This is a genomic window from Bordetella genomosp. 1, assembly GCF_002261335.1.
In the GTDB taxonomy this organism is placed as follows: Bacteria; Pseudomonadota; Gammaproteobacteria; order Burkholderiales; family Burkholderiaceae_B; genus Bordetella.
In genome coordinates, this window is record NZ_NEVL01000003.1 from 109677 (window position 1) to 222702 (window position 113026).

The window sequence follows — 113026 nt, forward strand, 5'->3', positions numbered from 1 at the left end:
CCTCCTCGATGATCTCGTCGTCCACCTCGTCCCAGGGGGCGCCGCCGATGCCTTCGTCGTCGGTGAAGCTGGCCTCGAGCCGTTCGGCGGCCGAGCCGTCGGCGATGCACCAGGGGCAGATGCATTCGTCGTAGTCGTCCTCGGCATAGACCGGCCCGGCGTAGACGAAGCCGCGCGCCTGGCCGCAGCACACGCACGGATTGTCGGATTCGACGATGCTGCCGGTCGCCAGGGGGTGGGGGTGGTACTTGAAGGTGGGCAGGTCCATGGCGTCTCCTCGTGTCCCGGATGGGCAGGCGGCGCGGGCGCACCGCGCCTTCGAGCTTACCCGACCATGCCGAAGTATGGGCGACCGCGGCGGCGGGGGCGGTTACGATGGCGTCCTCTCAGCCGTTTATGCCGAACGCCGTGCCGCGATTCCTCTTCGCCCGCCTGGGCCTCGCCGTCCTCCTCTCGCAGGCCGCACTCGGCCTGCCGGCGGCACACGCCCATCCGCAGGGCGCCTCGCCCGAGTGGGTGTCGAGCTGCTGTGGCCCGGTCACGCCCGCGGGCGCCGTGCTGGCGCGCTTTCTCGACGGCAGCGGCGTGGAGCAGCGCTGGCTGCCCGGGTGGCGGGTCGACTGGCAGACTGGCGAGGCCCTGGGGCGCTGGGCGCCGGGCAGCGGCCCGCACACCCATTGCTCGGCCTTTGCGGCGAGCCTGAGCGCCCAGCTCGATATCTACCTGCTGCGTCCGCCCGAGCACGGCCAGCGCCTGCTCGCCAATGCCCAGGCCCAGTGGCTGGACAGCCCTGCGGGCGGGGCGGCCGGCTGGACCGCGGTGGCGGGCGCCGCGGCGGCGCAGACGGCCGCCAACCGGGGCGAGCTGGTGCTGGCCGTGTTCGCCAACCCCGACCCGCGCCGTGCCGGCCATATCGCCATCGTGCGCCCCGGCTACCGCTCGGCCGAGGCGCTGCGCGAGGCGGGCCCGCTCGTGACGCAGGCCGGCGCCCGCAATGCGCTCGCCATCCCGCTCGCCCAGGGTTTCGGCGGCCATCCGGGCGCCTGGCTGCCCGAGGACGCGGGCGCGGTGCGCTACTACGCCCATCCCGTGCACCCCGCGCCGCGGATCTGAGCGCGGCACGCCACTTGCTGATGAGACCCCTGGCTCGCGCGCTGCGGACTTGGCGGGAGCCGCCATACGCAATACAGTGCTGGTTCGACACGAGGCGCCATCCGGGTGCGGGGTCGGGGGGAGTCAAGGCGGTGGTGGGGATGTACGTGTATTACGGCCCGGGAGGCCAACCATGCTGAGCAAGGGCGACCGCGTCAGCAATCCATGGACTGATACGCTCGCGCGTCTCGAAGACGAGCGGGTCATGCTGCAGCGGATCGCCGCGGGCGTGCCGCTGGCCGATGTGCTGGTGTACGTGCTGCATGCGGTCGAGGCCCAGTCCAGCATCACCTTGCGCACCTCCATCGCGTTTCTCGACGAGACCGGCGAGCGTCTGGTCGATACCGTGGCGCCGAGCCTGCCGCAGGCCTTTCTCGAGAGCCTGGAGGGCGCGCCCGTCGGGCCGACCGTGGCCTCGTGGGGCGCGGCGGCCTATTTCGGGTCGCCGGTCTATGTCGACGACATCTCCCGCCATCCCAACTGGACCGCCTGGCGCGACCTGGCGCAGGCGCACGGGGTGCAGGCCTGCTGGTCCACGCCGATCCGCGCCACCGACGGCCGCGTCCTCGGCGTGTTCACCAATTACTACGCCGTGCCGCACACGCCCTCGGCGCAGGACATCGACGCGATCGCGCTCGTGACGCGCACGGCCGCGCTCGCGATCGAGCGGCACGTCACCGAACGCGCGCTGCATCAGAGCAGCGAACGCTGGCGCGGCATCTTCGAACGCATGCAGGAAGGCTTCTTCCTCAGCGAGGCGATCCGCGACCGCGACGGCAAGATCTGCGACTTCCGCTTCCTGGAGGTCAATCCCGCGCTCGAGCGCCAGAGCGGGCTGCGCGCCGGCAACACGCTGGGCCGCACCATGCGCGAGATGTTCCCGCGCGTGCCCGAGCAGGTCATGCAGACCTTCATCAACGTGGTCGAGACCGGCGAGCCGGCCCAGTTCGAGATCGCCGTGCCGGGCCCACCGGAGGGCTGGTATGAGGCCCGCGCGCGCCGCGAAGGGCACGACCAGCTCACCGCGCTGTTTCTCGACGTGTCGGCGCGCAAGGCCGCCGAGGCCGAGCTCTGGGAAGGCCAGCATCGCAAGAGCTTCCTGCTGACGCTGGGCGACACGCTGCGCAACCTGCCCGGGCAGGTCGAGATCGAGACGACGGCGTGCGAGGCGCTCGGCCGTCACCTCGGGCTGGGCATGGCGGCCGTGGTCGACGTCGAGGCCGACGACAGCATCACGCTGTCGACCTGCTGGCTGTCGCAGGGCGAGGACGAGGTCACGGCCGAGGGCCTGGCGCAGCAGCTCAGCGGCGAATTCCACGAGGCCGTGCGCAACGGCAAGACGGCCTATCTGGCGCCGTTCCTCACGAGCGCCACCGGCACGGCCCATCCCAGCGCGCTGGCGGTGCCGTTGCGGCGCTGGGGCCGCGTGGGCGGCGCCCTGTACGTGCGGCCCAGCGAGGCCGGCCGCATCAAGGGCAGCGACATCGCCTTCATCGAAGAGGTCGCCGAACGCGTCTGCGACGCGATCGAGCGCGCCGGCTATTCGAAGATGCTGGAGCAGCGCGTGGAGTTCGCCATCGCCGAACGCGACCGCATCTGGCGCCTCTCGCCCGAGCTGCTGGCGGTGGTCAACTCGGAGGGGCGCTTCATCAGCGTGAACCCGGCGGTGCGCGCCATCCTGGGCTGGAGTCCCGACCAGTTCCTGTCGATGCCGCTGGCCGAGCTGGTGCACGCCGACGACCTGGCCGACACGCTGGCCGCGTTCAGCCCGCCGCAGCCGGGCCAGCTGGGCGCGCGCCATCTCGAGAGCCGGCTGCTCAATCGCAATGGCAGCTACAACTGGATCACCTGGAGCCTGGCCCAGACCCAGGGCATGCTGTATCTGGCCGGCCGCGACGACACCGAGATCAAGATCCAGAGCGAGGCCCTGGCCCAGACCGCCGATGCGCTGCGCCAGTCGCAGAAGATGGAGGCGGTGGGCCGCCTGACGGGCGGCATCGCCCACGACTTCAACAACATGCTGCAGGGCATCTCCGGCGCGCTGTACCTGATCCGGCGCAAGCTCAACGCGGGCAAGGTCGACGAGGTCGACCGCTTCATCAACACCGCGATGGAGTCCACCGAGCGCGCCGCGCGCCTGACGCAGCGGCTGCTCACCTTCTCGCGGCGCCAGCCCATCGATCCCAAGCCGCTGTGCCCCGCACGCGTGCTGACCTCGATGGAAGACCTGTTCCGCCGCTACATCGGCGAACACGTCACGCTGGAGTTCGAATTCGCCCCCGACCTGGCGGGCGTTCGTTGCGACGGCAACCAACTCGAAAACGCGCTGCTCAACCTCGTCATCAATGGCCGCGACGCCATGCCCGACGGAGGCGCGCTGCGCATCCGCGCCGAAAACCGCCGGCTCGACGCCGGCATGACGCGCCAGTATCCGGAGCTGGTGCCGGGCGAGTACGTGGCGTTGTCGGTGATCGACACCGGCTGCGGCATGTCGCCCGAGGTGGTGGCCCAGGCCTTCGATCCCTTCTTCACCACCAAGCCGCTGGGCGAAGGCACCGGGCTGGGCCTGTCGATGATCTACGGCTTCGCCCAGCAGGCCGGCGGCATCGCGGTGATCCAGAGCGAGCTGGGCCGCGGCACCAGCGTCACGATGTACCTGCCGCGCTACGACGGCGCCGTGGCCGACGCGCCGCCCGAGGCGCTCGAGGCCAGCACCGGCCCGGTGGGGGATCCGCACGCGGTGGTGGCGCTGGTCGAAGACGACGCGGGCGTGCGCGAGATGGTGCGCGCCAGCCTGGAGCAGTTGCAGGTGCGGGTCATCACCGCCGCCGACGGCGAGGCGGGGCGCCAGATGGTGTGCGCGGCGCCGCGCGTGGACGTGCTGCTGACCGACGTGGGCCTGCCCGGCCTGAACGGCCGCCAGCTGGCCGATGCGGCGCGCATCACGCACCCGCAGGTCAAGGTGATCCTCATGACCGGCTACGCCGAGAACGCGGCGCGCGGCAAGGGCTTCCTGGACGAGGGCATGGAGCTGATCGTCAAGCCGTTCCACATGGAAGACCTGACCGATCGGGTCTGCCGCGTGTTGCGCCAGCAGCAGGCGCGCGCCGCGCAGGCGCAGGATCCGGATGCGGCCGGCCCGCGTCGGGCCTGATCGCGCCTGATCACGCAAGACCGCCCGACGGGCGGGACGTCGCCGTCCCGCCCGTTTTTCTTTCCGGCTATCCCGCGTGCAGCAAGCTCACGGGCCGCGCTTGCCACAGCGTGGCGAGCGCGATGCCGTCGCCGTCGGAGGCCACCGCGGGCGCGCCGTCGGCAAGCGCGTCCGTCCAGGGCGCGCCGGCCCAGGCCGCCGGCAGCGCGATCCGGGTGTCGCGCAGCAGGCGCGCGGCCTTGGCGTCCTGCAGGCCGGCCAGGCGGCGCGCGCAGCCGCGCGGCACCGCCACCAGCACCGCACGGCCGGCATGCTCGCGTAGGAACGCCACCACATGCGCCGCAGCCGGTCCCTGGACCGCGAGCGGGGTGTAGCCGCCCAGCGCATACACGTCGGGGCGCTCCTGGCGGCTGGCCAGCGCGGCGCGCAGCAGATGCAGCTTGACGCTGCCGTCCGCCCACGCCTGCGGCGCGATGCGCCCGGGCGGCAGGGGCCGCTCGAGCAGGGCGGCGCGCAGCGCGAAATCCACCGGCCGGCGATTGTCCGGATCCACCAGGCTCAGGTCCCACAGATCGGTGCCCTGGTACAGGTCCGGCACGCCCGGCGTGGTCAGGCGCAGCAGGGTCTGCGCCAGGCCGTTGACGCGGCCGGCCGGCGCGATGTCCCGGGCCAGGTCGGCCGCGCGCTGCAACAGGGGCGCGAGCGGCGCGCCCGGCGCCATCGACCGGAGCAGGTCGGCGCAGGCGGATTCATAGTCGCTGTCCGGATCGGTCCAGCTGGTGCGCAGCTTGGCCTCGCGCAGGGCCTTGGTCCACCACTGCAGCACGCGCTCGAACCAGGGCTCGAGCGCGGCGGCGTCATCGGGCGCGAGGCCGTCGGGCCAGGCGCCCACCAGGGTCTGGGCCAGCTGATAGCGGTCGGCCGGATGCACGCGGGTGGCGGCGCCCGCGTCGGCCACCCAGTCGCGCGCCCAGCGCACCCAGCGCGCGGGGGTTTCGGTCAGCACCGCCAGCCGGGCGCGCACGTCCTCGCCGCGCTTGTGATCGTGTGTGGCGGTGGCGATCATGGCCTGCGGGAAGTCGCGCGCGCGCTGGGCGCAGGCCGCGTGGAAGTCCTCGACGGAAAGCGCGAAGCCCGAGGGCTCGGCGCCCACCTCGTTGCGCGAGAGCAGCGGCGCATAGCGGTAGAACAACGTGTCTTCGAGCGCCTTGGCGGCCAGCGGCGGCGTGAGCTGCTCGAAACGTTGCAGGGCGTGCGCGGCCAGGCGCTGGCGGGCCGGATCGTCGTCAGTGAGCGGCGCGCCGCTCAGCCACTTGTCCAGCTCCTTCAACAGCGCCTGCATGGCCGGGTCGCCCTCGGCATCGGCGCGCGCCGCGGTCAGGGCCAGGTCGCAGGCCGCCTGGTCGGCCGGGCTGCGGCCGTGCTCGCCGGCGTAGGTGCGGTAGCGCGGGAAATGGCGCAGCAACAGATAGAGCGCGCGCGCGATGGCCGCCTCGGTCCAGTCGCGCGTGGCCGTGTGCGACTGGGCCAGTTCGGCCAGTACGCGCGCCAGCGTACGGCGCTCGACCACGAAGTGACGGCGCAGCATGCGGTCGCGCGCGGCCAGCCATTGCGCGTGCACCGGCCTCGCGTCGCCCGCCAGGCGCTGCCACAGTGCCGTGAAGGGCGCCTCGGCCGCGGGCGCGTGCAACAGCGCGCCCACCTGGTCGAGGAAGTCGTAGCCGGTCGTGCCCTGCACGTGCCAGTGCGAGGGCAGCGCTTCGCCGGGGGCGAGGATCTTCTCCACCACGATGTAGGGTTCGGTCTGCAGGCCCTGCGCATCGCGGTGCGCGCCCGCCTCGAGCAACGCCGTGCGCAGCTGGCGGCAATAGGCGGCGGGCTGCGCCAGGCCGTCGATGTGGTCGATGCGCACGCCGTCGATGAGGCCGGCGCCGTACAGCCGCAGCGTCAGCGCATGCACGGCGTCGAACACCTCCGGCAGCTCCACGCGCACGCCGACCAGCTCGCTGACCTCGAAGAAGCGGCGCCAGTTGATCTGGTCGGGGGCGCAGCGCCACCACGACAGGCGGTAGTGCTGGTTTTCCAGCAGCGCGTGCAGGCGCGCGCGGCCCGCGGCCTCGGCCGGATCGTGTGCGGCCAGCACCGCGTCGGGCAGGGCGCCCGCATCGAGGCTGCCCTCGGCCAGCGGCAGCGCGGTGCCGCCGGCCTCGATCACGTAGCGGGCCGCCTCGGCGTCGAACGCCAGCCGGATCCCACCGCCGCGCAGCGCCGCGTCGTAGGGGTCGCCCAGCACCGGCAGCAGGACCTTGCCGCGCAGCGCCGGCGAGGGCGAGTTCCAGTCGATGTCGAACCAGTGCGCATGGGCGCTGGCCGCGCCGTGCTTGAGCACGTCGTGCCACCAGGGATTCTGCGGATGCGCCGCCATGTGATTGGGCACGATGTCGACGATGATGCCCATCTGCCTTTCGCGCAGCGCCTCGGCCAGGCGGCGCAGCGCGGCAATGCCGCCCAGCGCGGGGCTGACCTGGGTATGGTCGGCCACGTCGTAGCCATGCGTGGAGCCTTCGCGCGCGGTGGTGATCGGCGACAGGTAGAGATGGCTGATGCCGAGTGCCGCGTAATAGGGCACCTGGGCACGCGCGTCGTCCAGGGTGAAGCCTGCGTGCAGCTGCAGGCGGGCGGTGGCGCGCGGGGTGTTCATCGGGTCTCCTTGGGCGGGGCGTTGTCGTCGGGGGCGCCGGGGCGCGCCTGCTGCAGCAGCGCGGCGCGCCGTTGCACCGCGGCTTGCGTGAAGGGTTGCGCCAGGCGGGCGGGCAGGCGGCGGCGCCAGTTCGGGTGGCCCTCGACCGTGCCCGGCAGATTGGGTTGTTCGGTCGCGGCGCACAGGTCTTCGAGCGCGGTGAGCATCAGAGGCGCGGGCGTGGCGGCGACGTGGCCGAGGATGCGGGCCAGCGGCGCGGCGCGTGGCGTCGCCCGGCCCGGGTCGGGCTGCAGCGCGTGCCACAGCGCATCGCGGTCGGCGTCACGTTGCGCGCGCAACGTTTCCTCGGTCTCGTCGGCACCCAGCAGATTCAGGCGCACGCGCCAGTCGATGTCGCGACCGCTCCACCAGCCGCGCACCGTCGGCAAATCATGGGTGGTGGTGAGCGCCACCTTGCTGGCGGGCCACTGGTCGGGCGGCAGGAATGGCGCGGCCTGGCCCTCGGACGCCGCGCCGCGTTCGAACCACAGCACGCTCATGCCGGCGACGCCCGCGCTGGCGAGCGCTTCGCCCATCCCTGCGGGCACCGTGCCGAGGTCTTCGCCGATCGCCACGGCCTCGTGGCGCCAGGTTTCCAGCGCCACCAGCCGCAGCAGGTCTTCGAGCGGGTAGCGCAGGTAGACCCCCTCGGCCGGTTGATTGCCCGGCACCAGCCAGAGTCGCGCCAGGCCCAGAATGTGGTCGATGCGCACCCCGCCGGCGTGGCGCAGGCTGGCGCGCAGCAGATCGATGAAGGGTTGGTAGCCCTGGCTTTGCAGCGCGGTCGGCGAATAGGCCGACAGGCCCCAGGCCTGGCCCAGCGGGTTGTAGATGTCGGGCGGCGCGCCGATGGAGAGCTGCGCCAGGAAGTCGCCTGGGCGGCTCCAGGTCTGGCTGCCGCGCGGATCGGCGCCCACGGCCAGGTCCGTGATGAGTCCGACCCCCATGCCGGCGCGGCGCGCGGCCTGCTGGGTTTCGCCCAGGCTGGCGGTGGTCAGCCATTGCGCGAAGCAATGGAAATCCACGTCCGCCTCGCGCCGCACGGCGAAGGCGCTGACGGCCTCCGAGCGCGCATCGCGCAGCGGCGTGGCCCATTGCTGCCAATGCGCCACGGCGGGGCTGCCGAGCGCCTCGGTGTGTTCCGCATGCAGCGCCTCGAACACGGCGTGGTCGCGCAGGGCCTGGCCGCCGGCCGCGCGAAAGCCGGCGTAGCGGCGCTTGAGCGCGGCCGGCGCGCGCGCGAAATCGCGGTGCAGCTGGCGCAGCAGGGCCAGCCGCAGCCGCGCCGCGCGTGGCCAGTCGATCTGCTGGCGCGCCTCGAGCGCCGCCGCGCGCTCGCGCTCGCGCGCGGGCAGGGCCTGCCAGGCGCGTTCCACGGCGGCGTGGCCGAGCACGGCCGCCGCGTCGGCGTAGAGCGGGTTGAAGAACAGCCGGCTCGACGGCGAGTAGGGGCTGTCGTGCTCGGGATGGGCGCTGTAGAGCGCGTGCACCGGGCTGATGGCCAGGGCCTGCGCGCCGCGCGCGGCGGCGGCCTCGGCCAGCTCGCGCAGGGCGGCGAAGTCACCGAAGCCGGCGCGGCTCGCCACGCGCGCGGGGTCGGCGCAGCGCAGGCTGTAGACCTGCGCCGCCAGGCCCCAGGCACGCGGGGGGATCGGGCGCTGGGCCGAGCGGTTCGGCGCCACGGCCAGGCGCAGGCTGCGCTCGCCGAGGCGCAGCACGTGGTAGCCCGGCCGGCTCGGCGTGACGATGCAGGGCGCACCCTGCGCGTCGGGCTGCAGCACGCCCTGCGCCAGCGTGCCGTTGTCGAGTTCGATTTCATAGGCGCGTGCCGCGCCCGCCGTCATGCCGGGCACGGCGCAGGCCTGGCCCGCCTCGGCGACCAGCAGGGCCGGCGGCGCCGCGTCGCGTTCCTGCAGGGCGCGCAGACTCTCGCGCGCCTCGGCGTCGGTGCCGGCCGGCAGCGCGAGCGCCGCCAGCACCGTGCGCAGGGTATCGGGCCCGACCTGCTGCGGCCGGCCCTGCGCATCGGTCCAGTGCTCGGCGAGACCGGCGGCGCGCGCCAGCACGCCCAGCGCGGTGCCCTCGGGTTTCATGGGGCCTCCGCGGCGTGGGTCCCGTGGGTCAACAGGCACACGGTGCTGGCAGGCGCGAGCACGCCGGCTGCCAGCTGGCGCGCCGCGCCGGCGTGGCTTTCGAACGCGATCTCCGTCTGCGCGTCATTGACGAGCTTGCGCAACGGCGGCGGCAGCACGGCCTCGGCCTCGCCCAGATTGGCGTAGAGACTGAGCTGCGCGCCGTCGGCCAGGCGCCAGGACGCCTGTACCGCGGCGGGCCCCAGCGGCTGGGCGCCGAGCGCCTGCGCGCCGCGCAGCCGCGGCGTGACCAGGCGCGCGCGCAGCTGCAGCAGCGTGGTGTAGTAGTCGATCCAGGCGGCGGCGCGCGGATGCGGTGCCGGCTCGCCGGGCGCGGGCACCAGGTCGGGCCGGCTCGCCATGAAGGTGGCGGCCGCGTTCGGATCGGGCAGGGCGCTCACGTCGTGGCGGGCCATGAAGGCCGCGAACTCGCGCTTGCGGCCGTCGCGCACCGCCTGCGCCAGCTCGGCGTTGTCGTGGCTGGTGAAATACTGGAACGGCACGCGCGTGCCGGTTTCCTCGCCCATGAACAGCAGCGGTATCTGCGCGCTCAACAATTGCAGCGCCACGGCGGCGCGCAGGCGCTGCGGATCCTGCACCAGCGCCTGCAGGCGTTCGCCGAGCGCGCGGTTGCCGGTCTGGTCGTGGTTCTGCAGGAACAGCACGAAGGCGGTGGGCGCGAGCGCCGCGCTCGGCTCGCCGCGCGGCTGGCCGCCGCGGAACGCGGAGGGCTGCCCCTGGAACACGAAGCCTTCGCTCAGGCAGCGCGCCAGCAGGGTGGCGGGCTCGGTGCTGTAGTCGCTGTAGTAGCCGTCCGCCTCGCCGGTGAGCAGATGATGCAGCACATGATGCGCATCGTCGTTCCATTGGGCGTCGTAGCCGGCGCGCAGCAGCGACGCGCGGTTGTCGTCGTTCTCCAGCACGAGGTGCAGCTGGCGCCGCGGATCGACGCCCGCGCGCAGCTGCGCCGCCAGCTCGATCAGCCATTCGTCGCGCGCGATCGCGTGCACCGCGTCCAGCCGCAGGCCGTCGAAGCGATACTCGTTGAGCCAGTGCAGCGCGCTTTCGGCGAAATAGCGTCGCACCGCGGGCTGGCCGAAATCGATGGCCGCGCCCCACGGCGTCTGCGCCGCGGGATTGAAGAACGGCGCGGCGTAGCGCGGCAGATAGTTGCCGTCGGGGCCGAAGTGGTTGTAGACCACGTCCAGCATCACCGACAGGCCCAGGCCGTGCGCGCTGTCGATCAGCGCGCGCAGCTCGTCGGGCGAGCCATAGGCGGCGTCGGGCGCGTAGGGCAGCACGCCGTCGTAGCCCCAGTTGCGCGGCCCAGGAAAGTCGGCGATCGGCATGAGCTCGATCATGGTCACGCCCATGGCGGCCAGCGCGGGCAGGCGGGCGGCCAGGCCCGCGTAGCCCCCGGCCAGGCCGGGATGCACCTCATAGATGACGGTGTCTTCCCAGGGGCGGCCGCGCCAGTCGGGGTGGCGCCAGGCGTATTGGTCGGGCGCGACGACGACGCTGGCATCGTGCACGTCGCCATCCTGCAGGCGCGAGGCGGGATCGGGCACCAGCGTGTCGTCGTCGAGCCGGTAGCGGTAGCGCGTGCCCGGGCCGCAGTCGACCACGGTCTCGGCATAGCCTTCGGCGTCGGGCACGAGCGGAATCGGCGCGCGGCCCTCGATCTCCAGCGCGAGGGTGGGAGGGGCGCTGGGCGCCCACAGGCGGAACCGGGTGCGGCCGTCGGGCTGAACCCAGGCGCCGAAGCCGGGCGTGGACGTGCTCATTGCTGGCCCTCCAGCGGCTCGGGCTCGGGGGCGAGCACCGCGGCCAGCAGCACCAGGCCGTGCGCCGGCAGCGCCAGCTCCGGTTCGGCGTGCGGGCCTTCCAGCGCATCGGGCGCGCTGGTGTCGAGCACGCGCTGCCACGCGAGTGCGGGCTCGGGCAGGCGCAGCGTGGCGGGCTCCTCGCCGCCGTTCACGAGCAGCAGCGTCACGTCGACGCGGCCGTCCTCGAGGCGGGCCGCGCGGCGCAGCATCAGCACCCGGCCTTCCGGGTTGTCCCAGGCGGGCTGGTCCATGCGCTGGCCGTCCAGGTCGAACCAGGCCAGCGCCTGCACGCCCGGCGCGATTTCCTCGTCGGCATTGCCGTAGCGGCGTGCCCGCAGGCTCTGGTGGGCGCGCCGCAGCGCGGTGGCCCGGCCGACGAAGGCGCTGAGCGCGCGGCCGGCCTCCGATTCGGCCTGCTTCCAGTCGAGCCACGAGGTGGGGTTGTCCTGGCAGTAGGCGTTGTTGTTGCCGTCCTGGCTGTTGCCGAACTCATCGCCCGCCAGCAGCATCGGCGTGCCGTCGGACAGCAGCAGGGTCGCGAGCAGCGCGCGCTGCACGCGGTCGCGCAGCGCCAGGATGTCGGGATCGTCCGTCGGGCCTTCCACACCCCAGTTGCGGCTGTGGTTCTCGCTGTGGCCGTCGCGGCCGTCCTCGCCGTTGGCCTCGTTGTGGCTGTGGTCGTAGCTCACGATGTCGCGCGTCGTGAAGCCGTCGTGGGCCGCGACGAAGTTGACGCTGGCCCACGGCCGCCGATGGCGCCGGTCGAACAGGTCGCGCGAGCCCACCAGCCGCGCGGCGAGATCGCCGCGCACGCCGCCGTCGCCGCGCCAGAAGCGGCGCACGCCATCGCGATAGCGGTCGTTCCATTCCGCGAATCCGGGCGGGTGGTTGCCGAGTTGATAGCCGTCGGGACCGATGTCCCACGGCTCGGAGATCAGTTTCACCCCGTTCAGCACGGGGTCCTGCAGGATGGCGTCGAAGAAGCCCGAGCCCGGGTCGAAGCCGGTGCCTTCGCGCCCGAGCGTGGAGCCCAGGTCGAAACGGAAGCCGTCGACCTGGTACGACTGCACCCAGTAGCGCAGCGAGTCCATGATCATCTGCAGCACGCGCGGGTGCGACACGTTGACCGTGTTGCCCGTGCCGGTGTCATTGATGTAGTGCCGTTCCTCGCCCGGCACCAGGCGGTAGTAGCTGGCGTTGTCCAGGCCGCGCCACGACAGCGTCGGGCCGAACTCGTTGCCCTCGCAAGTATGGTTGTAGACCACGTCGAGAATCACCTCGATGCCCGCGGCGTGCAGCCGGCGGATGGCCTGGCGCAGCTCGTTCGGCCCCTGGTGCGGCACGTAGGTCGGCTCGGGCGCGAAGTACGACAGCGTGCTGTAGCCCCAGTAGTTGCGCAGGTCGCGCTCGGTCAGGAAGCGATCCTGCAGGAAGGCGTGCACCGGCAGCAGTTCCACGGTGGTGACGCCGATGCGGTTCAGGTGCTCGATGAAGCGCGGATCGGCCAGGCCGGCGGCGGTGCCGCGCATCGGCACGCGCAGCGTGTCGCGCTGCATCGAGAGCCCGCGCAGGTGCGCTTCGTAGATGACGGTGTCGTTCCAGTCGATGCGCGGCGGGCGGGTCTCGCCCCAGTTGAACGGCGTGGCGTCGGTCACGACGCCCTTGGGCATGGCCGGCGCGCTGTCGCGCCGATCCAGGCTCAGGTCGCCGCGCGCGTGGTTCAGGCGATAGCCGAACAGGCCGTCGGCCCATTGCAGCGGCGCATGCAGCTGGCGCGCGTACGGGTCGAGCAGCAGCTTGTGCGGATTGAAGCGATGGCCGTTGCGCGGGTCGAACGGGCCGTGCGCGCGATAGCCGTACAGCAGGCCCGGCTGCGCGTCCGGCAGGTAGCCGTGCCAGATCTCGTCGGTGCATTCGGGCAGATCGAAACGCCTGAGTTCCTTGCGGCCACGCGCGTCGAACAGACACAGCTCGATGCGGGTGGCATTGGCGGAGAACACGGCAAAATTCACGCCCAGGCCGTCGCTGGTGGCACCCAGCGGATAGGGCCTGCCAGGCAGCAGGTGGGGCAGACTGTGGTAGTCCATGGCCTCAATTCTCCAGCGAGAGGTAGATCGTCGATAAAGCGGGAAGGGTGAGAGAAAGGGATTGCGGGTGGCCGTGGGCCGGCAGGTCTGCGGTGCGGGCGCCGCCGGCGTTGCCCTGGCCCCAGCCGGCGTAGACGTCGGCATCGGTGTTCAGGCATTCGCGCCAGTGGCCCGCGCGCGGCACGCCGATGCGGTAGTCGTGGCGCGTGACCGGCGTGAAGTTGCTGACCGCCAGCACCCAGCCCTCGCCGTCGGTGCGCAGCATCGCGACCACGCTGTTGTCGCTGTCGTCGCCGATGGCCCAGACGAAGCCGGCCGGATCGCTGTCGCGCGCCGACAGGGCCGGCAGCTCGCGGTAGAGCCGGTTCAGGTCGCCCACCAGGCGCTGCACGCCGTGATGGCCGGCGTGATCGAGCAGGTGCCAGGGCAGCGACGCGTCGTGGTCCCACTCCGTCGGCTGGGCCAGCTCGCCGCCCATGAAGAGCAGCTTCTTGCCGGGATGGGCCCACATGTAGCCGAAGTAGGCGCGCAGGTTGGCGAGCCGGGCGGCCGCGTCGCCGGGCATCTTTCCCAGCAGCGAGCCCTTGCCGTGCACCACCTCGTCGTGCGAGAGCGGCAGGATGAAGCGTTCGGAATAGGCATAGACCATGCCGAAGGTCATGTCGTGGTGATGGTGCTTGCGGTGCACGGGGTCGTGCGCCATGTAGCGCAGCGTGTCGTGCATCCAGCCCATGTTCCACTTGTAGTGAAAGCCGAGGCCGCCGTCGGCGACCGGGGCCGTGACGCCGGGCCAGGCGGTGGACTCCTCGGCGACCGAGATCGCCCCGGGGCAGTGCTCGCGCAGCGTCTGGTTCAGCGCCTGCAGGAACGCCACCGATTCGAGGTTCTCGCGGCCGCCATGCACGTTGGGAATCCACTCGCCGGCGTTGCGGCTGTAGTCGCGATACAGCATCGAGGCCACCGCGTCCACGCGCAGGCCGTCGATGTGGAACTGCTCGAGCCAGTGCATCGCGCTGGCGATCATGAAGGCGCGCACCTCGGTGCGCCCGAGGTTGTAGACCAGCGTGTGCCAGTCGGGGTGGTAGCCCTCGCGCGGGTCTTCGTACTCATACAGCGCGGTGCCGTCGAAGCGGCCCAGGCCGTGGGCATCCTCGGGAAAGTGCGCGGGCACCCAGTCGAGCAGCACCGCGATCCCGGCCGCATGGCAGCTGTCGATGAAGTGGGCGAATTCCGCCGGGGTGCCGTAGCGCGCGCTGGGCGCGAACATCGACAGGGGCTGGTAGCCCCAGGAGCCGCCGAACGGATGCTCCATGATCGGCATCAGCTCCACGTGGGTGAAGCCGAGCGACCGCAGATAGTCGGGCAGGCGCTGTGCGAGCCGGGCCCAGACGCTGCCGTTGTCGGTCGCGTTGGGCGGCGGCAGCCAGGCGCTGGGCGAGAGTTCGTAGATCGAGATCGGCGCGTCGGGCGACTGCGCAGCCGCGCGCCGGTCCATCCAGGCCTGGTCGTGCCAGGCGAAGGGCGTGGGGTCGGCCACCACCGAGGCGGTGGCGGGCGGCAGCTCGGTCTGGCGCGCATGCGGGTCGGCCTTCATCAACACCTGCCCGGCGCGCGTGGTGATGGCGAACTTGTAGCGTTCGCCCGGCCCGATGCCGGGCACGAAGATCTCCCACACGCCGGCCGCGTGGCGCAGGCGCAACGCGTGGCGGCGCGTGTCCCAGCCGTTGAAATCGCCCACCACGGCGACGTGCGCCGCGTTCGGCGCCCAGACGGCGAAGCGCACGCCCTCGGCCGCGCCCAGCCGCGTGACCTGCGCGCCGAGCTCGCGCCCGGCATGCCACCACGAGCCCTGGCTCAGGCTGCGCAGCGCGTCTTCGTCGATCAGCGGGCCGTAGGCGTAGGGGTCGGCATGCTCCAGCGTCACCTCGCCCGTGCCGCCGGGCCAGGTCACGGCCAGGCGGTAGGAGGCGGGATCGCCGGGGCGGGCGAAAGGCACGTCGGCGCCGAACAGGCCCGGCGCGGATTCGGCGAGCGCGATGCGCTCGCCCTTCGGGCTCACGGCGGCCACGGCCCGGGCGCCGGGCAGCAGCGCGCGCACCTGGCCGTCGTGCGGACCCAGGACGGCGTAGGGGTCGGCATGGCGGCCGGCGAGCAGGCCGGCGATGTCGTGGTCGGAAAGCACGGTGCTGCGGGAAGCCATCAGTCGGGGTCCTTGTCGAGGGCGGCATCGATCAGGCTTGCCCGGGCCTGTTCGACCAGGGCATGCAACGGGATGGAGATCCAGTCGGGCCGATGCGCGGCCTCGTAGCAGATTTCATAGGCGGCCTTCTCCAGTTGCGAGAAGGCCAGGAGGTCGGCGGGCAGGGTGGCGCCGGTGCCGCCATAGCCCGCGAGAAAGGCCTGCGCGGCGCGGTCGCGGAACAGCCCGAGCAGCTTGTCGCGCAGCTCCTGCGGCGCACCCGCCGCGGCGGCGCCGGCGGGCGGCGCGTTGGCGTCGACCGGCACCCCGGCGCTGGTTTCCTCGCGCTGGAGGGTTGCGGCCGCATAGTCGAACGAACGCAGCATGCCGGCGACGTCCTTGGCCGGGCTCGCGAGCGCGCGGCGCGCGTCCAGGCCGTGGATGGGTTCGCCCTCGAAGTCGATCAGGTAGGCGTCGGTCTGCGCCACCAGGACCTGGCCCAGGTGCAGGTCGCCGTGCACGCGCGTGAGCAGGCTGCCAGTGAGCGCCTGCGCCTGCCGCTCGAGCAGGGTCGCGAGGCGGTCGCGATGCTCGGCCAGCCAGGCTGCGCACGCGCGCGAGGCGGGCTCGAGTCGGTCATGCACGCGCTGCAAGGCCTGCAGGGCCGCGTCGAGCTGTGCCACGGCGTGCTGCGCGGCCGCGGCCGCGTCCTGCGTGGTGGCCTGGCGCGGCGCGAAATCGGTCTCGTCGGTGTCGCGGGCCAGCACCGCGTGGAGCTCGGCCAGGCGTTGCCCGATGGTCTGCACCATCACGGCGTAGCCCTCGAGATTGGCCTCGAATTCCTCGGGCGCGGCGCCGGTCAGCAGCGCGCCTTCGAGATTGCGCTTGACCGTGTCGAGCGTCCAGTGCCAGGCGTCGCCCTCGTTGATCACGTATTCGTGCATCAGCGCCAGCGTGCGGCGCGCGCCGGCGGCGTCGATGCGCACCACCTCGCCCAGCAGCGCGGGCGTGTGGCGGTAGCCCGCACGCGTCAGGTAGCGCGTCATCTCGGCTTCGGGCGAGGCGCCGGGGCTGACCATGCGCATCAGCTTGAGCACGGCCCGGTCGCCGACCACCACCGAGGTGTTGGACTGCTCGGCCGACAGCCAGCGCAGTTCGGTCTCGTCGCCCAGGGCGAGGTCGGCCAGGCCGGCCTCGCCCTCGAAGCGCACCTCGCCGTCGGCGGCGCCTGCGCCGTCCACGCTGGGCAGGCGGCTCGACTGCGCGAAGCCCGTCAGCAGCGCGTGCACGAACTCGGGCATCAGCATGGCGTCGGTCAGCGTGCCGACCTCGGCCACGCGCCGCACGCGGGCGATGGGATAGGGCACGTTGGCGTCGGAGAAGCTCAGCGCCAGCGGCGCGTTGACGCGCGCGTCGCCGGCGCCGCTGTCGATCTCGGTGAGGAAGCATTCGAGCTCGGGGGCCGAGGCGGCCGCGGGCAGCGCGGTGACGCTGGCGAGACGGGCCACCTCCGGCGCGCCGGTGCCCGGATACCAGCGCTGGCGCGCCAGATAGGCCGGCAGCACTTCGCGCTCGAGCAGCGGCAGCGAGGTGTCGGTGTAGGCCAGGCCGCCGCGGCGCTTGCCGCGCATCACCAGGGTCAGTTGATCCGGCATGGGATCGGGCATGCTGGCGTGCCAGCCCGGCGGCGCGGCGTTGGCGCTGAGGTCGAGCCAGTAGAAGCCATAGGGCGGCAGGGTCAGCAGATAGGGCAGCTCGCCGATGCCCGGGAACGGGGTCTTGCCCAGCATCTCGACCGGCACGCGGCCGTTGAAGTCCTGCAGGTGCAGCTCGACCGGCTGCGCCGCCGACGACAGGTTGGCCACGCACAGAATGGTGGTGTCCTGCCAGCTGCGCAGATAGGCCAGCACCTTGCGGTTGCCCGGGTAGAGAAAGCGCAGCGTGCCGCGGCCGAAGGCCTGGGTCTGGCGCCGCTGCGCCAGCAGGCGGCGGGTCCAGTTGAGCAGGGAATGCGGATCGCGCTGCTGCGCCTCGACGTTGATCGCCTCGTAGCCATAGAGCGGCCCCATGATGACGGGCAGCGGCAGGCGTTCGGGATCGGCGCGCGAGAAGCCGCCGTTGCGGTCGGGCGACCATTGCATGGGCGTGCGCACGCCGTCGCGGTCGCCCAGGTGCACGTTGTCGCCCATGCCCAGCTCGTCGCCGTAGTACAGCACCGGCGTGCCGGGCATGGAGAAGAGCAGGCTGTTCATCAGTTCGACGCGGCGCCGGTCGCGCTCGAGCAGCGGCGCGAGACGGCGGCGGATGCCGAGGTTGATGCGCGCGCGCGGCTCGGCGGCGTAGACGCTCCAGAGGTAGTCGCGCTCGCGGCTCGTCACCATCTCCAGCGTCAGCTCGTCGTGGTTGCGCAGGAAGATCGCCCACTGGCAGGTCTCGGGGATGTCCGGCGTCTGGCGGATGATGTCGGTGATCGGCAACCGGTCTTCCTGCGCGATCGCCATGTACATGCGCGGCATCAGCGGGAAGTGGAACGACATGTGGCATTCGTCGCCGCGGCCGAAGTATTCCTGCGCGTCTTCCGGCCACTGGTTGGCCTCGGCCAGCAGCATGCGGTCGGGGTACTCCGCGTCGATCACGGCGCGGATCTGGCGCAGCACCGCATGGGTCTCCGGCAGGTTCTCGTTGTTGGTGCCTTCGCGCTCGACCAGGTAGGGCACGGCGTCGAGCCGCAGCCCGTCCACGCCCAGGTCGAGCCAGTGCCGCATCACCGCGAGGATCTCGCGCAGCACCTGCGGGTTGTCGTAGTTGAGATCGGGCTGGTGGGAATAGAAGCGGTGCCAGAAATAGGCGCCCGCCACGGGGTCCCAGGTCCAGTTCGACTTTTCGGTGTCGACGAAGATGATGCGGGTGCCGGCGTAGGCCTTGTCATCGTCGGACCAGACATAGAAGTTGCGCGCCGCCGAGCCCGGCTTGGCGCGGCGGGCACGCTGGAACCACGGGTGCTGGTCGGAGGTGTGGTTGACCACCAGCTCGGTGATCACGCGCAGCCCGCGGGCGTGCGCGGCGCGGATGAGGCGGCGCACGTCGGCCACGTTGCCGTAGTCCTCGTGCACGCCGCGATAGTCGGCGATGTCGTAGCCGTCGTCGCGCCGCGGCGAAGGATAGAAGGGCAGCAGCCACAGCGTGTTCACGCCGAGGTCGGCGATGTAGTCGAGTTTCTGCCGCAGGCCGGCGAAGTCGCCGACGCCGTCGTTGTTGGCGTCGAAGAACGACTTCACGTGCAGCTGATAGATGATGGCGTCCTTGTACCAAAGGCCATCGTCCTGCGGGGTGGGGGGCGCGGTCGGGGTATCCATGGGATGTCTCTTCGTCATTCGGGGGCCGCCAGGCGCCAGACGCCATAGGGTTGCGAGGGATCGAGCGCGAGGGTGACGCGCGGGCCCTGCCAGGTGTGGCGGGCGTCATTGATCTGGTCGTGCGCGGACAGTGCCGCATGCTCGGGCAGGCCGAACAGGGCCAGCGGCAGCGCCACCGAGGCGGCCTGCGGCCGATGCGGATCCAGGCTCACGAGCACCAGCACCACGTTGCCCAGGCCGGGGGTGTGCTTGCAGAAGGCCAGCACCGCGCCGTTGTCGCAGGGCAGGGCCTGATAGCCGGTGTGGTTCTGCAGCGCCGCGTTGGCGCGCCGCACCTCGTTGAGCCGCGTGATCTCGCGCCGGATGTGACCGGGCTGGTCCCAGTCGCGCCAGCGCAGCTCGTATTTCTCCGAGTCCAGGTACTCCTCCTTGCCCGGCAGCGGTGCGCTTTCGCAGATCTCGAAGCCGCTGTACATGCCCCACAGGCCGGAGCCGGTGCAGGCCAGCGCGGCGCGGATCAAAAAGCCCGCGCGTCCGGACGTCTGCAGGAAGTACGGGTTGATGTCGGGCGTGTTCACGAAGAACTGCGGCCGGTAGTAGCGCGCCATATCGCTGTTGGAGAGCTCGTCGAAATAGCTGTCGAGCTCGTCGCGCGTGTTGCGCCACGTGAAGTAGGTGTATGACTGGGTGAAGCCGATCTTGGCCAGCCGGCGCATCATCTTGGGCCGGGTGAAGGCTTCGGACAGGAACACGGCGTCGGGGGCCTGCGCCCGCACCTCTTCGATCAGCCACTGCCAGAACGGCAGCGGCTTGGTGTGCGGGTTGTCGACGCGGAACGTGCGCACGCCGTGGCGGGTCCAGAACAGCACCACGTCGCGCAGCGCGCGCCACAGCGCCATCCGGCGCGCCTGGCGGGCGCCCTGGTAGAACGAGACGTTGACGATGTCCTCGTACTTCTTCGGCGGATTCTCGGCATAGCGCATCGAGCCGTCGGCGCGGTACGAGAACCAGTCGGGGTGATCGCGCAGCCAGGGGTGGTCGGGCGAACACTGGATGGCGAAGTCCAGCGCGATCTCCAGATCGTGCTCGCGCGCGGCCTGCACCAGCCGCAGGAAGTCGTCGAGCGTGCCGAGCGCGGGCTCGATCGCATCGTGCCCGCCCGCCGCCGCGCCGATCGCGTACGGGCTGCCCACGTCGTCGGGACCGGCGCTCAGGCTGTTGTTGCGGCCCTTGCGGTTGCGCAGGCCGATCGGATGGATCGGCGGGAAGTACAGCACGTCGAAGCCCATCGCGCGCACGGCAGGCAGCCGCGCGATCACGTCGTCGAAGGTGCCGTGACGGCCCGCTTCGGGCGCCTGCGACCGCGGAAAGAGCTCGTACCAGCTGGCGTAGCGCGCGGTCGCGCGGTCGGTCCAGACCGGCCACGGGCCGTTGGCGACCTCGAAGGCGCGCGCCTGGGTCTCGCGCATGGCGGCGGCCAGCTCCGCCGTGAGCAGGGCCTCGATGCGGGCCCCCTCGAGCCAGTGCGCGGCCTGCTCGACCGCCTCGCGCGCCTGCGCCGGCACGCCGTCGAACATCGACAGGGTGCGGCCGAGCACGCCGGCGGCGTGGGTCCCCGCGCGGGCGCGAGCATGGGCCGCGCGCAACTGCGCGAGGCCTTCCAGCACCTCCAGCGCCACCGGCACGCCGGCGCGATGCTTGGCCGCCAGCTCGTGGGTGAAGGTGGCCCAGTCGTCGCGCCAGGCCATCACCACGAATTCGTGCGCGCCCACGCGGCGCGGCTGGAACGTGGCGCGCCAGCGATCGTTGCCGAGGAACTGCATCGGCACGCGCTGCCACTCGGCCTCGTCCAGAGCGCGCCAGCGCACTTCGGCGGCCAGCACGTCGTGGCCGTCCATATAGATGTCGGCCTCGACGGCGAGCGACTCGTGCGTGACGCACTTGATCGCGTGGCGGCCCTCGTCGACGCGCGGCTGCACGTCCTCGATGACCACGCGCGGCCCGTCGGCCGGCGCGCGCAGGCCGCCCGGCACCGCCGCGCCCACCGGGGGCTGCGGCGCGATGTGAAAACGCAGGCAATCGTTGACGGGCACGGCGGCGCCGAGCCAATCGCCGGGCTCGCCGCCCACCCGCTGCGGGATGCCGGGCGGCAGCGCCGCCGTCACCAGCTCCCAGTCGGGCGTGGCCGGCGCGTCGCCGCCGGGATGCAGCGCCAGGACGTCGGCGCCGCGGCACAGCAGCGTGGCGCGGCCGGCCTGGCCCGCGGCCAGGCGCAGCGGCGTGCGTGGCCGCGTTTCGCCGAGCCAGAGATTGATGTCGCGCAGCAGTTCGCGCGGTGCATTCGCCGCGTGGGGATAGAGCCAGCCGTCGCCCGCATAGGCCGCGCACCAGAGGGCGCGGCGCCACGCCGCGTCGGGCGGTCCGGCATGGGGCAGGGCGGGCATGCTGAGCACCGGCGCGAGCGCCGCCAGCCGGGCGTGTTCCTCGGCCAGCCAGTCTGAACGGTAATCCCACCACGGCAGCGAATCGTGGATCAGGTCGAAGCCGGCCGGCACCAGGTGTTCGAGCTGGGCGGGTGTCAGGCCGGGCCCGTAGGCCTGCAGCGTGACGCCGGGGTGCGAGGTGCGCAGGGCGTCGAACAGCCGGCGCCAGTCGCTGGCGGCGACGCGTTCGGGGCGATGCAGGCGCAGGCCATCGGCGCCGGCCTCGATCCAGCCGCGCAGGCGCGCGGTCCAGTCGTCGCGCACGCCGTCTTCCATGCGGGCGCCGGCGAGCGTGGCCACTTCCCGCGACTCGGCGGGCAGGCGCGGGTCGCGCGCGCTGTCCTCGCCGGTGTGGGCGTAGCCGCTGGAAAAGCGTTGTGCGTAGGGTCCGCGCAGGCTGGCGCGGGTCAGGTCCAGGTCGATCCAGAGCGCGAGCGACTGTGCATGGCAGGCCTCGGCCCACGCTGCAATCACGGCGGTGACGTCCCGGCCATCGTCGAGATGGTCGGGATCGCTCCACGCGCCGTTGAGTCGGTCGCGGCTGCCCGGCGCGCTGACGAGCACGGCGTTGAAGCCGTCGGCGCGCCAGTCGGCGAGCGCTTGCGGCTGCAACGCAGCCGCATCGCTCAACACGGCGCGCCAGGCGCCGTCGGGATCGAGGCGGGTGCGTTCAGGCCGCGCCATCGCGCCTCCTTAAAGTGCAGCAGGCGCGGGAGGCGGCGTGCCGGGTTGTGCGGGGCGCTGGACGGTGTAGGGCCAGGACGAGACCCGGCGCACGCGCGCGGGTTGCGGCGTGCCGGGGGCACCGGCCGTCAGGCTTTCGAACAGCTGCAGGTACGGCTGCACGGCGCTGTCCCAGCTGAAGTCGGCCATCATCGCGTTGCGCTGCATGGCTTGCCAGATGGGTTCCTGGCGGCGCAGGTGCAGGGCGCGGCCGATGGCGGCCAGCATGTCCTCGTCGCCTTCGCCGTCGAACAGCAGGCCGTTGGCCGTGCGCATCGCCGCGATCGGTGCGCGCGGGCCCGGATCGTGGATCGTGTCGGCCATGCCGCCCACGCGCGAGCCGATCGGCAGCGTGCCGTAGCGCATGGCGTAGAGCGGGGTGAGACCGAAGGGCTCGAAGCGGCTGCCGTGCAGCAGGATGTCGGCGCCGGCGTGCAGCTGGTGCGCGGTTTCCTCGTCATAGCCGATGCGCACGGCGCAGCGGTCGGGCCAGGCCTCGGCCATGGCGCGCATCGCGTCCTCGTGCTGGCGCTCGCCCTGACCCAGCACGAACACCTGCACGTCGTCGTGCGCCTGCAGGATGCGCGGCAGCACGCGGGCGGCCACGTCGGCCATCTTCTGGTGCGTGAGGCGGCTGCCCATCGCGATCAGCGTGGCGTTGGGATTGACCGACAGGCCGAGGGCCTGCTGCAGCGAGGCCTTGCAATGCGCCTTGTTGCGCGGATCGCGTGCGCTGTAGCGGTAGGCGCCCAGGTGGCGGTCGTTGGCGGGATTCCACAGCGTGTCGTCCAGGCCGTTGGCGATCGGCACCAGGTCGGCCACGCGCTCGCGCAGCAGGCCGTCCAGGCCGCAGCCGAAGGCGGGCGTGAGGATCTCGCGCGAGTAGGTGTGGCTCACGGTGGTGATCACGTCGGCGTAGCGCAGGCCGGCCTTCATGAAGTTGAGCTTGCCCCAGGCCACCATGCCGTTCTCGTCGCGCAGGTCGGCCGGGATGCCCAGCACATTGGCCTGCTCGAGCGGGAACTGGCCGTGGAAGGCGAGGTTGTGGATCGTGAGGACGCTCTTGGCGGCGCAGCCACGCGAGCGCATCAGCGCCGGCGTGAGGGCGGCGTGCCAGTCGTGCGCGTGCACCACGTCGGGACGCGGCACGCCCGGCTGGCCCTGCGCGATGCGGGCCGCGGCGTGGGCCAGCGCCGCGAAGCGCAGCGCGTTGTCGGGGAAGTCGCCCTTGTCGTCGGCATACAGGCCGTTGCGGTCGTAGAGCGCGTCGTTTTCCAGCAGCAGCACATTGATGCCGGCCTGGGGGCAGGTGCCGCCCACCAGCTTCGCGGGACCGCCCGGCAGGCCGCGCAACTCCGCCACTTCACGGGCCCGGCTCAGTTGCGCCCGGACGCCACGGTACGCGGGCATCAGGACGGTCACATGCGCGCCGCCGGCATCCAGCGCGCGCGCCATCCCGGTCACCGCATCGCCCAGGCCACCGCTCTTGGCCAGCGGGTACGCCTCGGCCGCCACAATGAGTACTCTGCTCGAAGACATGCTTGCTCCTGTGCTTGAAGGATCGGGAGGACCCGCGGCATGCGGGCCAGCTCCCTCTGTCTGTCTTCCTCCTCATAGCAAGAGGCGTGCCCGGCATGCGGCAGCGCACCAATCCGGGTGGATAGGGCGCCTTCGTGGGGCCACGCGCCGGGGGTGGGCGCCCGCTCCTGCGACGGCACGTCGCGCGCCGCGCACGCGTGCCACGCGCGCGTCACGTGCCCGCCCCGCGCGTGGTGCGCACGCCTGCGTTACGCACGCGAGGCGGGCACGGGCCTTGCGACAGCTCGGGTTCAGTCCAACCACACCGAGGAGATCCCTCATGAAAATCCGAGCTCCGATGTGCGCCCTCGTTCTGATGGGGGCCGTCCTGGCACCGGCCGGCGCTGCCTACGCGCAGAACGCCTATCCGGCCGCGCCGTCCGTGTCGCCCAACGACGGCACCGCCACGCCGCCGAACCGTCCGGTGCCCGAAGGCCAGACGCCGCCGGCCCCGGTCCAGGGCACGATGCAGGGCACCAATCCGCCCAATCTGGACACCACGAAGAAGCTCGATGGCAATGCGCCCGCAACGCGCAAGAATGACCTGCCGAACGCGCCGCGCGAAGCCAACGACAACGTGCCGCGCACCAACAGCCAGGGCGCCGCGCCTCCTCCGGGATATCCGAACACCGGCGGCTCGAAGTAAGCGCCGTCCGTTCCCGGTCATTGCCCGCGCAGCCCTTGGTTGCGCGGGCAATTTCTTTTGCGGCGGTGGTTGCGTCGCGGAAGGCCCTCCCGGGGCAGGGCTGCGGTGGCCAGCGCGGCGGCCAGCGCGGCGGCTAGCGCGGCGGCTAGCGCCTCCGTTGAAGCGGCAACGGCGCGCCATGCCCTCACGGCACTGACGACGGCAATACCGGCAAAGCCGGCGGGGCGAAAAAAAACCCGGCCACGAGGGCCGGGTATCAAAAGGGAATGACCCTCCGGAGATATCAGTGTCGGCGCAGGTCCGCCGGTGCAAGGCGCATCTGGCCGCGATACTTGGTGACCGTGCGGCGCGCCACCACGATGCCGTTGGCGGCCAGGCGTTCTGTCAGCGTCACGTCGGACAGCGGTTCGCTCGGATCCTCGGCGTCGATCAGTTCCTTGATCAGCGCGCGCACGGCGGCCGAGGAGCAGGAGCCGCCCGATTCGGTGGCCAGCTCGCGCGAGAAGAAATGGCGGAACTCGAACACGCCGCGCGGCGTGACCATGTATTTGTTGGCCGTGGCGCGCGACACGGTGGATTCGTGCATGTCGAGGTCGTCGGCCACTTCGCGCAGCATCAGCGGCCGCAGCGCCACCTCGCCGTATTCGAAGAAGCGCTGCTGGCGCTTGACGATGGCCTCGGCCACGCGCTGGATCGTGGTGTAGCGCTGCTCCACGTTGCGCACCAGCCAGCGCGCTTCCTGCAGTTCCTGCGCCATCGGGCTGCGGTTGTCGACGCGGGCGCGGCGGAACAGGTCGGCATAGGTCTGGTACAGGCGCGCGCGCGGCATGGCCTGGCGGTTGGGCACCACGCGCCAGCGCGACTGGTATTTGCTCACGTAGACGTCGGGCACCACATACGCGGGGGCCTGGTTGTCGTAGCGGCGGCCGGGCTTGGGATCGAGGCCGCGGATCAGCGCGCACGCCTGCTGCAGGTCCTCGGCTTCGCAGCCCAGCAGGCGCTGCAGGCCCTGCATGTCGTTGCGACCGAGTCGCTCGAGATGGTTTTCGATGATGTTGATCGCCAGCGCCTGGCCCGGACACTGGCGCGCACGCAGCTGCAGGAGCAGGCATTCGCGCAGGTCACGCGCGCCCAGGCCGGGCGCGTCCAGGCTCTGCACCAGCTTGAGGGCGGCCAGCCATTCGCCCTCGTCGGGCTCCGGGTCGAAACCGGCGTCGCCCGCCAGTTCGCACAGCGGCGTGCGCAGATAGCCATCGCTGTCGAGCGCGTCGATGATGAAGGCGGCCAGCGCGCGGTCGCGGTCGTTCACCGCGTAGCCGCTCAGTTCGTGCAGCAGGCGCTCGCACAGCGAGGGCGACGCGGCGACCCAATGCGCCAGGTCGTTGCCCTGCGCGCCGCTGCCGTGGCTGGTGGGATAGTCGCCCGAATACTCGCCGGGCGCGTCGCTGGCGTATTCGGGTGCGTAGTCGTTGTTGTCGGCGGGCGCGGCCTCGGCGGCGCCTTCCTCTCCGCCCGGGCCGGACGGCTCGGCGGTTTCGCCGCCCACGCTTTCGTTCCCGCCCGCGCCCAGCGTCGTCGGCATGCCGGCCACGCTCGGGTCGACGGGCATGTCGTCGGAGCTGTCCTCAAGAAAAGGATTGTTGGCCAACGCATGCTGGACGGCAGTGGTGAACTCCAGTGCCGACATTTGCAGCAGTTTGACGGACTGCTGCAGACGGGGGGCCAGCGTGGTCTGCTGGCGCAAACGCAATTCCTGGGCGGCGTAACTCACACATATCTCCTTGATGACGTCGGCACGGGCCGGCGAGGTTCTACAGGGGGATATGAATGCAATATCCGTGCCAGCTAGGGTTATCCCTAGATCGAGGCAGGGCCTTCAGAGGGGAGCGGGGGGCGCGAGCGGGATTCGATAGGTAGGACGAGGGACACGTTTACCGCCGTCCGGTAAGAATTGCGCATGTGGCGTGCCCGGGCTTGCGCGGCTGATGCGGCCGGGGCGCGCGGGGCGCGGCCGACGCCGGCCGGCGCCCCGGCCGCACGTCCTGCCGGCGGCGTTCAGGCGTCGCTGGCGCCGTAGGCGGCGAGGCGGTTGTAGAGCGTCTTGACGCTGATGCCCAGGGCCTGGGCGGCGCGCTGCTTGTCGTTGCCGCACTGGCGCAGGGTGGCCAGGATCAGGCTGCGCTGCGCATCCGCGAGCGCCGTGCCCACCGCGAAGTCGAGCTGGTCGGAGGCGTCGGCCAGCGGCGCGGTGGCGCGCGGCGCCATCTCCGGCCCGATCTCTTCGTCGGCCATGATGTAGGCGCGCTGCACGATGTTCTTGAGCTCGCGCACGTTGCCCGGCCAGTCGTAGCGCTGGAGCGCCTCCAGCATGGCGGGCGCGAAGCGCTTCTTGCCGCGATGGGTCTGGTTGAGCTCGTCGAGCATGCGCTGCGCCAGCACCGGCACGTCCTCCGCCCGTTCGCGCAGCGGCGGCACGCGCAGCGGCACCACCAGCAGCCGGTGCAGGAAGTCTTCGCGCAGGCGGCCATCCTCGACCGCTTCGAGCGGATCGCGGTTGCTGGCGCAGATCACGCGCACGTTGGCGCGCAGCAGATCGGTGCCGCCCACGCGCTGATAGGTGCCGGTCTCGAGCACGCGCAGGAAGTGCACCTGCATGTCGGTCGACATCTCGGTGACTTCGTCGAGGAAGAGGGTGCCGCCGCTGGCGTGTTCGAAGTAGCCGGCGTTTTGCGAGTGGGCGCCGGTGAAGCTGCCTTTCTCGTGGCCGAACAGCAGCGCATGCGCCAGGCTGCGGCTGATTGCGCCGCAGTTCACGGCCACGAAGGGCCGGTCGGCGCGCGGGCTGCCGGCGTGGATCGCGCGCGCCACGAGCTCCTTGCCCGAGCCGCTCTCGCCGATGATAAAGACCGACGCGTCGGTAGCGGCGGCCCGCTCGATCTGGCGGTTGAGTTGCTGCATCACCTCACTGACGCCCAGCCGTTCGGGGTCCGGCGGGGACGGCCGGGCGGCGGGAGGGGGCGTGGAGCTGCGAGCGGGCATGCGGAAATCTCGGTGGTGGCAGACCCCTCATCATAGCGGGCGCCAATCGAACCGCCAGGGGCAAATGCGACGAGATGCAAAAAGCCATGTCGCGGGCCGAAGTTCGGTATCGAATGTTTACGTATCGATGTCCGCAAGTTTGGCACAGATCGCGAAGCGCACGCTATGCTCGACGCCATGCATGCCCGGTTCCGGTCCGGCAAGCAAGCAATCGTCAAGCATGGCAAACTTGCAGCCGCGGCACCGACGTCACGAGCGTCGGTCGCCACACAGTACACAACATTCATAAAGCCAGAAGGAAAGCATTCCATGCCACACCTGCTCGTCGTCGACGATGATGACGCCATCCGCGAGACACTCGCCGAGATCGGCCGCGAAAGCGGTTTCACGGTCGCGCAGGCGGGGTCGGTCCGCGACGCGGTGTTGCAATGGGAACGCAAGCTGCCGGACCTGGTGCTCGCCGACGTGCGCCTGCCCGAGGGCAACGGCATGGACATCTTCCGCCGCGTGCCGATCGGCAATGCCGAAGTGGTGGTCATCACCGGCCACGGCAGCATGGACAGCGCGGTCGAGGCCCTGCGACTGGGCGCCACCGATTACCTGGTCAAGCCCATCAGCATGGAGCGGCTGCAGCAGATCATGGACCGCGTCGCCGGCACCGCCGACAGCACGCCGGCCGACCAGCCGTTTTCGGAAGAGGGGCGCTTCGGCCAGATGCTGGGCCGCTCCGAGGTGATGAAGCGCGTCTACGAGCAGCTCGCGCGCGTGGCCCCCACCGATGTGTCCACGCTGCTGATCGGCGAGAGCGGCACCGGCAAGGAGCTGGCCGCGCATGCGATCCACGATCTCAGCGCGCGTCGCCAGCGTCCGTTCGTGGCGGTCAACTGCGGCGCGATCTCGCCCAACCTGATCGAGAGCGAGCTGTTCGGCCACGAAAAGGGCAGCTTCACGGGCGCCGACCGCCAGCACAAAGGCTATTTCGAGCGCGCCGATGGCGGCACGCTGTTTCTCGACGAGGTCACCGAGATGCCGCTCGACCTGCAGGTCAAGCTGCTGCGGGTCCTCGAGACCGGCCATTTCATGCGCGTCGGCACCAATCGCGAGATCGCCTGCGACGTGCGCATCGTGGCGGCCACCAACCGCAGCCCCGAGCAGGCCGTGGCGCAAGGCCGGCTGCGTGAAGACCTGTATTACCGGCTCGGCGTGTTCCCGCTCGAGCTGCCGGCGCTGCGCGACCGCGGCGATGACGTACTGTTCATCTCCGAGCGCTTCCTGGCCGCGCAAAACAAGGAAAACGGCACCAACAAGCGTTTCACCGACGCCGCCCGGACCGCGATCCTGCAGCACGGCTGGCCCGGCAACGTGCGCGAACTGAAGAACTTCGTGCGGCGCGCCTATATCCTGGCCGAGACCGACGACATCACCGACGAGTCGCTGCTGCCGCAGACCTCGCCCAAGGCGCCGCGCGCCGGCGGCGCGCAGAACGATGCGCGCGTGAGCGTGCAGGTCGGCGCGACGCTGGCCGAAGCCGACCGGCGCCTCATCCTGGCCACGCTGGCGCGCTGCGGCGGCGTGAAGAAGCAGACGGCGGCGATGCTCGGCATCAGCGCCAAGACCCTCTACAACCGCCTCGAGGAATACGAGCGCGAGGGCTTTCTGATCCCGCAGGACAAAGACGCGGCCGACGCGCGCGAAGGCGCCTGAGTCCACCGCGCCCGGCGCGCCTGCCTCCGCAATCCCCCGACGGCCGCGCATCGCGGCCGTCGTGCTTTGCATCGCCGCGCCGGCAGGCACGGCAGTTGCGGCCCGCTTGAGCTTTCCCGCACCTTGCCTGGAGAGCGCCGCATGCAGACTGTCTCCGATTTCGTCCTCGACCGCCTCGCCGAATGGGGTATCCGCCGTGTGTTCGGTTATCCGGGCGACGGCATCAACGGCCTGATCGGCGCGTTCGGTCGCACCGAGGCGCCGCTCGAATTCGTGCAGGCCCGCCACGAAGAGAACGCGGCCTTCATGGCCAGCGGCCATGCAAAATTTACCGGCCAGGTCGGCGTGTGCCTGGCCACCTCCGGCCCGGGCGCCATCCATCTGCTCAACGGCCTCTACGACGCCAAGCTCGATCACCAGCCGGTGGTGGCGCTGGTGGGCCAGCAGGCGCGCAGCGCGCTCGGCGGCGACTACCAGCAGGAAGTCGATCTGGTGAGCCTGTTCAAGGACGTCGCCCATGAATTCGTGCAGGTGGCCACCACCGCCGAGCAGGCCCGCCATCTGGTCGACCGCGCCTTGCGCATCGCGCTGGAGCAGCGCACCGTGACCTGCGTGATCTTCCCCAATGACGTGCAGGACCTGCCGGCCGTGCCCGAGCCCAAGCGCGAGCACGGCATGCTGCATACCGGCATCGGCATCACCTCGCACGCCAGCGTGCCGAACGCCACCGCGCTCGCCAACGCGGCGGAGATCCTCAACCGCGGCGAACGCGTGGCCATGCTGGTCGGCGCGGGCGCGCTCGAAGCGGGCCCCGAGCTGCGGGCCGTGGCCGAACGGCTCGGTGCCGGCGTCGCCAAGGCCCTGCTGGGCAAGGCCGTGCTGCCCGACGACCTGCCGTACGTGACCGGTTCGATCGGGCTGCTGGGCACGCAGCCGAGCTGGCAGATGATGAACGAGTGCGACACGCTGCTGATGGTGGGCACCTCGTTCCCGTATTCCGAATTCCTGCCCGAGGCGGGGCGCGCGCGTGCCGTGCAGATCGATCGCGACGGCCGCAAAATCGGGCTGCGCTATCCCGTCGAGCTCGGGCTGGTGGGCGAGTCGCGCGACACGCTGCGCGCGCTGCTGCCGCTGCTCGACGCCGAGATGGCGCCGGCGCGCAAGCGCTGGACCGAGAAGGTCGCGGGCATGAACGAGCGCTGGCACAAGACCGTGCAGGCCCGGGCCATGGACGAACGCGAGCGCATGAACCCGCAGCGCCCGGTGCTCGAGCTCTCGGCGCGGCTGCCCGAGCGCAGCATCGTGACCTGCGACTCGGGCTCGGCGGCCAACTGGTACGCCCGCGACCTGAATCTGCGCGAGGGCATGATGGGCTCGGTCTCGGGCGGTCTGGCGAGCATGGGCTGCGCCATGCCCTACGCGCTGGCGGCCAAGCTGGCCCATCCCGACCGGCCCGTGGTCGCCCTCATCGGCGACGGCGCGATGCAGATGAACGGGATCAACGAGCTCATCACCATCGCGCATCGCTGGCAGGACTGGGAAGACCCGCGCATCGTGGTGCTGGTGCTGAACAACGGTGACCTGAACCTGGTCACCTGGGAGCAGCGCGTGATGGGTGGCGACCCGCGTTTTCACGCGTCGCAGCTGCTGCCCGAATTCCGCTATGCCGACTACGCGCGGCTGCTGGGCCTGGAAGGCATCCGCATCGAGCGCGGCGACGAATGCGCGGGGGCGATCGAGCAGGCGTTCAAGGCCGACCGGCCCGTGTTGATCGAGGCGGTGACCGATCCCGAGATGCCGCCGATCCCGCCGCACGTGCCGTTCAAGCAGATGAAGGCGTATCTGCAGGCGCTGCGCAAGGAGGACGCGAGCGGGCGCCAGGCCCTGCGCGCGACCTTGTCGCAATGGTGGGCGAGTTGAGCCGCACTGCCGTATCCGTCAGCGCGCCTGCGGGCGCAAGGAGCACGCAATGAGTACCAAGGCATCGAAGCACCCCGGCTCGGGCAAGGCCGAGCCGCGCAAGGACAAGCCGCGCGAAGAGTCCGGCGATCAACGCAAATCGGGCGAGCGCAACTATCCGCCGGACAGCCTGCGCAATCCGCTGCCCGGCCTGGATCCGCAGCAGACGCCGGGCTCGGATCGCGCCGATCTGTAACGCCGGGCGAGGCTCCCCCAGCGCCCCTCGACGGGCCGGCGTCACCCGCGCCGTGTCCGCCGACCCGGGGTCGGGCACGCCACTTGCGCCCGTCCTGGATTCGACGCGCGCCGCGGGGCGCGTGCAGTTGCAGTTTTTTCAAGGAGACGTCATGACGACACGCCATCACCGCCATCTCGACAACGCCAAGAGCCACGTGAAGGAGTCGCTGAGCGAGCTGATCGCCGGCACGGAGGCGCTCTTGCGCAGCACCGCGACCTACGGTGGCGCCGAGATCGAGTCGGCGCGCGACCGTCTCAAGCACCAGCTCGAAAGCGCGCGCGAACACGCGGGCGGCTGGGAACGCGTGGCCGCGGATCGCGCCCGCCGCTGGTCCAATGCGACCGACGGCTATGTGCACGACAACGCCTGGAAGACCGCCGGCGTGGCCGTGGTGCTGGGCGCCCTGATCGGCGCATGCCTGATGTCGGATCACTGGCGCCGCTGAGCGCCGGACCGGCGGGACGGCAGCCCGTCCCGCCCGCGGTGCGCGCGCTGCGCGCCGCAATCCGAAGCGGCCGCATTGCGCGGCCGCTTTTTACTGGGCGAGTCGTCGCGTCAGAGCGCACGCCTGACGACGAGCAGGCTGCGCACCTCGCGCACGCCCTGCACGTCACTGGCCGCGTCGAGCGCGCGGGCCGCGACCTCGTCGTTCTCGACCTGGCCCTCGAGCTGCACCACGCCCGCCTCCGTGCGCACGCCGATCGTGTTGGATTCCAGGCCGGCGCGCAACGCGAGCGCCTCGCGCACCTGGGTGGTGAGCATGGCGTCCTGCGGGGTGGCCGCGATGGCGGGCGCGGCCAGCGCGCCGCAGAGCAGGGCCGCCGCGAGCGGCCGGGTCAGGCAAAACAGGGTCTGCTTCATGATCGGATCCTCCGGGTTGGCCGCAGCGGCGCGCGCTGCGGAGTCGCGCCGACATGTCGCCCACGCAATGCCAAGGGCGCCGCAAGGCCCATTCCCATGGGCCGGCGCGCCGGGTGGCGCAGCTCGCCCGGCACGGATGTAACCCGGCATGCCTCTTGCGACCTCATCGGGGCACGTCCACCTCCGCGCCCGCCGCGGCGCACCTCTCTGACGAGGTGGACCTTTCAGCAGGAGGCTAGCCATGCGCCAGGACAAAGACGCAAAACCGCAATCCGATCCCAGCCGTGATACGCCGCCCGCGCACCAGCGCGCCGGCCACCGCGAGGACGATCCCGGCCGGCATCCCGACCCCGCGGGCGGCCAGGACGGCCGCACGCGCGGTGCGCAGGACCACGAGTCGCGCAAGAGCGGGCAGTTCGGTGCCGACGAACCCGATTACGGCCGCCCCAAGGGACAGCGCCCCGAGGACTACGTGGGCGGCGAGGCCAACGAGGCCGGCCCGCAATACGAGGAGGGCGGCCGCTATCCGGGCACCCGGGGTGGCGGCGACCAGCCGCGCGGCGCCGATCCCGAAGACCCTGAGCCGGACCCGCGTGGCAGGCATCCCGGCAGCGCGCCGGGCAAGGCCCCGGGCACCCGCGCGGTGGGCCGCGACACGCCGGTGCGCAGCCGCAGCGCGGACCCCGGGCAGAGCAGCTACGGCGGCTTCTCGCACGAGGATCCCTCGTATCAGCGCCAGCAGATGAACGATGTCGAGGACCTCGACTTCTACCGCCGCGCACGCGACCCCTGGGGCCGCCAGCCGGGCCTGGAAACCGACCCGGCCCGCGAGGAGCGCGAGCAATGGCGCGCGGCCCAATCGCGCGCCATGCATGACGCGCCCACCTACATCGACCCGCGCGGCTACGTGCGCTCGGACGAGCGGGTGCGCGAATTCGTGTGCGAACGGCTGGCCACGAGCGGCCTGGACGTGAGCGACGTGTCGGTCGAGGTGGCCGATGGCGCGGTCACGCTGGAGGGCACCGTGGCGGACCGCCGCGTCAAGCACCGCGTCGAGGATTGCGTCGACAGCTGCATCGGCGTGAAGGACGTGGACAACCGGATCAGGGTCGCGCTGCGCGGCCGTTGAGCGGTGGACCGGGATCCTCCCGGTCCACGTGAGCAAGGAGACGACATGACTGCATCGACCAATATCGTGGGCGGACCGAAGCGCGATCCCAAGGGGCCGGGCCCCGAGGTGATGGCGGCCGACACGCTGGAAGACAACGACGTCTACAACCCGGCCGGCGAGAAGCTCGGCTCGGTGGAAAAAATCATGCTGGACGTGCCGCGCGGGCGCATTGCCTACGCGGTGCTGTCGCACGGCGGCGTGCTCGGCATGGGCGACAGGCTCTACGCGATTCCGTGGAGCGCGCTGACGCTGGACACCGACCGCAAGTGCTTCGTGCTCGACGTGCCCAAGGAGCAGCTCAAGCAGGATAAGGGCTTCGACAAGGACAATTGGCCCAGCATGGCCGACGAACGTTGGGCTACCGACGTGCACAGCTACTACAACCAACCGCCGTACTGGTAAGCGGCGGTGCAGGGCGGGGCGCCGCTCTTGCGCGCGCGCCGCCATGCAAAAGCCGCCCCGGAGCGATCTCCGGGCCGGCTTTTTCACATGCGTCGAGCGTGACGGACGGACCGCGTGCCAGGCAGGCCGCGCGCGCCGGCCTCAGCGTTCGCGCACCCAGCCGGTCAGCAGCACCACCGCATGCAGCGCGGCCAGGCCCACCAGGGCCTGCGCCAGCCGCACCGCCCAGGGCCAGTGCGACAGCAGCAGATTGAGCGGATCCAGGCCCACCGCGGCGATCAGGCCCGCGTTCAGCCCGGCGATCACCAGCACGACCAGCGCGAGCCAGTCGCGCCGGCCGAGCCGGGTGTCTTCCTGGCGCCGCACCCAGCGCGGCAGCTCGTCGTCGCGGGCGGGGCCCGCGTCGGTAAGAATTTCAGCGTAGCGGCTCATGATCGGCGGCCCCTCAGTCGGGCCGTCCGTTGCGCACCGGATCCGGGCGGGCGTGCGAAATGCCGGCCTCCGCCTCGTCGACGATCTCGTCGGTGTCCACGTCGGCGCCGTCCAGTTCGGGATCGAAGGGGCGTACCGACTCGCGCTCGCCGGTGCCCTGGCTGTCGCTGTCGGTGCCCGACTCGCCGGGGGGCAGATCGCTGGCGGAGTCGGAAGAATCGCTCGGGCCCACGTTGGGACGGCTGTTCGGCAGATCGAGATCGTTCATGGCGGCTCCTGGGTAATGACGCGGGCCCGTTGGCCCGCGGATAAATTTTGCGACGTGGCGTATCAGCAAGTGACGTGCCCGCTGCGGCGCCTGGCGCCCTCGTTTTCCTCGGCATTGGCACGCCAGTTGCGGAAGCAACCGTATCCGATCCCCCAAAACTGGAGAAAAAGCCATGCGAAACAGACGGTTGGCGAGCGCGATGGACTGGCCGCGGGGAATCGGCGCAGGTGCGCAAGGGCCGTCGGGCGGAGCGATCGCAAGGGCGACCGCAGGGCTCGGCGGCCCAACGCCCAAGCGGCGAAAACGCCGCGCGGCGCGCTGAGGGGAGGGCCAATGACATTCTCCAACGGTGTGGTTGCGATTGCCCCGCATTACGAAGACGCGGTGTTCTGCTGCGGCGCCGCCCTGTCCGCGCACCCTGGCAGCACCGTGCTCACCGTGTACAGCGCCGTGCCGCCGCCGGGCACGCCGCTCACGCCCTGGGACACCCGCTGCGGTTTCCATGACGTGCAGCAGGCCATGGCGGTGCGGCGCGCCGAAGAGGATCGCGCGCTCGCCCTGTTGCAGGCGCAGGGGCGCGGGCTCGACCTGCTCGACCCGCACTACGGCGGGGGCGCCATGGCCGCGCGCCTGCCCGGCGTGATCGCCGCGGCGCTCACGCTGCTGCGGCCGCGCGTCGTGTTGATGCCGCTCGGGCTGTCCGGCAGCGAACACGTCATGGTGGGCGACGCCGCGCTGGCCGTGATGCCGCTCTTTGGCGATGCGCAATGGCTTGCCTACGAAGAGGTGGCGAGCCGCGACGAGCCCGGCCGGGTGCAGTCGCGGCTGGCCCTGTTGCAGCAGCGCCAGCTGAGCGCCACGCCGATGGAGTTCGGCCCCCCGGACGGCGTGCTCAAGGCGCGGGCCATGGCGCAGTACGAGAGCCATCAAAAGGGCATGGGCGAGCTGCTCGGCCTGGCAAGCCCGGATGGCCGGGGCCCGGCCAAGGCGCCCGTCGACCGCCTCTGGCGCATCGCGGCCGCGCCGCCCGCGAGAACGACCGTGATCTCCGCCTGAAGCACAGGTACAGCGCTTGCTCCGCTGAACCGGAAGGGCGCCGCGCGCGGCTGCCCGCCTCCACTCACCGGCAGTACGCGAAGGAGACCACCATGTCCTTGATCGTCGCCGCACGCTTCCAGACTTTCGAGCAGGCCACGCTGGCCGCCGGCAAGCTGTTCTCGGCCGGCTTCCGCGAGGAAGACGTCCACACCTTTTATGTGAATACCCCGGGCGGCCACGCCCGCTTCCCGCTGGGCGGGGACCGCAAGGCCGATCCGGATGCCGAGGGCGCGCAGTATGGTGCGATCGCCGGCGCGGCCATCTTCGGCCTGGTGCTTGCCGTGGCGGGCGGCCTGATCGGCGCGCGCATCAGCGGCTCCATCGTGGCCGTGGTCGCGGCGGCCGGCGTGGGCGCCTATCTCGGCGCGCTCGGCGGCGCGATGTGGCTGGCCGGGCGCAGAAAGCGCCGCGGCGCGCCCGGTGCGCCGCTCGACGAGGCCGGCCATCCCGAGGTGCGGCCGGCCGGCGTGCTGCTGGCGTTGCACATCACGCCGGACCGCGAGGCCGAGGCGGTGCGCATCCTGCGCGGGGCCGGCGGGCAGGACGTGGAGCGGGCGCACGGCCGCTGGCGCGACGGCCGCTGGGTCGACTTCGATCCGCTGGTGGCGCCCGAACGCGAGCCCGCCACCGTGCCAGCGCCCGGTGGCATGAGGAGCGCATCATGAGAGCCCTGATCGCAGCCGTCGCGCTGACGGCGGGCCTGTGCGCGGCGCCCGTGGCGCTGGCGGCCGATCAGGCCGAGGGCCAGTTCGTGGCGCGCGCCGTGGCCCTGTCGCAGTTCCAGATCGACGCCGCGCAGCTGGCGCAGGACCGCGCGGCCTCCGGCGAGGTGCAGGCCTTCGCGCGCCAGATGGGCGAGCAGCATCGCGAGTCCCTGAAAACCTTGCAGCCCTATGTCGGCAAGACGGCGCCGGCGCCCACCGGCGCCTACGCCGGCCAGCTGGCGGCCCTGCGGGATGCGCAGGGCGCCGGTTTCGATCGCAAGTATCTGACGGAAGCGGTTGCCGGTACGCTGGGCGAGGCGCTGCCCGCCTTCGAGGTCGCGGTGCAGCAGGGCGCCGATCCGGCGGTCCGCGATTATGCAAAACGCGCCGTGGCGCAACTCACCGAGCAGCGCGCCCGGGCGCAGGCGCTCGCCAATCCCAAGCCGGCGCCGGCAGCCGCCGAGACGGTGACGCCCACGCCGCCCGGCGAAGCGCCGGCCCCGTCGCCCGCCTCGCGCAGCGCGCCTGCGGCCGGCACCGCCGGGCCGGGCGGAGGTGCGCCGCAACGCTGAGCGGCGGGACGTATCGGGGTCGATGGGGTGCCTGCGCGGGTCGCAGGCACTTTTCTTTCGCGCCTCAGTCGCCGGCGCTGCCGGTGATCGGCAGCACGATGCCGGTGATGTAGCTCGCGCAGCAGGGCGCGGCCAGGAACACATAGGCCGGCGAAATTTCCTCCGGCTGGGCCGGGCGGCCCAGGTCGGTGCCCTTGCCGAACTCGGCCACCTCTTCGGCGGGCCGGTCCGCTGGATTGAGCGGCGTCCACACGGGGCCCGGCGCCACCGCGTTGACGCGGATGCCCTGTTTGGCCAGGTTGCCGGCGAGCGCGCGCGTGAAGGCGTGGATCGCGCCCTTGGTGGTGGAATAGTCGATCAGGTTGGCGCTGCCGCGCAGGCCCGTCACCGAGCCCGTATTGATGATGGACGCGCCTTCCTCCAGGTGCGGCAGCGCGGCGCGCGCCATTTGCATGTAGCCGTAGATGTTGGTGCGCAGCGTCTCGTCGATGCGCTCGTCGGTGAGCTCCAGCAACGACTTGGCATGCTCCTGGAAGGCGGCATTGTTGACCAGGATGTCGAGCCGGCCGAAGGCCTTGATGGTCTGGGCCACGGCCGCATCGCAGAACTTGGGATCGCGCACGTCGCCCGGGATCAGTTCGCAGCGCCGGCCCTCGGCCTGCACGTGGCGCGCGGTCTCGTGCGCGTCTTCGTGTTCGTCGAGATACACGATGGCCACGTCCGCACCCTCGCGTGCGTACAGCACCGCCACGGCGCGGCCGATGCCGGAATCGCCGCCGGTGATGAGGGCGGTCATGCCGCGCAGCTTGTCGCTGCCGCGGTAGTGCGGCGCCTCGAAGCGGGGCGCGAGCGCCAGGTCGTGCTCGTCGCCGGGCTTGTCCAGGTGCTGTTTCGGCAGGGGCGGCTCCGGCTGCGCATGGGTGCCGGCCTGGGCCGGGGCGTCGTCGCCGCCGCCGCTGCGCGCGGCATCGCGTCGATCCTGCTCCTCCTGCAGGGCGCGCTGCCGTTCGGCGGTGGTGTGTGCGCGGTGGGTGGCGTCGGGGGATTCGGGTTTGCTCATGGCGGACTCCGTGGGGGGGAAGGGGATGCGGCGGGGCCGCAAGCCCCATGCCGCCGCGCCAGGAACGCCAGTTGCTATGCATGCGCCACATTACTCACGCGCCGGTCCGGCACACGGGCCCGCCACGCTCAATCGATGCAGCCGCCAGGCCGCCGTGCCGAGGAATCGACACCATGGACGCTCTTTCTACCCCTCGAAGCCTGAGCTCAGGCGCCGCACCCGCGAAATCCGCGAAGGGCTGCGGCATCAGTCAGTATCCGGCGCTGTGCCGGTTTCTCGCCGGCCTGACCGCCACGACCCTGCTGCTGCTGGCGGTGGCCGGCATTCTCGCGTTCCTGGTGGTGCGCCTGGTGGAATTGCGCGTCGACAGCATCGTCGGCCCGCGCGGCCAGATCGGCGACATCACCGTGCGGCCGCACGAAATCGTGTTGCGCGACGTGGTGTTGCCCGGCGCGCCCGGCCAGGCCGCGACGCGCGCCGAGCGGGTGGTGCTGGTGCCGCGCTGGCGCGCCTTCCTGGCCCATGAGGCCGCGTTCGAGCGGGTGCTGGTGCAGGGCTACGACATGGAAGTGCTGCGCGACGGCGACGGCAAGCTGCACGTGGCGCCCTCGCTCGCCCAGGCCCTGGCCCGGGCGCGCGGGGCCGACGGCCAGCCGCGCCCGGCATGGGCCGGCCGCGTGGTGCTGGCCGACGGCACGCTGCGCTATCGCGACCAGACCGTGGCCTATCCGCCGGGGCACGACATGGTGTTCGAACAGGCGCGCGTCGACATCTCGCCCCTGGCCGTGCCGGCCGGCGAGGAACGGATGGAGGTGCGTTTCGAGGGCGTGACCGCGCCCGGCGCGAACGGCCAGCGCGGCACCGCCTCGCTGGTGGGCTGGGTGCGCGGCAAGGGCCAGGACGCCGACGTCCGGCTCGCGGTGCGCAACATGCCGGCCAGCCAGGTCGGCCCCTACATGCAGCTGGCGCACAGCGCGCCGCTGACCGGAGGCGCCGTCGACCTGGACATGCGGACGCAGATCCGCGACCGCGCGCTGCAGGCCAACGGCACGCTCGCGCTGACGCACGCCCGTTTCGGCGACGACGGCAGCATCTTCGCCCTGCCGCGCCAGGCCGTGCTGAGCGCCATGGCCGACCGCAACGACACGGTGCGTTTCGACTTCACGGTGCAGGGCAGCCTGGACGATCCCAAGTTCGCCATGCAGAAAAGCCTGCCGCAGCGGCTGGCGGGCGGCTTCGCCCGCGCGGTCGGCGTGAGCGCCGAAGGTTCCAGCGAGGGCGTGACCGGCGCGGTGCGCGAGATGGGTCGCGCGCTGTCCAACCTCTGGTGAGGCCGGCGCGCCGGCCCGGGATCGGATCGGGCGAGCCCGCCGGTAGAGGACCCAGGGTACGACGGGACGGGCAAAAAAAAATGGCGGCCGGATGAACCGGCCGCCATTTTTTTCGGGCAGCGCGTCAGCGCCGGCCCACGATCACGCCCAGCAGGAAGGCCGCGCTGGCGGCCCAGCCCACGGCCTGCCAGGGGTGCGAACGCACGTATTCTTCGGTGCAGTCCACCGAGGCGCGCACCAGCTCGTTGGCGCTGTTGCCGGCGTCATTGAGCGAGTCGCGGGCGTCTTCCAGTTGCGCGCGCAACCGCGTCTTCAGCACCTCGATGTCTTCGTGGCCCGAGTCGCGCAGCGTCGACTCCAGGTCGTCGAGCAGCTGACGGGCGCCGCCACGGCGCGTACGCGACTCGGCGGCCGAGGTGTTCAGAGGCGTGGTGGGAGCCGGGGTCGGCGTGGATTCCATAATGTCACTCCTGTGATGCTGCCGGGGGGGAGAGACCCTTGAGCGAACCAGCCCGGCGAGCCGGTCACGCAGCCACACGGAGGTGGCCGCGCGCGCAGGGGTCTTGAGAAAGGGGGGCCAGCCGCTGGCCGCGACCAGGCCCACGACCACGTTGCGTGCCGCGCGCGCGACCTGCGCCCCATCGACGGGGGTGGGCGCGGGCGGGGGCGCGGCGGGATCGGGGGTGGCGAGCTGGCGGCGTTCTTCGTCCATGCGGGCCAGCAGCAGGGCGCGTTCGGCGGCGATATCGAGTTGGCTCATGGCTGGCTCCGGGGCGGTTCGTCGGCGGTCGGGGCGGCTGGCGGGACGGCGGAGGCCAGGCCCGTGCTTTCACGCAGGGCCTGGGCGTCCAGGCGCAGCTGCGTGCCCAGACTCTGGAACGGCAGGCCGTCGGGCGCGTTGCGGCGCGCCAGCAGCAGCGAGATCACCGCCACGCCGATCCATACGCCGGCGATGGCCCAGCCGGTGGTGCGGCGCCATGGCGTTTCCCAATAGTGCACCAGGACGGCGATGGAAAGAAAGGCGGCGGCGCCCAGGCCGGCGAACACCAGCGCCACCAGCGCGATCAGCGATCGCACCAGCGATTGGCGGTAGAGCGCGAGCTCCAGGTGCAGCAGTTCGCCATACTGGCCGATGCGGCCGGCCGCAAAGCGGGCGGCCAGCGAAAGCCGTGCCAGGCGGGCGCGCAAGCTCGGGCCCTTCGGGTAGCGATTCATCATCACACGGCTCCGGCAAAGGATGCGCAGGCTTGCGCGCAGTCGCGGCACGCCTGGGCGCAGGCCTGGCAATGGGCCACGGGATGTTCGGCGCATTCACGCGCGCAGCCTTCGCACAGCCGAGCGCAGAAACGCGCGGCCTCGGCAGAATATTCACTTGCGCGCGCAATCAATGCGCCCGCCATCCGGCAAGCCTCGGCGCAATCCAGGTCCAGCGCGATGCAGCGCCGCATGTCGTGGCCGCCCGGCGCGTCGAGGCAGGCGGCCGCGCAGGCGTCGCAGGTGGCGGCGCATCGCAGGCAGGCTTGAACGCAGGCTTGTACGGTGTCTGGCACTGGCATCTCCTCGTGGTTAACCCTAGCGGCCCGCGCGCGTTCGCGGGTGGACCTGCTGTAAGGCTTTGTTCAGCAACTGGCGCGCCTGCCCCCGATCCTGTAAAACATCAACAGGGTGCCGCGCCCGGTGCACGGGTTCGCGACCGGTCATCGACGCGCGCACCGGCCGTCCTGCATGGCCACATTGGCATGTACCCACCCTCAAGGAGAATGTCATGACATCCCACGCGAATACCCCCGGCAAGGCTGTGAGCACGGGCGCACCGGCCCCTGCGCCCGACGAGGTCAGCATCAACGCCAAGGTCCTGCCCCCGCGCGGCCCGGTAGACGTCCCGCGCATGCCCCCGCCGATCGCCAAGCGTGCGGTCGACGAAGCCGGCAGCGAGAGCAAGCCCGTGGAAGATCCGACGCCCGAGTCGAACTGGGCCGACAACGCCCAACCCCAGCCGTACGCCAAGAACGCGCGCTCGTCGATTTTCTGACCTGCCGACGCCCGGCATGGCGCATCGCCGCCATGCCCGTCCCGCCTCCCGCCGGCTTTCCCGCCCGTCTTCACGCTCCCGTCGCCCACCGCATTGCATCGCCAGCCCGGCCGGGCCCGGCGCGCTGCCGCGTGGTCCGTGCTCATGGCGTGGGCAGGGCTTGCAGGAACGCGAGCAGGCGGCGCTCTTCGGCCGCCAGGCCACGCGGGGTGTCGGGCGCGCGCGCATCGGCGGCCAGCGAGCCGGCCAGATAGGCGTCCATCACGGCGGGGTGGATGTAGCAGGAGCGGCAGACCGCGGGGGTGTTGGCGAGGCGCTGCGCCACGCGCTTGACCACTTCGGCCAGCTGCTTGCGCAGCGCGGTCTCGGAGGGCGGGGGGCCTTCCACGCCGGGCAGCAGGCCTTCGGCGCGCAGCGCTGCATAGGCGTAGAGCGTGCCGGCCCAGGTGCGATAGTGCTTGGCCGTGAAGTCGGCGCCGCTGGCCTCGCGCAGATAATCGTTGACGAGGTCGGAGTCCACCGCGCGCGGCTCGCCGGTCTCGTCGAGGTAGTGGAACAGCTGCTGCCCGGGCAGGTCGAGACAGCGCCGCACCAGACGCGCGATGCGCCGGTCGGCCACCGTCACGTCGTGCGGCACGCCGCTCTTGCCCACGAAGCGCAGCCGGATCCTGTCGCCGGCCACCTGCGCATGGCGGCGGGTGAGGGTGGTGAGCCCGAACGAGTTGTTGCTGCGGGCGTATTCGCGCGAGCCGACGCGGATGCGGGTCAGCTCGAGCAGGCGCACCAGCGTGGCGGCCACCTTCTCGCGCGGCAGCCCGGGCAGGGCCATGTCGCGTTCGATGCGGGCGCGGATGCGCGGCAGGCACAGCCCGAACGCCGCCAGCTGGCCGTATTTCTGCGCGTCGCGCACCATGGTCCAGTCGGGGTGATAACGGTATTGCTTGCGGCCGCGCGCATCGCGGCCGGTCGCCTGCAGATGGCCCTGCGGATCGGGGCAGATCCACACGGCCTCATACGCGGGCGGGATCGCCAGCGCGCGGATGCGCGCCAGCGTGGCCTCGTCGCGGATGCGGCGCCCGCGCGTGTCGAAGTAGTGGAAGGTCTTGGCATTGACGCGCTTGCGCCGATAGCCGGGGCGGCTGTCGTCGGTGTAGACCAGGCCCGTGGCGGCGGGCAGCGGCAGGAGTTCGGGCGCGTTCATGGCCCGCCGACAAGCAAGCGCTGTGCCCGCGCGGGCATGGCGGTTGCTGCCAGCGGGCGGGGCCGGCGCGGCGCGCCGGCACACGAACACGCACTCAAGGAGCACACATGGCAAAGCTGAAAGACCTGACCATCGCCGTCCTGGCCGTCGACGGATTCGAACAGGTGGAGCTCACCGGGCCGCGCGACGCGCTGCAGAAGGAGGGCGCGCGCACGGTGCTGATCTCGGCCAAGACCGAGCCGATCCTCGGCATGCACCACGACAAGCCGGGCGACAAGTTCGAGGTCGATCTCACCTTCGTGCAGGCCGACGCCGAGCCCGGCGAATTCGACGCGGTGCTGCTGCCGGGCGGCGTGGTGAACGCCGACGAGATCCGCATGCACCCGAAGGCACAATCCTTCGTGCGGGCCATGGTCGAGGCCGACAAGCCGGTGGCGGTAATCTGCCACGGCGCCTGGCTGCTGATCTCGGCCGGTCTGGTGCGCGGGCGCAAGCTCACCAGCTGGCCCTCGCTGCAGGATGACCTGCGCAATGCCGGCGCCGAATGGGTGGACCAGGAAGTGGTGGAAGACGGCCGCTTCATCTCGAGCCGCAAGCCCGACGACATCCCGGCCTTCAATCGCGCATTGATCGCCGCCCTGCAAAAGGGCTGAGGCGGGGCGGGCCGCGCACCCGCCCGGTTCGAGGGACAGGCGGGCCGATGGCCCGCCTGCTGCATTACGGGCGGCGCGCGCCGCCGCCGGTGTTGCGGCTGCTCTGCTGATCGCCGCCGGTGCCGATCTGGCTGGTGTGGCCATCCTTCTTGCTGCGGTTCTGTTCGCTGCCGTGGCTCTGCTGTTCGGTGCGATCGGTGTCGTTCTTCTGCGGGGCGTCCTGGCCGTCGCGGCGGGGTTCCTGTTGCGTGCTCATGGTGGTCTCCTCGTAGGGTCGGTGATGAACTCAGGCGGCGGCGGAGGCCGCCGCCCCTTGGCCCAGCGCCTCGCGGGCGTAGTGCTGGACCTGCAGCAGCGCATAGGTCGCGCTGGCGCGGCGGATCGCATTGCGACCGCCCGTGAATACCCGGGTCTCGGTGAACACGGCGGGTGCGGCATCGGCCGCGCCGCGCTTGATGACCCAGGCGTAGCATTGCGTGCCCGCCGGGATCTCGGGATCGGTGCCGTCGGTGACGCCGGTATTGGCGATCACCACGCGCGCCTGGGCGCGCTGGGCCGCGCCCAGCGCCATGGCGCGCGCCACGGCCTCGCTGGTCAGGTTGTGCCTTTGCAGCAGCGTGTCCGACAGCCCGAGCAGACGCTGCTTGGCCTGCGGGCTGTAGGTCACGAAGGCGCACTCCAGCAGCGCGCCCGCGCCGGGCACGTCGGCCAGCGTGGCGGCGATGAGGCCCGCCGTGCAGGACTCCGCCGTCGCCAGCGTGAGCGCGTGGCGTTTCATGTAGGTGGCGAGTTGCTCGATTTCGCTGTCCATGGGGAGGCTCCGAGGCGACGGTTCAGGGCAGCGCGCGGGGTTCGCTCAGGCGCGCGCCGGTCACCATTTCCGTCACCCAGTTGACCAGCACCGAGGTGTAGGCGCGCTGGGCGGTCTTGTCCGAGAGGGCGTGATCGGCGCCATCGATGACACGATGGGTCATGGAGTGCGCGCGCCGGAACGCCGAGCGGTAGTTCATGATGGTCGAATGCGGAATGTAGGTGTCGTGCTCGGCCTCCACCAGCAGCACGTCGCCGGGAAAATCGGCGCAGGCGCCGAGCGCGCGATTGTCGGCGGGCTTGAGGTCGCGCAGCCGGTACTCGCGCAGCACGTCGCGGTCGAGCTCCGCCTTGGGCCGGTCCCACTCCTCGTCGCGGTACAGCGCCGGCACGTGCAAGGCGAGCCAGCGCACGCGCCGCAAGGTCGTGAGGATGGCCGCCAGGTAGCCGCCGTAGCTGCTGCCCACCACCGCGATCTCGGTGGTGTCGAGCGAGGGGTGCGCGGCCAGACGGTCGTAGGCCGCCAGCACGTCGCGCAGGTTCTGCTCGCGCGACACCTCGCGTCGCTGCGCTTCGGTGGCCGCGTGGCCGCGCAGGTCGAAGGTCAGGCACACGCAGCCGAGCGCCGCGATGCCGCGCGCGCGGCTCAGGTCGAAATCCTGGCTGCCGCCCCAGCCGTGCACGAACAGCACGCCGGGGACCTTGGTCTGCGGCGTGAGAAAGGTGCCGGCCAGCGGCGGCGCGTCGTCGAGCGTGATCTCGGTGGGATTGCGGTTGGTGTTGTTATTGGGCGCCATGCGCGGGCTCCTGCGCGGGCGCCTGCAGGCCGCCCGATTTGGAAATGAAGCCCACCGTGCTGTCGTAGGCGTGGAACACCAGGTGGCGCCCCGGCGGCGTGATCTGCGGCTGGCCATAGCGCTCGCGCGTGAACGCACTCACGCAATCGAGCGCGGCGTCGTCGGCGAAGGCTTCGAGCGCGGCGATCTCGGCCAGGCTGGCGCCGCCCGCGCGCCACGACTGCTCGAGCACGCCGGCGCGGGTCTGGCCGTGCGCATCCTGGCCGATGGCCACGTCGTAGTTGCGGCGCGAGGCCAGCAGCTCCGGATAACATTCCTGGACCGCGGCGTCGTACTCGCGGCTCTGTTGCACCGCCTGGCGCTCGCGCGCATCCTCGGTGTGGGCGAGCAGCGCGTCCCAGCCGCCGCGCACCACCCGCAGCGTCGAGCCGCCGTACACCTGTTCGCCCTGGTTGTCGTCGGTGAGCGATTGCGTGCCGACGTAGGCCGCCTCCAGCGTGCCGATGCGCAGGGTGCCCACGCTATAGGTCTCGACCTCGGCAAGGTTTTCCTCGAGCACCAGGCCCAGTCGCCGCACAGTGGCGTCCTGCAGCCGCGCGAGCGCCGCCTCCAGCTCGGCGGCGCTGCGCACCACCTCCTGGCCGCGACCCGCATTGGCCTCGACCTGCTTGACGCGGATCGGGCCGCGCTGCAGCAGCGCCACGCCCGCGCGTTGCGCGTCGGTGAGGCTGAACGCTGTGTAGCCCGCCAACGTCACCGGCTCGATCAGCGTGCCGAGCCGGCGCGACCAGGTCGAGGGCGCCCGTGCGCGTGCGTTGAGCAGGGGATGGCTGATCGACTTGGTGGCGACGAAGGCATGCGGCACCACGCCGCCATACAGGTCGGTCTCGTCGTCGATGCCCAGCGTGCTGGCGCGGGCGCGACCCACGATGGTGCGCGCCGGCACGAAATAGACCGAACCATAGCGGGGCCGCAGGCCCGGCCGGTAGGCCAGCGCCACGTCGAGATTCAGGAGCGCCGCGATGCGGCGGGCCAGCAGGTCCTGGCTCGCGAGCTCGTGCTCGCTCGGCGCCTGGGCGCGCGGATAGGGCGCGACGACGCCGCGACGGGCGGCAGGCTGGTAGGCAGGGGGAGTTTCGGGCGCTGTCATGGCGCTGTCAGAGCAAGCGCCATGCCCGCATCCCGACAAAATATTCCGCACTGCAACAGCCTTGGGCACGGCGTTTGCTAAGGCTTTCCGTATCGCCCCGCACGGGCTCCCTGGGTTAACCCCGCATCATGACACTCACCCTGATTTCTTCGATCGACACGCGCGGCACGGCGCGGGTCGCGGGCGCACCGGTGCTGCGGGTGCACGAGCCCGCGCTGGGCGACAGCCTCAACCGTTTCACCTACAGCCTGCCCACGCCGCTGCGCATGGCGGTGACGCAACGCCTCGCCATGGCCACGCGCGCTCACTGGGTCAAGCGCCTGTGGCGCGCCGACGCGACGCTGTGGACCGGCGCCGACGAGGGCAACTGGCTGGGCTGGCTCACCACGCTGCGCCAGCCGCGCCGCATGACCGAGGCGCTTGCGCGCCGCTGTGCCGATCTGTGCTGCAACGGCGCGAGCGACGTGGTGCTGCTGGGCATGGGCGGCGCGAGCCTGGGCGCCGAAGTGCTGGTCAGCATCCTCGGCGTGGCGCAGGGCGGGCTGCGCGTGCACGTGCTCGACACCACCGACAGCGCGCAGATCCGCACCGTGCTGGACCGCATTGATCTGCACTGCACGCTCTTCATCGTCGCCAGCAAGTCCGGCACGACGCTGGAGTCGCGCATGCTGGCCGACTACTTCCACGAGCGCCTCTGCGCCGAACTCGGGGAGACCGAGGCGGGCAAGCGCTTCATCGCCATCACGGATCCGGGCACGCCGCTGGAGTCGCATGCCCGCGAAAGCGGCTATGCCGAGGTGTTCGCCGGCGAGCCCTCGGTGGGCGGCCGCAACTCGGTGCTGACGCCATTCGGCCTCGTGACCCTGTCGCTGCTGGGCCACGACCCGGTGCGTTTTCTGCATGCCGCGCGGCCCATGCTGCGCGCCTGCGCGCTGCGCGATCCGGCCGCCAACCCTGGAGTGTTCCTGGGGGCGCTGGTGGGCGAGGCCGCGCTGTGCGGGCGCGACAAGGCCACCGTGCTGGCCACGCCCGGACTCGCGCCCTTCGGCGCCTGGCTCGAGCAGCTGCTGGCGGAGTCCACCGGCAAGCACGGCCGCGGCGTGATCCCGGTCGACCGCGAACCCGCTGGCGAGCGGGACGACTACGGCGAGGACCGCCTCTTCATCGCGCTGCTTGAGCCCGGCGAGGCCGGCCTGGCCCTGCGCTCGCGCGCGATCCGCCTGGCCGAGGCCGGCCATCCGGTCGTGATGTTCGAGCTGGCCGACCCGCAGCGGCTGGGGCAGGAGTTCCTGCGCTGGGAAGTCGCCACGGCGGTGGCCGGCGCGATTCTCGGCATCAATCCGTTCGACCAGCCCGACGTGGAGGCCGCCAAGCTGCGCGCCCGCGCGCTGGCCGAGGCGTGGCGCAAGGACGGCAACCTGGTGCAGCCGGAACCGGTGCTGCGCGAAGGGCAGCTGGCGTTCTATGGCTCGACCAGCGGGGGCGGCTCGGCCGCCGAGCTGCTGGCCCATCATTTCGTGTCGCTGCGCGGCCGCGGCTACGGCGCGGTGCTGGCCTACATCGCGCGCAACCGCGCCAATGAAGGGAGGCTGGAACAGCTGCGCCGCCTGTTGCGCGATGCCAGCGGCTGCGCCACGGTGGGCGGCTTCGGACCGCGCTATTTGCATTCGAGCGGGCAGCTGCACAAGGGCGGACCCGCCGGCGGCGTGTTCCTCATGATCACGGCCGAGCCGAGCGCGCCCGAGAAGATCGCGCGCCAGGGCACGGACTTCGGCATGATCCAGGCCGCGCAGGCCCTGGGCGACTTCGAGGAGCTGCGCGCCCGCGGCCGGCCTTGTCTGCGCGTGCACATCACGGGCGACCTGCATGCCGGTCTGGCGCAGCTCGCGCACGCCTTGCACGAAGGCCTGTCGCAGGTGTGGCACCGCGCCGAAGCGCTGGCCTGAAGCCCCTGGCACGCCGGCCGCTCCATCGCGGCCGTGCCCGCCCTGAAACGCCCGGCCTGGTCCGGGCGTCTTCACGTCAGTCGCGCTCGACCAGCGGATGCACGAAGGGCGAGGCCAGCACCTGCGCGCGGGCGATGCGGACGAGCTCGGTCACGAGCTCGTTGTTGCCGCGCGTGCCGGGCAGCACCATGCCCACCTCCCGATAGAACTTGTCCGCGCCCAGGTCGATCGCGCGCAGCTGATTGGCGTGGCGCGACAGGTCCTTCATCGGGATCAGCGACGCGCCGATGCCGCAGGCCACCATTTCGAGGATCGCGTCCACGTCCTGCGATTCGATCTGGCAGCGCGGGCTGAGGCGATGCGTCTGCAGGAACCGGTCCACCACCCGGCCGCCAAATGAGGCGCTGTCGTAGCGGATGAAGGGCAGGGTGGTGAGCACCTGGCGCCAGTCATTGCTGGCCTCGCCGGCCGGGCACAGCACCGTGAAGGGCTCGCGCAGCAACGGCACCCAGGTCAGCTCGGCGGGCAGGGCGAAGAAGGGCTTGACCACCATGGCCGCATCGAGCTGGCCCTGGTCCACGGCGGTGAGCAGCGGCAGCGAGCCGCCCAGCTCCAGGTGCGTGCTCACGTCGGGGTACTGCTCGATCAGGGTCTTGATGACGCGCGGCAGGTATTGCCGCTGCATGCTCTGGATCGCGCCCAGGCGCAGGTGGCCGCGCACCTTGGGCCGCTGCGTGACCTCGCGCAGCTCGTCGCACAGATGAAGGATGTGTTCGGCGCGCGCCACCACGTCCACCCCCACCGCATTGAGCCGCACCTGTCGCCCGGCGCGGTCGAGCAGGGCCACGTCCAGCGATTCTTCGAGGCGCTGGATCTGCGCGCTCGCGGCCGCCTGCGTCAGGCCGATGTGATGCGCGGCGGCGGTGATGGTGCCGTGCTGGGCGACGGCCATCAGGGTGCGGAGTTCCTTGAGCATGGCTTACAAAGAAAATTTGTGGAGGCCATAAAAAAATACAGTTTTTCAATCCATAAATCTATAAATACTATGGATCTCAGGATGCCGGCTCCCCTCGGAATCGACGTCCGCCGCAGTCACTCGCCCCGGGACAGGGGCAGGGCCGCGGGCATGCCACCGCATGTACCGACACATACTCAAGGGGTTGAAAATGTTTCGTACGCAACGATACGAGGGGTGCGCTCGCACCTATCGAAGGTCCGCCAGGCTGCCCTGGCTGCTGCTGGCGGCCGGCATCCTGGCCTGCCTCCAGGCCCGCGCGGCCGACGCCTTTCCCGACCGGCCGCTCACCATCGTCGTGCCGTTTCCGGCCGCCGGCGGCACCGATCTCACGGCTCGTCTGTTCGCCCAGGCGCTCGAACGCCAGGGCGGCCAGCCGGTCACGGTGCTCAACCGGCCCGGCGCGGGCGGCGAAGTGGGCATGGCGCAACTCGCGCGCGCCAGCGCCGACGGCTACACCCTGGGCCTGCTCAACACGCCGAACGTGCTGAGCATTCCGATCGAACGCAAGGCGCAGTTCGCGCTGTCCTCGTTCGAGCCGGTGGTGAGCCTGGTCGACGATCCGGCCACGCTCAGCGTGCACGCCAGCTCGCAGATCCGCTCGGTGGCCGACCTCGTGCGCGCGGCCCGCGCCGCCCCGGATGCGATCCGCTACGGCACCGCGGGCGTGGGCTCGGCGGGCCATCTGTCGGTGCTGATGCTGGAGAAGCAGGCCGGCATCCGCATGCTGCACGTGCCGTACAAGGGCACCTCCGATGTGCGCACCGCGCTGTTGGGCGAGCAGATCGATGTGGCCGCAACCAATCTGGGCGAGGCGCTCGCCTTCGCCACCGGCAGCCCGTGGCGCACGCTTGGCGTGATGAGCCCGGCGCGCTCCGGCTTCGCCCCGGACCTGCCCACCTTTGCGGAAAGCGGCTATGTGCTGAGCTCGGGTTCCCTGCGCGGCATCGGCGCGCCCGCCGGCCTGCCGCCGGACCGGCGCGAGCAATTGCGTGCGCTGATGACCCGGGCCGCCGCCGATCCGGCGTTCCAGTCCGCCGCGCAGGCGGCCAATCAGGAGCTCAAGGTGTTGGCCGGCGAGCGCTACGCCGAGGCCCTCGCCGGGCAACAGGCCGCGCTGCAGCAACTCTGGGCCGCGACGCCCTGGAACCGGTGAGGAGGCGGATCATGAAAACTGCCATCGCCTGCCTGATCGCGCTGGGCTGCGGCGCCGCGCACGCCGCCTTTCCGGAACAACCCATCAACCTGGTCGTGCCTTTTCCTGCCGGCGCCGGGACCGACCTCACCGCGCGCACCATCGCCGCCTGCATGCAGACCAAGATCGCGGGCGCGCGCTTCGTGGTGCTCAACAAGCCGGGGGCGGCGGGCGACATCGCGCTGAGCTATCTGGCCCACGCCGAGCCCAACGGCTACACCATCGGCATCGTGAACACGCCCGGCATCGTCAGCCTGCCGATCGAACGCAAGCGCAACTACTCGCTCGAGAGCTTCGACTTCATCGCCAACCTGGTCGAGGACCCGGGCACGCTCAGTGTGCACGCCGACAGCCCGATCCACGACGTGGCGCAGCTGATCGCGGCCGCCCGGCAGGCGCCGGGCAGCATCACGGTGGGCACGCAGGGCATCGGCTCGGCCGGCCACATCTCGGCGCTGCTGATCGAGCAGGCCGCGGGGGTCAGGATCACCCCCGTGCCGTTCCAGGGCGCGTCGCCCGCCAGCGTGGCCCTGCTGGGCAAGGTGATCGACAGCAGCATGGCCAATCTGGGCGAGGCGCTGACCTTCGCACGCGGCAATCCGTGGCGCATCGTGGGCGTGATGAGCGAGCAGCGCTCGCCCGAGGCGCCCGACGTGCCGACGTTCAAGGAAGCCGGCTACGCCGTGTACTCGGGCTCGATGCGCGGGCTGGCGGCGCCGCGCGGCCTGCCCGCGCCGGTCATGCAGACGCTGGCCGACGCGGTGGAACAGTGCAACCAGGACCCGGCATACCTGGAGCGCGCCAGGAGCAGCTTCCAGCCGCTCAGATACCTGAAACGCGACGAGTACGTCAGCCGCCTCAAGACGCTAGACATCCAGCTGCGGCAGCTGTGGAAGACCAATCCGTGGCTGCTCTGAGCGGCCGCACAACAGAAGAAAGGGAGTCATCCGGATGAGAACAGACCAGCATACCTACGACGACATCCGCGCGTATCTGCGCGAGCGCGACACCGTGCTGATCCCGGTGGGGGCGGTCGAGCAATACGGCGCGCACCTGGCCACCGGCACGGAACTGCGCATCTGCGAGGCCGTGGCGACCGAGGCGGGCGAACGCGCCGGCCTGGCGGTCACGCCCATCGTGCCGGTCAACTACTCGGCCATGTTTCTCGATTACCCCGGCACGCTGTCGGTGGGCATGGGCACGATCGAGGCCTATCTGCGCGAGATGTGCGACGCGCTTGCCGGCCAGGGCTTTCGCCACTTCTTCTTCATCAACATCCACGCCGGATCGCTCGGGCCGATCGAAAGCGTGTGCCGGCACCTGCGGCGCCACTACGACGCGGTCGGCGGCCTGATCGACGTGTTCTCCATCATGCGCGACGTGGCCGCCGGCCGCTTCGTGACCCGGAGCGCGCCCAGCGGCCACGCCTCGGAGATGGTGACCTCGGTGGCGCTGGCGAAGTTTCCCGAGCTGGTGTTCATGGACCGGGCCCGCGCGGCCGGCGGCCTGCGCGCGTTCGCCGAAGGCGTCAGCACGGTGTCGAGCGGCAAGGTGAGCTTCGGCAAATCCAGCTTCGCCGTGTTCAGCGACATCAGCGACTACGCCCCGATCGGCACGCAGGGCGATCCCACGCAGGCCAGCGCCGAACTCGGCCACGCCATCTGGAACGACACCGTGGCCTACATCGCCGAGGCGGCCGCGCGCTTCAGCGCCATGTCGTTCGCAAAGGAAGGAGCCGCAGCATGAGAGCCAATCCGATCAAGGCCCTGTGGCAGCAGAACCAGCCCGTGTTCGGCACCTGGGCGACGATGGTCCATCACCCGCGCTTCATGAAGCTGCTGGCGGTGACCGGACTGGATTTCGTGCTGATCGAGATGGAGCACAGCGACTTCTCGATCAGCCAGGTCGCCACCATGTGCCTGGTGGCGCGCGAGGCGGGGCTGGTGCCGATCGTGCGTCCGGCCGGCTCCGATTCGCACGACTACACCCGGCCGCTCGACGCCGGCGCGATGGGGCTGCTGCTGCCCAACATCGAGACGCCCGAACAGCTCGAGCAGATTCTGCAGTACACCAAGTTCGGCCCGCGCGGCCAGCGCATCCTCAACATGCGCGGCCCCCACACCGACTACGTCAAGCTGTCGTCGCCGCTGGCGCAGACCGCCGAGATGAACGCCAACACGCTGACGGTGGCGATGGCCGAGACCCGCGTGGGGCTCGACAACCTGGAACGAATCTGCGCGGTCGACGGCCTGGACGCGGTGATGATCGGCCCCGACGACCTGACCCAGGACCTGGGCATACCGGGCGAGATGCAGCATCCGCGCTACCTGGAGGCGGTCGAGCACGTGATCGCCACCTGCAGCCGCCTCGGCGTGCCGTGGGGTTTCAGCTGCCAGGACCTCGGCGCCGCCGAGAAGTGGCTGGGCCGCGGCATCGGCTGGATGCCGTTCAGCAACGACGTCAACAGTCTGTTCAATACCTTCAGCCAGGCCGCCTCCGGGCTCAAGCGCCTGGCCGGCCGTCCGGAGCAAGGATGATGAAAGTCGATACCCTGATGAAGACCACCGCGCGCTACCGCCCCTACGCCTGGCGCGCCAAGATCGGCCTGATCGTGCCGTCCACCAATACGGTCAACGAGCCGGAGTTCTATCGCATGGCGCCCGACGGCGTCACCATCCACTCCGGGCGGGCGATCAACGCCGGGCCGGCCACCCAGGAGAACTACGACCGCATGGCGCGCGGCGTGCTCGAGGCCGCCGACCTGATCAGGACCGCCGAGGTCGACGTGGTGGCCTATGGCTGCACCTCCGGCTCGATCGTCTGCTCGCTCGACGAACTGTGCGACGGCATGAGCGAGCGGGCCGGCGCGCCGGCCATCGCCACCGCCGGCGCGGTGGTGGCCGCGCTGCGCGCGCTCGGCGCCCGGCGGGTCGCGGTGGGCACCCCCTACATCGACTTCGTCAACCTGCGCGAACGCGAGTTCCTCGAGCAGTACGGCTTCGACGTGGTCTCGATCGAGGGCCTGGACCTGGGCCACACGCAGGAGGAGCGGCGCGACATCGGCCGCGTGCCGCCGCAGGTGGCCTATCAACTCGCCCGCGACATCGACCGGCCCGACGCCGATGCGATCTTCCTGTCTTGCACCAACCTGGCCACGATCGACATGATCGAGCGCATCGAGGACGAGCTGGGCAAGCCGGTGGTGACGAGCAACCAGGCCACCCTGTGGGGCTGCCTGCGCCTGCTCGGCCTGAACGCGGCGGTGCCGGGCTACGGCCGTCTGTTGCGCGAGCAACTGGCGCCGATCACGCGCGCCGACTACGCGCCGCGGTGATGCCATGATTCCGAGTCCCGATCCCGACCTGGGCCTGGCCGCCCGCATGTTCGCGGCACTGCGCGAGCTGAGCTTCGACGGACGCGGCGTGACGCGCGATGCCTACGGCGCGGGCGAGCAGCGGGCCCACGGGCTGGTGCGCGAGCAGGCCGCGGCGCTCGGCCTGGAGGTGGGCGTGGACGGCAGCGGCAATCTCTACGCAACCTTGCCGGGCCGCGACCGTTCGCTGCCGGCGCGCTACACCGGCTCGCACCTGGACTCGGTGCCGGTGGGCGGCAATTTCGACGGCGCGGCGGGCGTCGTCGCCGGCATGGCGGTACTGGCGGGCTGGCGCGCGCAGGGGTTCACGCCGGATGCCGACGTGACCGTGATGGCGATCCGCGCCGAGGAGAGTACCTGGTTTCCCTATTCGTACCTCGGCAGCAAGGCCGCCTTCGGCCTGACCGGCCCGGAGGTGCTGGACCTGCGCCGGGCCGACACCGGCCGCAGCCTGCGCGAGCACCTGCGCGAGATCGGGCTCGACCCGGACCGCTATGGCAGTGCTGCGCTGGACCCCGCGCGCATCGACCGTTTCGTCGAGCTCCACATCGAGCAGGGCCCGCATCTGGTGGAAGACGGCCTGCCCGTGGGCATCGTGACGGGCATCCGCGGCAGCTTGCGCTATCGCGACATGCGCTGGCTCGGCCGCTACGACCACTCCGGCGCGGTGGGCCGCCACAGCCGCAGCGACGCGGTGCGCGCCGCCGCCCGCTGGATGAGCGCGATCGACGACGCCTGGGACACGCTGGCGCGGCGCGGCGACGACCTGGTCGTGACGGTGGGGCAGATCGGCACCAATCCGCGCGAGCACGCCTTCAGCAAGGTGGCGGGCGAGCTGGACTGCTGCCTGGACGTGCGCAGTCTGAGCGAAGAGGTGCTGGCGGCCTACGACCGCATCGTGCGCGATTGCGCCGCCGATGCCGAGGCGCGCACCGCGACGCGCGTGGCGTTCGGCCCCCGCACGGGCTCGCAGCCGGCGCGCATGGACGTGGGGCTGGTGGCGCGGCTGAGCGCCTGCGCCGAGGCGCGCGGTATCGCGGCGCGCACGATGGCCAGCGGCGCCGGCCACGACACGGCGGTGTTTGCGCAGCAGGGCGTGCGCTCGGCCATGATTTTCGTGCGCAACCAACACGGTTCGCACAACCCCGACGAGGCGATGGACCTCGACGACTTCGGGCTGGGGGCTCGGCTCCTGGCTGATATCCTGGCGGCCCCCGTGCCGGAACATGATCCCGTGAGGAGTGCAGTATGAAGTGTCTGATCGTTCAGCCGATCCATGAGCAGGGCCTCGCGCTGCTGCGCCAGGCAGGCATCGATTGCGTGACGCCGGCGTCGGCGACGATGGCCGAGGTGGCGCGCGCGATTCCCGCCTGCGAGGCCGTCATCACGCGCAACGCCGGCCTGGATGGCGCCGCCATCGCGGCCGCGGCGCGGCTGCGCATCATCGGCAGTCATGGCGCGGGCACCAACATGGTCGACGTGGCCGCGGCCACGGCGGCCGGCATCCCGGTGGTCAACACCCCGGGCGCCAACGCGCGCTCGGTGGCCGAACTGGTGATCGCGATGGCGCTGGCACTGGTCAAGCGCACGCTCGAGCTCGATGCGGCCGTGCGCACCGGCCACTGGGATGCGCGCTATGCGCCGGGCCTGCGCGAGCTGGCCGGCGCCACGCTCGGCATCGTGGGCTTTGGCCAGATCGGCCGCGCGCTGGCCGGGATCGCCGCCCAAGGCTTCGGCATGCGGGTGCTGGTGTATTCGCCGTCGGTGCCGCCGGCCGAGATCGAGGCCGCCGGCTGTGCGCTGGCGCCCGACCTGGCGGCGCTGCTGGCCGCGGCCGACATCGTGTCGCTGCACCGGCCGGGCCAGGCCGGCGCGCCGCCCATGATCGATGCGGCGGCGCTGGCGCGGATGAAGCCGGGTGCCTTGCTCATCAACACGGCGCGCGGCGGCCTGGTCGACGAACGCGCGCTGGCCGACAGCCTCGCGGCCGGGCGGCTGGGCGGGGCCGGCATCGACGTGTTCTCGACCGAACCGCCGCCGGCCGACCATCCGCTCATCGGCGCGCCCAACGTGGTGCTGGCGCCGCACGCGGGCGGCAGCACCGACGAGGCGCTCGCGCGCACGGCCGTGGCCGTGGCGCAGCAGGTGGTGGACGCGCTGCAGGGCAGGCGGCCGCGGCACGTCGTCAATCCGGAGGTGTGGGAGCGGCGCCGCAGCGCCTGAGCGCGTGCGGCGCCGGGCGCGTCGTCCCGGCGGGGTCCGGCGCGCCCGCGTCTGCTACGACGACCCGAGGCGGGCGCCGCCGTGGCGCCTGCGCAGGGCGAGGCGGGTCTCCACGGCCGCGTACGACAGCACCGCGATCGCGAGCGGCACCAGCGCGTAGAGCGCGCGATAGGTGAGGGCGGCGCCCAGCACCTGGTAGGTGGGCAGCTGGCCCGAGAAGGCCGCCACGAAGATGGCTTCGGTGGTGCCCAGGCCGCCGGGAATGCGGGTGATGAGCGCGGCGAAGCTGGTGCACAGCAGCACCCCCAGCACGGCGGCGTAGTCGGCCTTGCCCTGCAGCAGGACCCACATGATGCCGCCCATGATGGCCCACGAGAGCGCGGCCAGCAGGCTCTGCGCCACGGCCATGCGGCCGCCGGGCAGCACCAGGTGCTGGCCGAACAGGTGATAGCTGCGCTGGCGCGCGCGGGCGCAGTAGGCCACGTAGACGACGGCGAGGATCAGGATCACCACGCCGACGATGCGCAGCACGCCCTTGCCGATCTCCCAGCTGGCCGGCACGGGCACCGCGCCGGCCGCGAACACGGCGCCGCCGATCCACGCATAGCCGATCCAGTTGGTGGCCGCCGAGAACAGCGCGACCCTCGTTGCGACCGACTTGCGCACGCCGAGCTTGGCATAGAGGCGCAGGCGCATGCCCAGCCCTCCCACCAGCACGCCGAGGTTGAGGTTCATCGCATAACTGATGAGCGCCACGCCCGCCACCTGTGACCAGGGCAGCTTGTGCCGCGTGTAGCGCTGCGCGAGCAGGTCCAGGCTGGCATAGGCGGCATAGCCCGCGACCACCAGCGCGCAGGCGATGCCGATGTTGCGCGCCGGGATGTCGCGCATGGCGCGCCAGACCTGCGGCCAGTCGATGCTGCGCGCCACATGGAAGATCAGGCCCGCGACCACCAGCAGCACCACGACGATGAGGGTGCGCTTGATGGCCGGCCAGTGGGCGCGGCAACGGCGCCGGAGCCGGTGCAGCGTGTGGGTTCGTAGGTGTCTCATGTCGGTTCTGCCCGCGCCTGGCGCGTCAAGAAGTTTCGGGGCCGGTGCGCGGCGCGGCGTCGGTCAGCGTGTCGGCGCCCGGCTGCGCGTCGGCGTGCTGGCTGGTCTGGCTGCGGCCGAGCGTCTTCAGGCGCGGCTTGTGGGCGGGCAGGTTGCCGGCCCAGGCCGGGAAGCGGCGCAGGAAGTGATAGATCACCACGCCGAACCAGAGCCGGCGCAGCTTGCGCGCGGCCTGGGGCGGCTTGGGCGCGAGCTTGCAGTGCTCGCTGATGAGCGCCTCCAGCGATTCGCGCAGCGCCCGGTTCAGCCCGGCGTCGTGCACCACCACGTTGGCTTCGAGATTGAGCGCGAGGCTGAGCGGATCGAGGTTGCTCGAGCCCACCGTGCTCCAGGCGCCGTCGACGCAGGCGACCTTGCCGTGCAGCGGCCGCTCGCAGTATTCGTAGATCTGCACGCCGGCGCGCGCGAGGTAGTCGTACAGCATGCTGGCGGCGTACTTGGCCACCGGCATGTCGGGCTGGCCCTGCAGCACCAGGCGCACCCGCACGCCGCGCCGCGCCGCCTTGGTCAGGTCGCGCAGCAGGTTGTAGCCGGGAAAGAAATACGCGTTGGCGATCAGGATGTCTTCGCGCGCCGAGCGGATGCCGGCGCGGTAGTAGCGTTCGATGTCGGTGCGATGCGCGTCGTTGTCGCGCACCACCAGCCGGCCCACGCCGTCGGCGCCCGGCGCTGCCTCGGCGGCCGGACGGCGGCGCCAGCGCCGGCGCTGGCGCGGTCCGAGCGCGGCACGCGCGTAGTTGGCCACGTCGGTGGCGAGCGGGCCTCTGATGCGCACGGCGTAGTCCTGCTTGGCCTCGGGGCCCGACTCGATCAGGTGATCCGCGCCGAAGTTGATGCCGCCGATGAAGGCGAGCGTCTCGTCGACCGCCACGATCTTGCGGTGCATCCGGCGAAACAGGTTGGTGCGCATGCCGAGCAGGCGCGGGCGTGGATCGAACACGTGCAGCCGCACGCCGGCCTGCGTCATGCCGGAGATGAACTCTTCGCTCAGCTCGTCGGAGCCGTAGCCGTCGACGGTGAGATCCACCGACACGCCGCGCTGGGCGGCATCGATCAGCGTCTGGCGCAACTCGCGCCCGACCTCGTCGTCGAACAGGATGAAGGTCTCGACCAGCACCTCGCGTTCGGCGCGGGCGATGGCCTCGTTTACGGCCGGAAAGTAGTCGCCACCGTTGATCAGCAGCTTGAATTCGTTGTTGGCGCGCCAGGGCAGGTTCATCATAGTGCGATCTCCGCGGCCAGCGGCACGTGATCCGACAGCTCCGACCAGGGCCGCGAGGCCAGGGGCAGGGCGCGCCAGTTGCGCACGTTGCGCACATAGATGCGGTCCAGGCGCAGGAAGGGCCAGCGCGCCGGGAAGGTGCGCGCCGGGCGGCCGTAGCGGGTGGCGTAGACCTCGCTCACGCCGCAGCCGCGCATGGTGCGCTCCGCGTTCAGGCGCCAGTCGTTGAAGTCGCCCGCCACCAGCACCGGCTCGCCCTCGGGCAGGCCATGGATCAGCTGGCACAGGCGCGCCATCTGGCGGCGGCGCTGCCATTCGCGCAGGCCGAGATGCACGCACACAGTGTGCACGTGCTCGCCCTTCGCGCCGGCCGCCAGCACGCAGTGCAGCAGTCCGCGCGACTCGTGCTTGCCTTCGCTCACGTCGTGGTTGTCGTACTTCACGATCGGATACTTCGACAGCACCGCGTTGCCGTGATGGCCATGCGGATAGACGGCGTTGCGGCCGTAGGCGTAGTCGCGCCACAGCGAGTCCGCCAGGAATTCATATTGCGACGTCGTGGGCCAGTCGGCGTGCCGCGCCGCGTGCCGCTGGTGTTCGCCCAGCACCTCCTGCAGAAACACCACGTCGGGCGCGGCCTGACGCAGGGCCTCGCGCAGCTCGTGCAGCATGAAGCGGCGGTTGAACTGGGTGAATCCCTTGTGGGTGTTGACGGTCAGGACCTTGAGCGTGCCCGGGCCGTGCGGCGGCATGTCGCCGACTTCGGGATGGACAGACTCGGGGGGCGGGAAAGGCATGCGGCAGGCTCCGGCAATGGCGTTGCGCCCACTTAGCAAGCGCCGTGCCCACGGGCGGCAGGCATGGCGCTTGCTTATGCATTGCGGAGTTCTGGCTGACAGGCGCGCCGCGCCGGCCGTCCTTCAAGGAGACCGATATGTTGCATCTCATGCTTCCCAGCGACAGCTTCGCGCCGCAACCCCAGTACCTTCACGTGCCCCCCAAGCCCGAGCCCATCCCGCCCGGCTCGCCCCCGGGCGACCTGCCGGTGGATCCCGACAGCGACGAGCCCGAGGTCGACCTGCCGCCCGGTGACCAGGAGGCGCCGAAGCAGGTGCAGTGAAGGAGCGACGGCGAAGACAGACGCGCGGCGGTGGGTTGGATCCCGCCGCCGCGTCTTTTTTGGAGGCTGGCGGCGCGTGCTGTTCTTGAGCCGCTCGCGCCGCGCGGCGTCGATAGGGGCGGAGCGCGCGCCGCGTTTACGGCCGACCTCGCCAACGCCAGGTGCGGATCACTGTCCCAGCCCGCCCAGCCAGCGCGCCAGGAAGGCAACGCCTGCCAGCATCGCTGCGGCGATCAACCAGATCGTGGCGGCCCGGCGCAGACGCGGCTTGGGCGTCTCGTATCGAACGGGTGGCGGCGGACGGCGCTGCGGGTTCGCGGGCATGGGGGGCGAGCTCCAGAGAGGGGACGCCCAGTCGTCTGCAAGCGCTATGCCGCGTGGCGTGGCCGGGATGCGCGGGTTCGGGCATGCCGCTTGCGGTGTGATCCACGGCGGAGTGTTCCGCCTTCCATCTCAAGGAGACACACCATGAGCCAGCAGCGTCAGCAGCCCGACCAGCAAAAGCCGCAGAACCCGGCCCAGCGCCAGCAATCGCAGGAAAACATGCGTGATCGCAACGCGCCTCAGCAACCTGGCCAGTCCGGCAACAAGGGCAGCCAGCAGGACTCGGGCAAGGGTAATCAGCAGCGCTGATCGCACCACCCGGTGACGCGTGCGCGGGCCTGGGGGCGGACCCGCGCGCCATTCGAACCGCACCGCCACCTGATTGAGGAGAGTGAGATGGGCACCATACTTCTGATCGTTCTGATTCTGCTCTTGATCGGCGCCTTGCCGAGCTGGCCGTACAGCTCCGGCTGGGGCTACTACCCGAGCGGCCTGCTGGGCGTAGTGGTCATCGTGCTGCTGGTCCTGGTCCTGATGGGCAGGCTATGAATTCGGGCGGCACGCACGCGCGTGCCGCCCACCGTCGCCGTCCGCAGCCTTCGGGCTGCGGGCTGCGTCAGCATCGAGTCGGTTGTGTCGCCACGACATTCGTTTCGCGCGCAACCAAGGGCGGAGCAGGCAGCCCGCATCGCGCAGCGCGAATGCGCTGGGCGGGTCGGCTGCTTGGGGCAAGTCTCAGGCGATGAGCCAGAGCTTCCGCCGCCCGATATCGCAGGAACCCCCTTCACTGAATAAGGATTTCGCAATCGTGAGTAAAGGCGTCTGGCGGGACTTCGGGCCGTTTCGTGTGCACTGCAAGATCATCAACACCCCGAACGGCCGTTATGCCATCGAACTCTGCGTGGAAAAGCCGCAGTCCAAGGGCCTCCCCAGCACGTGGCCATTGCCGCGCAACGTGGTATTCGACACGGAAGAAGAGGCGCTGAACCACTCGCGCCTGGTGCTCTCCGCGGTGCTCGACGTGCACCCTATCACCGGCGAACCCAGCTTCGGCCTGCTGTAGCGCCCCCGCGGCGCCCCGCCACCGTCCGCGCGACCCAGCGCCGTCCGCGCGAACCAGGGCGTCACCGCGAACAAAGGTGTCAGACTACATTTTTCGTAGCGGCGTTGGCCCCGAAAAAGGAGTCAGACTGCATTTTTTCGCGGCCGCGTAGCCCCACGAAAAGGTGTCAGACTGCATTTTCCGCAGCCGCGTCGGCCCAAACAAAGGTGTCAGACTGCATTTTTCCGGAAACGAGCCGGACGAAAAATGCAGTCTGACACCTTTTTTCTGCGTGTTCCCGTCGGGATAAATGCAGTCTGACACCTTTGTTCCGCATGCACGCCGCCTGATAAATGCAGTATGACACCTTTGTTGGAGGAGGCGGCGTCATGCCGTGCGCGGACGCGGTGGAGGACTTGCCAAAACATATCTTAAGATATATCGTACGATCTATATCGTAAGACATAGGTAGGTCAGCACATGCACTTTCTCGCTGCATTCATGCGCGCCATGGGGCGCAATGCCGTCGTTCCCGGGGATGCCGGGGCGGGCCGACCGCGGCATGCGCACGCCGGGCATGAGGGGCGCCGGCAGCATGGCTGCACGCCCGCGCATGCTCGGCGCCACTGCGCGGCGGGCGGGCCGGAGCGCGGTCATGGCGACCACGGCGACCACGGCGGTCGCGGCGGACACGGCGACCACGGCGGTCGCGGCGGTCATGGCCGTGGCGGGCGGGGGAGTGACGGCGACAGCTGGAACCGCGGCCGCAAGTTTTCCTCCGACGACCTCCAACTGATGGTGCTGGCGCTGCTCGAGGCGGGCGCGAGCCACGGCTACGAGCTCATCAAGGCGCTGGGCGAGCGCAGCCAGGGGTACTACACGCCTAGCCCCGGCATGATCTATCCCACGCTGACCTACATCGAGGAGGCCGGCTACGCCACCGCGCAGGCCGAGGGCAGCCGCAAGCGGTACGCGCTCACGCCGACCGGCTCGGCACACCTCGAGACCCAGCGCGATCAGGTGGAACTGCTGTTTGCCAAGCTCGCGCACATCGGCCGCAAGATGGCCTGGATCCAGCGTGCCATGCAGTCGGAGCCGCCCGTGCTCGACGCGGACGGCGCCGACGTCGCGACCGGCTGGACGCCCGAGTTCGTGGCCGCGCGCGCTGCGCTGCGTGAGGCCTTGGTTCGGCGCGGCGGGGCGCCCGCCGGCGAGCAGCGTCGCATCGCGGCCATCCTCGAACGCGCCACCCGCGCGATCCTCGAACAGGACGGCGGCGAGGCCGCTGTGGCCGCGGCCAAGGGCGCGTGATGCGCGTCTGTCCTCCGCCCGCCGCGGCGGGCCTATTGCAACCTGGAATTTCGCATGACTGACATCTCTCAACGTCCCGATCTCGCCGTCGAACGCGTGCGCCACGCCCTCAAGCTGCGCCAGTTGCGCGTGCAACGGGTCGAGTCGCTTACGCCGCACCTGTTGCGCGTCACCCTGACCGGCGAAGACCTGGACGACTTCGTTTCCGCTTCCTTCGACGACCACGTCAAGGTCTTCCTGCCCGCCGCACCCGGTCTGCCCGCGGTGCTGCCCACGCTGGGCGAGCAGGGCGTGATCCCACCGGCCGACGGCCAGAAGCCACTGGCGCGCGACTACACGCCGCGCCGCTTCGACCGCGCCCGGCGCGAGCTCGACATCGACTTCGTCATCCATGCCAGCGGGCCCGCCACCACCTGGGCCGCCGCCGCGCAGCCCGGCGACGCGCTCGCCATCGGCGGCCCGCGCGGCTCCTTCGTCGTGCCGACCGCCTTCGACTGGCACCTGCTGATCGGCGACGACAGCGCGCTGCCCGCCATCGCACGGCGCCTCGAGGAGTTGCCGGCCGGCGTCAAGGCCATCGCCGTGATCGAGGTGACCGACGCGCAGGCCGTGTTGCCGCTTGCGAGCCGCGCCGACACCCGCATCGTCTGGCTGCATCGCAACGGCGCCGCGCAATCCGGGCTGCCCGACGCGGTCGCGGGACTGACGCTGCCCGAAGGTGAAGGCTATGCCTGGGCGGCCGCCGAATCCGCCGTCGCGCGCGACGTGCGCCGCGTGCTGGTCGAGCGCCACGGTCTCGACAAGAAGCGCATCCGCGCATCGAGCTATTGGAAGCAGGGCGCGGCCGGTGTGCACGAATCGATAGATGAATGAAAGCCGACCGGGGGGCGCGCCACGCGCTGTCGCGGCGCGGACCGATAGCTTGCAGTCGACTTGATCGGGCGCAAAGGGTTTTCGGGCCCGGCGCGCTACCGTAGTATCAAGAGGTGCGGACCGGCGGGGTCCGCCCCATCAAGGAGACCGATATGTACAAGCACATCCTCATCCCCACCGATGGTTCCGATCTGGCAGAACGCGCCGTCGACCAGGGGCTCGCACTTGCGCAGCAGCTGGGCGCCCGGGTCACGCTGGTCAGCGTCATCCAGCCGCTGCATCCGCCCGGCGGAGAGTCGGTCCAGCTGCGCGCCACGCTGGCCGAGTACGACAACGAGCAGCGCAGGCAGACCGAAAGCTGGCTCGCCCAGGCCGGCCAACGCGCCCAGAGCTCCGGTGTTCCGTGCGAAGTCGTCGCGCTCACGGCGATGAGCCCCGCCGAAGCCATCGTCAAGACGGCCCGCGAACGCCAGTGCGATCTCATCGCCATCGCCTCGCATGGCCGCAGCGGCCTGGGCGCCGTGCTGTTGGGCAGCGTCACGCAGAAGGTGCTGGCCAACATCGACCTGCCGGTGCTGGTCTACCGCTAAGTCCGCCACCCCCGGCATTCCCACGGCCCCCCAGCGGGGCCGTTTTCATTGTGCCGCCCACTCCCGCGCGTCCGGTCCCCACCCCGAAAAGGTGTCAGACTGCATTTTCCGCTGCAGCATCAGCCCCAACAAAGGTGTCAGACTGCATTTATCGACGCCACGTCCCGACAAACAAAGGTGTCAGACTGCATTTTTTCGTACACGCCGCCCGGTCATGGTGACGGCGCGACCGGCGCGAGCGCTGCCGGCAGCACCCGGCGGCGGCCGGGTCCGCAGTCCGGTAAAATCCGGTCCCCATGCGCTTCTCTGACTTCGACCAACGCCTCGCCACCTTTGGCGCCCGGCCCGTACACCGCGGCCGGGTGGCGCGCGTCTGGCTGGACGGAAAGCCTCTCGACACCGGTACGCGCCGGCGCCAGGCGGAGGATTTCCTGCCCCTGGCCCTGCGCGACGCGCTTCCTGCCCTGACGGCGGAGCTCGATGGCCTGGCGCGGGTGCGCGCCGAGCACACGGGTCACGACGGCTCCCGGCTGTTGGTCGAGCTTGCCGACGGGCAGATGGTGGAAAGCGTGCTCCTGCCACGCGACGGGCTCTGTGTGTCGACCCAGGTCGGCTGTGCGGTTGGTTGCCGTTTCTGTATGACCGGCAAGAGCGGCCTGATCCGTCAGGTCTCCAGCATGGAAATCCTTGCCCAGGTCGTGCTGGCGCGCCGGCAGCGGCCGGTGAAAAAGGTCGTGTTCATGGGCATGGGGGAGCCGGCCCACAATCTCGAGAATGTGCTCGAGGCAATCGATCTGCTCGGCACAGAAGGCAACATCGGCCACAAGAACCTCGTGTTCTCCACGGTGGGCGATCCGCGCGTGTTCGACGCGCTGCCGCGCCAACGCGTGAAACCCGCGCTGGCCCTGTCGCTGCACACCACCAAGGCCGAGCTGCGCGAGCATCTGCTGCCGCGCGCCCCGAAGATCGCGCCCGAGGATCTGGTCGAAATGGGCGAGCAGTATGCGCGGGACAGTGGCTACCCGATCCAGTACCAGTGGACCTTGCTGAAAGGCGTGAATGACGGCAACGACGAACTCGACGCCGTGCTGCGCCTGCTCAAAGGCAAATATTGCGTGCTCAACGTGATTCCGTTCAATACGCTGGAAGGGGGCGGCTACGAACGCCCCGAGCCCGATCGAATCCGTGAGATCGTCAGCTACGTGCACAGCCGCGGCGTGCTGGTGAAGGTGAGAAACAGCGCCGGTCAGGACGTGGACGCCGGCTGTGGGCAGCTGCGCGCCCGCGCCGTGGGCTCGGAACAGGTGGTCCAGCTGCGACGCACGCGCAGCGCCACGGCCGACGCAGCGCAGGCCCGGTAGGCCGCGCAAGCCGGCTACACGACTGGCGCGCGCATCCGTTGCGGGCGCAACCACACCGCTTCACTCAGGCCATTTCCCATCGCTGTGCCCCCACAGCCTACGTGACTGTATCTCTGCCGCGCCGCGTGCCGCAGGGGCGGGCGCGGCATGCTTCCCTATCTTTCGTTAGAATCGGCGTTCCCCGGCCTGTGAATGGACCTGCACGACGCGCATTGCGTCGTGAGAAGCGCGCCGGTCGGGCGCTCGATGCGCGCGCATGCAATCCGTGCGGGTGGCGGCCATCACGCGTGTTTGCTGCTCCCGTGCCATCTCCAGCGACAAGTCGTGCGAGTGTTCCGTTGCGCGCGCAACCGTGGGGAAGCTCGCCTTCCGCGTGCCCGGCACGGCAGGCTGTTGCCAGCCGTCCGGCACGCGCCGACGCCCGGTTTTCCCGCAAGTCGGTCGGGGTTTCCGGCTCCGCAAGACACGAATGCGCCACCTCGCGCGTCGCGGCAACACGACGCTGCGGGCGCATTGCCTCATCAATTCGCTGGCCGCCGTGCGCCAGCGCCAGCACGAAACAGGGAGAACCTGCTGTATGAGTTTTACCCAACCCAGCCTGTGGTATCGCTTGCGCCGTCCGGTGGTCGCGTTGATTCTCGGCCTGCTGCCATTCTGGCTGTTTCTCGGCACGTCGCAACAGACGACGGTGAACGGTCGGGTGGTGCAGGACACCAGCTTCAACATCCTGGGCTTGATACTCGCGATCGCGGGCCTGGTCATGGCGGTGAAGATGCTGATCAAGGATGGCGCTTATGGGGAACCGCAGCGTTGGTGGTTGCGCAGCGTGCTGGCGGTGCTGGCCGCGGCGCTGTGCATCTTCCAGATCGGCCAGACATCGGGCTTCTACAAGGTGGAGCTGGGCCGCGAATTCGTGGAACTGAAGACGCGTCTGTTCGGCCCGTCCGAGCCGGGCGCCCGCTCGCTTGCGCCCGAACTCGACAAGGCGTCGCGTGCCCGCGTCGAGCAGCGCGCGGCGTCGGTCGATCAGGTCGTCTTGCGCGACGACATCGCCACCTCGGTCGCCCGTATCTACGCCAATGGCACGTTGTTCAACCTCTACGCGGCGGCCTGCGACGATCCGGGTCGGCGCTTCCGTTTCGAGGAGGCGCCCACGCTGCTGGGCGACGACGATCGTGCCTTCATCGAGAAATCGAAGTCGCTGGCCGAACAGAACGCGTCGGATCGCATCGACTGCACCAGCCCGTCCACCCGGGAGTTCATGCGCGACTGGCTGGCTGACGACGTGCACCGCGACCGGGCGGCGCTCGCGCTGCAGGTCGAGGCCTATCGCAAGCGGTTCGGCGACACGCCTGTCGAGGAGGTCAAGCAAGCGCTGAGCTCCAAGGACGTGCCCGCGCGGCTGGGTGACACGCTGGAGGCGGTGCAGACGGGCTTCACCACTCCGCGTGTGCCGGTGCCCGTGGGCAATGCCGGGGAGAGCAAGCTCGATTTTCCTGAGCAGGGTATCGACATCAGGTTCGATGCGGAGAACCGCGTGAAGGCCATCACCGTGCGCGCGCCGTTCGCGGGTCGATTCGTGGGCTTGAAGATCGGTGACAGCCGCCGCACGGTCAATCGCGTGATTGGCGGCGCGTGGATCAACGTGCGTTTTCCCTACGACAATAAGTCAGCCGCGCTGGACATCGACGTGCGCCGGAAAGTGCTGCCAACGGACTATCAGTGGCTCGATACGCGCGCCGGCAGCGACAAGACGGAGCTGACCCTGGCCGGCCCGGTCTACGCCAGCTACGTGGACGAGATCACGTTGTCGATGCCGCAGCCGCCGCGCTCGAACTGAAGGCCGGGCCGGGCGCTGTCCTCGCCAGGATGGCGCGTGCGCCGGCCTCGCTCCGGCAGGCTCGACGATGCCGGCCGCAACCTGCGAGACCGTGCGGTGCGCGCGGCTGGGCCGGCGCCCGCGCTTTCTTTATGCGGTCTGCTCAGCGAGCATCACCAGCGTTTGCTGCGGCAGGACCTCGTCTTGCGTGATCTCGAACGGCAGCGACACCGAGCGCCACACGCCGTGCGGCAGCGCCGCGCGGCAGAAGTAGGCCATGCTGCCGCGGCCGACCAATGAGCCTTCGTGCTTGCCCTGCTGATCGAGCAGCGCGGCGCGGGCGCGCACGCAGTCGGCCAGCTCGCCGGAGGCCGCGTCCCAACCCAGTTCGAGCACGGGCACCAGCATGCGTTCGAGCCCGGTCTTGGGTGCCAGGGCGAGCGTGGCGATGTGCAGCGCGGGCTTGTCCCAGCGGTCCGACTTGCGCAGCGACACGATCTCGAAACCCGCCGCGCGCGCGGCGCGGATGACGGTGTCGTGCGGCAGCGCCAGCAGGGCGGCCAGCGCCCAGCCATCGTGGTCGGCCGTGGTCAGCCGGGCGACGCAGCGTCCGGCCCACGCCGACGCATCGCCGCGCCAGGCCTGCCAATACGGCGCCAACACATTCTTCAGCGATCCCACCTCGTGCAGCGCGCCGACCAGGTTGATCTGGTGGTCGAGCGATTGCGGTTCGGTGAGCAAGCGGGCCGCGACGGCTTCCACCGCGTAATGGCCTTTTTCATTGGCGCTGCGGACCAGTTTCTTGAGCTTGGGGCTGAGGTCGGTGCTCATCAGGGGCGGACATCCTTACGGCGAAAACAGAGGCCGTCGCATGTTGCCACAAGCCGGTCGACCGGCCGGCGGTTCAACACGAAACAAAGGTGTCAGACTGCATTTATCGCGACACGACGACGCGCGGTAAATGCAGTCTGACACCTTTTTGACGGTTGCCGCGCAGGGGCGAGCGCGAGGCGGGCGAGGTGCGTTCAGGCGCGAGGCGAAGGCGCCGGCACGGGGGTGAGAGACGCCCGGAAGAAATGCGAACAAAGGTGTCAGACTACATTTTCAGCGGCGCAGCGAACCCGAGAAAATGCAGTCTGACACCTTTGTTCCGGCGCACAGGCGACACGGAAAATGCAGTCTGACACCTTTGTTTGAAAGGGCCGCGTCGGAAAAAATGCAGTCTGACACCTTTGTTTGGAGTCGGGCCGCTGCGAAAAATGCAGTCTGACTCCTTTATGAAAATGCAGTCTGACACCTTTGTTTTCAGCGTTGCAGGCAGGCGGTGAGGGCTTGCTGGAGGCGGGTCATTTCCTTGTCTACGCCGAGGTCGGCGCAGTAGGCGCCGGCGCCGCGCAGGGAGAGGGCGAGGGTGGACGGTTGGCGGAGCTGGGCGCGCAGGCGGAAGCCGGAGACGTTCTGGGCGTTGAACTGTTCGGTTTCGAAGATGCCGTTGGCGGCGTCGCGCACCGGGACGCCTTTGTCGACGAGGTAGCCGCCGTCGCTCCGGGCGATGGTTTCCTGTTCCAGGCAGGCGAAGACTTTTTCGGTGGGCGTGTTTGCCGGAACGGCCAGGGAGGCGACCTTGCCCGGGCCGAAGCCATTGCACGCCGCCGGGGAGAACGCGCATCCGGCCAGGGTGGCCACGACGGCGAATGCCGCGACCCGCGTTCCATGCCGCCAAAAAGATTGCGCCTTGCACGTACGGTTCATTCGCTGTCTCCGCTTCAGGATTTTGCGTAGCTTACCCGTGATGGCCCCGATGTCGAAACGGTTGCGGGCGCATCCAAATGCCCACTCCCCGCGTTGACGCGACGGCGGCGTGAGCCTGCCGCTGCCGCGCTGGGCTGCGTGACCCCGCCGTCAGCGATCCGGAAGCGGCGCTTGCACCCCAAAGGTATGCGCTTCCACATCGCCGATACAGTATAGGGGTGAACCCCAATCCATACCCTATGGGTATGGAAATGACCCATTAAGTATTGGACGCTGCTGCGGCGGCGGTCATATAAAGCGATCCTGTGACCACCAACCTTGCCGTATCCACTATGTCCGCAGCAACCATCGAACGCGTCGAAACCTCCCTGGTCGATCTGCCGACCATCCGCCCGCACAAGCTGTCGGTGGCCACGATGTTTGGCCAGACGCTGATGCTGGTGAAGGTGTACTGCAGCGACGGCGTGGTCGGGATCGGCGAAGGCACCACGATTGCCGGGATGGCCTACGGGCCGGAAAGTCCCGAGGCGATGAAGCTGGCGATCGACGCGTACTTTGCCCCGGCGATGATCGGCCAGGACGCGACCCGGATCCAGGCCCTGATGGCCCACCTGGGCAAGCTGGTCCGTGTGAACCATTTTTCCAAGAGCGCGATCGAGACCGCGCTGCTCGATGCCCAGGGCAAGCGCCTCGGCGTGTCCGTGAGCGAGCTGCTGGGCGGACGCCGCCGCGACCGGCTGCCGGTGGCCTGGACGCTGGCGTCGGGCGACACTGCGCGCGATATCGCCGAGGCCGAGAAGATGCTGGACACGCGCCGGCACCGCGTCTTCAAGCTGAAGATCGGCGCGCGCGATCCCAAAACCGACATCGCGCACGTGGCCGCCATCAAGCAGGCGCTGGGCGACCGCGGCGCCGTGCGCGTCGACGTGAACATGGCCTGGAGCGAGACGCAGGCGGCCTGGGCGATCCCGGCGCTGGCGCAGGCCGGCTGCGAGCTCGTCGAGCAACCGGTGGCGAGCGCCGCGGCGCTGGCGCGCCTGATGCGCCGCTTCCCCGTCGCGCTGATGGCCGACGAGGTGTTGCAGGGCCCCGAAAGCGCGTTCGAGATCGCGCGCCAGCACGGCGCCGACGTGTTCGCGATCAAGATCGAGCAGAATGGCGGGCTGTTCGCGGCCCAGCGCGTGGCGGCGATCGCGGATGCGGCCGGCATCGAGCTCTACGGCGGCACCATGCTGGAAGGCGCCATCAGCACCATCGCTTCGGCACAGCTGTTTGCCAGCTTCGCCCAGCTGCAGTGGGGCACCGAGCTGTTCGGCCCGCTGCTCATCACCGAAGAGATCCTGACGCAACCGCTGGACTACAACGACTTTGCGCTGACCGTGCCGGACGGCCCCGGCCTGGGCATCTCGCTCGACGACGAGAAGGTCAAACGCTACACCCGCGACGGGCTGATTAAGGTCACCGACCGCAACCATTGAATCCGGGGCACGCCCCGACACAGACAGATAACCGACTGGAGACAAGACATGAGCCTCAACGTGTTCAACGGCAAGGAAACCCAGGACCTGCTGGCCGCCGCCACGAATATCGCCGGCAGCGAGGGCAATCCGCGCTTCAAGCAGATCCTCAATCGCCTGCTGAGCGACCTCTTCAAGGCGATCGACGACCTGGACATCACCCCCGACGAGGTGTGGGCAGGCGTCAATTACCTCAACCAGCTCGGGCGTGACGGCGAGGCCGCGCTGCTGGCTGCCGGCCTGGGCCTGGAGAAGTATCTCGACATCCGCATGGATCACGAGGATGCGCTGGCCGGCCTGGACGGCGGAACGCCGCGCACCATCGAAGGCCCGCTCTACGTGGCCGGCGCGCCGGTGCGCGAGGGCGTGTCGCGCATCGACGTGAACCCCGATCCGGACGCGGGTCCGCTGGTGATCCGCGGCAAGGTGACCGACACCAACGGCGCGCCGCTGGCGAACGCGCTGGTGGAGTGCTGGCACGCGAACTCCAAGGGCTTCTACTCGCACTTCGATCCCACCGGCGCGCAGACCGAGTTCAACCTGCGCGGCGCCGTGAAGACGGGCGCCGACGGCGAGTACGCGTTCCTGACGCTGATGCCGGTGGGCTACGGCTGTCCGCCGCAAGGCGCTACCCAGCAACTGCTGGACGCGCTCGGCCGCCATGGCAATCGTCCCGCCCACGTGCACTTCTTCGTGAGCGCCGATGGCCACCGCAAGCTGACCACGCAGTTCAACATCGAGGGCGATCCCCTCATCTGGGATGACTTCGCCTACGCCACCCGCGAGGCGCTGATCCCGAAGGTGGTCGAGAAGACCGGCGGCGAAGCGCTGGGCCTGAAGTCGGATGCCTACAAGGAGATCGTGTTCGACGTCGTGCTCACCGGCCAGGTCGAGGGCAAGGACAACCAGATCGTTCATCGCCTGCGCGCCTCCGCGCAGGCCTGATTGCGGCGGCGTCGCGTTGGGGAACGCGGCGCCGACGCCCAACACAACATACCGATAACGCGCGATGCGCGAGCCCGAGGAGACTCACATGGCAGCAACGCTTTCCATACCGACCCTGATCGACCAGGAGCGCATGGGCGCCTTTCAATGGCGCGTCCTGATTCTTTGCTTTCTGATCGCACTGTTCGACGGCTTCGACACCCAGGCGATGGCATTCACCGGGCCGGCGATTCTCGCCGCCTTCAAGCTCGAGGCGGGCGCGCTGGCGCCCATCCTCACCGCCGGCATCGTCGGCATGACCGTCGGCGCCATGACGCTGGGCCTGGTCGGCGATCGCATCGGCCGCCGTCCGGCCGCCCTCATCGGCGTGGCGGTCTTCGGCCTGGCGACGCTGCTCACCGCGGGCGCCACCGAGACCTGGCACATCCTGGCGCTGCGCTTCATCGCCGGCCTGGGCATGGGGGGATGCACGCCCATCGTGCTCGCGCTGGCCGCGGAATACGCGCCGGCGCGCCTGCGCGGCACGGTCATCACCGGTGTCCTGCTCGGCCTGCCGGCGGGCGCGATGCTGGGCGGCCTGCTGGCCGCACGCATGCTGCCGGTGATCGGCTGGCAAGGCATCTTCATCGTGGGCGGCGTGGCGCCGCTGCTGTTGCTGCTGGCCCTGGTGCTGCTGCTGCCGGAGTCGCTGCAGTTCAAGGCGATGCGCGGCGACGCCGCAGGGCAGGGTTACGTGGCCCGCATCCTCGCCAAGATCTCGCGCCAGCCGCTGGCCGCCGGCACCCGCTACACCGTGCCGGAAGATGCGACGATCCGCGCCAGCGTGAAGGCCCTGTTCGCCGACGGCTATGCCCGCAAGACGCTGGCGATCTGGTCGGTCTATCTGCTGAACTGGGTCGCGTGGTTCATGCTGTTGTCGTGGCTTCCGACCGTGCTCAAGGCGGCGGGCCTGCCGGCCGAACAGGCGCCGATGGGCACTTTCACCGTCAACCTCGTGTTCATCGTCTGCGCGATCCCGCTGTCGTACCTGATGCCGCGCGTGCCGACCCGCTCGCTGCTGATCGCGATGTTCGCGCTCGGCATCGCGGTGGCCCTCGGCCTGGGTTATGCCGGCACCGACTGGACGCTCGTGTTCATCCTGATCGGCGCGGCCGGCCTGGGTATCGGCGGCCAGCAGCTGGCGCTGAACTACCTCGTGATCGGCGCCTACCCGACCGCGCTGCGTGCCACGGCCACCGGCTGGTCCATCGGCATCGGCCGCGCGGGCGCCATCATCGGCTCGGCCATCGGCGGCAGCTTCCTGGGCTGGTTCGGCCCCTCGGGCTTCTTCATGGTGCTGGCCATTCCGCTGGCGGGCGCCTTGCTGGCCGTGCTCGCGGTGGACACCAAATCGGCGCGGCCCGTCGCGGGCGACCTGTCGCGCGCGCATTGAGAAGGAAGCAGGGCAATGAATCGCTTTGAAAATCAGATTGCGCTGGTCACGGGTGCGGCCCAGGGCGTGGGCCGGGCCACCGCCCGGCGCCTGGCCGCCGAGGGCGCCGCCGTGGTGTTGGTGGATCGCGCGGCCGAGCTGGGCGAGGCGGTGGCGCGCGAGATCCGCGACGCGGGCGGCCAGGCCTCGTTCATCGATGCCGACCTCGAGACGCATGCCGGCGCGCAGCGCATGGTGCAGTACACGATGGACACGCACGGGCGCATCGACGTTTCGGTGCACAACGTGGGCGGCACCATCTGGATGAAGCCGTTCTGGGAGTACACGCCCGACGAGATGCAGCGCGAGGTGACGCGTTCGCTGTGGCCCACACTGTGGTCGTGCCGCGAGGTGATCCCGGTCATGCGCGCGCAGGGCCGTGGCGCCATCGTGAACGTCGGCTCCAACGCGACGCGCGGCATCTACCGCGTGCCGTACTCGGCGTCCAAGGGCGGGGTGCATGCCGCCACGATCTGCATGGCGCTGGAGCTGGCCGAGAGCGGCGTGCGCGTGAACTGCGTGTCGCCGGGCGCGCTCGACAACGGCGTGCGGGCCATCCCGCGCAACACCGAGGCGCCATCGGAGCAGGACCAGGCCTGGCAGCGCGAGATGTACGCCGACTGCCTGGCCGGCACGCCGATGCATCGCATGGGCAGCATGGAGGAGGTGGCGGCCGCCATCTGCTTCATGGCCGCGCCGGAGGCCTCCTATATCACCGGTCAGGTGATGTATGTGGCGGGCGGGCATCTGGGCTGAGCGTCGGCAGAGACCGCGCAGAGACGGCGGCCGTGACCGCGACGGCCGCCGCCGCCCGCAATCCGCTCACAAGCCGCCGACCACCCATTCCAGCAGCGCGTTCTGGGCGTGCAGGCCGAAGGCCAGCGCCGCCGGGCCCGTGCAGCTCTTGTGCGCGAGCGCGGACGGGTCGACGGTGTCGGCGGCCGGCTCGGCCACCGCGATGAAATCCAGGTCGGGCCGCAGGCCGTCCAGGCGCTCCGGCGTGATGCGGTAGCCCGCCAGCAGCGCGCGCTCGGCGTCGCGCGGCGCCGGCGCGGTCACGATCAGGTCGGCATCCGCGAGCTCGGCCACGTCGCTGGTGGCACGAAAGCGGGTGGCGGGCGCCGGCCGCAGCGCCAGCCAGGGCGCGGCATATACCTGCACCACGTCGATCGGCAGCAGCGCCGCGGCCTCGAGCCAGGACTGCAGCCGCGCGCAGTCGGGCATCACCGCGCACACCTTGATGCCGTCGATCCGCCCATGGCGGTGCAGGTGCCACGCCAGGTCGGCCAGCACCGGCAGCGGCTGGTTGCGCCAGGTGCCGGCGTTGATGACGGGGCAGGGCGCGGCCTGCGCCAGCGCTTCCAGCGTGGGCAATTGCTGCGCGCCGGCCACGATCACGTCGAACCAGGCGCCCAGCACCGCGCCCGCGCTGGACGCCTGAGTGGCGTCGCCCCAGTCGGGCGCCACGGTGGCGCAGGTGCCGCCCATCGCCTTGATGCCGAGCTCGAACGCGCTGACGTGGCGCCAGGAGGCGGGCGGCGGCAGGGCCACGTTGCGCCCCGCCAGCGCCTGCGGCATGCGGCGCGCCTGCCACCAGCGCGCCATGTCCTGCGCGCCTTCGATGAGGGTCATCAGCTCGCGCGTGTCGAGGGTATTCAGCGCCAGAAAGTCGCGGGACGGGGCTTGCATATCCATATCCGGTTTTCGAGGATGGGGCATTGTGCCGCATGAATGCTGGCTGTGCGCATCGCGACGCTGCCCGGTCATGTAGGTATTGCGCATCGGTATTTCGCCCGGGCGCGGGCGCGATCGTATCTTGGCCGCATGACAGTTCACCGCAAAGGGTGGCAACCATGGGCAAGGACAGCGTTACACAGCATGCGGGCGGCATCGAGATCCGGCCGCTTTCCGTCTTCACCGGCGCCGAGATCCACGGCGTGGATCTACGCCAGCCGCTTGCGCCGCACCAGGTCGCGGCCATCCGCCAGGCGCTGGCGCGCTGGAAAGTGGTGTTCTTTCGCGACCAGCACATCGACCACGCGCAGCATCTGGCGTTTGCCGAGCTGTTCGGCCGGCCCACCAGCGCGCATCCCTACGATGCCAACCCGCCCGATGGCTTTCCGCAGATCCGCACGATCTCGTCGCACTCGACCAGCGGAAGGCGCGGCGAGCGCTGGCACACCGACGTGACCGGCGTGGTCAATCCGCCGGCGGCATCCATTCTGCGTGCCGGCGAGCAGGTGCCCGAATACGGCGGCGACACGCTCTTCACCAATCTGGTGGCGGCCTATCGTCACCTGTCGCCGCCGCTGCAGGCGCTGGCCGACGGCCTGCGCGCGCGCCATCAGTTCGGTGGCTACAACGGCGACTTCGACAACGAGACCGTCTACGCCCAGCGCGTGCGCGCCGAGCCGCGTGTCGCCGAGCACCCGGTCGTGCGCGTGCTGCCGGACACGGGCGAACGCGCGCTGTTCGTGAATCCGGGCTTCACACGCCGCATCGTGGGTTTGAGCGAGGCCGAATCGCGCCATCTGCTCGCGTTGTTTTTCGAGGCCATCACCCAACCCGAGTACACCGCGCGCTTTCGCTGGGCGCCCGGCAGCATCGCCTTCTGGGACAACCGCGCCACCGCGCACCAGGGCCCGGGCGACTTCGCCTACCTGGACGCCGAGCGGGTGCTGTATCGCATCACGCTGGCCGGCGAGGTGCCGGTCGGAGTGGATGGCCGCGAGTCGCAGGCGATCGCCGGCGGCCGTTTCGACGCTTTGACACCGGTGCGGCCCGAGGCCGAGCCGGCGCTGGTTTGAACGCAGGAGTTGCACATGAAAGGCAGGAAGTATTGGAAGAGCGGCCTGGGCGCCGTGATTGCGGTGGCCGCGGGCCTCGCGCTGTGGTCGGGCTCGGGCGCGGCGCCCGTCGCGAGCGACGAAGTGGCGCGCTACCCCAACAAGCCCGTCAAGATCATCGTGCCGGTCTCGGCCGGGGGCAGTGCCGACAAGCTGGCGCGCACCATCGCGCAGCGGCTCGGCGAGAAGTGGCATCAGAGCGTGGTGGTCGAGAACCAGCCGGGCGCCAGCAGCGCGATCGGCAATGCCGCAGTGGCGCACGCGCGGCCCGACGGCTATACCCTGCTGTTGAGCGGCGACGCGCTGTCGCTCAACGCGCTGCAGCCGCAGCGTGCCTACGATCCGCAACGCGATCTGGTGGGCGTGACCAAGGCCGTGACCAATCCGCAGTTGCTGGTGGTGCGGCCCGGCCTGGGGGTGAAGACCTTCCAGGAGTTCGCCGAGCTGGTGAAGAAGAAGCCGGGCGAGGTGACGCTGGCGCTGCCCGGCGGCACCGGCAGCCTGCAGCACCTGGCCGTGGAGCTGCTGAACGAGCGCATCGGCGCCAAGACCAACCAGATCCCGTATCCCGGCGGCGGGCCGGCCTCGCTCGACCTGCTCGGCGGCCATGTCGACGCCATGCTGATCACGCTCGCGGCCGCCACCGAAAACGTGCGCTCGGGCAAGCTGGTGGCGCTGGCGGTGACCACCAGCTATCGCTCCAAAGCCTTGCCCGACGTGCCCACGCTGCAGGAGGCGGGGCTGCCGGACTACGTGGTGGAGAGCTGGCAGGGCCTGTCCGCGCCGGCCGGCACGCCGCGCCCCTTGGTCGAGCGCATCAACCGCGACGTGGTCGCGGTGCTGCGCGAGCCCGAGACGGCCAGCCTGCTGGAAAACCTGGGCTTCACGCTCGCGGCCACGCCGCCGCAGGACGTGGACCGCACCGTGGCCGAGGATATCGCCACCTACCGGCGCGTGCTGGCCAGCGCCGGCGTCGACCTGAAGTAAGCGCTGCGCCGATCGCCACGCCCCGCACCTGAGCGCGGCGCGTATCTGCGTCCTGCCCGCGTCCTCCCCGAACCCGCCCCGGCATTCGCCGGCGCGGGTTTTTTTGCGACCAGGGCAGGGTGCGGCCCGGGGCCGGGCCGGGCAGCGCTACCGCTGCCTGCGCGCCACCTGTGTGACGATTAGCCCGGCAAGCACCAGCCCGCCGCCGATATAGGTAGCCGCGGCGGGCGCTTCGTCGAGGAGCACGGCGGCGAGGACGGCGGCGAACAACGGCTCCGAGAGCTCGAACAGTTGTACCTGCGCCGGGGAGGCCAGCGACACGGCCCGGGTCGTGCAGTAAAAGCCCCCGATCGATGGCAGCAGGGCGATCGCCAGCAGTCCCGCCCAAAGGGTCAGGTGCGGGGCGGGCAACATGGCGCCGTCTGCGGCGAAGGGCAGAGCCAGATACAGCGAGCCAAACATGAGCAGCCCGCGCGTGACGGCCAGCCCGCCGCCCAACCTGAGGAACTTGGCCAGCACGGTGAAGGCGCCATAGCCGACGCCGGCCACGGCCGCCAGCGCGATACCTTGCAGATGGCCCCGCGCCGAAGCGTTGGATACCACTGCGTCGGGCGCCGAAACGTCGGGCGCCGCGGCGCCCAGCACCAGCGTGAGCCCCAGCAGGCAGATCGCGAGCCCCGCCCAGCTCGACGGGGCCGGCCTGTCGCCCAGCATCCACCAGCCCAGGAGAAATGCCGAGAGGGTGGCGGTGGCCATCAAGGTCAGCACCACGTTGGCGGTCAGCGCGTAGCGATAAGCCGAGGTCTCGAAGAAGAAGAGCACGGCAATGCCGAAGAACGCGCACAGCGCCACCGATTGCCATGAGGCCCGCCCTTGCGCGCCCGACGCTCGCGCCCTAGCGGCAAGACAGAGCAGCAGCAGAAATCCGATCAGGCTGCGGAAGAACGCAATGCTGGCGGCGGGCAAATCACTGGCTGAAACCCATTTGCTCAACACGCCGATCGTGCCGTTCATGAATGCGGCGGACACGGCAAAGAGTATGCCTTTGACCTCGTTCTTTATGTGCATGCGTGCGGGAATCCGGGTCTTGGGTTGAATACGGTCTCTGCCTTCGGTGCGAGAAAGAACCGGCCCGACGCGCCTTCACCGCCACCGTCGCCGGCGCGGGCACCGGCGCGGGCACCGGCGCGGACGCGGGCATCGAGCACCGGGCCCGACAAGGCCGCAGGCCGTCCGTTCAAAGCGCGGCTTCGATGCGTGCGAGCCGCCGGCATCGCCGTCCGCTGCGCAGACGGAACGCTGGTTCGGCACCCTATGCGATCCGGGGATGGGCCGGGCCGGCAGCGACGTGCTTAGCGGACCGCATGACCCCGGCGAAACCCAATCTGGTCCGTAGACGCCACAAGCCCGGCGGGAGCCGGCCCCACCCAGCCAGCGCTTCGGCACAATCGCCGTCCTTTCCCATACAGCGGCCCTCGAACTCGCGGTGTCGCGAAACGGACAGCCCGAAATGGGCCCGTCGAAGCGCCCGGGATACACCCCTGGAACGGTTCCAGACCGGCCGAAACGGGTTTTTGCCCGTGGCAGGCCGGCGACAGCCGCGCCGCGATCAAACAGTGTTTCAAACGTTGTTGTATGTGACTGGGCCCGTTTGACGGCTGCGACCGCGGAATATGAGAGCAAGCACTGGCGCGGCTTTGCGACGGATTTGTCGACGTGAGACGGGTGTCGCTGCCCCCATTTTTCAAGGTGCGACATTTTTCGCGGAGTTACGTCCTACAAAGCTGTCACACGTATCGGTTGTGACAAAAGACCCACACCTTTGCGTATTTCGTTACTTCAATCGGGCTCTGTGTCACGTCCCGTCAGATTTATTCGGAAACCGTCGTCGAAAAATCGACATTCGTTAGAAGAGAAAAGCTTTGTTAGCTGTCGCATTCGATAACTGACAGCCTCCCTAAACTCCGGTTTTCTTCGACCCCGGGCGCCTGCCGGACCCGGGTTGGATAACCGCCGTGAGGCGCCGAAATACCGCTCCGTGCGACACGACGGCGCGGGGGAAGGGTTAGAGAAAGCGATGGATTCCGTGCAAGTCTTGCAACGCGTCCCCGCCTGTGGCGAGGACCTCGAATACGATCCGCTGTTCCTGACGCTGCAGCAGGCCGCGCTGGGCAAGGCCGAGCAGCAGTTCGGCGACACCATCATTCCGGCCGAGGCCGCCGATTGGCGCGAGGTCGAGCGCCTGGCGTTCGCGCTGCTAGAACGCACCTGCGACGCCCGCATCCTGGCCTACCTGACCCGGGCCTGGACCGAGTTGCGCGGCGTGCCGGGGTACGCCGCCGGCGTCTCCGTGATCGCCGATGCGCTCGATGGCGACTGGGATGCGCTGCATCCGCGCCTGGACATCGACGGCGAAACCGATCCCCTGCCGCGCATGAACGCGCTGGCCTCGTTGTGCGCCGTGCAGGAGACGGCCAGCAGCCTGCGCTCGGCGCGGCTGCTCGACGGCATGCATGGCCAGCTCAGCCTGCGCGAGGCCGAAGCCGTGAGCGAAGGCGCGCGCGAGGCCGACCAGATCTATCCCGGCGGGCGCGAGCGCCTGGTCGAAAAGCTGCGCCAGGCCTGGCTGCAGCAGAGCGCCGAGCTGCTGGCCGTGGACGACGCACGCGAAAGCCTGCGCCGCATCCAGGCCTGCGTGGCGACGCGGCTGGGCCACGAGTGGGTGCCCGACTTTGCCGGCGTGCTGCGCAGCCTGGACGTGGTGGCGCAGGCCTGGGCCGGCGCGGCCCAGCCGCAGTCCGCCGCGCCCGCCGCCAGCACCGACGTGAGCGGCGACCGCGCGCCGGGCGCGAGCCACGCGCCGGCGCAGCCCGCCGATGCCGGCGCCGCCCGTGGCGCGCGCCACGACTGGCGCGACGCCAGTATCGAGACCCGCGAGGAGGCGATGCTGATGCTCGCCAAGGTGAGCGCCTATTTCGAGGCGCACGAGCCCAGCCACCCCGCGCCGTTCCTGATCCGCCGCACCCAGCAGCTGATCAGCCTGAATTTCCACGACATCCTCAAGAACCTCGCGCCGCAGGGCCTGGAGCAGTTCGAGAGCTGGCTGCCGCGCGACGGCGCAGCCGGACAGCCGTGAGCGGCAACGCCAACCATCAACGTCAACCTAGGGAGCAGGCATCATGGCTACAACTCTGAAGGGCAGCGGGCAGAAATTCATCGCCCGCAATCGTGCCCCCCGCGTCCAGATCGAATACGACGTGGAAATCTATGGCGCCGAGCGCAAGATCCAGCTGCCCTTCGTGATGGGCGTGATGGCCGATCTCGCCGGCAAGTCGGAGACGCCGCAGCCGGACGTGGACGAGCGCAAGTTCCTCGACATCGACATCGACAACTTCGACGAACGCCTCAAGTCGATCCGCCCGCGCGCCGCGTTCCAGGTGCCCAACACGCTCACGGGCGAGGGCAACCTGAACGTCGACATCAGCTTCGAGAGCATCGACGACTTCTCGCCCGCCACCGTGGCGCGCAAGATCGGCGCCCTCAACGAACTGCTCGCCGCACGCACCCAGCTGGCCAATCTGCTGACCTACATGGACGGCAAGACGGGCGCCGAATCGCTGATCGGCGAAGTGCTGAAGAACCCCGCGCTGATGAACGCGCTGGCCGCCGCGCCCAATCCGGAGTCGGCGGCGGACGTGGCCGCGGCCGGCGGCCGCGAGACCAAGGTTTGAGGAGGACAGCAAGATGACCGCAGTCGCCAAACGCGAACAGTCCCAGCAGAGCGCCCAGGCCCTGGAGGCCGATGATCTGTCGGCGCTGCTGCGCAAGGAATTCAAGCCCAAGACCGAACAGGCCCGCGAGGCCGTCGAGCATGCCGTGCGCACGCTCGCGCACCAGGCTCTGGCCAACAGCGGCGTGGGCCTGTCCTCGGATGCGTATCGCACCATCCAGGCCATCATCGCCGAGATCGATCGCAAGCTGTCCGAGCAGATCAACCTGGTCATGCACCACGCCGACTTCCAGCAGCTCGAAGGCGCCTGGCGCGGCCTGCATTACCTGGTGACCAACACCGAGACCGACGAGCTGCTCAAGATCCGCGTGATGTGCATCTCCAAGCGCGAGCTCGGCCGCACCCTCAAGCGCCACAAGGGCGTGGGCTGGGACCAGAGCCCGATCTTCAAGCGCGTGTACGAAGAGGAATACGGCCAGTTCGGCGGCGAGCCGATCGGCTGCCTCGTGGGCGACTACTACTTCGACCACAGCCCGCCCGACGTGGAGCTGCTGGGCGAGATCTCGCGCATCGCCGCGGCCGCGCATTGCCCCTTCATCGCCGGCGCCTCGCCCAGCGCGATGCAGATGGAATCGTGGCAGGAGCTCGCCAATCCGCGCGATCTCACCAAGATCTTCACCAACACGGAATACGCCGCGTGGCGCAGCCTGCGCGAGTCGGAGGATGCGCGCTACATCGGGCTCGCCATGCCGCGCTTCCTGGCACGCCTGCCTTACGGCGCGCGCACCAACCCGGTCGACGAGTTCGATTTCGAGGAAGACACCGACGGCGCCAACCACGACCGCTATGCCTGGGCCAACTCGGCCTACGCCATGGCGGCCAACGTCAACCGCTCGTTCAAGCTCTATGGCTGGTGCACCTCGATTCGCGGCGTGGAATCGGGCGGCGCGGTCGAGAACCTGCCGTGCCACACGTTCCCCACCGACGACGGCGGCGTGGACATGAAGTGCCCGACCGAGATCGCCATCAGCGACCGGCGCGAGGCAGAGCTGGCCAAGAACGGCTTCATGCCGCTGGTGCATCGCAAGAACTCCGACTTCGCCGCCTTCATCGGCGCGCAGTCGCTGCAACGTCCGCACGAGTACTACGACGCGGACGCCTCGGCCAACGCCAAGCTGGCCGCGCGCCTGCCGTACCTGTTCGCGTGCTGCCGCTTCGCGCACTACCTCAAGTGCATCGTGCGCGACAAGATCGGCTCGTTCCGCGAGCGCGACGACATGGAGCGGTGGCTCAACGACTGGATCATGAACTACGTCGATGGCGACCCGGTGAACTCCTCGCAGGAAACCAAGGCGCGCAAGCCGCTGGCGGCCGCCGAAGTGCAGGTGCTGGAGATCGAGGACAACCCTGGCTACTACTCGGCGAAGTTCTTCTTGCGGCCGCACTATCAGCTCGAAGGGCTGACGGTGTCGCTGCGGTTGGTGTCCAAGCTGCCCTCGCTCAAGCAGAACGAAGGCTGAGGACACCATTCCTTCACCCATGTGCCCCGGAGCACGCATAGGAGAAAGCAGTGGCAGTTGATATGTTCATGAAGATCGATGGCGCCAATGGCGAATCGAAAGACGCCAACCACAAGGACTGGACGGACATCGTGTCGTTCTCGTGGGGCGCGACCCAGCCGGGCAACATGGCTTCGGGTGGCGGCGGCGGCGCCGGCAAGGCCAGCTTCAACGATCTGCACATCGTGGCGCGCATCGACAAGTCGATGCCGGCCGTGATGAAGCACTGCGCTTCGGGCAAGCACCTGAGCAAGGTCGAACTGTCGGTGTGCAAGGCCGGCGGTCAGCAGATCGAATACACCAAGATCACCCTCGACGAGGTGCTGGTGACCTCGGTGCAGGTGAGCGGCGAGAACAGCTCGGAATCCGTGGTCGTCAACTACGCGTTCCAGGCCGCCAAGGTCAAGCAGCAGTACTGGGAGCAGACCGAGAAGGGCGGCAAGGGCGCCGAAAGCCTGGTGTCGTGGGACGTCAAGCAAAACAAGGAAGCCTGATGCGGGAGCGGCCTCGCGCCGCTGCCCATCGTGTTTGCGCGGCGCGCCGCCCACCGGCGCTGCCGCGGTTCCGACCTTCCGCCAACCGACCCGACCGACGACATGATGCAACCGTTTTCGCTGCATGAGGGCTCGATCGCCCACCAGTTGACGCAGACCCGCGAGCGCGTGCGCAACGCACCGGCCGACGCCGACCTGCGCGCGCGGCTGTTCCAGCTCAGTGCCGTGCAGGGCGATTGGCCGCGCGCGGCAGAACAGCTGCGCCTGTCCGCCGAACTCAACCCGCGCGCCCGCGCCAGCGCGCTGCTCTACGACGGCGCGGTGCGCGCCGAGCAGCGCCGCAGCGCCGTGTTCGCCGGCGAGTCGGAACCCGATTTTCTTGGCGCTGCCCAGCCGTGGCAGCGCCTGCTGGTGCAGGCCCTGCGCGAGCCGGCCGAGCGCGCAGCCGCCACCCGCGCCGAGGCGCTTGCCGAAGCCAGCGCCTGCGCCGGCCGCCTCACGCTCGCCGCCGACGAGACGCCGCATGCGTTCACCTGGCTCTGCGACGGCGACAGCCGCCTCGGCCCGGTCTGCGAGCTGATCGTGGGCGACCGCTACCTCTGGGCGCCGATGTCGGCGCTGCGCAGCGTGCGTCTGCTCGCGCCGCAGGGCCTGGCCGACCTGGTCTGGGCGCAGGCCGAACTCGTGACGGCCGAGGGCCGCACGCTGGCCGCGCTGGTGCCGGCCCGCTATCCCGCGCGTGCCGGCGGCGAGCCGCTGGAGGATGCGCTGCAGCTGGGCCGCATCACGCAGTGGGAGCCGCTGGGCGAGGATCTGTATGCCGGCGTCGGCCAGAAGATGTGGATGACCGACGAAGGCGAATACGCGTTGCTCGATCTGCGCGCGATGGAGCTGGACTGATGGCCGCGCACGACGCCCAGGCGATGCAGGTGTGGCGCTCGGCCGGCCGGCGCGGCGCGCGCGGCGCGGCGCTCGACCGGCTGCAGCCGGCGCTGCTCGACCGCTTGATGGACGACCGGCCCTACGAGCGCAGCGAGCCGCCCGGCCAGGCGGTGATGTCGCATGCGCAGCTGCGCGCCGCGGTGCTGCGCGACCTGCGCTGGCTGCTCAACACCGTCAACCTGGAAACCACCGACGACATCGGTCCGTTCCAGTGGGTCGGGGCGTCCACCCTGAATTTCGGCGTGCGCGCGATGGCCGGCAAGCGCATGTCGGAGATCGACTGGATCGACGTGGAAGACGCGATCCGGCTGGCCATCGTGCGCTTCGAACCGCGCATCCTGGGCGACACGGTGGACGTGCGCTGCGTGACCGACACCGGCAAGCTCGAGCATTACAACGTGCTGACCCTGTCGATCCGCGGCATGCTGTGGTGCGAGCCGCATCCCCTCGAATTCCTGTTCCGGTCGGATATCGATCTCGAAAGCGGCCACATCGACCTGCGCGACCTCGGGGGCAGCTGATGGACACGCGGCTGCTGGATTACTACAACCGGGAGTTGGGATACCTGCGCGAGATGGGCGCCGAGTTCTCGCGCCACTATCCCAAGGTGGCAGGGCGGCTCGGGTTGAGCGAAGCGGAGGTGGCCGACCCCTACGTGGAACGTCTGCTCGAAGGCTTCAGCTTCCTGACCGCGCGCGTGCAGCTCAAGATGGACGCGGAGTTTCCGCGCTTCTCGCAGCGCCTGCTCGACGTGGTCTATCCGCATTATCTGGCGCCCACGCCCGCGATGGCGGTGGTGGCGCTCGAGCCCAGCATGAACGAGGGCACGCTGGCCAAGGGCTTCACGCTGCCGCGCGGCACCCTGTTGCGCGCCCGCGTGACGCGCGGCGAGCAGACCCCGTGCGATTTCTCCACCGGCCAGGACGTGAAGATGTGGCCGCTGAAGGTGGCTCACGCCGAGTTCATGGCCACGCCGCCGGACCTGCCGCTCGCGCGGCTCGGGCTGGGCGGCGCGCGCGCCACGGCCGCGCTGCGCCTGCGCATCGAGGTGTGCGGCGGCGTGGCCCTGCACGAGCTCGATCTCGACAGCCTGACGTTCTTTCTCGACGGCCAGGACGTGCCCATGAACCAGCTGCTGGCGCTGGTGCTGGGCAAGTCGGTGGGCGTGGTGTGCCACGACGCCGAGCGGCCCGCGCTCGGCTGCAAGCTGCTGCCGGCGGAGGTGTTGCGCCACGAAGGCTTCGACGACGACCAGGCGCTGCTGCCGGCCGACGACCGTTGCTTCCAGGGCTATCGCCTGATGCAGGAGTACTTCGCGTTTCCGCAGCGCTTCATGTTCTTCAGCGTGAACCAGCTGCGCCAGGGCCTGCGGCCCTTGCTGGCGCAGTCGGCCGCGCAGGATAAGGGCGCCGCGGGCGAGGAGGTGCGTGCGTTCGGCATCACGATTCTGTTGTCGACGGGCGCGCCTGACCTCGAAAGCACGGTGCGCACCGAAAACGTGGCGCTGCACTGCGTGCCCGTGATCAACCTGTTTCCGAAGCGTGCCGACCGTGTCGCGGTCACGCCGCGCACGCACGAATATCACCTGGTGGTGGACCGCACCCGGCCGCTGGACTACGAGGTCTATGGCGTCACGCGCGTGACGGGCCATGCCGCGGGCGGCGCCGAGCGGCAGTTCCGGCCGTTCTACGGCACGCTCAGCGAAGACGGCGAGGATTACGGCGCCTACTACGCCACGCGGCGCGAGCCGCGCCTGCTCTCCGACGTCGCGTTGCGCCAGGGCTCGCGCACCGGCTATGTCGGCAGCGAGCTGTTCCTCTCGCTGGTCGACCGCGACGAGGCGCCGTTCTCCGGCGACCTGCGCCACCTGACGCTGGACACGCTGTGCACCAACCGCGACCTGCCGCTGCTGATGCCGCTGGCCGGCGATACCGACTTCAGCCTGCGCATCTCGGCGCCGGTCGCGCGCATCAAGGTGCGGCGCGGGCCATCGGCGCCGCGCACCGCGCTGGCCGATGGCGAGGCGACCTGGCGGCTCATCAATCACCTGGGCCTGAACTATCTGAGCCTGACCGACCTGGACCCGGAGCAGGGCGCGCAGACCCTGCGCGAGACGCTGCGGCTGTACGCCGATCTCTCCGAGCCCGTGGTGGCGCGCCAGATCGAAGGCCTGCAACGGGTGCGTGCGGTGCCGATGCACCAGCGCCTGCCGGTGCCGGGACCGATCGTCTACGGGCGCGGCGTGCGCGTCGAGCTCACGGTCGACGAGACGGCGTTCTCCGGCATCCATCCCTATCTGTTCGGCGCCGTGCTGGAGCGCTATTTCACGCGGCACGTGAGCATCAACATGATGACCGAGCTCACGCTCGGCACCCTGCAGCGGGGCGAGGTCGCCCGCTGGAAACCCCGGCCCGGAGGGCGGCCCGCATGCTGAAGCCCGCTCCGCGTCCCCCTTCTGGAGTGTCTTCCATGGCGCAGGTCCACCGCGTTTCACCGAGTCCCGCCGTCGCGCCCGGCGGCGCCGGCCAGCCCGTGCACGCGCTCGGCGAGGTCGCGATGGTGGTGGGACCCGAGTACGTGGTGCGCACCGACACGCGCCAGTGGCGCTGCCGCCGCGCCGCCAGCTGCCTGCTCGCGCCGGTGCCGGGCGACGAGGTGCTGGTGAGCGGCCCGGACGAGGATCGCGTCTACATCATCGCCGTCACCCTGCAGACCGATCCGTCTGTCGCACGGCTGCAGGTGGAGGGCGAACTGGTGCTGGGCGCGCGCGCCGGCATCACGCTCGACAGCGCGGCCGCGCTGCGCCTGCAGGCGCGCGAGCGCCTGGAGTTGCAGGCACCGGTGGCGGACTGCGCCGTCGACACGCTGAGCTACCGCGGCAAGGAGGCGCGCCTGACCGTGGGCCAGGTGCGGCTGACCGGCCGCATCTACGAATTGGTGGTGGACAAGCTGGTGCAGATGGCGCGCAACGCGCTGCGCCTGACCGAAGAGACGGACCAGACCCGCGTGGGTGTGCTCGACATGGAGGCGCGCCAGACGGCACGCCTGCACGGCACCTACAACGTGGTGACCGGCGAAGAGCTGGTGAAGGTGGACGGCCGCCAGATCCACATGGGCTGAGGCCCGGCAACGCAACGAGTTCGCGGCGGCTGCCGCCAGACCTTAGGAATATCGGAATCGGGATATGGAACGCGTCATCAAGGCTCACACCCCCCTGCCGCCGGAGCAGCTGAAGTTTCGCGGCATGCACGGACACGAAACCCTGTCGCAGCTGTTCGAGTTCGATGTGGAGCTGGTGTCGGACTCGCATTCGCTCGATATGAAGCAGCTGCTGGGCAAGCCGATCACGCTGGAAATCGAGACCTCGGGCGCCAAGCCGCGCTTCCTGAACGGCCAGGTGACACGCTGCGTGCTGGTGGGCCGCGAGGGCGCCACGGCGCGCCACTACATCTACCGTGCCACGCTGCGCCCCTGGCTCTGGTACCTGACGCAGACCTCCGACAACAAGATCTTCCAGAACCAGAGCGTGCCGGACGTGATCGAGGAGGTGCTGGGCGACTACGCGTTTCCGTACGAGCTCAAGCTCTCGGACAGCTATCGCAACTGGGAATACTGCGTGCAGTACCAGGAGACCGACTTCGCCTTCCTCAGCCGCCTGATGGAGCACGAGGGCATCTACTACTGGTTCAAGCACGAGGACGGCAAGCACACGCTGATGGTGACCGATGACGTGACCCAGCACGACAAGCTGCCGGGCTACGAGACGCTGCCGTACTACGGGCCCGACCGCGCGGCGGTGCCGCAGGAGGAGTATGTGTCGTCGTGGGAGGTGTCGGAGCAGATCACGCCCGGCGCCTTCGCCACCAACGACTATCACTTCAAGACGCCCGGCGCCATGCTGGAGGCGCGCCGCAACAACCCCGGCGCCTATGACAACGGCGACCTCGAAGTCTACGAATGGCAGGGCGGCTACACCAATGCGGGCGACGCCGAGCGCTACACCCGCGTGCGGCTCGAAGACCTGCAGTCGCGCCAGGAGCAGGTGGCCGGCACCTGCAACGTGCGCGGCGCCGCGCCGGGCTACCTGTTCACGCTGCGCAACCATCCGCGCCAGGCGGAAAACCGCGAGTACCTGGTCGTGGGCGCGCACTACCGCATCCGCGAGGGCGGCTACGCCAGCGGCTCGGGCAGCAGCAGCCTGTTCGACGTCGGCTTCATCGTGCTGCCGTCCAGCGTGCCGTACCGCGCGCCGCGCGTCACCCCGATGCCGCACACGCATGGCCCGCAGACCGCCAAGGTGGTGGGCAAGGAAGGCGAGGAGATCTGGACCGACAACTACGGCCGGGTCAAGGTGCAGTTCCACTGGGACCGCGTCGGCCAGCGCAACGAGAACAGCTCGTGCTGGGTGCGCGTGTCGAGCCCCTGGGCGGGCGGCGGCTTCGGCGGCATCCAGCTGCCGCGCGTGGGCGACGAGGTCATCGTGGACTTCATCGGCGGCCATCCCGACCGGCCCATCATCATCGGCCGGGTCTACAACGCCGGCAACATGCCGCCCTGGGAACTGCCGGGCAACGCCACGCAGAGCGGCTTCCTGAGCCGCACCAAGGAGGGCACGCCGCGCACCGCCAACGCCTTCATGTTCGAGGACAAGACCGGGCAGGAAGAGATCTGGATGCATGCGGAGCGCAACTATCGCACCGAGATCGAGCTCGACGAGAGCCACAGCACCGACCGGCACCGCCTCACCAACATCGGCCACAACGACACCTGCTACGTGGGCGGCAAGCGCGAGATCCACGTCACCGGGCCCGACGTCCTGACCGTGGCCAAGACCCGCGACGTGTCGGTCACCGGGCACGAGAACTACACCGTGCAGGCCTCGCGCAAGACCGAGGTGAAGGACGGGCTCAACGAGGAAATCTACGGCAAGGGCCTCAAGACCACGGTCTCGGCCGTGGGCGAGACGCGCGAGGTGACCGGCCCGTTCAAGGAAACGCTGAAGGACACCGAGACGCGCGAGGTCACGGGGCTGCTCGACGAGACCTACAAGGGCGGCGAGCTGCGCAAGATCACCAAGGGCTCGACGGTCAACATCAAGGACGGCCAGACGGTGACCGTCGAGACGGGCAACGCCGCGCGCAACGTGTCGGCCGGCACGCTGACCGAGAAGGTCAGCGGCCAGATCCGCATCGAGTCCACCGGCGCGGGCATGGACATCACCTCGCCCCAGACCATCACGATCAACAGCGGCGTGGACGTGGTGCTGCAGGGCAAGAAGGTCAAGGACCTGTCGACCAAGAGCTGGCTGAAGGCGACGCCGTTCGGCCTGAACCTGACAGTGGCGCAGGCCACCATCGGCCTGGCCAACGCCGCCGTGTGGCGCAGCACGCTGACCACCGCCATGACCACGGGCGCGATCGCGATGATCAAGAACGACGTGGCGCTGATGAGCTTCAAGGTCGCCGGCACCGAGTACCGCAACAAGGGCATGGAAACCGAGAACGTGGGCGTGCGCACCGCGCTGGCCGGCCTCTGGGTCCTGATCTGAAGACGCATGACAACCGAGAAACGGGGAGTGGCAGGCAACATGGAAATACCGGGTTGGGCTTGGCTGGTGGTGCTCTTGATCGTGGTCGAGGCCGTGGTGCTGATCGGCTTCTTCCGCAAGCAGGCCGCGCGCCGCGCGGCGGCCGAGGCGCAGGTGGTGCAGGTGCAGCGCACCGGCGAGCCGGCGACCGCACGGGTGCTCGAAACCATCGACACGGGCCGGCGCCTGGGCGAGGTAGCCTATTTGATCGTCAAGCTGCGCCTGGCGGTGCAGCCCGCGTCGGGCGAGCCGTTCGAGACCCTGATCGAGGCGCGCATCTCGCCGGTACGCATCGGCGACTTCGCCGAGGGCCGGGAGATCGCCGTGCGCGTGGATCCGCAGACGCGCGCCGTGGCGGTGGACCAACGCGTCGATTAATGCGATGAAGACCGTAAAACCGACTCGCCTGAGCGTGTTGACCCGTCCGTATCGCTGGCAGGGCGAGGACAGCCTGGGCGTGGCCGTGATGGCGCTCGCCGGGCTGGAGCCCGAGCCCCGGCTCTATACCGAGCAGGAGCTGTGGCGCGTGGCCGCGGAGGAGGGTGACGGCGCGCTCGACGTGGGCATGCCCAAGCTGGAAGCCGAGGTGCTGGTGCATGGCAGCGCCTACACGGGGCCCAGCGGCCAGGACCGCGCCTGCGCGGTGCGCATGAAGGTCGGCGGACTCGACAAGTCGCTGCTGGTGTTCGGCGACCGCTATTGGCTGGAGGGGCGCGCCACCGAGCCGCTGCCCTTCAGCGAGATGCCGCTCGACTGGAGCCGGGCCTATGGCGGACCCGACGAACCGCGCAATGTGCTGGGCCGTGGGATGGTGGCCGAGCAGCACGGCCGCATGAAGCTGCGGCCGTTGCCCAACGTGGAGTCGCCGACCGAGCGCATCGAATCGCCGACGCAGCGGCCCACGCCGGCGGGCTTCGGTCCGCTCGCGCACGATCATCCGGAGCGGCTCGCGCTGATGGGCCGCCGCTACGACCAGCAGTGGCTGGAGCAGGGCTTTCCGGGCCTGCCGCTGGACGCGGACTGGCGCTGCTTCAACACGGCGGCGCCGGACCAGCGCTGGCCCGGCGTGGGCGCGCTGCCGGAGGCGGCGGAATACGCGTTCTGGAACATGCACCCGCAGCGCGCGGTGCTGAGCGGCCGCCTGCCGCAGTGGCGCGCCCGCGTGTTCGTGCGCCGCATCGCCGACGCCGCAGGCCTGGAAGAGTATCCGCTGCGGCTCACCACGGCCTGCTTCTTCCCGGCCCGCGAACGCGTGGCGCTGATCTGGCACGGCAGCCTGCCCATCAGCGAGGACGACGCCGCCGACATCGGCGTGATCATGCCCGCGCTCGAGGCGGCGGGCGAGCCCCTGCCGCACGCCCACTATCTGGAGGTGCTGACGCAGCGGCTGGACACGCGCCATGGCGCCCTGCACGCGCTCGACGATGGCGCGCTGGCGCCGCGCGCGCTGTTCGGGGCCGACGACCCCTTGCCGGACATCGAGGACCGGCCCATGGTGCGGCGCCTGCGCGCGGGCGAGCGCCAGGACCGGGCCGAGCATCGCAGCGAGCTGGAATCCCTGGGGCTGAACGCCGACGACTTCCTGGCGCCCGAGCATCCTCCGGTCGAGCCGCTCACGATGGAAACCATGCCCCAGCGCATGATGGCGCTCGAGAAAGAGCAGGAGGCCATGCGCGCCACGCTGGCGGCCGAGCGCGAGCGCGCGCTGGCCGATCCCGACATCCAGCAGTTCGCCCGCGATACCGGCATCGACGTCGAGCGGCTCGACCAGCCGGAGCCGCCGGGCGCGCCCAAAGCGGGCAGCAATCGCATGGACCCGATCGCGATGGAGCGCCAGCTGCGCCAGACCGACATGCTGGGCGAGGGCGGCGCGGCGCCGGCACGCTGGGCCGACGACCTGCGGCCCGAGGTGCGCTCGGCCTACCGCCACACCGTGCACCTGTTCGACCGCGCGCCGGCGATGAGCCCGCTGCGGGCCAGCCGCACGCGCCGCCGCGTCGAGGCCGTGATGCGCGGCACGCGCGACCTCAGCCAGGCCAACCTGATCGGCGCGGATCTGTCGGGGCTGGACCTGCGCGGCGCGCGCCTGACCGGCGCCATGCTGGAGAGCGCGGACCTGCGCGGCACCAACCTGGAGGGTTGCGACCTGGCCGGCGCGGTGCTGGTGGGCGCGCAGCTCGACGGCGCCTCGCTGGCGCATTGCCGCCTGCAGCAGGCCAACCTGGCCGCCGTGCGGGCCGCGTCGCTGCGCCTCACGGGCGCCGATCTCACCGATGCCAATCTCGGCCAGGTGCAGCTCAGCGGCAGCGACCTGAGCGGCGTCACCCTGTTGCGCGCGCAACTGCCGCAGACCCGCCTCGAGGGCTGCAACCTGCGCGGGGCGTCGTTTGCGGAAATCATGTGGCACGAGGCGAGCCTGACGGACTGCGATCTGGGCGAGACGCAGTGGCGCCAGTGCCTGTTGCTGGACGCCACGCTGACGCGCAGCCGCTGGCAGGGCGCCCGGCTGGATCGCGTCGGCCTCATCAATGTGAACGCCGATGCGATCGCGGCCGAGGGCATCCGCCTGACCGCCTGCTCGGTCACCGGCACCAGCTCGCTGGCGGGCGCGGTGCTGACGCGCGCGCACCTGAGCCAGTGCGGCCTGCGCGGCACCGTGATGCGCGACGTCGACCTGCGCGAGGCGAGGCTCGACGGCTGCGACCTGTCGGGCTGCGACCTGAGCTCGGCCCAGCTCGACGCCGTGATCGCGCCCGATACGCTGTTCATCCGCGCCGACCTGACCGGCGCGCGTCTGCGCCGCGCGGTGCTGATCGACGCCAACCTGTCGAAGGCGGTGCTCACCGGCGCCGACCTGGGCCAGGCGAACCTGTTCCGCGCCGACGTGTCGCAGGCCCGCATCGACGGCGGCGCCAGCACGGCGGGCGCCTACACCCACGGCGCCAAGCTGTGGCCCAAGCGCCGGGAGCCGCGATGAACGTCGACACCCTGATGGGCCTGATCGGCGCCGGCAAGCCGGTGCACCAGGCGGTGCTGCGCGGCGCGGCGCTGGCCGGCCGCGACCTGTCCGGGGCCATGTTCGACGAGTGCGACCTGCGCGACGCCGATCTGCGTGGCTGCAATCTCGAAGACACGCAGATGCACCGCTGCACCCTGAGCGGCGCGGACCTGAGCGAGACGACGCTGGACGAGTCGCGGCTGTTCCGCTGCCAGGCCGAGGGCCTGCGGCTGGCCGGCGCGCGCTTCGCCAAGGGCATGTGGAGCGAGGTCGAGCTGCGCGGCGCCGACCTGGGCGGCGCCTGCGTGGACGGCGCCACGCTGAGCGGCGGCTCGCTGGCCGGCGCGAACCTGCGCGGCGCGCGCATCGAGCGCGCCGTGCTGGCGCAGATGAGCCTGGCCGATGCGGACCTGGGCGAGGCCCGCCTGAGCTACACCACGCTGCATCGGCTCGACCTGCGCACCGTGCGCTTCGCGGGCCTGACCAGCGAGCGCGCGATGCTGGTGGAGTGCGACCTGCGCGAGCAGGATCTCTCGCAGCAGGCCTGGCCGGGCGCGCAGTTCACCGGCTCGCGCATGGACGCGGTGCGCCTGAACGGCGCGGACATCAGCCAGTGCAGCTTCCAGGGCGCCACGCTCGCGCAGGCCGACCTGAGCGACGTGCTCGGCGCGCAGGCGTTGTTCGTGCAGGCCGACCTGAGCGGCGCGCGCCTGTCGCGCGGCGCCTTTCTGCAGTCGGTGTGGGTGGACGCGGTGCTCGAGGGTGCGCGCTTCGACGGCGCCGACCTGAGCATGGCCGTCATGCACCGCGCGCGGGCCCGCAACGCCGTGTTCGAGGGCGCCTGCCTGCGCGACACCGATTTTCTGCGCGCGGATCTGCGCGGCGCCGATCTGCGCGCGGCCGACGTGCTGCGCCTGCGCCTGCATCGCGCCATCACCGACGGCGCGCGCTGGGAACGGCGCGCCGGCATCATCGAAAACGATCCCGCGCTGCTCGACGCCGAGCTGTGGTCGGCGGGACAAGCCTAGGAGACACGACAGATGTTCGCCAACTGCCAGCTGATGGGCATGGATCTCGCGTTTCCCGACGTGTGCAAGACGCCGCCGGCGGCGCTGATGCCGCTGCCGTATCCCAACATGGCGCTGGGGCCGATGGCGGTGCCCAATGCCTGGAACATCCTGTTCATGGCGGCGCCCGCGCACAACATGGCCACCATCACGCCGATCACGCTGGGCGACATCCCCGGCGCGGCGGGCGGCATCATCTCGCAGACCTTCATGAGCCAGTCGCGCCACATCACGGGCGCCTTCACCTGCATCGTGCGCGGCACGCCGGTCACGCGCATCACCAGCCTGGCGCTGCAGAACCGCTGCAACGCCCTGGGCATGCGCATCGTGCCGAGCCAGTTCAAGCTGCTGGTGCTCGCGCCCTGAGGCGGGCGGAACGCGCGATGGACACGCATTATCTTCCTCCCGAGCAAGGCAGCGCCGACACGCCAGGCGTGCCGGCCGCCGCCGCCGGCCAGCGTCTGCCGGCGGTGTTCTGGCGCATGCTGGAGGAGGAACCGTACGCGCACGACCTGTTCAATACGCTGCGCTGGATCGACGCGCGCGGCGGGGCGCGCGACCCGCTCGGGCGGGCCGCTTCGCCGCGCGCCGAGCCCGTGCGCGTGCGTCAGGAGCCGTCGCTGTCGTTCGCGCCGGCCACGCTGGCCGCCGCCCGGGCGCCGCGCGACGGCCGCCCGGGCGAGGTGGCGGTGTTCGGCTTCGGGCTGTTCGGGCCCAACGGGCCGCTGCCGCTGCACATGACCGAACACGTGCGCGAACGCATCCAGCACCAGGGCGACCGCACGCTGGCGGCCTTCGCGGACATGTTTCACCACCGGCTGGCGCTGCTGTTCTATCGCGCCTGGGCCGACGCCCAGGGCACGGTCAGCATGGATCGCGGCGAGGATCGCCACACCCGCTACGTGGCGAGCCTGCTGCACATGGGCCAGCCCTCCATGCGCAAGCGCGACGCGGTGCTCGACCATGCCAAGTACCACATGGCCGGCCACCTGGTGCGGCTCACGCGCAATCCCGAGGGGCTGGTGCGGATCCTGCGGCGCTTCTTCGGCGTGCAGGCCCGCGTCGAAGAGTTCGTGCCGCAATGGATCCGCATCGAGCCGGCCCAGCAGCTGAGGCTGGGCGGGACGGCGGGCCTGGGCCGCGACACGCTGCTGGGCGGCGCCGTGCGCGACGGCCAGCACAAGTTCCGCATCCAGCTCGGCCCGCTGCCGATGGCGCGCTATCGCGACTTCCTGCCGGGCGGCGCGGGCGCGCGCCAGCTGCTGCACTGGCTGCGCCAGTACATCGGCATCGAGTTCGCGTGGGATGCGCGGCTGGTGCTGCGCGCCGAGGACGCGCAGGGCGTGCGCCTGGGCCAGCCCGCGCCGCTGGGCCTGGCGAGCTGGCTCGGCACGCGCCCGGCGCACCGGGGCGACGCCGCCGACCTGTGCGTCGACTACGAGAGCCGCGCCCGCGAGGCGCATTCCGCCGTTTCCTGAGACCGATTTTCCGTAGCAGAAGAACACCATGTCCGATATCGGCCGCATCGATCTGTTTGGCAAACTCAACCCGTTGCTCTACCAGTCGCTGGAGGGCGCGACCGCGTTCTGCAAGCTGCGCGGCAATCCCTATGTGGAGCTGGCGCACTGGCTGCACCAGATCCTGCATGGCGGCGACAGCGACCTGCATCGGATCGCGCGGCGTTTCGAGCTCGACAGCGACCAGCTGCTGGCCGACACCGCCGCCGCGCTGGACCAGCTGCCGCGCGGCGCGAGCTCGGTGTCCGATCTCTCCGAACACGTGGACCAGGCGGTCGAGCGTGCCTGGGTGCTGGGCTCGCTGCGCTATCACGCGCAGCGCATCCGCAGCGGCCATCTGCTGGCGGGGCTGCTCAAGACCTATGCGCTGCGCAACGTGGTGCTGGCCATGTCGCCGCTGTATGCGCGCATCGTGCCCGACGTGCTGGTCGAGGAGCTCGAGTCCATCGTGCAGGGCTCGCCGGAAGATGCGCCCGCAACCACCGGCGAGGCCGCCGCGCCGCGGCCGGGTGGCAGCGCGCTGCAGCAGTTCGCGCAGGACCTCACGGCCCGGGCGCGCGCCGGCGAGATCGACCCGGTGACCGGGCGCGACCCCGAGATCCGCCAGATCATCGACATCCTGATGCGGCGCCGGCAGAACAACCCGCTCCTCACGGGCGAGGCCGGCGTGGGCAAGACCGCCGTAGCCGAGGGCCTGGCGCTGCGCATCGCCGCGGGCGACGTGCCGCCGCCGCTGCGCGAGGTGCGGCTGCTGCTGCTCGACATCGGCCTGCTGCAGGCGGGCGCCGGGGCCAAGGGCGAGTTCGAGCAGCGCCTGCGCAGCGTGATCGACGAGGTGCAGGCCAGTCCGCAGCCGGTGGTGCTTTTCATCGACGAGATCCATACGCTGGTCGGCGCGGGTGGCGCGGCGGGCACGGGTGACGCCGCCAATCTGCTCAAGCCGGCGCTGGCGCGCGGCCAGCTGCGCACGGTCGGCGCCACCACCTGGGCCGAATACAAGAAGTACATCGAGAAGGACCCCGCGCTCACGCGGCGCTTCCAGGTGGTGCAGGTGCACGAGCCCGACGAGGCGCGCGCCTGCGACATGCTGCGCGGCCTCGCCGGCGCGCTGCAGGCGCACCACGGCGTGCTGCTGCTCGACGAGGCGCTGCGGGCCGCGGTGCGGCTGTCGCATCGCTACATTCCGGCGCGGCAGTTGCCCGACAAGGCGGTGGCGCTGCTCGACACCGCCTGCGCACGGGTGGCGGTGAGCCAGCACGCGGTGCCGCCGCAGCTGGAGCAGGCGCGGCGCCGCATCGAGGCGCTGGAGATCGAACGCGGCATCGTGGCGCGCGAGGCCAGGCTGGGCCTGCGCGACGGCGCGGCCGAGGCCACGCTGGCCGGGGCGCTGGAGACGGCGCGCGCCGAGGAAGCCGGGCTGGCACAGCGCTGGGAGCAGGAGGCGGCGCTGGCCGCGCGCGTCTTTGCGCTGGCGCGCGAGGTCGAGGACGCGGCCACGCCGGCCGAACGCTTGGCCGGCCTGAAAGACGAGTTGGCCCAGGCGCGCGCGGCGCTGCTGCAGGGCCAGGGCGAGAGCCCGCTGATTTTTCCGGCGGTCGATGGCGCGGCGGTGGCCGCGGTGGTGGCCGACTGGACCGGCATTCCCGTGGGCCGCATGGTCAAGGACGAGGCGCATGCGGTGCTGAACCTGGCCGACACGCTGGGCCGCCGGGTGCTGGGCCAGGCCCCGGCGCTGCAGACCATCGCGCAGCGCGTGCAGACCGCGCGCGCCCGCCTCACCGATCCCGGCAAGCCCGTGGGCGTATTCCTGCTGTGCGGGCCGAGCGGCGTGGGCAAGACCGAGACCGCGCTCGCGCTGGCCGAGACCCTGTATGGCGGCGAGCAGAACCTCATCACCATCAACATGAGCGAGTTCCAGGAATCGCACACGGTGTCGACGCTCAAGGGCGCGCCGCCCGGCTACGTCGGCTACGGCGAGGGCGGCGTGCTGACCGAGGCGGTGCGGCGCCGGCCCTACAGCGTGGTGCTGCTCGACGAGGTGGAGAAGGCCCACGCCGACGTGCACGAGCTGTTCTTCCAGGTGTTCGACAAGGGCGCCATGGAAGACGGCGAGGGGCGCGCGATCGATTTCCGCAACACGGTGATCCTGCTGACCTCGAACGTGGGCGCGGACCGGGTGGCGGCGCTGTGCGCCGACCCGGAGCTGATGCCCACGCCGCAGGGCCTGGCCGGCGCGCTGCGCGAGCCGTTGTTGCAGGTATTTCCGGCGGCGCTGCTGGGCCGCATGACGGTGGTGCCGTATGTGCCGCTCGACGACGAGATGATGGCGCGCATCGTGGCGCTGCAGGCCGCGCGCGTGGCGCAGCGCCTGCTCGACCATCACGGCGTGACGCTGGACCTGCGGCCGCGCGCCGTGGCGCAGGTGGTGGCGCGCTGCACCGAGGTCGAGTCGGGCGGGCGGCTGGTGGACGCCATCCTGACCAATGCCGTGCTGCCGCCCATCAGCCGCGCGCTGCTCGAGGCCCAGGCCGGCGGCCGCGCGCTCTCGCGCGTGGCGGTGGACGCCGAGGCGGGCGAGTTCGTGTTCGATTTTGCCTGAGCGCGGGAGACGCCGGATGACATCGACCAGGAGGTGCGCGTGAACATGCGGGCAATGGCCCAGTCGGGCGACGTGGCCGCGCTCAAGCGGCCCGGCGAGGTGCTGCTGGTGGGGCCGTGGCACGCGTTCGCGCGCGTCTCGCCCACCTTGCTCATCACCGACGCCAGCGCGTTCCGTGCGGCGCTCTATCCGTTCGTGCGCGACGACACGAACCGCAACCAGCTGCTGACCATGTACCGGCGCATCATGTGCACCGGTTCGACCAACTGGCAGCAGTCGCCCGAACAGGTGGTGGACCACGTGGCGGGCATGGCGCAGGTGGGCGCCGTGGCCGCGATGCTGGTGCCGGACGCCGTCTCGGACGGCGGCAACCAGGTGCCCGACGTGCCGGCCGCCATGCTGGAGGCGCCGCCCGGGCCGGTGTCGCAGTGGCCGCTGCAGGCGCGCTTCGCCTACGTGCTGCGCCGCGCGCTCGACTTCATGGCGCCGGCGCTGCGCGAGGAATTCGCCAAGCTGGTGTCGCCCGAGGCGATCGCGGCGGTGGTCGCGGCGCTGGTGGTGTGGGCCGGCTCGCACGCGGTGGGCGTGGGCCAGGTGATGGACGTGATCCTGATCGCCGTCGGCTTCGCGCTGGCCGGCTGGGCCATCTTCGACGCGGTCGGGCACCTGATCGACTTCATCACCGGCACGGTCGGCGCCAAGACCCACGCGGACCTGGACAAGGCGGCACAGGCGCTGGCCGCGGGCGCGGCGGCGCTGGGCGCCGGCGTGGTGATCGCGCTGCTCACGCGCGGCGCGGGCCGGCTGGCGCGCCAGGCCGGCGGCAAGCGCCGCGCGGCCCAGGCCGAGGAACTGGGCGAGGGCAGCGGGCAGCGCGGCGGCGGCTTGCCGCCCAACCGCGCCGCGCTCGACCCCAACGAGGTGCGGCTGTCGCAGAACACGGTGTCGAACAACCGGGTCGATCGCCTCACCGGCGAGCGCTACACCTACGACGACCTGGTCGACAGCATGCGCACCAAGGGCTGGCAGGGCGAGCCGGTCGACGTGGTGCGCATGCCCGACGGCAAGCTCACCAGCATGGACAACACCCGCATCACCGCCGCGCGCGAGGCCGGCATCGACGTGCAGGCCACCATGCGCGACTACAACGAGCCGCTCACGCGCGTCATGCAGACCGAGCGCAACTGGCAGCAATACGACACCTGGGGCGAGGCCATCTCCGGCCGCATCGGCAACCAGTCGGGCGGCTTCGGCAAGGCGAACCCCTACGGCTCCTACGAAACCCCACGCATCACAGGACGAAAATGAAGCCCTTTCTCTACCAGACCCCGATCCTGCCCGAAGGCTTTGTGTGGCCGCAGGCCTATCTCGCGCTGGTGCAGTCCGGCGCGTGGCCGGACCTGGCGCCCTGGCAGTTCCTGGCGCGCGACATGGCGCGCACCCTCAGCACCTATGGCGCGCTGCTGCTGAAGTTTCCGGGCCGCCCGCTGGTGCCGTTCGCCGAGATCGACGATCCGAGCGGCTTCTACAACGACGGTTACCCGGTGGTGGCCTGCTTCGACGGCCGCGAGCCCGCGGTGGTGCGCATCTTCGATTACGGCCGGCCCAAGCAGACCCCCTGGGACAACCTCAGCTATCCCGATTTCGACGCCTGGATGGCGGCCGCGCGGGAGGAGTCGCTGCGCTACAAGGCCGACCTGTCGGAACACGCGGACGACTGAGGGAGGAGCTCAGGCTTGTTCGTCGCGCACGCATACGCTGAGGAATCCGGGAGGCACCGCCGCCGCCAGCCACACGCCGTTGTCGGCCTGCTGGAAGGCATGGCCGCGCGCCTGCATGGCCTGCGCATCGATCTGCAGCAGCACCGGCGTGCCGTAGCGCCGGCCCACCGCGATGGCGGTGGCCGGGTCGGCCGACAGGTGCACGTGATGGCGCTCGCCGGGCTTGAGGCCCTCGCGCAGGATGGCGTCGAGAAAGCGCGTGGCGGTGCCGTGGTACAGCGTGGCGGGCGCCGCGCGCACCGGGTGCGCGAGCGCGACGGCGGCGCTGGTGTGGCCCTGTGCCGCCCGGATGCGGCGGCCGTCGTCGGAGATGCTGAAGCGCTTCTTGTCGCTCGTGCGCACGACCGCGTCGAGCAGGGCGCGGTCGATCGCGCGGCCGTGTACGGCCGCCCGGGCGAGCAGCGTGTCGATATCGGTCCAGCCTTCGCTGTCGAGGACGATGCCGATCTCCTGCGGCGCATGGCGCAGGACGTAGCTGAGGAACTTGCTGGTGTCGGTGTGGGAGGCGCTCATGGCCGCCATGATACGCCGCGCGTCGTGACAGCGGTCTTGCGCCGCCGTGCTGCGCCGGCGCGGCCGCGCGCGCTGCGGCTGGCGCGGCTACCGGCCCGCGCGCGCGGGCCGGAGGCGGGCGCCTCAGCGGCGCGGCGTGGGCATGCGCACGTGGGCGCCGCCGTAGTCGCGCGCGCCCTGGCGCTGCGCCTGGGCGCCGTCGTCGCCGCGTGCGCGGCCCTCGTCGAGCGCGTCGCGGATCGGCGAGCCCTCGCGCTCGGCCTCGCTTTCGCTCAGCACGCCCGGGGTGGCGTCGCTCATGACGTGACGCAGGTGCGGGCTGTCGGGGCTGTCGAAGGCGGCCAGCGGATCGCCGGGCTCGCCCGCATGCAGGCCGGCGGCCTGCAGATGCGCGAGCGGATCGGCGGGGTTGCGTTCCATGTCGGAGCGCAGCGCGAAGGGATGGGCATCGACGTCGGGCGCGGCGCCGACCGGCAGCGTGCCGGGACCGAACAGATCGGCGAACACGTCGCCGGCCGGTGCGGCGGGCGCCTCGGCCGCGGCGAGCGGGTCCGGCATGGCGCCGGCATCGTCGTGTGCGGCGTCGGTGGGCACCGGCGTGGCGGCCACGGTTGCGGGCGCGACGGTTTCGCCCGCAACCGTTCCTGCCAGGGACGGCGGTGCGTCGCTCGCGTCGGCGCCGGGCAGCGGGTCGTGCAGGGCCGGCAGATCGAGCGAGATGGCGGCGAACGGCACGGCGGCGGCGCCGGGCACGGCGTCCAGGCCGGCGAACAGCGGATCGGGCTCGGCGGCGCTGTCCTGCGGCGGCTCGCCCAGCGCCAGCGCGTAGGGGCCGATCTCCAGCGTGTCGCCCGCGCGGACGGTGGCGCGCTGCCAGGGCGCCACGGCGACGCCGTTGATGCGCACCGGCGCCATGCCGCTCAGGTTCAGCAGGGAGCAGCGGTCGTGGCCGTCGATGCGCAGCGCGGCCTGCAGGCGGCAGATCTCGCCGGGTGCGGCCGGCAGCGTCAGGACATTGCCAGGCGCGCTGCCTATGGTGCCGCCGTCGCCGTCGAAGTCGGCGGCAAACGGCACGAAACGCCGGTCGGTCTGGTGCTGCAGGGCGGTGAGTTTCATACGGTCTCCTGGTGGCCGCAAGGGCCGTCGGGCCTGCAATCAGCGGGCGGCGCGGGCCTGCTCGAACACCGGACCCCATTGCGGATGGCCGGCTTCGCTGGGCGCGAGCGTGAAGTTCGGATCGAGCTGCAGGATGCGCGAGAAACCGTCGCGGCACAGTTGCGCGTAGTTGCTCATGCAATAGCTGAACGATTGCAGCTTGAGGGCCTCGATGCGCGTCGCATCGGGCGCGCTCGCGAGCACGTCGGAGCGCGCGACACGGCGGATGACCTCGCCGTAGCGGCCGGCGCCGTAGTCGTCCTTGACGCGGCCGAGCTCGGCCGTCTCTTCGGCGCTGGGCGCGCGTTGGCTGGCGGACGGGGTGACGGCGCAGCCCGCGAGAATCAGCAGCGCGACGGCCGCGGTGGTACTGCGCAGGGTCTTGATCGTGGTCATGGTGCGGTTCGGGTCCTTCCGAAGGAGATACGACGGGGGCACGGCGAATGCCGCAGCATGATATCGAGCGCGGCCGCTGAAATTACGACGGAAGGTTTCGAGATTGCTTCGATTGCGTTGCGAATGTATGTGGAAAGTAAGTCCGGTAACGCCTTGAAGACTTCACTTGCCAGTCATTTTTCTCAACTGAAAATACGCGCTTTGCGTAAGAACCGACAGAAGAGGGGGGACGTATGACCTATCCCGTCTGGGCCCGGTGGCGGGCCTTCGGACGCGCGGTGATCCTGCTGGGCCTGGTCGCGGCCGTGGCAGGGTGTTCATCCACGGCCAAACAGGTGGCGGTGCCGTACGCGGTGGAGCTCACCGCGGCCAAGGATGTGAACCCCGACGCGCGCGGCCGCGCCTCGCCTATCCAGGTCACCATCTTCGAGTTGCGTTCCTCGAACCAGTTCGAGGCCAAGGATTACTTCACGCTGCTGGGCAACGCGCAGGCCGCGCTGGGCGTCGAACTGCTCGACACCGAGACGGTGATCCTCAAGCCCGGCGAGAGCCGCGTGGTGCGCCGTCCCGGCAACGTGCAGGCGCGCGTGATCGGCGTGGTGGCGGCCTACCGCGACCTCGACGAGAGCGGCTGGCGCCGCACGGTCAATCTGCCCGAACCGCAGAACACCAACATCTACAAGGTCTGGCAGTTTTCCCCGAGCGAGGAGCCCGTGCCGATCACGGTGGGCCGCGAGGGCATGGAAGTCATTCAGAAACCGCGCTCGTGGTGGTCGATCTTCTGACGACCTCCCGGCGCTCTTGCGAGTGCGATCGATGGCAGCGTATGACAAAGTCGTGTGGTCCGAGGGCATGTTCCTGCGGCCGCAGCATTTCCAGCAATTCGAACGGTATCTGGACCAGACCGGCAGGCTGCGCGCGCCGCAGTCATACGGCTGGGGCTTTCACGAGCTCGAGATCGATGACGACGCGCTCGCCATCGGCAAGCTCGTGCTGCGCCAGGCGCAGGGGGTGCTGCCCGACGGCACGCCCTTCGTGTTCCGGCATGTGGACGACGCGCCGCCGGCGCTGGAGGTGCCGGCGGGGCTGCGCGACGCGCGCATCGTGCTGGCGTTGCCGCGCCTGCGCGCGGGCTCGGCCGACGTGGTCTATGAAGACAGCGACAAGACCCTGGCGCGCTGGCTGGTGCACGAAGAAGAGGTGGCCGACAGCGGCGCGGTGGGGCTGGAGCCCGCGCTCATGCAGCTGGGCCGGCCGCGGCTGCGCCTGATGCCCGAGAGCGAGCTGGGCGACGACTGGGTCGCGCTGCCGGTGGCGCGGGTGCTGGAGCGGCGCGCGGATCACCGCGTGGTGCTGGACGCGCACTACATCGCACCGTGGCTTGCGAGCGGGCGCCACGAGGTGCTGGCGGGCTATGTCGACGAGCTCTACGGCCTGCTCACCGCGCGCGCCGAATCGATGCACCAGCGCCTGGCCGAGCCGGGCCGCGGCGGCGTGTCGGAGGTGGCGGACTTCCTGTTGCTCGAAACCGTGAACCGCTACACCGGCGCGCTCTGGCACGCGCGCCAGACGCCGGCGCAGCATCCGGAACGCCTGTTCCACGACTGGCTCATGCTGGCCTGCGACCTGTCGACCTACACCACGGCGGAACGCCGTCCGCGCGTGCTGCCGGAGTACCGCCACGACGACCTGCGCGAGAGCTTCGAGCCGCTGATGCAGGAGCTGCGGCGCTCGCTGTCCGTGGTGCTGGAGCAGCACGCCATTCCGATCCCGCTGCACGACCGCGGCCAGGGCGTGCGCGTGGCGCAGATTCCGGATGCCGAGCTGCTGCGCAGCGCCGCGTTCGTGCTGGCGGTGCACGCGGAGATGCCCTCGCAGACGCTGTCCACCCGCTTTCCGGCCCAGGTCAAGATCGGGCCGGTGGACCGCATCCGCGACCTGGTGCACCTGCAGCTGCCCGGCGTGACGGTGCGGGCGCTGCCGGTGGCGCCGCGCCAGATTCCCTACAACGCCGGCCACGTGTACTTCGAGCTCGACAAGGGCGGCGACTTCTGGAAGCAGCTCGAACGCAGCGGCGCGATGGCGCTGCATCTGGCGGGCGAGTTCCCGGGCCTGTCGATGGAGTTCTGGGCCCTGCGTGACTGAGCGACTGTGAACGGGCGGCGTGTGCCGCCGGAGAATCCATAACATCATGACTTCAGAAGCCATTCTCAACGCGCCCCTGTTTCCGGGCGCGGGTCCCGACGACGCGCAGGCGTCGCGCGGCGACGAGTATGTGATCAGCGGCAGCAATCCGCTGGTGGCGGCCGCCAATCCGCTGCTCGATCTGGTGCCGCAGATCCGCAACACCGTGTCGCACCCGTCGCCCGCCATGTTGCGCGAGCAACTGGTCGACGAGGTGCGGCAGTTCGAGTTGCGCGCGCAACAGGCTGGCATCCCCAATGAAACCATCCTGGGCGCGCGCTATTGCCTGTGCACCGCGCTCGACGAGGCCGCGGCGCTGACGCCGTGGGGCGGCGGCGGGGTATGGTCGGCGCACAGCCTGCTGGTGACCTTCCACAACGAGACCTGGGGCGGCGAGAAGTTCTTCCAGCTGCTGGCCAAGCTGTCGCAGAATCCGAGCCAGCACCTGGACCTGCTCGAGCTGCTGTACTACTGCCTGCTGCTGGGTTTCGAGGGCCGCTATCGCGTGCTCGACAATGGCCGCTCGCAGCTCGAGACGCTGCGCCAGCGGCTGCTGCGCATCCTGCGCGGGGCGCGCGGCGAATACGCGCGCGAGCTGTCGCCGCACTGGCGCGACGCGCCCGCGCAGGTGGCCACGCGGCGCCTGCCGGTGCCGTTGTGGGCCTATGCGGCGCTGGCCGGCGTGATCGCGCTGGCGATCTACTTTCTGTTTTCCTGGCGCCTCGGCACGGTCTCCGACACGGTGTTCGCCTCGGTGAGCGGCGTGCGCACGCCGCGCCTGGAGCTGGCGCGCGCCCAGGTCCAGCCCAAGCCGGCGGCCGCGCCCCGGCTGGCCGAGTTCCTCGCGCCCGAGATCCGAGAAGACCTCGTCACGGTGCGCGACGAGGCCGACCGCAGCGTGGTGGTGCTGCGCGGCGACGGCCTGTTCGACTCGGGCGCCGCCACGGTGCGCGAGCGCTACATGCCGGTGCTGGCGCGCGTGGCCGACGCGCTGCGCGAGACGGAGGGCAGCATCCTGGTGAGCGGCTATTCCGACAACGTGCCGATCCGCAGCGCCCGCTTTCCGTCGAACTGGCACCTGTCGCAGGCGCGTGCCGATGCCGTGAAGGACATCCTCGAAGACCGCCTCGACAATCCGCGCCGCGTGCGCGCCGAGGGCCGCGGCGAGGCCGATCCGGTGGCGCCCAACGACAGTGCCGCCAATCGCGCCCGCAACCGGCGCGTCGAGATCACCTTGCTGGTGCCGCCGCTGCCGCGCGCGCAGACCGTCGAAGGAGCCGCGCGATGATTCACCGGTTTTTTGGATTTTTGATGAGCCGGGGGTTGTGGAACTTCCTGGGCCTGGTGGCGCTGTCGCTGCTGATCTGGGTGGCGGGCCCGTTGCTCGCGATCGGCGCGCTGCGGCCGCTCGAGCCGGCCCCGTCGCGCCTGATCCTGATCGGCGTGCTGTTCGGCATCTGGCTGCTGCGCATCCTGTGGCGCAAGTGGTGCCAGGGACGGTTGAACGCGCAACTGCTGGGGCAGCTGCGCCGGCCCGCGGGCGAGGCGCGTGCCAAGCCCGAGGATCCGGTCAACCCGGAGGTCAAGGAGCTCGAGACGCGCTTCGACGAGGCCGTGGAGCTGCTGCGCCGCACGCGCTTCGAGCACGGCGACAAGCCCGGGCTCATGGCGCGCTTCTCGCGCCAGTATCTCTACCAGCTGCCCTGGTACGTGTTCGTCGGGGCGCCCGGTTCGGGCAAGACCACGGCGCTGGTCAACTCGGGCCTGAACTTCCCGCTGGCCGACCGCTTCGGCAAGGAAGGGCTGCGCGGCGTGGGCGGCACGCGCAACTGCGACTGGTGGTTCACCGACGACGCGGTGCTGCTCGATACCGCCGGTCGCTACACCACGCACGAGAGCGATCCGATCGGCGACGAGACCGAATGGAAGGGCTTTCTCGTCCTGCTGCAGCGCTTTCGCGGGCGCCAGCCGATCAACGGCGCGATCCTGACGATCAGCGTGGCCGACCTGCTGTCGGCCTCGGACACCGAGCGGGTGCAGCAGGCCGCCGTGCTGCGGCGCCGCCTGCAGGAGTTGCGCGAGCAACTGGGCATCCAGTTTCCGGTCTACGTGCTGGTCACCAAGACCGACCTGCTGAGCGGCTTCGAGGCCTACTTCGAGGCCTTCGGGCGCGAAGACCTGGAGCAGGTCTGGGGCTTCACGCTGCCCTATGCGCGCTCGCAGGAGGCCGACTTCGATCTGTACGAGGCCTTCCATGCCGAGTACCGGCTGTTGCAGCGCCGCCTGGACGACGCGCTGCCGGAGGTGCTGGCGGCGCAACAGGACGAGGGCGGGCGCGCGCTCGCCTACATGCTGCCGCAGCAGTTCGCCAGCCTGCAGGGCGTGCTGGGGCAATTCATCAGCGACGTGTTCTCCTCCACCCGCTACGAGGCCCGGCTGGTGCCGCGCGGCGTGTACTTCACCAGCGGCACGCAGGCCTCGGGCGAGGAGACCTTCGACCAGGTCACGGGCCGGCTGCGGCGCTACCTGCGCCTGGACGGCACGCTCGACAGCAGCGCCAACCATGGCGAGGCGCGCAGCTTCTTCCTGAAGAACCTGCTGCAGGAGGTGATCTTCAAGGAGGCGGGCCTGGCCGGACGCAACCTGCGCTGGGAGCGGCGCTACCGCCGTGTGCACTGGGCCGGCTATGCGGCCATCACCGCGGTGCTGCTGGCGCTGCTGGTGGGCTGGTTCGTGAGCTACGGCAACAACACCCGCTATCTGGCGGAGATCGAGCGCCGGGTGCCGGTGGCCGACAAGCTCGGCCAGGACCTGAAGATCACCGAGGCGGGCGACGTGCTGGGCCTGATGCCGTTCCTGGATGCGCTCTGGTATCTGCCGCAGGGCGCCGACTTCGACCTCGATTCGCCGCCCTGGAGCTACCGCTTCGGCCTGTATCAAGGGCAGAAGATGCAGGCGGCGGCGCAGGGCGTGTATCGCAACACGCTCGACCAGGTGCTGCTGCCGCAGGTGGCGCGCCGCATCGAGACCGCGCTGCGCGGCGCCGCGCCCGACGATCTGGAGTACGGCTACGAGGCCCTGCGCGCCTATCTGATGCTGTACGAGACGGATCACTACGACGCGGACTTCATGCACGCCTGGCTGCTGTCGGACATGCAGAAAACGCTGCCCGAAGGCTATACCCGGCGGCAGTACGACCTGATGTCGCTGCACCTGCGCAACCTGGTGCAGAACAAGGTCATCGTCTCGCCGTTCCCGAAGGACGAGGCGCTGGTGGCGAAGGCGCGCGAACGGCTGGCCGGCTACACGCTGGCGCAGCGCTCGTACAGCCGGGTGCGGCGCCTGCTGATCGGACACGACGCCGCGCCGGAGACCACGGTGCTGACGCTGGCGGGCGGGCAGGCCGGGTCGGTGTTCGTGCGCAAGAGCGGCAAGCCGCTCAGCCAGGGCATCCCCGCGCTGTACAGCTACGAGGGCTACTGGAAGGTGTTCAATCCGCGCGTGGGCCAGGTGGCGCAGCGGCTGCGCAGCGATGACGCCTGGGTGCTCGGCATCAAGCCGGGCAGCGTGCAGGAACGGCTCGGCGCCGACACGCTGGTGAGCGACATCCGCAGGCTCTACATGAATGACTATGTGAAGCACTGGGACGACTATCTGGCGGATGTGAAGCTCGCGCCCAGCACCTCGCTGCTGCAGAGCATCCAGACCTCGCGCACGCTGTCGGCGCCGGATTCGCCGCTGGTGAAGCTGGTGCAGGGCGTGGCGCGCGAGACCACGCTGCTGCGCGAAGCCGATGGCGGCGCGCGCTCGCTGGTGGACGAGGCCAAGAGCCGGGTGAGCAGCACGCGCGACACGCTGGAGCAGCTGTTCGGCCCGGTGGGTCCGACCAACGGCGTGCGCACGGACGCGTCGCAGGACAAGCTCGAGACCATCGTCGACCAGCACTTCGAGCCGTATCGCCGGCTGGCCAGTGCCGATGGCAACGGCCAGAGCCCGATCATCGCCACCTCGGGGCTCATCAACGAGCTCTATACCTATCTCACCGCCTCGGATGCCGCGCTGCGCAGCGCCAATCCGGCGCCGAGTTCGGACGTGGTGACCAAGCTGCGCGCCGAGGCGGGCCGCATGCCCGAGCCGGTGCGCGACCTGCTCAACGGCCTGTCGGTGAATGCGTCGGGCGAGGTGTCGGGGGTGGTGCAGGACCAGCTCAATGACGAGGTGGCGGCCACGATCGGTGTGTTCTGCCGCCAGTCGATCGCGGGGCGCTATCCGTTTTCGGCCGGCGCCACCCGCGACGTGGCGCCCAACGACCTGGCGCGGCTGTTCTCGCCCAATACCGGCATGATGGACGACTACTTCCAGAAGCGGCTGGCGACGCAGATCGACGTGTCGGGCCAGCGCTGGCGCTTCAAGCCAGGCATCGACGGCAGCCCGGGCAAGCATTCGCCGGTGCTGGACATGTTCCAGCGCGCGGCGGTGATCCGCGACGTCTACTTCTCGGCCGGCAGCGTCACGCCGCAGTATCGCGTGTCGATCCGCCCGGTGGAGATGGACAGCAGCATCACGCAGTTCCTGATGGACGTGGACGGCCAGCTGGTGCGCTATGCGCATGGCCCGCAGGTCGCCACGCAGGTGCAGTGGCCGGGCCCGCGCGGCTCCAACCAGGTCCGCATCGAGCTGCAGCCGCAGACCGGCGCGGCCGGCATGGCCGCCAACGGCCCCTGGGCGCTCAACCGGTTGCTCGACCGCGCCAAGCTGGCACGCGGCAGCGCACCGGAGACGGTGCTGGCCACCTTCGACATCCAGGGCCGCAAGGTGGTGCTGGAGATCACGGCGAGCAGCGTGAAGAGTCCGTTCAATCTGGCAGAAATGCGGGGGTTCGCATGTCCCGGGCGGTCGTGATGGCGGGCGCGGGCGCGCTGGGTTGGTACGGCAAGCTGCCGGCCGCGGGCGATTTCGTGCACCGGCGCCTGCCGCGCGAGCTGATCGCATGGTGGGACAAATGGCTGCAGCACGGCCTGGCGTCGCTGCGCGCCAGCGTGCTCGAAGACCAGGCGCAGCGGGCCTATGCCGGCGCGCCGATCTGGAATTTCGCGATCCCGGCCGGGCTCGGGACCGGGCTGGTGCAGCTGGGCTGCATCGGCCCGAGCCGCGACCGGGTGGGGCGCAGCTATCCGCTGTGCGTGATCTCCTACCTGGATCCGGCCGAGTACACGCCGGCCCTGCTGGACGCCGCGGGCGCCTTTTACCGGCAGGCGGGCGCGGGGGTGATGGGCGCGGTGCGCCATGGCCGCGCGCCCGAGCAGCTCGACCAGCTGCTGCTGAACCTGAGCCTGCCGCGGCCCGGGCCGAGCGCGACGCCGGGCAACGACATCATGGACATCCTCAACGCCGGGCTCGGCACGCCCGCCGCGCCGAGCGCGCCGACGGGCACGGGCTGGGCCGAGCTGCCCGCGTGCTTCAACCCCGATTCGCACACCAGTTACTGGTGGACCAACCAGGCCGATGGCGCGGCCCATCACACCTATGTGCACGGAGGGGCGCTCAACGCCACGCTGTTCGGAAAACTGTTCTGGCCCATGGGCGCCGGCTGGCGCGCCTGACAGGAGATACGTATGTCGACCCAACCGCAGGCCGGCCTGCTTCGACTCGATACCTTGCCCGCGGTGCTGCGCGGCGGCGTGCCGCAGGCCCGCATTGCGCGCGTGCTGGACGAGCTGCGGGCCTTGCTCGCACCGCTGCACGCCGAGGGCCGCGCGCATGGCGCGGTCGCGCCCAACAGCATCGGACTGGACGCGCAAGGCGGCGCGCATCTGCTCGCGCCCGCGAGCGCGGCCGCCGAGCCGATGAGGCCCGATGCGGCCACGCCGTTCCAGGCGCTGGAGCAGTTCAGCGACGATCCCGAGCTGCGGCCGGGACCCTGGACCGACGCCTACGCGCTGGCCGCCGTGGCCGCGCTGATGGTGAGCGGCGAGGCGCCGCCCGCGGTGCCGAGCCGCTGCGTCAACGACACCTGGTCGCCGCTCGCGGGCCGCGTGAAGGGCTACGAGCCGGCGTTCCTCGCGGCGCTCGACCGCAACCTGGCCCTGCCGCCGCAGGCGCGCGACCCGCAGGCGCTGGCCGGCTGGGGCATCACGGCCGCGTCGGCGCCGGTTGCGGCTGCAACCGCCGCGGTGGCCGCGGCGGCAGGCGGAGCGGCCGTCGCGGCGGCGCCGGCCGGGACGGCGCCGGCAGGCGTGGCTTCGGCAGCCATGCCGCCCGCCGCGGCGCCGGCCGCCACGCCGGTGGCGGCGCCGCCGCGTCCGCAGGAGCTGGTGCGCCCGGCGCACACGCACGACTCTGAAATGGCGGAAGAACCGGCGCCGGTGCGCAAGACAGCGGACGCAGTGGAACCGGTTGCGCGCGCAACGGCATCCGCCGAGGCCGAATCCGGCGCGGCGCTGGCAGCCGCCGCAACCGCCGCCCCAGCCGCCGATCGCCCACCCGCCGCCCCGGCCGCGCGGTCGCGTCGCACGCATGCGCCGTGGCTGATGATGGCCATGGTCGGCGCGGCGCTCGCCTTTGGCGTGGTGCTGTGGCTGCGCGGCGGCGACACGGCGCTGCTGCCCGATCGCGTGGCCCGGACGGGCGGCGACAGCGGCGAGCGCGACGCGATGCCGCCCGAACCGCCGCCGCTCAGCGCGGCCAACAACGTGCCGAGCCGCGCGCCGACGGCCGGCGGCGACGCCTCGCCCGGCGCGGCGCCGCGTCCGGACGCGCGTCCGCAGGCCTCCCCGGATCCGACGACGCCGGCCGGCGCGGGCAACGGCGCGACGCCGGGCGCCGCCACCGATCCCGCCGCGGGCAATCCGAGCGCCGCGACCCCGCCCGCAGCGGGCGCGGCCACGCCCTCGAACGCGGCCGGGGCGCCACCGCCCGACCCGGTCGCAGGATCGCCTGCCGCAGGATCGCCTGCCACCCCTCCCGCAGCCGGTGGGGCAGCGGTGTCCGGCACGCCGGCCCCGGACGCGCCGCCGACCCAGCCGCCCGCCGCAGGCACGGCCGCGCCAGGCGGCGCCGACCCGGCGTCCGCCGGCCCCTCGACGACCAGTCCCTCGACGACCAGCCCCGCCAGCGCCGCGCCGCAGCCGGCGGACGGGACGCTCGCCGCCACGCCGGCCGACACGCCGGCGCCGGCCGCACCCGACGCGCTGGCGGGCGGCAATTGCACGGCGCCGCTGCGGCTCAACATCCAGCCCTGGGGCGAGGTGCTGGTCGACGGCACCGCGCGGGGCGTGAGCCCGCCGCTGCGGTCGCTGTGCCTGCGGCCGGGCCGCTACGTGATCACGGTGCGCAACGGCAACCTGCCGCCCGCCACGCAGACGGTGCAGATCCGCAACGGCCAGGGCGCCTCCGTGTCGCACACCTTCCAGTGAGCGGCCCGGCTTGATCCGGCGCAAGCCGCGGGCGGGCGGGCACCGCACGCGGCGCGCCGGCGTGGTTATGCTGGACGCAGACGCGCCTCGCGCCGCCTGCCCGCAACCCCGCACCGAGCCCTTACGCCATGAACCTCGACATCCGCCCGTAACAGCCGCAAGACGACGCCGCCATCGATACGGTGATCCTGGCCGCCTTCGCCGCCAGCCCCTACAGCAGCTACACCGAGCACGAGGTGGTGCGCAAGCTGCGCGCGGCGGGCGCGCTGGCGCAGTCGCTGGTGGCCCGGCTCGATGGGCAGGTGGTGGGGCACGTGGCGTTCTCGCCCGTGCGCATCGCGGACGGCAGCGAAGGGTGGTGGGGGCTGGGCCCGATCGCGGTGAACCCGGCGCACCAGGGCCTGGGCATCGGCGGCGCGCTCATGCTGGCGGGCCTCGAAGGGGCCCGGGCCGCGCAGGTCGGCGGTTGCGTGGTGCTGGGCGACCCGGCGTTCTATGGGCGCTTCGGCTTTGCGCCCGACCCGGATCTGGTGCTGGCCGGCGTGCCGCCCGAGTTCTTCCAGGTGCGGCGCCTGCGCGACGCCCACGCGCGCGGCGAGGTGTTCTACCACCCGGCGTTCGACGGGGCCTGAGCCTCGGCGGCGCCTCGCAAGGGCCCCGTCCGACGGGCGTCCGATCAGCGTGCTGCCAACGGCCCCTCGCCGCGCCACCGGCGCCCCGACACGCCCGGCCTCAGGCGCGCAGGCGCTGCGGCGCCGGCGCGTGGCCAGCCACGGCCTGGGTGCCCGGCATGGCCGACAGCAGCTCGCGCGTGTAGGCGTGGCCGGGCCGCTGCCAGAGGGCGTCCGGCGTGCCCTGGTCCACGATGCGGCCGGCCTGCATCACCAGCACGCGGTCGCAGAAGTAGCGCACCACCGACAGGTCGTGCGAGATGAAGAGGTACGACAGCCCGAGCTCGGCCTTCAGGTCGGACAGCAGATTGAGGATCTGCGCCTGTACCGACACGTCGAGCGCCGACACCGGCTCGTCGAGCACCAGCAGGCGCGGCCGCGCGATCAACGCGCGCGCGATGCCGATGCGCTGGCGCTGCCCGCCCGAGAACTGATTGGGATAGCGGCGCGCCGCGTCGGCCGGCAGGCCCACCTGGCGCAGGATCTGTTCGACGCGGGCGGCGCGTTCGTGGCGGTCGCCCACGCCGTGCGCCTGCAGCACCCCGCCCAGAATGCCGCCCACCGAGTGGCGCGGGTTGAGCGAGGCATAGGGATCCTGGAACACCATCTGCACCTGGCGCCGCCAGGGCTTGAGCTGGCGTTCGTTCAGGCGCAGCAGATCCGTGCCTTCGATCAGGGCCGTGCCTGCGTGCGCGGGCGTCAGCCGCAGCAGCGTGCGCGACAGCGTGGACTTGCCGCAACCGGACTCGCCCACCAGGCCCAGCGTCTCGCCCGGCCACAGGTCCAGGTCCACGCCGTCCACCGCCATCACCGCGTTGCCGCGGTGCGCATAGCGGGTTTGCAGCCCGCGCACGCTGAGCAGCGGACCCTCCGCGGCGGCAGCCCGGGGGACGGCGGTCGCGGTCGCGGCCGCGGGCGTCACCACCGCATAGTCCTGCGCCGCGCCGTCGGGCCCGCGCCGCACGCGGATCTCCGGCAGCCGCGCGTCGCGCGCGCGCAGTTCCGGGCGGGTATGCAGCGACGCGGCCAGCAAGCCCTGCGTATAGGGATGGGCGGGCCGCGCGTAGAGTTGCGCCACCGGCGCCGACTCCACCGCGCGTCCGTCGTGCATCACGATGACCTCGTCGGCGCGCTCGCGCACCACGCCGAGGTCGTGCGTGATCAGCAGCAGGCCCATGTCGAGCTCCTGGCGCAGCTCGTCGAGCAGACCCAGGATGGCGGCCTGCACCGTCACGTCGAGCGCGGTGGTGGGCTCGTCGGCCACCAGCAGGCGCGGCCGGCAGGCGATCGCCATGGCGATCATCACGCGCTGGCGCTGGCCGCCGGAGAGTTGATGCGGATAGTCGTGCTGGCGCTGCGCCGCGCGCGGGATGCGCACCCGCTCCAGCAGTTCGAGCACGCGCGCCTGCAGCGCGGCGGCCGGCAGGTCTTCGTGGCAGCGTATCGCCTCGGCAATCTGCTGCCCGACGGTGTGCACCGGGTTGAGCGAGGTCATCGGCTCCTGGAAGATCATCGCGATCTCGCCGCCGCGCAGGCGCCGGAAGGCGGCCTCGTCGAGCGTGCCGAGTTCGCGGCCATCCAGGCGCACCGAGCCCGACACGGCGGCGCCGGGCGCGAGCAGGCGCAGCAGCGCCAGCGCGGTGGTGGACTTGCCGCAGCCGGACTCGCCGACCAGCGCCAGGCTGCGGCCGGCGGCCAGCGTCAGGTCGAGGCCGCGCACGGCGTGATGATGGCCGCCGGGCGTGGCGAAGCGTACCTGCAGATCGCGCACTTCCAGCAGGGCGGGGGCGAGTGTCATCGAGCGGTCTCCGGGCTCAGCGCGCGAGGCGGGGATTGAAGGCGTCGTTGGCCGCGTCGCCGATCAGGTTGAGGGCCAGCACGGTGGCCACGATCGACAGGCCGGGCAGCGCCGCCAGGTACCAGGCGGTGCGCAGCATCTCGCGCGCATCGCCGATCATGCTGCCCCACGACACCACGTTCGGGTCGCCCAGGCTCATGAAGGACAGCGCCGACTCCATCAGGATGGCGTTGGCCACCAGCACCGAAGTGGTCACGATGATGGGCGGCAGCGCGTTGGGCAGGATTTCGGCCAGGATGATGCGCAGGTGGCCATAGCCCTGGCTGCGGGCGGCCAGCACGAACTCCGCGTGCACGAGCGAACGGAACTCGGCGCGCACCAGGCGCGCCACCACCGGCCACGACGACACCCCGATGGCGAGCGCGATGACCCGCACCGAAGGCTGGTAGATCGCCACCAGCACGATGACCAGCAGGAACGCGGGCACCGTCTGGAACAGCTCCGTGACGCGCAGCAGGACGCGTTCGGTCCAGCCGCCGAAATAGCCGGCCGCCGCGCCCACGGTCACGCCGATGCCGAGCGCCAGCGCGGCCGCCGTGAGCCCCACCAGCAGCGACACGCGCGCGCCGTGGGCGAGGCCCGCCGCCACGTCGCGGCCCATGGTGTCGGTGCCCAGCGGGAAGGCCGGGTCCTGGCCGGGCCAGGACAGGGGCGTGCCCACCATGTCGAGCGGATCGCCGGGATAGAGCCAGGGCGCGGCCAGCGCGGCGGCGGCCACCAGGAGCAGCAGGGCCAGGCCCGTCAGCCCGGCCGGGTTCAACACATATCGGCCCAGCGCATGGGCGCGCCAGGCATGGGCGCGCGGCAGCGCGGGTGAAGCAAGCATCGTCATGTTCAGGCAGTCCGGGAAGGTTCAGCGGGCGCGCACGCGCGGGTCCAGGGCGGTCTGGGCCAGGTCGACCAGGAGGTTGGCCACGATCACCAGCAGCGAAGACAGGATCAGGATGCCCATCAGCACCACGTAGTCGCGCGCGGAC

The 113026-nt window shown here is 70.8% G+C and carries 100 protein-coding genes (2 of these 100 only partly in view); 62 read left to right on the plus strand and 38 right to left on the minus strand.

Annotated elements, in window-relative coordinates; translation table 11 throughout:
* Positions 1–268: the start of a CbrC family protein gene (locus CEG14_RS09010; protein ID WP_094826046.1), read on the minus strand. It extends 275 nt beyond the left edge of the window; the window shows 268 of its 543 coding nt (coding positions 1–268); it begins with the start codon at positions 266–268; its stop codon lies beyond the left edge, outside the window.
* Between the two features lie 140 nt (positions 269–408).
* On the opposite strand from CEG14_RS09010, the gene CEG14_RS26580 reads away from it, so the two are divergent.
* Both CEG14_RS26580 and CEG14_RS09020 read left to right on the plus strand, forming a co-directional pair.
* Positions 409–1113, plus strand: a complete 705-nt coding sequence (locus CEG14_RS26580) for a hypothetical protein (protein ID WP_143277183.1) — start codon at positions 409–411, stop codon at positions 1111–1113.
* A gap of 172 nt (positions 1114–1285) precedes the next feature.
* Entirely contained in the window at positions 1286–4306 is a 3021-nt protein-coding gene (locus CEG14_RS09020) for a GAF domain-containing protein (protein ID WP_094826048.1), read from the plus strand.
* Positions 4307–4373: 67 nt separating this feature from the next.
* Here the strand turns inward: CEG14_RS09020 and treY are convergent, their stop codons facing one another.
* From treY to glgA, 8 genes are read right to left on the minus strand one after another with little or no spacing between them, the layout of a single operon-like run.
* Complete coding sequence (gene treY, locus CEG14_RS09025) at positions 4374–7007, minus strand: malto-oligosyltrehalose synthase (protein ID WP_094826049.1); 2634 nt, start codon at positions 7005–7007, stop codon at positions 4374–4376.
* Complete coding sequence (gene malQ / locus CEG14_RS09030; RefSeq protein ID WP_094826050.1) at positions 7004–9139, minus strand: 4-alpha-glucanotransferase; 2136 nt, start codon at positions 9137–9139, stop codon at positions 7004–7006. Before malQ ends, treY begins: the two co-directional genes overlap by 4 nt.
* Positions 9136–10962, minus strand: coding sequence for a malto-oligosyltrehalose trehalohydrolase (treZ, locus tag CEG14_RS09035; protein ID WP_094826051.1), 1827 nt, complete (start codon positions 10960–10962; stop codon positions 9136–9138). Before treZ ends, malQ begins: the two co-directional genes overlap by 4 nt.
* On the minus strand, positions 10959–13091 hold the full coding sequence (gene glgX / locus CEG14_RS09040) for a glycogen debranching protein GlgX (protein ID WP_094826052.1): 2133 nt from the start codon (positions 13089–13091) through the stop codon (positions 10959–10961). Before glgX ends, treZ begins: the two co-directional genes overlap by 4 nt.
* 4 nt (positions 13092–13095) lie before the next feature.
* Entirely contained in the window at positions 13096–15291 is a 2196-nt protein-coding gene (glgB, locus tag CEG14_RS09045) for a 1,4-alpha-glucan branching protein GlgB (RefSeq protein ID WP_094826053.1), read from the minus strand.
* On the minus strand, positions 15291–18626 hold the full coding sequence (treS, locus tag CEG14_RS09050) for a maltose alpha-D-glucosyltransferase (RefSeq protein ID WP_094826054.1): 3336 nt from the start codon (positions 18624–18626) through the stop codon (positions 15291–15293). Before treS ends, glgB begins: the two co-directional genes overlap by 1 nt.
* A 14-nt stretch (positions 18627–18640) precedes the next feature.
* Positions 18641–21793, minus strand: coding sequence for an alpha-1,4-glucan--maltose-1-phosphate maltosyltransferase (locus CEG14_RS09055; protein ID WP_094826055.1), 3153 nt, complete (start codon positions 21791–21793; stop codon positions 18641–18643).
* A gap of 9 nt (positions 21794–21802) precedes the next feature.
* Positions 21803–23371: a glycogen synthase GlgA gene (gene glgA, locus CEG14_RS09060; protein WP_094826056.1), complete on the minus strand. Its 1569-nt coding sequence runs from the start codon at positions 23369–23371 to the stop codon at positions 21803–21805.
* A gap of 319 nt (positions 23372–23690) precedes the next feature.
* On the opposite strand from glgA, the gene CEG14_RS09065 reads away from it, so the two are divergent.
* A complete protein-coding gene (locus CEG14_RS09065; protein WP_094826057.1) occupies positions 23691–24056 on the plus strand; it encodes a hypothetical protein in 366 nt (121 codons plus the stop codon).
* Between the two features lie 283 nt (positions 24057–24339).
* On the opposite strand, the gene CEG14_RS09070 is transcribed toward CEG14_RS09065, so the two are convergent.
* Both CEG14_RS09070 and CEG14_RS09075 read right to left on the minus strand, forming a co-directional pair.
* The gene (locus tag CEG14_RS09070; RefSeq protein WP_094826058.1) at positions 24340–25827 is read right to left on the minus strand and encodes an RNA polymerase factor sigma-54; all 1488 of its coding nucleotides are present in this window, start codon (positions 25825–25827) and stop codon (positions 24340–24342) included.
* Positions 25828–26111: 284 nt separating this feature from the next.
* Positions 26112–27095 (minus strand): sigma-54 interaction domain-containing protein, encoded by a 984-nt coding sequence (locus tag CEG14_RS09075; protein ID WP_094826059.1) that lies wholly within the window; start codon positions 27093–27095, stop codon positions 26112–26114.
* A 309-nt stretch (positions 27096–27404) separates the two neighbouring features.
* Between CEG14_RS09075 and CEG14_RS09080 the strand changes: the two genes are divergently transcribed.
* From CEG14_RS09080 to CEG14_RS09095, 4 genes are all read left to right on the plus strand, one after another.
* Complete coding sequence (locus CEG14_RS09080; RefSeq protein ID WP_094826060.1) at positions 27405–28799, plus strand: sigma-54-dependent transcriptional regulator; 1395 nt, start codon at positions 27405–27407, stop codon at positions 28797–28799.
* A 141-nt stretch (positions 28800–28940) separates the two neighbouring features.
* The gene (locus CEG14_RS09085; protein WP_094826061.1) at positions 28941–30719 is read left to right on the plus strand and encodes a thiamine pyrophosphate-requiring protein; all 1779 of its coding nucleotides are present in this window, start codon (positions 28941–28943) and stop codon (positions 30717–30719) included.
* Between the two features lie 49 nt (positions 30720–30768).
* Positions 30769–30954, plus strand: coding sequence for a hypothetical protein (locus CEG14_RS09090; RefSeq protein ID WP_094826062.1), 186 nt, complete (start codon positions 30769–30771; stop codon positions 30952–30954).
* Between the two features lie 151 nt (positions 30955–31105).
* Positions 31106–31441, plus strand: coding sequence for a DUF883 family protein (locus CEG14_RS09095; protein ID WP_094826063.1), 336 nt, complete (start codon positions 31106–31108; stop codon positions 31439–31441).
* 110 nt (positions 31442–31551) lie between these two features.
* Here the strand turns inward: CEG14_RS09095 and CEG14_RS26305 are convergent, their stop codons facing one another.
* Positions 31552–31857, minus strand: a complete 306-nt coding sequence (locus tag CEG14_RS26305) for a BON domain-containing protein (RefSeq protein ID WP_179280568.1) — start codon at positions 31855–31857, stop codon at positions 31552–31554.
* A gap of 241 nt (positions 31858–32098) precedes the next feature.
* Here CEG14_RS26305 and CEG14_RS09105 point away from each other — a divergent pair, with 241 nt between their 5' ends.
* On the plus strand, positions 32099–32986 hold the full coding sequence (locus CEG14_RS09105) for a BON domain-containing protein (protein WP_094826065.1): 888 nt from the start codon (positions 32099–32101) through the stop codon (positions 32984–32986).
* Positions 32987–33031: 45 nt separating this feature from the next.
* A complete protein-coding gene (locus CEG14_RS09110; protein WP_094826066.1) occupies positions 33032–33430 on the plus strand; it encodes a PRC-barrel domain-containing protein in 399 nt (132 codons plus the stop codon).
* Between the two features lie 141 nt (positions 33431–33571).
* On the opposite strand, the gene CEG14_RS09115 is transcribed toward CEG14_RS09110, so the two are convergent.
* The gene (locus tag CEG14_RS09115; protein WP_094826067.1) at positions 33572–33862 is read right to left on the minus strand and encodes a DUF378 domain-containing protein; all 291 of its coding nucleotides are present in this window, start codon (positions 33860–33862) and stop codon (positions 33572–33574) included.
* A gap of 13 nt (positions 33863–33875) precedes the next feature.
* On the minus strand, positions 33876–34130 hold the full coding sequence (locus CEG14_RS09120) for a hypothetical protein (RefSeq protein ID WP_094826068.1): 255 nt from the start codon (positions 34128–34130) through the stop codon (positions 33876–33878).
* Between the two features lie 333 nt (positions 34131–34463).
* On the opposite strand from CEG14_RS09120, the gene CEG14_RS09125 reads away from it, so the two are divergent.
* From CEG14_RS09125 to CEG14_RS09135, 3 genes are all read left to right on the plus strand, one after another.
* A complete protein-coding gene (locus tag CEG14_RS09125) occupies positions 34464–35186 on the plus strand; it encodes a PIG-L family deacetylase (protein ID WP_094826069.1) in 723 nt (240 codons plus the stop codon).
* A gap of 92 nt (positions 35187–35278) precedes the next feature.
* Entirely contained in the window at positions 35279–35893 is a 615-nt protein-coding gene (locus tag CEG14_RS09130) for a hypothetical protein (protein ID WP_094826070.1), read from the plus strand.
* Entirely contained in the window at positions 35890–36504 is a 615-nt protein-coding gene (locus CEG14_RS09135) for a DUF4142 domain-containing protein (protein ID WP_094826071.1), read from the plus strand. Before CEG14_RS09130 ends, CEG14_RS09135 begins: the two co-directional genes overlap by 4 nt.
* A 64-nt stretch (positions 36505–36568) precedes the next feature.
* On the opposite strand, the gene CEG14_RS09140 is transcribed toward CEG14_RS09135, so the two are convergent.
* Positions 36569–37564 (minus strand): SDR family oxidoreductase, encoded by a 996-nt coding sequence (locus CEG14_RS09140; protein ID WP_094826072.1) that lies wholly within the window; start codon positions 37562–37564, stop codon positions 36569–36571.
* A 173-nt stretch (positions 37565–37737) separates the two neighbouring features.
* On the opposite strand from CEG14_RS09140, the gene CEG14_RS09145 reads away from it, so the two are divergent.
* Positions 37738–38895, plus strand: coding sequence for a DUF748 domain-containing protein (locus CEG14_RS09145; RefSeq protein ID WP_141243301.1), 1158 nt, complete (start codon positions 37738–37740; stop codon positions 38893–38895).
* Between the two features lie 124 nt (positions 38896–39019).
* On the opposite strand, the gene CEG14_RS09150 is transcribed toward CEG14_RS09145, so the two are convergent.
* The 3 genes from CEG14_RS09150 to CEG14_RS09160 are packed head-to-tail and all read right to left on the minus strand — an operon-like array spanning position 39020 to position 40451.
* Entirely contained in the window at positions 39020–39655 is a 636-nt protein-coding gene (locus CEG14_RS09150) for a DUF883 family protein (protein WP_094826074.1), read from the minus strand.
* Positions 39652–40113: a phage holin family protein gene (locus tag CEG14_RS09155; protein WP_176461443.1), complete on the minus strand. Its 462-nt coding sequence runs from the start codon at positions 40111–40113 to the stop codon at positions 39652–39654. Before CEG14_RS09155 ends, CEG14_RS09150 begins: the two co-directional genes overlap by 4 nt.
* Entirely contained in the window at positions 40113–40451 is a 339-nt protein-coding gene (locus CEG14_RS09160) for a four-helix bundle copper-binding protein (RefSeq protein ID WP_094826075.1), read from the minus strand. The genes CEG14_RS09155 and CEG14_RS09160 overlap by 1 nt, the downstream gene beginning before the upstream one ends.
* Positions 40452–40660: 209 nt before the next feature.
* On the opposite strand from CEG14_RS09160, the gene CEG14_RS09165 reads away from it, so the two are divergent.
* Positions 40661–40927 carry a hypothetical protein gene (locus CEG14_RS09165; RefSeq protein ID WP_143277184.1) on the plus strand — a complete coding sequence of 89 codons (267 nt, stop codon included), beginning with the start codon at positions 40661–40663 and terminating at the stop codon, positions 40925–40927.
* Positions 40928–41069: 142 nt separating this feature from the next.
* Here CEG14_RS09165 and CEG14_RS09170 read toward each other — a convergent pair whose 3' ends face one another.
* Positions 41070–42128 carry a DNA topoisomerase IB gene (locus tag CEG14_RS09170; protein WP_094826077.1) on the minus strand — a complete coding sequence of 353 codons (1059 nt, stop codon included), beginning with the start codon at positions 42126–42128 and terminating at the stop codon, positions 41070–41072.
* Between the two features lie 107 nt (positions 42129–42235).
* Between CEG14_RS09170 and CEG14_RS09175 the strand changes: the two genes are divergently transcribed.
* Entirely contained in the window at positions 42236–42781 is a 546-nt protein-coding gene (locus CEG14_RS09175; protein WP_094826078.1) for a type 1 glutamine amidotransferase domain-containing protein, read from the plus strand.
* Between the two features lie 64 nt (positions 42782–42845).
* Here CEG14_RS09175 and CEG14_RS26310 read toward each other — a convergent pair whose 3' ends face one another.
* Genes CEG14_RS26310 through CEG14_RS09190 form a run of 4 tightly spaced genes read right to left on the minus strand, consistent with a single transcriptional unit; the run spans position 42846 to position 45538 of the window.
* Entirely contained in the window at positions 42846–43037 is a 192-nt protein-coding gene (locus CEG14_RS26310) for a hypothetical protein (RefSeq protein WP_176461444.1), read from the minus strand.
* 30 nt (positions 43038–43067) lie between these two features.
* Entirely contained in the window at positions 43068–43592 is a 525-nt protein-coding gene (locus tag CEG14_RS09180) for a CinA family protein (protein WP_176461445.1), read from the minus strand.
* Between the two features lie 22 nt (positions 43593–43614).
* Positions 43615–44388 carry an alpha/beta hydrolase family protein gene (locus CEG14_RS09185; RefSeq protein WP_094826079.1) on the minus strand — a complete coding sequence of 258 codons (774 nt, stop codon included), beginning with the start codon at positions 44386–44388 and terminating at the stop codon, positions 43615–43617.
* Positions 44375–45538: a DUF3182 family protein gene (locus CEG14_RS09190; protein WP_094826080.1), complete on the minus strand. Its 1164-nt coding sequence runs from the start codon at positions 45536–45538 to the stop codon at positions 44375–44377. The genes CEG14_RS09185 and CEG14_RS09190 overlap by 14 nt, the downstream gene beginning before the upstream one ends.
* Positions 45539–45666: 128 nt before the next feature.
* Here CEG14_RS09190 and CEG14_RS09195 point away from each other — a divergent pair, with 128 nt between their 5' ends.
* Positions 45667–47484, plus strand: coding sequence for a hypothetical protein (locus tag CEG14_RS09195; protein ID WP_094826081.1), 1818 nt, complete (start codon positions 45667–45669; stop codon positions 47482–47484).
* Positions 47485–47560: 76 nt separating this feature from the next.
* On the opposite strand, the gene CEG14_RS09200 is transcribed toward CEG14_RS09195, so the two are convergent.
* Positions 47561–48460, minus strand: a complete 900-nt coding sequence (locus CEG14_RS09200) for a LysR family transcriptional regulator (RefSeq protein ID WP_094826082.1) — start codon at positions 48458–48460, stop codon at positions 47561–47563.
* Between the two features lie 190 nt (positions 48461–48650).
* Here CEG14_RS09200 and CEG14_RS09205 point away from each other — a divergent pair, with 190 nt between their 5' ends.
* The 7 genes from CEG14_RS09205 to CEG14_RS09235 are packed head-to-tail and all read left to right on the plus strand — an operon-like array spanning position 48651 to position 55290.
* Positions 48651–49655: a tripartite tricarboxylate transporter substrate binding protein gene (locus tag CEG14_RS09205; protein ID WP_094826083.1), complete on the plus strand. Its 1005-nt coding sequence runs from the start codon at positions 48651–48653 to the stop codon at positions 49653–49655.
* Between the two features lie 11 nt (positions 49656–49666).
* On the plus strand, positions 49667–50611 hold the full coding sequence (locus CEG14_RS09210; RefSeq protein WP_094826084.1) for a tripartite tricarboxylate transporter substrate binding protein: 945 nt from the start codon (positions 49667–49669) through the stop codon (positions 50609–50611).
* A gap of 34 nt (positions 50612–50645) precedes the next feature.
* Positions 50646–51440: a creatininase family protein gene (locus tag CEG14_RS09215; protein ID WP_094826085.1), complete on the plus strand. Its 795-nt coding sequence runs from the start codon at positions 50646–50648 to the stop codon at positions 51438–51440.
* Entirely contained in the window at positions 51437–52231 is a 795-nt protein-coding gene (locus CEG14_RS09220; RefSeq protein ID WP_094826086.1) for an HpcH/HpaI aldolase family protein, read from the plus strand. The genes CEG14_RS09215 and CEG14_RS09220 overlap by 4 nt, the downstream gene beginning before the upstream one ends.
* Positions 52231–53028, plus strand: coding sequence for a maleate cis-trans isomerase family protein (locus tag CEG14_RS09225; protein WP_094826087.1), 798 nt, complete (start codon positions 52231–52233; stop codon positions 53026–53028). Before CEG14_RS09220 ends, CEG14_RS09225 begins: the two co-directional genes overlap by 1 nt.
* Before the next feature lie 4 nt (positions 53029–53032).
* Positions 53033–54319: a Zn-dependent hydrolase gene (locus CEG14_RS09230; RefSeq protein WP_094826088.1), complete on the plus strand. Its 1287-nt coding sequence runs from the start codon at positions 53033–53035 to the stop codon at positions 54317–54319.
* Positions 54316–55290, plus strand: coding sequence for a hydroxyacid dehydrogenase (locus CEG14_RS09235; RefSeq protein WP_094826089.1), 975 nt, complete (start codon positions 54316–54318; stop codon positions 55288–55290). Before CEG14_RS09230 ends, CEG14_RS09235 begins: the two co-directional genes overlap by 4 nt.
* A 54-nt stretch (positions 55291–55344) precedes the next feature.
* On the opposite strand, the gene CEG14_RS09240 is transcribed toward CEG14_RS09235, so the two are convergent.
* From CEG14_RS09240 to CEG14_RS09250, 3 genes are read right to left on the minus strand one after another with little or no spacing between them, the layout of a single operon-like run.
* Positions 55345–56343: a lysylphosphatidylglycerol synthase domain-containing protein gene (locus CEG14_RS09240; protein WP_094826090.1), complete on the minus strand. Its 999-nt coding sequence runs from the start codon at positions 56341–56343 to the stop codon at positions 55345–55347.
* Positions 56344–56368: 25 nt separating this feature from the next.
* A complete protein-coding gene (gene clsB / locus CEG14_RS09245) occupies positions 56369–57622 on the minus strand; it encodes a cardiolipin synthase ClsB (RefSeq protein WP_094827463.1) in 1254 nt (417 codons plus the stop codon).
* The gene (locus CEG14_RS09250) at positions 57622–58377 is read right to left on the minus strand and encodes an endonuclease/exonuclease/phosphatase family protein (protein WP_094826091.1); all 756 of its coding nucleotides are present in this window, start codon (positions 58375–58377) and stop codon (positions 57622–57624) included. Before CEG14_RS09250 ends, clsB begins: the two co-directional genes overlap by 1 nt.
* A 182-nt stretch (positions 58378–58559) precedes the next feature.
* Here CEG14_RS09250 and CEG14_RS09255 point away from each other — a divergent pair, with 182 nt between their 5' ends.
* Positions 58560–58745, plus strand: coding sequence for a hypothetical protein (locus tag CEG14_RS09255; RefSeq protein WP_094826092.1), 186 nt, complete (start codon positions 58560–58562; stop codon positions 58743–58745).
* 168 nt (positions 58746–58913) lie between these two features.
* Here CEG14_RS09255 and CEG14_RS26315 read toward each other — a convergent pair whose 3' ends face one another.
* Entirely contained in the window at positions 58914–59069 is a 156-nt protein-coding gene (locus CEG14_RS26315; RefSeq protein ID WP_179280570.1) for a hypothetical protein, read from the minus strand.
* 144 nt (positions 59070–59213) lie between these two features.
* Here CEG14_RS26315 and CEG14_RS26320 point away from each other — a divergent pair, with 144 nt between their 5' ends.
* From CEG14_RS26320 to CEG14_RS09290, 8 genes are all read left to right on the plus strand, one after another.
* The gene (locus CEG14_RS26320; RefSeq protein ID WP_176461447.1) at positions 59214–59378 is read left to right on the plus strand and encodes a hypothetical protein; all 165 of its coding nucleotides are present in this window, start codon (positions 59214–59216) and stop codon (positions 59376–59378) included.
* Positions 59379–59465: 87 nt separating this feature from the next.
* Positions 59466–59618 carry a DUF3309 family protein gene (locus CEG14_RS09260; RefSeq protein ID WP_094826093.1) on the plus strand — a complete coding sequence of 51 codons (153 nt, stop codon included), beginning with the start codon at positions 59466–59468 and terminating at the stop codon, positions 59616–59618.
* A gap of 259 nt (positions 59619–59877) precedes the next feature.
* Positions 59878–60132, plus strand: a complete 255-nt coding sequence (locus CEG14_RS09265; RefSeq protein ID WP_141243303.1) for a hypothetical protein — start codon at positions 59878–59880, stop codon at positions 60130–60132.
* A gap of 489 nt (positions 60133–60621) precedes the next feature.
* Positions 60622–61422 carry a PadR family transcriptional regulator gene (locus CEG14_RS09270; RefSeq protein ID WP_179280617.1) on the plus strand — a complete coding sequence of 267 codons (801 nt, stop codon included), beginning with the start codon at positions 60622–60624 and terminating at the stop codon, positions 61420–61422.
* A 54-nt stretch (positions 61423–61476) separates the two neighbouring features.
* Positions 61477–62295, plus strand: coding sequence for a siderophore-interacting protein (locus tag CEG14_RS09275; RefSeq protein WP_094826096.1), 819 nt, complete (start codon positions 61477–61479; stop codon positions 62293–62295).
* Between the two features lie 152 nt (positions 62296–62447).
* Positions 62448–62885, plus strand: coding sequence for a universal stress protein (locus CEG14_RS09280; RefSeq protein WP_094826097.1), 438 nt, complete (start codon positions 62448–62450; stop codon positions 62883–62885).
* A 296-nt stretch (positions 62886–63181) separates the two neighbouring features.
* On the plus strand, positions 63182–64246 hold the full coding sequence (locus tag CEG14_RS09285; RefSeq protein ID WP_094826098.1) for an RNA methyltransferase: 1065 nt from the start codon (positions 63182–63184) through the stop codon (positions 64244–64246).
* A gap of 469 nt (positions 64247–64715) precedes the next feature.
* On the plus strand, positions 64716–66086 hold the full coding sequence (locus CEG14_RS09290; protein WP_143277185.1) for a hypothetical protein: 1371 nt from the start codon (positions 64716–64718) through the stop codon (positions 66084–66086).
* A gap of 129 nt (positions 66087–66215) precedes the next feature.
* On the opposite strand, the gene CEG14_RS09295 is transcribed toward CEG14_RS09290, so the two are convergent.
* Together CEG14_RS09295 and CEG14_RS09300 are read right to left on the minus strand one after the other, a co-directional pair.
* The gene (locus CEG14_RS09295; RefSeq protein ID WP_094826100.1) at positions 66216–66896 is read right to left on the minus strand and encodes a hypothetical protein; all 681 of its coding nucleotides are present in this window, start codon (positions 66894–66896) and stop codon (positions 66216–66218) included.
* A 474-nt stretch (positions 66897–67370) separates the two neighbouring features.
* A complete protein-coding gene (locus CEG14_RS09300; RefSeq protein ID WP_094826101.1) occupies positions 67371–67817 on the minus strand; it encodes a hypothetical protein in 447 nt (148 codons plus the stop codon).
* A gap of 332 nt (positions 67818–68149) precedes the next feature.
* Between CEG14_RS09300 and CEG14_RS09305 the strand changes: the two genes are divergently transcribed.
* The 4 genes from CEG14_RS09305 (at position 68150) to CEG14_RS09320 (ending at position 72506) form a co-directional block, all read left to right on the plus strand.
* Positions 68150–69295, plus strand: coding sequence for a muconate/chloromuconate family cycloisomerase (locus CEG14_RS09305; protein WP_094826102.1), 1146 nt, complete (start codon positions 68150–68152; stop codon positions 69293–69295).
* A gap of 48 nt (positions 69296–69343) precedes the next feature.
* Complete coding sequence (catA, locus tag CEG14_RS09310) at positions 69344–70279, plus strand: catechol 1,2-dioxygenase (protein WP_094826103.1); 936 nt, start codon at positions 69344–69346, stop codon at positions 70277–70279.
* An 88-nt stretch (positions 70280–70367) separates the two neighbouring features.
* Positions 70368–71711, plus strand: a complete 1344-nt coding sequence (locus CEG14_RS09315) for an MFS transporter (protein WP_441299863.1) — start codon at positions 70368–70370, stop codon at positions 71709–71711.
* A 15-nt stretch (positions 71712–71726) separates the two neighbouring features.
* Complete coding sequence (locus CEG14_RS09320) at positions 71727–72506, plus strand: 1,6-dihydroxycyclohexa-2,4-diene-1-carboxylate dehydrogenase (RefSeq protein WP_094826104.1); 780 nt, start codon at positions 71727–71729, stop codon at positions 72504–72506.
* A gap of 66 nt (positions 72507–72572) precedes the next feature.
* Here the strand turns inward: CEG14_RS09320 and CEG14_RS09325 are convergent, their stop codons facing one another.
* Positions 72573–73439 carry an ornithine carbamoyltransferase gene (locus CEG14_RS09325; RefSeq protein ID WP_179280571.1) on the minus strand — a complete coding sequence of 289 codons (867 nt, stop codon included), beginning with the start codon at positions 73437–73439 and terminating at the stop codon, positions 72573–72575.
* A 164-nt stretch (positions 73440–73603) separates the two neighbouring features.
* Between CEG14_RS09325 and CEG14_RS09330 the strand changes: the two genes are divergently transcribed.
* Together CEG14_RS09330 and CEG14_RS09335 are read left to right on the plus strand one after the other, a co-directional pair.
* Positions 73604–74557, plus strand: coding sequence for a TauD/TfdA dioxygenase family protein (locus CEG14_RS09330; protein ID WP_094826106.1), 954 nt, complete (start codon positions 73604–73606; stop codon positions 74555–74557).
* A 15-nt stretch (positions 74558–74572) separates the two neighbouring features.
* Positions 74573–75583, plus strand: a complete 1011-nt coding sequence (locus tag CEG14_RS09335; RefSeq protein ID WP_094826107.1) for a Bug family tripartite tricarboxylate transporter substrate binding protein — start codon at positions 74573–74575, stop codon at positions 75581–75583.
* Between the two features lie 147 nt (positions 75584–75730).
* Here the strand turns inward: CEG14_RS09335 and CEG14_RS09340 are convergent, their stop codons facing one another.
* Positions 75731–76651: a DMT family transporter gene (locus CEG14_RS09340; RefSeq protein WP_094826108.1), complete on the minus strand. Its 921-nt coding sequence runs from the start codon at positions 76649–76651 to the stop codon at positions 75731–75733.
* A gap of 1018 nt (positions 76652–77669) precedes the next feature.
* On the opposite strand from CEG14_RS09340, the gene tssA reads away from it, so the two are divergent.
* From tssA to CEG14_RS09425, 17 genes are all read left to right on the plus strand, one after another.
* The gene (gene tssA, locus CEG14_RS09345) at positions 77670–78719 is read left to right on the plus strand and encodes a type VI secretion system protein TssA (RefSeq protein WP_373454200.1); all 1050 of its coding nucleotides are present in this window, start codon (positions 77670–77672) and stop codon (positions 78717–78719) included.
* Positions 78720–78762: 43 nt separating this feature from the next.
* On the plus strand, positions 78763–79314 hold the full coding sequence (tssB, locus tag CEG14_RS09350; protein WP_094826110.1) for a type VI secretion system contractile sheath small subunit: 552 nt from the start codon (positions 78763–78765) through the stop codon (positions 79312–79314).
* A gap of 13 nt (positions 79315–79327) precedes the next feature.
* Positions 79328–80833 carry a type VI secretion system contractile sheath large subunit gene (tssC, locus tag CEG14_RS09355; protein ID WP_094826111.1) on the plus strand — a complete coding sequence of 502 codons (1506 nt, stop codon included), beginning with the start codon at positions 79328–79330 and terminating at the stop codon, positions 80831–80833.
* Between the two features lie 50 nt (positions 80834–80883).
* The gene (locus CEG14_RS09360) at positions 80884–81366 is read left to right on the plus strand and encodes an Hcp family type VI secretion system effector (protein ID WP_176461449.1); all 483 of its coding nucleotides are present in this window, start codon (positions 80884–80886) and stop codon (positions 81364–81366) included.
* Positions 81367–81468: 102 nt separating this feature from the next.
* Positions 81469–82266, plus strand: a complete 798-nt coding sequence (locus tag CEG14_RS09365; RefSeq protein ID WP_094826112.1) for a type VI secretion system accessory protein TagJ — start codon at positions 81469–81471, stop codon at positions 82264–82266.
* Positions 82267–82289: 23 nt separating this feature from the next.
* The gene (tssE, locus tag CEG14_RS09370) at positions 82290–82829 is read left to right on the plus strand and encodes a type VI secretion system baseplate subunit TssE (protein ID WP_255032245.1); all 540 of its coding nucleotides are present in this window, start codon (positions 82290–82292) and stop codon (positions 82827–82829) included.
* Positions 82829–84742, plus strand: coding sequence for a type VI secretion system baseplate subunit TssF (tssF, locus tag CEG14_RS09375; RefSeq protein ID WP_094826114.1), 1914 nt, complete (start codon positions 82829–82831; stop codon positions 84740–84742). The genes tssE and tssF overlap by 1 nt, the downstream gene beginning before the upstream one ends.
* Before the next feature lie 35 nt (positions 84743–84777).
* Complete coding sequence (locus CEG14_RS09380) at positions 84778–85428, plus strand: DUF3540 domain-containing protein (protein ID WP_094826115.1); 651 nt, start codon at positions 84778–84780, stop codon at positions 85426–85428.
* A 64-nt stretch (positions 85429–85492) separates the two neighbouring features.
* Complete coding sequence (locus CEG14_RS09385) at positions 85493–87856, plus strand: type VI secretion system Vgr family protein (RefSeq protein WP_094826116.1); 2364 nt, start codon at positions 85493–85495, stop codon at positions 87854–87856.
* Positions 87857–87895: 39 nt separating this feature from the next.
* On the plus strand, positions 87896–88273 hold the full coding sequence (locus tag CEG14_RS26490; RefSeq protein WP_218831321.1) for a hypothetical protein: 378 nt from the start codon (positions 87896–87898) through the stop codon (positions 88271–88273).
* A gap of 4 nt (positions 88274–88277) precedes the next feature.
* On the plus strand, positions 88278–90872 hold the full coding sequence (locus CEG14_RS09395; RefSeq protein ID WP_094826117.1) for a DUF2169 family type VI secretion system accessory protein: 2595 nt from the start codon (positions 88278–88280) through the stop codon (positions 90870–90872).
* Positions 90869–91921: a pentapeptide repeat-containing protein gene (locus CEG14_RS09400; RefSeq protein ID WP_094826118.1), complete on the plus strand. Its 1053-nt coding sequence runs from the start codon at positions 90869–90871 to the stop codon at positions 91919–91921. The genes CEG14_RS09395 and CEG14_RS09400 overlap by 4 nt, the downstream gene beginning before the upstream one ends.
* A 12-nt stretch (positions 91922–91933) precedes the next feature.
* On the plus strand, positions 91934–92326 hold the full coding sequence (locus tag CEG14_RS09405; protein WP_094826119.1) for a DUF4150 domain-containing protein: 393 nt from the start codon (positions 91934–91936) through the stop codon (positions 92324–92326).
* A gap of 17 nt (positions 92327–92343) precedes the next feature.
* The gene (tssG, locus tag CEG14_RS09410) at positions 92344–93438 is read left to right on the plus strand and encodes a type VI secretion system baseplate subunit TssG (protein WP_094826120.1); all 1095 of its coding nucleotides are present in this window, start codon (positions 92344–92346) and stop codon (positions 93436–93438) included.
* Positions 93439–93466: 28 nt separating this feature from the next.
* Positions 93467–96076: a type VI secretion system ATPase TssH gene (gene tssH / locus CEG14_RS09415; RefSeq protein WP_094826121.1), complete on the plus strand. Its 2610-nt coding sequence runs from the start codon at positions 93467–93469 to the stop codon at positions 96074–96076.
* A gap of 39 nt (positions 96077–96115) precedes the next feature.
* Positions 96116–97384, plus strand: a complete 1269-nt coding sequence (locus CEG14_RS09420) for a hypothetical protein (RefSeq protein ID WP_141243305.1) — start codon at positions 96116–96118, stop codon at positions 97382–97384.
* Positions 97381–97797, plus strand: a complete 417-nt coding sequence (locus CEG14_RS09425) for a hypothetical protein (protein WP_094826123.1) — start codon at positions 97381–97383, stop codon at positions 97795–97797. The genes CEG14_RS09420 and CEG14_RS09425 overlap by 4 nt, the downstream gene beginning before the upstream one ends.
* Positions 97798–97806: 9 nt before the next feature.
* Here the strand turns inward: CEG14_RS09425 and CEG14_RS09430 are convergent, their stop codons facing one another.
* The 3 genes from CEG14_RS09430 to CEG14_RS09440 form a co-directional block, all read right to left on the minus strand.
* Positions 97807–98370, minus strand: a complete 564-nt coding sequence (locus tag CEG14_RS09430) for an RNA 2'-phosphotransferase (RefSeq protein ID WP_094827467.1) — start codon at positions 98368–98370, stop codon at positions 97807–97809.
* Positions 98371–98493: 123 nt separating this feature from the next.
* A complete protein-coding gene (locus CEG14_RS09435; RefSeq protein WP_094826124.1) occupies positions 98494–99486 on the minus strand; it encodes an FHA domain-containing protein in 993 nt (330 codons plus the stop codon).
* Between the two features lie 39 nt (positions 99487–99525).
* Positions 99526–99921, minus strand: a complete 396-nt coding sequence (locus CEG14_RS09440) for a TssQ family T6SS-associated lipoprotein (protein WP_094826125.1) — start codon at positions 99919–99921, stop codon at positions 99526–99528.
* Between the two features lie 233 nt (positions 99922–100154).
* Here CEG14_RS09440 and tssJ point away from each other — a divergent pair, with 233 nt between their 5' ends.
* The 7 genes from tssJ (at position 100155) to CEG14_RS09475 (ending at position 110152) form a co-directional block, all read left to right on the plus strand.
* A complete protein-coding gene (gene tssJ, locus CEG14_RS09445) occupies positions 100155–100706 on the plus strand; it encodes a type VI secretion system lipoprotein TssJ (protein WP_094826126.1) in 552 nt (183 codons plus the stop codon).
* 31 nt (positions 100707–100737) lie between these two features.
* A complete protein-coding gene (tssK, locus tag CEG14_RS09450; protein ID WP_094826127.1) occupies positions 100738–102066 on the plus strand; it encodes a type VI secretion system baseplate subunit TssK in 1329 nt (442 codons plus the stop codon).
* 46 nt (positions 102067–102112) lie between these two features.
* Positions 102113–103393: a DotU family type VI secretion system protein gene (locus tag CEG14_RS09455; protein ID WP_094826128.1), complete on the plus strand. Its 1281-nt coding sequence runs from the start codon at positions 102113–102115 to the stop codon at positions 103391–103393.
* Positions 103390–107007: a type VI secretion system membrane subunit TssM gene (gene tssM, locus CEG14_RS09460; RefSeq protein ID WP_094826129.1), complete on the plus strand. Its 3618-nt coding sequence runs from the start codon at positions 103390–103392 to the stop codon at positions 107005–107007. Before CEG14_RS09455 ends, tssM begins: the two co-directional genes overlap by 4 nt.
* Positions 106989–107708: a type VI secretion system-associated protein TagF gene (tagF, locus tag CEG14_RS09465; RefSeq protein WP_094826130.1), complete on the plus strand. Its 720-nt coding sequence runs from the start codon at positions 106989–106991 to the stop codon at positions 107706–107708. The genes tssM and tagF overlap by 19 nt, the downstream gene beginning before the upstream one ends.
* Positions 107709–107720: 12 nt before the next feature.
* Positions 107721–109520 carry a hypothetical protein gene (locus CEG14_RS09470; RefSeq protein ID WP_094826131.1) on the plus strand — a complete coding sequence of 600 codons (1800 nt, stop codon included), beginning with the start codon at positions 107721–107723 and terminating at the stop codon, positions 109518–109520.
* Between the two features lie 182 nt (positions 109521–109702).
* Positions 109703–110152, plus strand: a complete 450-nt coding sequence (locus CEG14_RS09475) for a GNAT family N-acetyltransferase (RefSeq protein ID WP_256985621.1) — start codon at positions 109703–109705, stop codon at positions 110150–110152.
* A gap of 100 nt (positions 110153–110252) precedes the next feature.
* On the opposite strand, the gene CEG14_RS09480 is transcribed toward CEG14_RS09475, so the two are convergent.
* The 3 genes in view from CEG14_RS09480 to CEG14_RS09490 are tightly spaced (at most 21 nt apart) and all read right to left on the minus strand, a layout consistent with a single transcriptional unit that may run on beyond the window.
* Positions 110253–111989 carry an ABC transporter ATP-binding protein gene (locus CEG14_RS09480; RefSeq protein ID WP_094826132.1) on the minus strand — a complete coding sequence of 579 codons (1737 nt, stop codon included), beginning with the start codon at positions 111987–111989 and terminating at the stop codon, positions 110253–110255.
* A gap of 16 nt (positions 111990–112005) precedes the next feature.
* Complete coding sequence (locus CEG14_RS09485) at positions 112006–112881, minus strand: ABC transporter permease (protein ID WP_094826133.1); 876 nt, start codon at positions 112879–112881, stop codon at positions 112006–112008.
* 21 nt (positions 112882–112902) lie between these two features.
* Positions 112903–113026, minus strand: the end of a protein-coding gene (locus tag CEG14_RS09490; protein ID WP_094826134.1) for an ABC transporter permease. The gene runs 893 nt beyond the window's last position; only the last 124 of its 1017 coding nucleotides appear in the window; the start codon falls outside the window, past its right edge; it ends in the stop codon at positions 112903–112905.

Bases quoted from the DNA above. Each gene is read 5' to 3' on its own strand.
- tagF (WP_094826130.1), top strand. From the start codon at position 106,989: ATGTCCCGGGCGGTCGTGATGGCGGGCGCGGGCGCGCTGGGTTGGTAC.
- CEG14_RS09400 (WP_094826118.1), top strand. From the start codon at position 90,869: ATGAACGTCGACACCCTGATGGGCCTGATCGGCGCCGGCAAGCCGGTG.
- CEG14_RS09435 (WP_094826124.1), bottom strand. From the start codon at position 99,486: ATGAAACTCACCGCCCTGCAGCACCAGACCGACCGGCGTTTCGTGCCG.
- CEG14_RS09425 (WP_094826123.1), top strand. From the start codon at position 97,381: ATGAAGCCCTTTCTCTACCAGACCCCGATCCTGCCCGAAGGCTTTGTG.
- glgA (WP_094826056.1), bottom strand. From the start codon at position 23,371: ATGTCTTCGAGCAGAGTACTCATTGTGGCGGCCGAGGCGTACCCGCTG.
- CEG14_RS09285 (WP_094826098.1), top strand. From the start codon at position 63,182: ATGCGCTTCTCTGACTTCGACCAACGCCTCGCCACCTTTGGCGCCCGG.
- CEG14_RS09320 (WP_094826104.1), top strand. From the start codon at position 71,727: ATGAATCGCTTTGAAAATCAGATTGCGCTGGTCACGGGTGCGGCCCAG.
- CEG14_RS09395 (WP_094826117.1), top strand. From the start codon at position 88,278: ATGAAGACCGTAAAACCGACTCGCCTGAGCGTGTTGACCCGTCCGTAT.
- CEG14_RS09200 (WP_094826082.1), bottom strand. From the start codon at position 48,460: ATGCTCAAGGAACTCCGCACCCTGATGGCCGTCGCCCAGCACGGCACC.
- CEG14_RS09255 (WP_094826092.1), top strand. From the start codon at position 58,560: ATGTTGCATCTCATGCTTCCCAGCGACAGCTTCGCGCCGCAACCCCAG.
- CEG14_RS09205 (WP_094826083.1), top strand. From the start codon at position 48,651: ATGTTTCGTACGCAACGATACGAGGGGTGCGCTCGCACCTATCGAAGG.
- tssF (WP_094826114.1), top strand. From the start codon at position 82,829: ATGGACACGCGGCTGCTGGATTACTACAACCGGGAGTTGGGATACCTG.
- CEG14_RS09115 (WP_094826067.1), bottom strand. From the start codon at position 33,862: ATGAGCCGCTACGCTGAAATTCTTACCGACGCGGGCCCCGCCCGCGAC.
- tssG (WP_094826120.1), top strand. From the start codon at position 92,344: ATGGACACGCATTATCTTCCTCCCGAGCAAGGCAGCGCCGACACGCCA.
- CEG14_RS26310 (WP_176461444.1), bottom strand. From the start codon at position 43,037: ATGAGCACGCAACAGGAACCCCGCCGCGACGGCCAGGACGCCCCGCAG.
- CEG14_RS09020 (WP_094826048.1), top strand. From the start codon at position 1,286: ATGCTGAGCAAGGGCGACCGCGTCAGCAATCCATGGACTGATACGCTC.
- CEG14_RS26320 (WP_176461447.1), top strand. From the start codon at position 59,214: ATGAGCCAGCAGCGTCAGCAGCCCGACCAGCAAAAGCCGCAGAACCCG.
- CEG14_RS09080 (WP_094826060.1), top strand. From the start codon at position 27,405: ATGCCACACCTGCTCGTCGTCGACGATGATGACGCCATCCGCGAGACA.
- tssK (WP_094826127.1), top strand. From the start codon at position 100,738: ATGGCAGCGTATGACAAAGTCGTGTGGTCCGAGGGCATGTTCCTGCGG.
- CEG14_RS09305 (WP_094826102.1), top strand. From the start codon at position 68,150: ATGTCCGCAGCAACCATCGAACGCGTCGAAACCTCCCTGGTCGATCTG.
- CEG14_RS09125 (WP_094826069.1), top strand. From the start codon at position 34,464: ATGACATTCTCCAACGGTGTGGTTGCGATTGCCCCGCATTACGAAGAC.
- CEG14_RS09315 (WP_441299863.1), top strand. From the start codon at position 70,368: ATGGCAGCAACGCTTTCCATACCGACCCTGATCGACCAGGAGCGCATG.
- tssH (WP_094826121.1), top strand. From the start codon at position 93,467: ATGTCCGATATCGGCCGCATCGATCTGTTTGGCAAACTCAACCCGTTG.
- CEG14_RS09340 (WP_094826108.1), bottom strand. From the start codon at position 76,651: ATGCACATAAAGAACGAGGTCAAAGGCATACTCTTTGCCGTGTCCGCC.
- CEG14_RS09085 (WP_094826061.1), top strand. From the start codon at position 28,941: ATGCAGACTGTCTCCGATTTCGTCCTCGACCGCCTCGCCGAATGGGGT.
- tssC (WP_094826111.1), top strand. From the start codon at position 79,328: ATGACCGCAGTCGCCAAACGCGAACAGTCCCAGCAGAGCGCCCAGGCC.
- CEG14_RS09075 (WP_094826059.1), bottom strand. From the start codon at position 27,095: ATGCCCGCTCGCAGCTCCACGCCCCCTCCCGCCGCCCGGCCGTCCCCG.
- CEG14_RS09195 (WP_094826081.1), top strand. From the start codon at position 45,667: ATGACACTCACCCTGATTTCTTCGATCGACACGCGCGGCACGGCGCGG.
- CEG14_RS09215 (WP_094826085.1), top strand. From the start codon at position 50,646: ATGAGAACAGACCAGCATACCTACGACGACATCCGCGCGTATCTGCGC.
- CEG14_RS09330 (WP_094826106.1), top strand. From the start codon at position 73,604: ATGGGCAAGGACAGCGTTACACAGCATGCGGGCGGCATCGAGATCCGG.
- glgB (WP_094826053.1), bottom strand. From the start codon at position 15,291: ATGGCTTCCCGCAGCACCGTGCTTTCCGACCACGACATCGCCGGCCTG.
- CEG14_RS09135 (WP_094826071.1), top strand. From the start codon at position 35,890: ATGAGAGCCCTGATCGCAGCCGTCGCGCTGACGGCGGGCCTGTGCGCG.
- CEG14_RS09430 (WP_094827467.1), bottom strand. From the start codon at position 98,370: ATGAGCGCCTCCCACACCGACACCAGCAAGTTCCTCAGCTACGTCCTG.
- CEG14_RS09280 (WP_094826097.1), top strand. From the start codon at position 62,448: ATGTACAAGCACATCCTCATCCCCACCGATGGTTCCGATCTGGCAGAA.
- CEG14_RS09120 (WP_094826068.1), bottom strand. From the start codon at position 34,130: ATGAACGATCTCGATCTGCCGAACAGCCGTCCCAACGTGGGCCCGAGC.
- glgX (WP_094826052.1), bottom strand. From the start codon at position 13,091: ATGGACTACCACAGTCTGCCCCACCTGCTGCCTGGCAGGCCCTATCCG.
- CEG14_RS09440 (WP_094826125.1), bottom strand. From the start codon at position 99,921: ATGACCACGATCAAGACCCTGCGCAGTACCACCGCGGCCGTCGCGCTG.
- CEG14_RS09405 (WP_094826119.1), top strand. From the start codon at position 91,934: ATGTTCGCCAACTGCCAGCTGATGGGCATGGATCTCGCGTTTCCCGAC.
- CEG14_RS09470 (WP_094826131.1), top strand. From the start codon at position 107,721: ATGTCGACCCAACCGCAGGCCGGCCTGCTTCGACTCGATACCTTGCCC.
- tssM (WP_094826129.1), top strand. From the start codon at position 103,390: ATGATTCACCGGTTTTTTGGATTTTTGATGAGCCGGGGGTTGTGGAAC.
- CEG14_RS09190 (WP_094826080.1), bottom strand. From the start codon at position 45,538: ATGACAGCGCCCGAAACTCCCCCTGCCTACCAGCCTGCCGCCCGTCGC.
- clsB (WP_094827463.1), bottom strand. From the start codon at position 57,622: ATGAACCTGCCCTGGCGCGCCAACAACGAATTCAAGCTGCTGATCAAC.
- tssE (WP_255032245.1), top strand. From the start codon at position 82,290: ATGCAGGTGTGGCGCTCGGCCGGCCGGCGCGGCGCGCGCGGCGCGGCG.
- CEG14_RS09210 (WP_094826084.1), top strand. From the start codon at position 49,667: ATGAAAACTGCCATCGCCTGCCTGATCGCGCTGGGCTGCGGCGCCGCG.
- CEG14_RS09090 (WP_094826062.1), top strand. From the start codon at position 30,769: ATGAGTACCAAGGCATCGAAGCACCCCGGCTCGGGCAAGGCCGAGCCG.
- CEG14_RS09485 (WP_094826133.1), bottom strand. From the start codon at position 112,881: ATGACGATGCTTGCTTCACCCGCGCTGCCGCGCGCCCATGCCTGGCGC.
- tssJ (WP_094826126.1), top strand. From the start codon at position 100,155: ATGACCTATCCCGTCTGGGCCCGGTGGCGGGCCTTCGGACGCGCGGTG.
- CEG14_RS09250 (WP_094826091.1), bottom strand. From the start codon at position 58,377: ATGCCGCCGCACGGCCCGGGCACGCTCAAGGTCCTGACCGTCAACACC.
- CEG14_RS09185 (WP_094826079.1), bottom strand. From the start codon at position 44,388: ATGGCGCCCAATAACAACACCAACCGCAATCCCACCGAGATCACGCTC.
- CEG14_RS09220 (WP_094826086.1), top strand. From the start codon at position 51,437: ATGAGAGCCAATCCGATCAAGGCCCTGTGGCAGCAGAACCAGCCCGTG.
- CEG14_RS09110 (WP_094826066.1), top strand. From the start codon at position 33,032: ATGACTGCATCGACCAATATCGTGGGCGGACCGAAGCGCGATCCCAAG.
- CEG14_RS09480 (WP_094826132.1), bottom strand. From the start codon at position 111,989: ATGACACTCGCCCCCGCCCTGCTGGAAGTGCGCGATCTGCAGGTACGC.
- CEG14_RS09180 (WP_176461445.1), bottom strand. From the start codon at position 43,592: ATGGACAGCGAAATCGAGCAACTCGCCACCTACATGAAACGCCACGCG.
- CEG14_RS09145 (WP_141243301.1), top strand. From the start codon at position 37,738: ATGGACGCTCTTTCTACCCCTCGAAGCCTGAGCTCAGGCGCCGCACCC.
- treS (WP_094826054.1), bottom strand. From the start codon at position 18,626: ATGGATACCCCGACCGCGCCCCCCACCCCGCAGGACGATGGCCTTTGG.
- CEG14_RS09300 (WP_094826101.1), bottom strand. From the start codon at position 67,817: ATGAACCGTACGTGCAAGGCGCAATCTTTTTGGCGGCATGGAACGCGG.
- CEG14_RS09295 (WP_094826100.1), bottom strand. From the start codon at position 66,896: ATGAGCACCGACCTCAGCCCCAAGCTCAAGAAACTGGTCCGCAGCGCC.
- catA (WP_094826103.1), top strand. From the start codon at position 69,344: ATGAGCCTCAACGTGTTCAACGGCAAGGAAACCCAGGACCTGCTGGCC.
- CEG14_RS26490 (WP_218831321.1), top strand. From the start codon at position 87,896: ATGGAAATACCGGGTTGGGCTTGGCTGGTGGTGCTCTTGATCGTGGTC.
- CEG14_RS09230 (WP_094826088.1), top strand. From the start codon at position 53,033: ATGATTCCGAGTCCCGATCCCGACCTGGGCCTGGCCGCCCGCATGTTC.
- malQ (WP_094826050.1), bottom strand. From the start codon at position 9,139: ATGAAACCCGAGGGCACCGCGCTGGGCGTGCTGGCGCGCGCCGCCGGT.
- CEG14_RS09165 (WP_143277184.1), top strand. From the start codon at position 40,661: ATGACATCCCACGCGAATACCCCCGGCAAGGCTGTGAGCACGGGCGCA.
- CEG14_RS09235 (WP_094826089.1), top strand. From the start codon at position 54,316: ATGAAGTGTCTGATCGTTCAGCCGATCCATGAGCAGGGCCTCGCGCTG.
- CEG14_RS26315 (WP_179280570.1), bottom strand. From the start codon at position 59,069: ATGCCCGCGAACCCGCAGCGCCGTCCGCCGCCACCCGTTCGATACGAG.
- CEG14_RS09095 (WP_094826063.1), top strand. From the start codon at position 31,106: ATGACGACACGCCATCACCGCCATCTCGACAACGCCAAGAGCCACGTG.
- CEG14_RS09325 (WP_179280571.1), bottom strand. From the start codon at position 73,439: ATGCAAGCCCCGTCCCGCGACTTTCTGGCGCTGAATACCCTCGACACG.
- CEG14_RS09170 (WP_094826077.1), bottom strand. From the start codon at position 42,128: ATGAACGCGCCCGAACTCCTGCCGCTGCCCGCCGCCACGGGCCTGGTC.
- tssB (WP_094826110.1), top strand. From the start codon at position 78,763: ATGGCTACAACTCTGAAGGGCAGCGGGCAGAAATTCATCGCCCGCAAT.
- CEG14_RS09365 (WP_094826112.1), top strand. From the start codon at position 81,469: ATGATGCAACCGTTTTCGCTGCATGAGGGCTCGATCGCCCACCAGTTG.
- CEG14_RS09225 (WP_094826087.1), top strand. From the start codon at position 52,231: ATGAAAGTCGATACCCTGATGAAGACCACCGCGCGCTACCGCCCCTAC.
- treY (WP_094826049.1), bottom strand. From the start codon at position 7,007: ATGAACACCCCGCGCGCCACCGCCCGCCTGCAGCTGCACGCAGGCTTC.
- CEG14_RS09150 (WP_094826074.1), bottom strand. From the start codon at position 39,655: ATGAGCCAACTCGATATCGCCGCCGAACGCGCCCTGCTGCTGGCCCGC.
- CEG14_RS09160 (WP_094826075.1), bottom strand. From the start codon at position 40,451: ATGCCAGTGCCAGACACCGTACAAGCCTGCGTTCAAGCCTGCCTGCGA.
- CEG14_RS09175 (WP_094826078.1), top strand. From the start codon at position 42,236: ATGGCAAAGCTGAAAGACCTGACCATCGCCGTCCTGGCCGTCGACGGA.
- CEG14_RS09275 (WP_094826096.1), top strand. From the start codon at position 61,477: ATGACTGACATCTCTCAACGTCCCGATCTCGCCGTCGAACGCGTGCGC.
- CEG14_RS09240 (WP_094826090.1), bottom strand. From the start codon at position 56,343: ATGAGACACCTACGAACCCACACGCTGCACCGGCTCCGGCGCCGTTGC.
- CEG14_RS09260 (WP_094826093.1), top strand. From the start codon at position 59,466: ATGGGCACCATACTTCTGATCGTTCTGATTCTGCTCTTGATCGGCGCC.
- CEG14_RS26305 (WP_179280568.1), bottom strand. From the start codon at position 31,857: ATGAAGCAGACCCTGTTTTGCCTGACCCGGCCGCTCGCGGCGGCCCTG.
- CEG14_RS09105 (WP_094826065.1), top strand. From the start codon at position 32,099: ATGCGCCAGGACAAAGACGCAAAACCGCAATCCGATCCCAGCCGTGAT.
- CEG14_RS09335 (WP_094826107.1), top strand. From the start codon at position 74,573: ATGAAAGGCAGGAAGTATTGGAAGAGCGGCCTGGGCGCCGTGATTGCG.
- CEG14_RS09065 (WP_094826057.1), top strand. From the start codon at position 23,691: ATGAAAATCCGAGCTCCGATGTGCGCCCTCGTTCTGATGGGGGCCGTC.
- CEG14_RS09455 (WP_094826128.1), top strand. From the start codon at position 102,113: ATGACTTCAGAAGCCATTCTCAACGCGCCCCTGTTTCCGGGCGCGGGT.
- treZ (WP_094826051.1), bottom strand. From the start codon at position 10,962: ATGAGCACGTCCACGCCCGGCTTCGGCGCCTGGGTTCAGCCCGACGGC.
- CEG14_RS09130 (WP_094826070.1), top strand. From the start codon at position 35,279: ATGTCCTTGATCGTCGCCGCACGCTTCCAGACTTTCGAGCAGGCCACG.
- CEG14_RS09290 (WP_143277185.1), top strand. From the start codon at position 64,716: ATGCGCCACCTCGCGCGTCGCGGCAACACGACGCTGCGGGCGCATTGC.
- CEG14_RS09380 (WP_094826115.1), top strand. From the start codon at position 84,778: ATGGCGCAGGTCCACCGCGTTTCACCGAGTCCCGCCGTCGCGCCCGGC.
- CEG14_RS09155 (WP_176461443.1), bottom strand. From the start codon at position 40,113: ATGATGAATCGCTACCCGAAGGGCCCGAGCTTGCGCGCCCGCCTGGCA.
- CEG14_RS09270 (WP_179280617.1), top strand. From the start codon at position 60,622: ATGGGGCGCAATGCCGTCGTTCCCGGGGATGCCGGGGCGGGCCGACCG.
- CEG14_RS09055 (WP_094826055.1), bottom strand. From the start codon at position 21,793: ATGGCGCGGCCTGAACGCACCCGCCTCGATCCCGACGGCGCCTGGCGC.
- CEG14_RS09140 (WP_094826072.1), bottom strand. From the start codon at position 37,564: ATGAGCAAACCCGAATCCCCCGACGCCACCCACCGCGCACACACCACC.
- CEG14_RS09385 (WP_094826116.1), top strand. From the start codon at position 85,493: ATGGAACGCGTCATCAAGGCTCACACCCCCCTGCCGCCGGAGCAGCTG.